The organism is Streptomyces sp. NBC_00028 (assembly GCF_045041065.1).
Taxonomy (GTDB): Bacteria; Actinomycetota; Actinomycetes; order Streptomycetales; family Streptomycetaceae; genus Streptomyces.
Map to the genome: position 1 here is coordinate 9,536,117 of NZ_CP108293.1, position 111,564 is coordinate 9,647,680.

109 protein-coding genes and 3 pseudogenes (2 of these 112 only partly in view) are annotated in these 111,564 nt (G+C 70.2%); 53 read left to right on the plus strand and 59 right to left on the minus strand.

The features are described from left to right. On the minus strand, positions 1–1,014 hold the 5' portion of the coding sequence (locus OG885_RS43245) for an acyltransferase family protein (RefSeq protein ID WP_405742200.1). The gene continues 174 nt to the left of window position 1, outside the view; 1,014 of the gene's 1,188 nt are visible here — the first part of the coding sequence; its start codon is at positions 1,012–1,014; its stop codon lies beyond the left edge, outside the window. A gap of 244 nt (positions 1,015–1,258) precedes the next feature. Here OG885_RS43245 and OG885_RS43250 point away from each other — a divergent pair, with 244 nt between their 5' ends. Next, on the plus strand, positions 1,259–2,068 hold the full coding sequence (locus OG885_RS43250; protein WP_405742202.1) for a mechanosensitive ion channel family protein: 810 nt from the start codon (positions 1,259–1,261) through the stop codon (positions 2,066–2,068). Between the two features lie 77 nt (positions 2,069–2,145). Here the strand turns inward: OG885_RS43250 and OG885_RS43255 are convergent, their stop codons facing one another. From OG885_RS43255 to OG885_RS43280, 6 genes are all read right to left on the minus strand, one after another. Then, on the minus strand, positions 2,146–2,493 hold the full coding sequence (locus OG885_RS43255) for a DUF6401 family natural product biosynthesis protein (RefSeq protein WP_405742204.1): 348 nt from the start codon (positions 2,491–2,493) through the stop codon (positions 2,146–2,148). Positions 2,494–2,638: 145 nt separating this feature from the next. Then, positions 2,639–3,535 carry an aminoglycoside phosphotransferase family protein gene (locus tag OG885_RS43260; RefSeq protein ID WP_405742206.1) on the minus strand — a complete coding sequence of 299 codons (897 nt, stop codon included), beginning with the start codon at positions 3,533–3,535 and terminating at the stop codon, positions 2,639–2,641. 152 nt (positions 3,536–3,687) lie between these two features. Further along, positions 3,688–4,584: an alpha/beta hydrolase fold domain-containing protein gene (locus tag OG885_RS43265; protein WP_405742207.1), complete on the minus strand. Its 897-nt coding sequence runs from the start codon at positions 4,582–4,584 to the stop codon at positions 3,688–3,690. A gap of 41 nt (positions 4,585–4,625) precedes the next feature. Further along, the gene (locus tag OG885_RS43270) at positions 4,626–4,925 is read right to left on the minus strand and encodes a DUF1427 family protein (RefSeq protein WP_405742208.1); all 300 of its coding nucleotides are present in this window, start codon (positions 4,923–4,925) and stop codon (positions 4,626–4,628) included. Beyond that, the gene (locus OG885_RS43275; RefSeq protein ID WP_314207512.1) at positions 4,922–5,068 is read right to left on the minus strand and encodes a DUF1427 family protein; all 147 of its coding nucleotides are present in this window, start codon (positions 5,066–5,068) and stop codon (positions 4,922–4,924) included. Before OG885_RS43275 ends, OG885_RS43270 begins: the two co-directional genes overlap by 4 nt. A gap of 5 nt (positions 5,069–5,073) precedes the next feature. Further along, complete coding sequence (locus OG885_RS43280; RefSeq protein ID WP_405742210.1) at positions 5,074–5,634, minus strand: quercetin 2,3-dioxygenase; 561 nt, start codon at positions 5,632–5,634, stop codon at positions 5,074–5,076. A gap of 218 nt (positions 5,635–5,852) precedes the next feature. Between OG885_RS43280 and OG885_RS43285 the strand changes: the two genes are divergently transcribed. Next, positions 5,853–6,296 carry a MarR family winged helix-turn-helix transcriptional regulator gene (locus tag OG885_RS43285; RefSeq protein ID WP_405742212.1) on the plus strand — a complete coding sequence of 148 codons (444 nt, stop codon included), beginning with the start codon at positions 5,853–5,855 and terminating at the stop codon, positions 6,294–6,296. A gap of 51 nt (positions 6,297–6,347) precedes the next feature. On the opposite strand, the gene OG885_RS43290 is transcribed toward OG885_RS43285, so the two are convergent. Then, a complete protein-coding gene (locus OG885_RS43290) occupies positions 6,348–9,026 on the minus strand; it encodes a family 78 glycoside hydrolase catalytic domain (protein ID WP_405742214.1) in 2,679 nt (892 codons plus the stop codon). Between the two features lie 188 nt (positions 9,027–9,214). Continuing rightward, a complete protein-coding gene (locus OG885_RS43295) occupies positions 9,215–10,747 on the minus strand; it encodes an MFS transporter (RefSeq protein WP_405742216.1) in 1,533 nt (510 codons plus the stop codon). A gap of 165 nt (positions 10,748–10,912) precedes the next feature. On the opposite strand from OG885_RS43295, the gene OG885_RS43300 reads away from it, so the two are divergent. Next, complete coding sequence (locus tag OG885_RS43300) at positions 10,913–11,545, plus strand: TetR/AcrR family transcriptional regulator (RefSeq protein WP_405742218.1); 633 nt, start codon at positions 10,913–10,915, stop codon at positions 11,543–11,545. Positions 11,546–11,689: 144 nt separating this feature from the next. Here the strand turns inward: OG885_RS43300 and OG885_RS43305 are convergent, their stop codons facing one another. The 3 genes from OG885_RS43305 to OG885_RS43315 all read right to left on the minus strand — a co-directional run bounded on the left by OG885_RS43305 (position 11,690) and on the right by OG885_RS43315 (position 16,109). Then, entirely contained in the window at positions 11,690–12,949 is a 1,260-nt protein-coding gene (locus OG885_RS43305; RefSeq protein ID WP_405742220.1) for a family 1 glycosylhydrolase, read from the minus strand. Positions 12,950–13,014: 65 nt separating this feature from the next. Further along, positions 13,015–15,306 (minus strand): family 78 glycoside hydrolase catalytic domain, encoded by a 2,292-nt coding sequence (locus OG885_RS43310; protein WP_405742222.1) that lies wholly within the window; start codon positions 15,304–15,306, stop codon positions 13,015–13,017. A gap of 179 nt (positions 15,307–15,485) precedes the next feature. Beyond that, positions 15,486–16,109 (minus strand): TetR/AcrR family transcriptional regulator, encoded by a 624-nt coding sequence (locus OG885_RS43315; RefSeq protein WP_405742224.1) that lies wholly within the window; start codon positions 16,107–16,109, stop codon positions 15,486–15,488. Positions 16,110–16,360: 251 nt separating this feature from the next. Between OG885_RS43315 and OG885_RS43320 the strand changes: the two genes are divergently transcribed. Beyond that, positions 16,361–17,845 (plus strand): MFS transporter, encoded by a 1,485-nt coding sequence (locus OG885_RS43320; RefSeq protein ID WP_405742225.1) that lies wholly within the window; start codon positions 16,361–16,363, stop codon positions 17,843–17,845. 163 nt (positions 17,846–18,008) lie between these two features. On the opposite strand, the gene OG885_RS43325 is transcribed toward OG885_RS43320, so the two are convergent. Beyond that, positions 18,009–18,770: a DeoR/GlpR family DNA-binding transcription regulator gene (locus OG885_RS43325; protein ID WP_405742227.1), complete on the minus strand. Its 762-nt coding sequence runs from the start codon at positions 18,768–18,770 to the stop codon at positions 18,009–18,011. A gap of 89 nt (positions 18,771–18,859) precedes the next feature. On the opposite strand from OG885_RS43325, the gene OG885_RS43330 reads away from it, so the two are divergent. Further along, positions 18,860–20,074, plus strand: coding sequence for an MFS transporter (locus OG885_RS43330; protein WP_405742229.1), 1,215 nt, complete (start codon positions 18,860–18,862; stop codon positions 20,072–20,074). A gap of 129 nt (positions 20,075–20,203) precedes the next feature. Here the strand turns inward: OG885_RS43330 and OG885_RS43335 are convergent, their stop codons facing one another. After that, entirely contained in the window at positions 20,204–20,650 is a 447-nt protein-coding gene (locus OG885_RS43335) for a winged helix-turn-helix transcriptional regulator (RefSeq protein ID WP_405742231.1), read from the minus strand. A 74-nt stretch (positions 20,651–20,724) separates the two neighbouring features. Between OG885_RS43335 and OG885_RS43340 the strand changes: the two genes are divergently transcribed. Further along, positions 20,725–21,378: an NADPH-dependent F420 reductase gene (locus tag OG885_RS43340; RefSeq protein WP_405742233.1), complete on the plus strand. Its 654-nt coding sequence runs from the start codon at positions 20,725–20,727 to the stop codon at positions 21,376–21,378. 77 nt (positions 21,379–21,455) lie between these two features. Then, positions 21,456–21,980, plus strand: coding sequence for a hypothetical protein (locus tag OG885_RS43345; protein WP_405742235.1), 525 nt, complete (start codon positions 21,456–21,458; stop codon positions 21,978–21,980). A 23-nt stretch (positions 21,981–22,003) separates the two neighbouring features. Here OG885_RS43345 and OG885_RS43350 read toward each other — a convergent pair whose 3' ends face one another. Both OG885_RS43350 and OG885_RS43355 read right to left on the minus strand, forming a co-directional pair. Beyond that, the gene (locus OG885_RS43350; RefSeq protein WP_405742237.1) at positions 22,004–22,537 is read right to left on the minus strand and encodes a CbrC family protein; all 534 of its coding nucleotides are present in this window, start codon (positions 22,535–22,537) and stop codon (positions 22,004–22,006) included. A 75-nt stretch (positions 22,538–22,612) separates the two neighbouring features. Continuing rightward, positions 22,613–23,491, minus strand: a complete 879-nt coding sequence (locus OG885_RS43355) for a hypothetical protein (RefSeq protein ID WP_405742239.1) — start codon at positions 23,489–23,491, stop codon at positions 22,613–22,615. A gap of 128 nt (positions 23,492–23,619) precedes the next feature. Between OG885_RS43355 and OG885_RS43360 the strand changes: the two genes are divergently transcribed. Next, positions 23,620–24,207 carry an exonuclease domain-containing protein gene (locus OG885_RS43360; RefSeq protein ID WP_405742241.1) on the plus strand — a complete coding sequence of 196 codons (588 nt, stop codon included), beginning with the start codon at positions 23,620–23,622 and terminating at the stop codon, positions 24,205–24,207. Between the two features lie 395 nt (positions 24,208–24,602). Here OG885_RS43360 and OG885_RS43365 read toward each other — a convergent pair whose 3' ends face one another. From OG885_RS43365 to OG885_RS43375, 3 genes are all read right to left on the minus strand, one after another. Then, positions 24,603–25,343: a class I SAM-dependent methyltransferase gene (locus OG885_RS43365; protein WP_405742242.1), complete on the minus strand. Its 741-nt coding sequence runs from the start codon at positions 25,341–25,343 to the stop codon at positions 24,603–24,605. Positions 25,344–25,411: 68 nt separating this feature from the next. Next, on the minus strand, positions 25,412–26,032 hold the full coding sequence (locus OG885_RS43370; RefSeq protein ID WP_405743156.1) for an SUKH-4 family immunity protein: 621 nt from the start codon (positions 26,030–26,032) through the stop codon (positions 25,412–25,414). 156 nt (positions 26,033–26,188) lie between these two features. Next, on the minus strand, positions 26,189–26,941 hold the full coding sequence (locus tag OG885_RS43375) for an alpha/beta fold hydrolase (RefSeq protein WP_405742244.1): 753 nt from the start codon (positions 26,939–26,941) through the stop codon (positions 26,189–26,191). A 64-nt stretch (positions 26,942–27,005) separates the two neighbouring features. Between OG885_RS43375 and OG885_RS43380 the strand changes: the two genes are divergently transcribed. From OG885_RS43380 to OG885_RS43410, 7 genes are all read left to right on the plus strand, one after another. After that, on the plus strand, positions 27,006–27,413 hold the full coding sequence (locus OG885_RS43380; RefSeq protein WP_405742246.1) for a MarR family winged helix-turn-helix transcriptional regulator: 408 nt from the start codon (positions 27,006–27,008) through the stop codon (positions 27,411–27,413). 117 nt (positions 27,414–27,530) lie between these two features. Next, positions 27,531–28,532: an ArsR/SmtB family transcription factor gene (locus OG885_RS43385; RefSeq protein WP_405743158.1), complete on the plus strand. Its 1,002-nt coding sequence runs from the start codon at positions 27,531–27,533 to the stop codon at positions 28,530–28,532. 139 nt (positions 28,533–28,671) lie between these two features. Then, complete coding sequence (locus OG885_RS43390; protein WP_405742248.1) at positions 28,672–29,106, plus strand: hypothetical protein; 435 nt, start codon at positions 28,672–28,674, stop codon at positions 29,104–29,106. A gap of 117 nt (positions 29,107–29,223) precedes the next feature. After that, the gene (locus OG885_RS43395; protein WP_405742250.1) at positions 29,224–31,143 is read left to right on the plus strand and encodes a hypothetical protein; all 1,920 of its coding nucleotides are present in this window, start codon (positions 29,224–29,226) and stop codon (positions 31,141–31,143) included. 124 nt (positions 31,144–31,267) lie between these two features. Next, entirely contained in the window at positions 31,268–31,963 is a 696-nt protein-coding gene (locus OG885_RS43400) for an SDR family oxidoreductase (RefSeq protein WP_405742252.1), read from the plus strand. Between the two features lie 35 nt (positions 31,964–31,998). Next, positions 31,999–32,370 carry a DUF1330 domain-containing protein gene (locus OG885_RS43405; protein ID WP_405742254.1) on the plus strand — a complete coding sequence of 124 codons (372 nt, stop codon included), beginning with the start codon at positions 31,999–32,001 and terminating at the stop codon, positions 32,368–32,370. A 90-nt stretch (positions 32,371–32,460) separates the two neighbouring features. Beyond that, positions 32,461–32,985, plus strand: a complete 525-nt coding sequence (locus OG885_RS43410; RefSeq protein ID WP_405742256.1) for a TetR/AcrR family transcriptional regulator — start codon at positions 32,461–32,463, stop codon at positions 32,983–32,985. A gap of 24 nt (positions 32,986–33,009) precedes the next feature. On the opposite strand, the gene OG885_RS43415 is transcribed toward OG885_RS43410, so the two are convergent. From OG885_RS43415 to OG885_RS43430, 4 genes are all read right to left on the minus strand, one after another. Continuing rightward, positions 33,010–33,579 (minus strand): TetR/AcrR family transcriptional regulator, encoded by a 570-nt coding sequence (locus tag OG885_RS43415; protein WP_405742258.1) that lies wholly within the window; start codon positions 33,577–33,579, stop codon positions 33,010–33,012. Between the two features lie 46 nt (positions 33,580–33,625). After that, complete coding sequence (locus tag OG885_RS43420; RefSeq protein ID WP_405742260.1) at positions 33,626–34,753, minus strand: 4Fe-4S binding protein; 1,128 nt, start codon at positions 34,751–34,753, stop codon at positions 33,626–33,628. A 128-nt stretch (positions 34,754–34,881) separates the two neighbouring features. Beyond that, entirely contained in the window at positions 34,882–35,451 is a 570-nt protein-coding gene (locus tag OG885_RS43425) for a TetR/AcrR family transcriptional regulator (RefSeq protein WP_405742262.1), read from the minus strand. 100 nt (positions 35,452–35,551) lie between these two features. Then, positions 35,552–37,051, minus strand: coding sequence for an MFS transporter (locus OG885_RS43430; RefSeq protein ID WP_405742264.1), 1,500 nt, complete (start codon positions 37,049–37,051; stop codon positions 35,552–35,554). Between the two features lie 255 nt (positions 37,052–37,306). Here OG885_RS43430 and OG885_RS43435 point away from each other — a divergent pair, with 255 nt between their 5' ends. After that, a complete protein-coding gene (locus OG885_RS43435) occupies positions 37,307–38,185 on the plus strand; it encodes an alpha/beta fold hydrolase (protein WP_405742266.1) in 879 nt (292 codons plus the stop codon). A gap of 238 nt (positions 38,186–38,423) precedes the next feature. Here the strand turns inward: OG885_RS43435 and OG885_RS43440 are convergent, their stop codons facing one another. Then, positions 38,424–39,146: a TetR/AcrR family transcriptional regulator gene (locus OG885_RS43440; RefSeq protein WP_405742268.1), complete on the minus strand. Its 723-nt coding sequence runs from the start codon at positions 39,144–39,146 to the stop codon at positions 38,424–38,426. A gap of 98 nt (positions 39,147–39,244) precedes the next feature. Here OG885_RS43440 and OG885_RS43445 point away from each other — a divergent pair, with 98 nt between their 5' ends. From OG885_RS43445 to OG885_RS43470, 6 genes are all read left to right on the plus strand, one after another. Continuing rightward, entirely contained in the window at positions 39,245–40,186 is a 942-nt protein-coding gene (locus tag OG885_RS43445; protein WP_405742270.1) for an NADP-dependent oxidoreductase, read from the plus strand. Positions 40,187–40,219: 33 nt separating this feature from the next. Next, positions 40,220–40,900 (plus strand): SDR family NAD(P)-dependent oxidoreductase, encoded by a 681-nt coding sequence (locus tag OG885_RS43450; protein ID WP_405742272.1) that lies wholly within the window; start codon positions 40,220–40,222, stop codon positions 40,898–40,900. Positions 40,901–40,977: 77 nt separating this feature from the next. Further along, a complete protein-coding gene (locus OG885_RS43455; RefSeq protein WP_405742274.1) occupies positions 40,978–41,349 on the plus strand; it encodes a DoxX family protein in 372 nt (123 codons plus the stop codon). Positions 41,350–41,440: 91 nt separating this feature from the next. Further along, on the plus strand, positions 41,441–42,079 hold the full coding sequence (locus OG885_RS43460; protein ID WP_405742275.1) for an NAD(P)-dependent oxidoreductase: 639 nt from the start codon (positions 41,441–41,443) through the stop codon (positions 42,077–42,079). 18 nt (positions 42,080–42,097) lie between these two features. Beyond that, the gene (locus tag OG885_RS43465; RefSeq protein WP_405742277.1) at positions 42,098–43,174 is read left to right on the plus strand and encodes an LLM class flavin-dependent oxidoreductase; all 1,077 of its coding nucleotides are present in this window, start codon (positions 42,098–42,100) and stop codon (positions 43,172–43,174) included. A 358-nt stretch (positions 43,175–43,532) separates the two neighbouring features. Beyond that, positions 43,533–43,829 carry a hypothetical protein gene (locus tag OG885_RS43470; protein WP_405742279.1) on the plus strand — a complete coding sequence of 99 codons (297 nt, stop codon included), beginning with the start codon at positions 43,533–43,535 and terminating at the stop codon, positions 43,827–43,829. A 772-nt stretch (positions 43,830–44,601) separates the two neighbouring features. Here the strand turns inward: OG885_RS43470 and OG885_RS43475 are convergent. Then, positions 44,602–45,246: an FMN-dependent NADH-azoreductase gene (locus OG885_RS43475; RefSeq protein ID WP_405742281.1), complete on the minus strand. Its 645-nt coding sequence runs from the start codon at positions 45,244–45,246 to the stop codon at positions 44,602–44,604. 98 nt (positions 45,247–45,344) lie between these two features. Beyond that, a complete protein-coding gene (locus tag OG885_RS43480; protein WP_405742283.1) occupies positions 45,345–46,070 on the minus strand; it encodes a DsbA family protein in 726 nt (241 codons plus the stop codon). Between the two features lie 105 nt (positions 46,071–46,175). Between OG885_RS43480 and OG885_RS43485 the strand changes: the two genes are divergently transcribed. The 3 genes from OG885_RS43485 to OG885_RS43495 all read left to right on the plus strand — a co-directional run bounded on the left by OG885_RS43485 (position 46,176) and on the right by OG885_RS43495 (position 48,368). After that, positions 46,176–46,580 (plus strand): winged helix-turn-helix transcriptional regulator, encoded by a 405-nt coding sequence (locus OG885_RS43485; RefSeq protein WP_405742284.1) that lies wholly within the window; start codon positions 46,176–46,178, stop codon positions 46,578–46,580. 102 nt (positions 46,581–46,682) lie between these two features. Beyond that, positions 46,683–47,582 carry an aldo/keto reductase gene (locus OG885_RS43490; RefSeq protein WP_405742286.1) on the plus strand — a complete coding sequence of 300 codons (900 nt, stop codon included), beginning with the start codon at positions 46,683–46,685 and terminating at the stop codon, positions 47,580–47,582. A gap of 72 nt (positions 47,583–47,654) precedes the next feature. Beyond that, entirely contained in the window at positions 47,655–48,368 is a 714-nt protein-coding gene (locus OG885_RS43495; RefSeq protein WP_405742287.1) for a TetR/AcrR family transcriptional regulator, read from the plus strand. 94 nt (positions 48,369–48,462) lie between these two features. Here OG885_RS43495 and OG885_RS43500 read toward each other — a convergent pair whose 3' ends face one another. Continuing rightward, entirely contained in the window at positions 48,463–49,428 is a 966-nt protein-coding gene (locus OG885_RS43500; RefSeq protein ID WP_405742289.1) for a hypothetical protein, read from the minus strand. Positions 49,429–49,548: 120 nt separating this feature from the next. Between OG885_RS43500 and OG885_RS43505 the strand changes: the two genes are divergently transcribed. Continuing rightward, complete coding sequence (locus tag OG885_RS43505; RefSeq protein WP_405742291.1) at positions 49,549–49,986, plus strand: SMI1/KNR4 family protein; 438 nt, start codon at positions 49,549–49,551, stop codon at positions 49,984–49,986. A 7-nt stretch (positions 49,987–49,993) separates the two neighbouring features. Here OG885_RS43505 and OG885_RS43510 read toward each other — a convergent pair. The 3 genes and pseudogenes from OG885_RS43510 to OG885_RS43520 form a co-directional block, all read right to left on the minus strand. Beyond that, positions 49,994–50,264 (minus strand): annotated as a pseudogene (locus tag OG885_RS43510) (IS5/IS1182 family transposase); the annotation flags it as partial. Further along, on the minus strand, positions 50,265–52,034 hold the full coding sequence (locus OG885_RS43515; RefSeq protein WP_405742292.1) for a tachylectin-related carbohydrate-binding protein: 1,770 nt from the start codon (positions 52,032–52,034) through the stop codon (positions 50,265–50,267). 55 nt (positions 52,035–52,089) lie between these two features. Next, positions 52,090–52,521, minus strand: coding sequence for a hypothetical protein (locus tag OG885_RS43520; protein WP_405742294.1), 432 nt, complete (start codon positions 52,519–52,521; stop codon positions 52,090–52,092). A gap of 880 nt (positions 52,522–53,401) precedes the next feature. On the opposite strand from OG885_RS43520, the gene OG885_RS43525 reads away from it, so the two are divergent. The 8 genes from OG885_RS43525 (at position 53,402) to OG885_RS43560 (ending at position 60,731) form a co-directional block, all read left to right on the plus strand. Then, positions 53,402–54,631 (plus strand): toll/interleukin-1 receptor domain-containing protein, encoded by a 1,230-nt coding sequence (locus OG885_RS43525; RefSeq protein WP_405742296.1) that lies wholly within the window; start codon positions 53,402–53,404, stop codon positions 54,629–54,631. A gap of 277 nt (positions 54,632–54,908) precedes the next feature. Continuing rightward, positions 54,909–55,505, plus strand: coding sequence for an RNA polymerase sigma factor (locus tag OG885_RS43530; RefSeq protein WP_405742298.1), 597 nt, complete (start codon positions 54,909–54,911; stop codon positions 55,503–55,505). Next, positions 55,502–56,479: a CU044_5270 family protein gene (locus tag OG885_RS43535; protein ID WP_405742300.1), complete on the plus strand. Its 978-nt coding sequence runs from the start codon at positions 55,502–55,504 to the stop codon at positions 56,477–56,479. The genes OG885_RS43530 and OG885_RS43535 overlap by 4 nt, the downstream gene beginning before the upstream one ends. A 209-nt stretch (positions 56,480–56,688) precedes the next feature. Continuing rightward, positions 56,689–57,720, plus strand: coding sequence for an NlpC/P60 family protein (locus OG885_RS43540; RefSeq protein WP_405742302.1), 1,032 nt, complete (start codon positions 56,689–56,691; stop codon positions 57,718–57,720). Between the two features lie 179 nt (positions 57,721–57,899). Beyond that, positions 57,900–58,232 carry a putative quinol monooxygenase gene (locus tag OG885_RS43545; protein ID WP_399966357.1) on the plus strand — a complete coding sequence of 111 codons (333 nt, stop codon included), beginning with the start codon at positions 57,900–57,902 and terminating at the stop codon, positions 58,230–58,232. Positions 58,233–58,306: 74 nt separating this feature from the next. Next, entirely contained in the window at positions 58,307–59,188 is an 882-nt protein-coding gene (locus OG885_RS43550) for an SDR family oxidoreductase (RefSeq protein WP_405742304.1), read from the plus strand. 188 nt (positions 59,189–59,376) lie between these two features. Further along, complete coding sequence (locus OG885_RS43555; protein ID WP_405742306.1) at positions 59,377–59,853, plus strand: MSMEG_6728 family protein; 477 nt, start codon at positions 59,377–59,379, stop codon at positions 59,851–59,853. After that, positions 59,847–60,731, plus strand: coding sequence for an oxygenase MpaB family protein (locus OG885_RS43560; RefSeq protein ID WP_405742308.1), 885 nt, complete (start codon positions 59,847–59,849; stop codon positions 60,729–60,731). The genes OG885_RS43555 and OG885_RS43560 overlap by 7 nt, the downstream gene beginning before the upstream one ends. Positions 60,732–60,759: 28 nt before the next feature. On the opposite strand, the gene OG885_RS43565 is transcribed toward OG885_RS43560, so the two are convergent. After that, positions 60,760–61,782, minus strand: a complete 1,023-nt coding sequence (locus OG885_RS43565; RefSeq protein ID WP_405742310.1) for an LLM class flavin-dependent oxidoreductase — start codon at positions 61,780–61,782, stop codon at positions 60,760–60,762. Positions 61,783–61,915: 133 nt separating this feature from the next. Between OG885_RS43565 and OG885_RS43570 the strand changes: the two genes are divergently transcribed. After that, positions 61,916–63,022 carry a hypothetical protein gene (locus tag OG885_RS43570; RefSeq protein ID WP_405742312.1) on the plus strand — a complete coding sequence of 369 codons (1,107 nt, stop codon included), beginning with the start codon at positions 61,916–61,918 and terminating at the stop codon, positions 63,020–63,022. On the opposite strand, the gene OG885_RS43575 is transcribed toward OG885_RS43570, so the two are convergent. Then, positions 63,009–64,439 carry a pyridoxal phosphate-dependent decarboxylase family protein gene (locus tag OG885_RS43575; RefSeq protein WP_405742314.1) on the minus strand — a complete coding sequence of 477 codons (1,431 nt, stop codon included), beginning with the start codon at positions 64,437–64,439 and terminating at the stop codon, positions 63,009–63,011. The two genes, OG885_RS43570 and OG885_RS43575, sit on opposite strands and share 14 nt — an antisense overlap. Positions 64,440–64,613: 174 nt before the next feature. Here OG885_RS43575 and OG885_RS43580 point away from each other — a divergent pair, with 174 nt between their 5' ends. Further along, positions 64,614–65,102 carry an Lrp/AsnC family transcriptional regulator gene (locus tag OG885_RS43580; RefSeq protein ID WP_405742316.1) on the plus strand — a complete coding sequence of 163 codons (489 nt, stop codon included), beginning with the start codon at positions 64,614–64,616 and terminating at the stop codon, positions 65,100–65,102. 90 nt (positions 65,103–65,192) lie between these two features. Here the strand turns inward: OG885_RS43580 and OG885_RS43585 are convergent, their stop codons facing one another. Both OG885_RS43585 and OG885_RS43590 read right to left on the minus strand, forming a co-directional pair. After that, the gene (locus OG885_RS43585) at positions 65,193–66,476 is read right to left on the minus strand and encodes a cellulose binding domain-containing protein (RefSeq protein WP_405742318.1); all 1,284 of its coding nucleotides are present in this window, start codon (positions 66,474–66,476) and stop codon (positions 65,193–65,195) included. 28 nt (positions 66,477–66,504) lie between these two features. Further along, positions 66,505–68,151: a glycoside hydrolase family 27 protein gene (locus OG885_RS43590; RefSeq protein ID WP_405742320.1), complete on the minus strand. Its 1,647-nt coding sequence runs from the start codon at positions 68,149–68,151 to the stop codon at positions 66,505–66,507. 296 nt (positions 68,152–68,447) lie between these two features. Between OG885_RS43590 and OG885_RS43595 the strand changes: the two genes are divergently transcribed. Both OG885_RS43595 and OG885_RS43600 read left to right on the plus strand, forming a co-directional pair. Beyond that, a complete protein-coding gene (locus tag OG885_RS43595) occupies positions 68,448–70,058 on the plus strand; it encodes a glycoside hydrolase 43 family protein (protein WP_405742322.1) in 1,611 nt (536 codons plus the stop codon). A gap of 122 nt (positions 70,059–70,180) precedes the next feature. Next, entirely contained in the window at positions 70,181–71,146 is a 966-nt protein-coding gene (locus OG885_RS43600; RefSeq protein WP_405742324.1) for a glycoside hydrolase family 6 protein, read from the plus strand. Positions 71,147–71,188: 42 nt separating this feature from the next. Here the strand turns inward: OG885_RS43600 and OG885_RS43605 are convergent, their stop codons facing one another. Further along, positions 71,189–71,854, minus strand: coding sequence for a response regulator (locus OG885_RS43605; RefSeq protein ID WP_405743160.1), 666 nt, complete (start codon positions 71,852–71,854; stop codon positions 71,189–71,191). A 243-nt stretch (positions 71,855–72,097) separates the two neighbouring features. On the opposite strand from OG885_RS43605, the gene OG885_RS43610 reads away from it, so the two are divergent. From OG885_RS43610 to OG885_RS43620, 3 genes and pseudogenes are all read left to right on the plus strand, one after another. After that, entirely contained in the window at positions 72,098–72,226 is a 129-nt protein-coding gene (locus OG885_RS43610) for a hypothetical protein (RefSeq protein ID WP_405742326.1), read from the plus strand. Positions 72,227–72,319: 93 nt separating this feature from the next. After that, positions 72,320–72,550 carry a hypothetical protein gene (locus tag OG885_RS43615; RefSeq protein ID WP_405742328.1) on the plus strand — a complete coding sequence of 77 codons (231 nt, stop codon included), beginning with the start codon at positions 72,320–72,322 and terminating at the stop codon, positions 72,548–72,550. A gap of 5 nt (positions 72,551–72,555) precedes the next feature. Continuing rightward, positions 72,556–72,683 (plus strand): annotated as a pseudogene (locus OG885_RS43620) (helix-turn-helix domain-containing protein); the annotation flags it as partial. Positions 72,684–72,828: 145 nt separating this feature from the next. On the opposite strand, the gene OG885_RS43625 reads toward OG885_RS43620, so the two are convergent. Further along, positions 72,829–74,295 carry a non-reducing end alpha-L-arabinofuranosidase family hydrolase gene (locus OG885_RS43625; protein WP_405742330.1) on the minus strand — a complete coding sequence of 489 codons (1,467 nt, stop codon included), beginning with the start codon at positions 74,293–74,295 and terminating at the stop codon, positions 72,829–72,831. A gap of 735 nt (positions 74,296–75,030) precedes the next feature. Here OG885_RS43625 and OG885_RS43630 point away from each other — a divergent pair. From OG885_RS43630 to OG885_RS43645, 4 genes are all read left to right on the plus strand, one after another. Then, positions 75,031–76,461 (plus strand): endo-1,4-beta-xylanase, encoded by a 1,431-nt coding sequence (locus tag OG885_RS43630; RefSeq protein WP_405742332.1) that lies wholly within the window; start codon positions 75,031–75,033, stop codon positions 76,459–76,461. A gap of 110 nt (positions 76,462–76,571) precedes the next feature. Beyond that, positions 76,572–77,525, plus strand: coding sequence for an RNA polymerase subunit sigma-70 (locus OG885_RS43635; protein WP_405742334.1), 954 nt, complete (start codon positions 76,572–76,574; stop codon positions 77,523–77,525). A gap of 57 nt (positions 77,526–77,582) precedes the next feature. After that, positions 77,583–78,146 (plus strand): dihydrofolate reductase family protein, encoded by a 564-nt coding sequence (locus tag OG885_RS43640; protein ID WP_405742336.1) that lies wholly within the window; start codon positions 77,583–77,585, stop codon positions 78,144–78,146. Positions 78,147–78,183: 37 nt separating this feature from the next. After that, positions 78,184–78,576: a hypothetical protein gene (locus tag OG885_RS43645; protein ID WP_405742338.1), complete on the plus strand. Its 393-nt coding sequence runs from the start codon at positions 78,184–78,186 to the stop codon at positions 78,574–78,576. Between the two features lie 222 nt (positions 78,577–78,798). Here the strand turns inward: OG885_RS43645 and OG885_RS43650 are convergent, their stop codons facing one another. The 3 genes from OG885_RS43650 to OG885_RS43660 form a co-directional block, all read right to left on the minus strand. Continuing rightward, positions 78,799–79,146 carry a YciI family protein gene (locus tag OG885_RS43650; protein WP_405742340.1) on the minus strand — a complete coding sequence of 116 codons (348 nt, stop codon included), beginning with the start codon at positions 79,144–79,146 and terminating at the stop codon, positions 78,799–78,801. A 69-nt stretch (positions 79,147–79,215) separates the two neighbouring features. Next, the gene (locus OG885_RS43655) at positions 79,216–80,115 is read right to left on the minus strand and encodes a virginiamycin B lyase (protein WP_405743162.1); all 900 of its coding nucleotides are present in this window, start codon (positions 80,113–80,115) and stop codon (positions 79,216–79,218) included. 87 nt (positions 80,116–80,202) lie between these two features. Next, positions 80,203–81,672: an MFS transporter gene (locus OG885_RS43660; protein ID WP_405742341.1), complete on the minus strand. Its 1,470-nt coding sequence runs from the start codon at positions 81,670–81,672 to the stop codon at positions 80,203–80,205. Positions 81,673–81,820: 148 nt separating this feature from the next. Between OG885_RS43660 and OG885_RS43665 the strand changes: the two genes are divergently transcribed. After that, positions 81,821–82,390, plus strand: coding sequence for a TetR/AcrR family transcriptional regulator (locus OG885_RS43665; RefSeq protein ID WP_405742343.1), 570 nt, complete (start codon positions 81,821–81,823; stop codon positions 82,388–82,390). Between the two features lie 59 nt (positions 82,391–82,449). Here OG885_RS43665 and OG885_RS43670 read toward each other — a convergent pair whose 3' ends face one another. The 3 genes from OG885_RS43670 to OG885_RS43680 form a co-directional block, all read right to left on the minus strand. After that, positions 82,450–82,875, minus strand: coding sequence for a hypothetical protein (locus tag OG885_RS43670; RefSeq protein WP_405742345.1), 426 nt, complete (start codon positions 82,873–82,875; stop codon positions 82,450–82,452). A gap of 45 nt (positions 82,876–82,920) precedes the next feature. Then, the gene (locus OG885_RS43675) at positions 82,921–83,304 is read right to left on the minus strand and encodes a VOC family protein (RefSeq protein WP_405742347.1); all 384 of its coding nucleotides are present in this window, start codon (positions 83,302–83,304) and stop codon (positions 82,921–82,923) included. Between the two features lie 81 nt (positions 83,305–83,385). Beyond that, positions 83,386–84,291 carry an alpha/beta hydrolase gene (locus OG885_RS43680; RefSeq protein WP_405743164.1) on the minus strand — a complete coding sequence of 302 codons (906 nt, stop codon included), beginning with the start codon at positions 84,289–84,291 and terminating at the stop codon, positions 83,386–83,388. A gap of 263 nt (positions 84,292–84,554) precedes the next feature. Between OG885_RS43680 and OG885_RS43685 the strand changes: the two genes are divergently transcribed. After that, complete coding sequence (locus tag OG885_RS43685) at positions 84,555–85,712, plus strand: lipid II:glycine glycyltransferase FemX (protein WP_405742349.1); 1,158 nt, start codon at positions 84,555–84,557, stop codon at positions 85,710–85,712. 1 nt (position 85,713) lies between these two features. Here the strand turns inward: OG885_RS43685 and murF are convergent. Further along, a pseudogene (gene murF, locus OG885_RS43690) lies at positions 85,714–87,062 on the minus strand (UDP-N-acetylmuramoyl-tripeptide--D-alanyl-D-alanine ligase). Between the two features lie 127 nt (positions 87,063–87,189). On the opposite strand from murF, the gene OG885_RS43695 reads away from it, so the two are divergent. Genes OG885_RS43695 through vanX form a run of 3 tightly spaced genes read left to right on the plus strand, consistent with a single transcriptional unit; the run spans position 87,190 to position 89,874 of the window. After that, the gene (locus tag OG885_RS43695) at positions 87,190–88,179 is read left to right on the plus strand and encodes a D-isomer specific 2-hydroxyacid dehydrogenase family protein (RefSeq protein ID WP_405742351.1); all 990 of its coding nucleotides are present in this window, start codon (positions 87,190–87,192) and stop codon (positions 88,177–88,179) included. Next, positions 88,172–89,224 (plus strand): D-alanine--(R)-lactate ligase VanA-Sc, encoded by a 1,053-nt coding sequence (gene vanA-Sc / locus OG885_RS43700; RefSeq protein WP_405742353.1) that lies wholly within the window; start codon positions 88,172–88,174, stop codon positions 89,222–89,224. The genes OG885_RS43695 and vanA-Sc overlap by 8 nt, the downstream gene beginning before the upstream one ends. Positions 89,225–89,250: 26 nt before the next feature. After that, positions 89,251–89,874 (plus strand): D-Ala-D-Ala dipeptidase VanX, encoded by a 624-nt coding sequence (gene vanX / locus OG885_RS43705; RefSeq protein ID WP_405743166.1) that lies wholly within the window; start codon positions 89,251–89,253, stop codon positions 89,872–89,874. 107 nt (positions 89,875–89,981) lie between these two features. On the opposite strand, the gene OG885_RS43710 is transcribed toward vanX, so the two are convergent. The 3 genes from OG885_RS43710 to OG885_RS43720 all read right to left on the minus strand — a co-directional run bounded on the left by OG885_RS43710 (position 89,982) and on the right by OG885_RS43720 (position 92,384). Beyond that, positions 89,982–90,233, minus strand: a complete 252-nt coding sequence (locus tag OG885_RS43710) for a hypothetical protein (protein WP_405742355.1) — start codon at positions 90,231–90,233, stop codon at positions 89,982–89,984. 291 nt (positions 90,234–90,524) lie between these two features. Next, positions 90,525–91,340 (minus strand): oxidoreductase, encoded by an 816-nt coding sequence (locus OG885_RS43715; RefSeq protein ID WP_405743168.1) that lies wholly within the window; start codon positions 91,338–91,340, stop codon positions 90,525–90,527. A gap of 39 nt (positions 91,341–91,379) precedes the next feature. Beyond that, positions 91,380–92,384 (minus strand): NADP-dependent oxidoreductase, encoded by a 1,005-nt coding sequence (locus OG885_RS43720; RefSeq protein ID WP_405742357.1) that lies wholly within the window; start codon positions 92,382–92,384, stop codon positions 91,380–91,382. A gap of 292 nt (positions 92,385–92,676) precedes the next feature. Between OG885_RS43720 and OG885_RS43725 the strand changes: the two genes are divergently transcribed. Then, the gene (locus tag OG885_RS43725; protein WP_405742359.1) at positions 92,677–93,546 is read left to right on the plus strand and encodes an alpha/beta fold hydrolase; all 870 of its coding nucleotides are present in this window, start codon (positions 92,677–92,679) and stop codon (positions 93,544–93,546) included. 160 nt (positions 93,547–93,706) lie between these two features. On the opposite strand, the gene OG885_RS43730 is transcribed toward OG885_RS43725, so the two are convergent. Both OG885_RS43730 and OG885_RS43735 read right to left on the minus strand, forming a co-directional pair. Then, a complete protein-coding gene (locus tag OG885_RS43730) occupies positions 93,707–94,279 on the minus strand; it encodes a TetR/AcrR family transcriptional regulator (protein ID WP_405742360.1) in 573 nt (190 codons plus the stop codon). A gap of 264 nt (positions 94,280–94,543) precedes the next feature. Then, entirely contained in the window at positions 94,544–95,917 is a 1,374-nt protein-coding gene (locus OG885_RS43735; protein ID WP_405743170.1) for a DUF2252 domain-containing protein, read from the minus strand. 312 nt (positions 95,918–96,229) lie between these two features. Between OG885_RS43735 and OG885_RS43740 the strand changes: the two genes are divergently transcribed. Beyond that, on the plus strand, positions 96,230–96,484 hold the full coding sequence (locus OG885_RS43740) for an amphi-Trp domain-containing protein (RefSeq protein WP_405742362.1): 255 nt from the start codon (positions 96,230–96,232) through the stop codon (positions 96,482–96,484). A gap of 60 nt (positions 96,485–96,544) precedes the next feature. Here the strand turns inward: OG885_RS43740 and OG885_RS43745 are convergent, their stop codons facing one another. From OG885_RS43745 to OG885_RS43780, 8 genes are all read right to left on the minus strand, one after another. Continuing rightward, on the minus strand, positions 96,545–96,847 hold the full coding sequence (locus tag OG885_RS43745; RefSeq protein WP_405742363.1) for an SHOCT domain-containing protein: 303 nt from the start codon (positions 96,845–96,847) through the stop codon (positions 96,545–96,547). Positions 96,848–96,947: 100 nt separating this feature from the next. Next, positions 96,948–97,394, minus strand: a complete 447-nt coding sequence (locus tag OG885_RS43750) for a DUF6325 family protein (protein WP_405743172.1) — start codon at positions 97,392–97,394, stop codon at positions 96,948–96,950. 249 nt (positions 97,395–97,643) lie between these two features. Further along, complete coding sequence (locus OG885_RS43755) at positions 97,644–98,501, minus strand: YwqG family protein (protein ID WP_405742365.1); 858 nt, start codon at positions 98,499–98,501, stop codon at positions 97,644–97,646. A gap of 102 nt (positions 98,502–98,603) precedes the next feature. Continuing rightward, the gene (locus OG885_RS43760) at positions 98,604–98,897 is read right to left on the minus strand and encodes a hypothetical protein (RefSeq protein WP_405742366.1); all 294 of its coding nucleotides are present in this window, start codon (positions 98,895–98,897) and stop codon (positions 98,604–98,606) included. Positions 98,898–98,951: 54 nt separating this feature from the next. Then, positions 98,952–100,595, minus strand: coding sequence for a hypothetical protein (locus OG885_RS43765; RefSeq protein ID WP_405742368.1), 1,644 nt, complete (start codon positions 100,593–100,595; stop codon positions 98,952–98,954). Positions 100,596–100,799: 204 nt separating this feature from the next. Beyond that, positions 100,800–102,959: a bifunctional serine/threonine-protein kinase/ABC transporter substrate-binding protein gene (locus OG885_RS43770; RefSeq protein WP_405742370.1), complete on the minus strand. Its 2,160-nt coding sequence runs from the start codon at positions 102,957–102,959 to the stop codon at positions 100,800–100,802. 11 nt (positions 102,960–102,970) lie between these two features. Next, positions 102,971–105,241, minus strand: coding sequence for a bifunctional serine/threonine-protein kinase/ABC transporter substrate-binding protein (locus OG885_RS43775; protein ID WP_405742372.1), 2,271 nt, complete (start codon positions 105,239–105,241; stop codon positions 102,971–102,973). Beyond that, positions 105,241–106,068: a hypothetical protein gene (locus OG885_RS43780; protein ID WP_405742374.1), complete on the minus strand. Its 828-nt coding sequence runs from the start codon at positions 106,066–106,068 to the stop codon at positions 105,241–105,243. Before OG885_RS43780 ends, OG885_RS43775 begins: the two co-directional genes overlap by 1 nt. Positions 106,069–106,313: 245 nt before the next feature. Between OG885_RS43780 and OG885_RS43785 the strand changes: the two genes are divergently transcribed. Further along, on the plus strand, positions 106,314–109,253 hold the full coding sequence (locus OG885_RS43785; RefSeq protein WP_405743174.1) for an AAA family ATPase: 2,940 nt from the start codon (positions 106,314–106,316) through the stop codon (positions 109,251–109,253). Positions 109,254–109,278: 25 nt separating this feature from the next. Here OG885_RS43785 and OG885_RS43790 read toward each other — a convergent pair whose 3' ends face one another. From OG885_RS43790 to OG885_RS43800, 3 genes are all read right to left on the minus strand, one after another. Beyond that, positions 109,279–110,136 carry a hypothetical protein gene (locus OG885_RS43790; protein ID WP_405742376.1) on the minus strand — a complete coding sequence of 286 codons (858 nt, stop codon included), beginning with the start codon at positions 110,134–110,136 and terminating at the stop codon, positions 109,279–109,281. A gap of 112 nt (positions 110,137–110,248) precedes the next feature. Then, positions 110,249–111,139: a hypothetical protein gene (locus OG885_RS43795; RefSeq protein ID WP_405742378.1), complete on the minus strand. Its 891-nt coding sequence runs from the start codon at positions 111,137–111,139 to the stop codon at positions 110,249–110,251. 115 nt (positions 111,140–111,254) lie between these two features. Beyond that, a protein-coding gene (locus OG885_RS43800; RefSeq protein WP_405742380.1) for an AAA family ATPase crosses the window boundary here: on the minus strand, positions 111,255–111,564 show its 3' portion. It continues 203 nt past the right edge of the window; 310 of the gene's 513 nt are visible here — the last part of the coding sequence; its start codon lies beyond the right edge, outside the window — the gene reads right to left on this strand; the stop codon is at positions 111,255–111,257.

The following is a 111,564-nucleotide window of genomic DNA, read 5'->3' on the forward strand; positions in this document are numbered from 1 at the left end:
ATTGCGGCCGATCCAGGCCAGTGGCGCGAGCCCGAGCAGACGGGACAGCGGGCTGTCGGGCCGCAGTTCCAGCCCTGCGACCAGGGTGGCGGACACCACGGCCACGGCGAGGATCCCGACCGTGTACCAAAGGGCGGTCCAGATGCCGGCGTTCCCGGTCACCGGCACCTGCCAGGCCACGAGCGCGAGCAGGGCGAGGGCGGGAAGGGCGAGCCGCCCCGCCCAGACGCGCAGCAGGCGCAGGCGCGGGTCGTCCGGCCGCAACCGTGCCAGGACCACGGCCACCAGGGCTCCGGCCAGCAGTTCGTCGGCGCGGGTGTCGGTGCCGTTGTAGATCCGGTGGACGGCGTCCGGATGCCACAGGACGCAGCGCCACAGGAAGGGCAGCACGCACAGGGCGGCGGTGCACAGCAGGACCGTACGTGGCCGCAGACGGCGCAGCAGGCACAGCAGCAGGAGCGGCCACAGCAGATAAAACTGCTCCTCCACACCCAGTGACCAGGTGTGGGCGAGGGGGCCGCCGTACGCCCCGGAGTCAGCGGCCCGGAAGACGTTCGTCAGGAAGGTCGCCGCGAGGCCCACCGCCTGCCAGGACCCGTCGAAACTCCACAGCGAGGTCGTCGTCGCCAGCACCACGCAGACCGCGCACACCGCCAGCAGTGCGGGGACCAGGCGCAACCAGCGGCGCCGGTAGAAGGGAAGCAGGGCGAGGGTGCCGGTCCGGGAGTACTCGGCGAGCAGCAGGCGGGTGATGACGAAACCGCTGAGGGTGAAGAAGACGTCGACGGCGATCGAGCCGCCGGGGACCAGTGAGTGGTCGACGTGGTAGACGACGACCAGTGCGACCGCGAGGGTGCGCAATCCGTCCAGCGCGCCGACCCGGCCGCTGTGCAGGCTCGCGGACGGGAAGCCCCGGCGTGCACCTGGTGCCGCCGGGGCCGTGCGTCTCCGGCTCGTGACCGCCGTAACCGTCTCGGTTGTCTCCACGGCGGTCGAGTCCGGTGTGCTGCCCATGTACGAGATCGCTTCCCACCTGCCGACTGTTTCCGGGTAACCCGGTTCACCTGTCCGCAAAGCACGATCACATTCCTGTCTGTCACCCGGCTGTCCGAATCCCGGGGCGAACCGATGAGGCGCCTGTCAGGCGGGCCGGAGGAGGCGTTTGCCCGTATGGCGTAGCTAATCGAGGCGTGAGGGCTCCCGGCCCCCTCGACTAGGTGGTGGGGAAGCCGCCGTCTACTCGAAGGAAGGGCGTCCCATGACGAATACCCTCGCTATCGACTTCACCCAGGGTCTCAATGACGCGTGGTCGAAGATCGCGACGTTCGTGCCGAAGCTGATCGGCTTCCTTGTCATTCTCGTCATCGGCTGGTTCGTGTCGAAGGCGATCGCCAAGATTCTCGACCGGGTACTGCGCAAGGTGGGATCCGAGCGGCTGTCCGAGCGCGCGGGTACCGCGCGGATGCTCCAGAACTCGGCGTACGACCTGACCGGCATCATCTGCAAGATCGTGTACTACGCGCTGATGCTGATCACGCTGCAACTCGCCCTGGGGGTCTTCGGGCCGAACCCGGTCAGCGCGACGATCAACGGCATCGTCGCCTGGCTGCCGCGCGGCATCGTCGCCGTCGTCCTCGTCGTGGTGGCGATGGCCATCGCGAACGCGGTCCGCACGATCGTCCAGGGAGCCCTGTCGTCGGCGTCCTACGGCAACACCGTCGCGACGATCTTGTGGGGAGCGATCGTCGCCCTCGGTGTGATCGCCGCGCTCAGTCAGGCCGGCATCGCGGAGAACGTCGTCCAGTCGTTGCTGATCGCGGCGCTCGCCACCATCGCGGGCATCCTGATCGTGGGCGTCGGCGGCGGCATGATCACGCCGATGCGGCAGCGTATGGAACGCATGCTGACGGCGGCCGAGGCGGAGACCCAGCGGCATCGGAGCGGCATGGGCGCGTACCAGGCGGGCCGTGACGACGCGATGCGTCATCAGTCCTCGGGTGAGCGGACGCAGACGGGCCGCGACATGGGGGACCCGGGCGGCGGCATGGACCGCCCGACGGGTATGTGACACGTGACCCGGAACCGCCGACCGGCCCGAGCGAAGCGGGCCGGTCGGCGGTTTTCGTGTCCCAGGGGGAACCGGGCTCAGGCCCGGCCGCTGGCGCTGCTGGACGGGTCGCCGTACTCGTCGTCGGCGGCCAGAAGGTCGTGGCGCAACGTGAGCCAGCTGATCGCGGTCAGGCGGCACACGGCGTAGTCGTGGCCGACCGGCTCCCGCCAGTCCATCTCGTCCAGGGCATCGAGAAAGCCCAGCGCGTAGTCGGCGAGGACCTCACGTCGCGGGGGCGGAGGAAACAGCCCGCTGTGGGCCGCCGACAAACGATCACGTATCTCGGCGACGTGCTGGTCCACGGCGGCCGTGAAAGCAGGTTCGAATGCGAACTCCGCGAATCGCGGCTCGAACGCGCTGCTGATCCTGGCCAGGGGGGACATGAGAGCAACCGTAAGTGTGGCTCCTGGGAATCGAGCGTCCCGGGCCCCGAGATCTGCGTCACGACCGAGCCCTTGCTCATGCCTCAAGGGTCGGCTCATGATCGCCGGTTCATCGGCGCCCACGAAGTCATGAAGCAGCCGGCGGTCACTCCATCGACGCCAGAATGCGGTCGAGCGTCCGGTGTCCCATTCTGCTCATGGTCGGATTGCTGTCGACGTAGTACCAGACCACGCCCATCGCCTGTTCGAACGCCCAGGCCTTGCCGCGTTCCCACTCCAGGTCGTCGCAGGCCAGCGCACGCCGGAGCACGTGCTGCGGGCCCGGTTGCAGCAGGTGCCAGGCGCTGACCAGGTCCAGCGCGGGGTCGGCCGGGCCGAAGCCGCCGGTGTCGAGTACGCCGATGAGCCGGTCTCCCGCGACCAGTACGTTGCCGGGGATCAGGTCACCGTGGCTCATCACGTCGGTGTCCGTGCGCGGCAGCTCTCGGAAGTGGCTCCAGGCTTGACGCAGTCGGGGGACGTCGAGGAGCCCCTCGCTCTCCTCGAAGCACCGCGCCATCCAGTCGTCGTGGTGAGTGAGATCGCCGCCACGACCTCCGCCGCTGAAACGTCTTCCCCGCGTCTCGGCGGAGCGCAGGGCCGCGATGAAGGCCGCGAGGTCCTCGGCGAAGGCGTCGGACCCGCTCGGGTCGGCGTCGGAGGCGACCGTTCCCGGCAGCCATGTCTGGACCGACCAGGGCATGGGGTAACCCGCTCCGGGCTTTCCCAAGGCGACGGGCTCGGGGACGGGGAACCGGGACACCTGCGCCAACTCCGCGCTCGCCTGGGCCTCTTGTTCCAGCACCCACAGCGCGTCCGCGGCATCGGCGGGACGCAGGGGGAAACGCGCCGAGAGGTCGTTCCCGATGCGGAAGATGGCGTTGACCGTCCCGGTTGACGGGAGCGGTCGGATCGGCTCGCCGCTCCACTGGGGGAACTGCTCGTCGATCAAGGCCGCAACGGTCGCGGTGGTCACGTCCAGTTGGTCGTCGTGCATGGTCATGCCCGCGGGCCCCTCCACTTCACCGGTGCAGTTCGAGACGCCGGAAGCAGACCAGATCAGTGGAGGTGACGGCCAGTGGTTATACGTCAGGGCCCGGGCCGTCCGTCGGTCTCGGCCGGCCAGCAGTCCCCCCGGCCCCGATCCCTCCGCGCTCAGCGTCCCGGGGCGGTGAGCGCGCGGGCGAAGTCCAGCGAGGCGGTGAAGCAGCGTTCGACGTCTTCGTCGGGCAGGCCGGCCCAGGCATGGTCGGCGCCGGGGACGGGGCGGAAGTCGACGTGCGCGCCTGCCTCACGCAGGGCGGCGGTGAGTTGCTCGCCCTGGGCGAGCGGGATGAGGCTGTCGTCGGTGCCGTGGAGGATGAGGAAGGGCGGGGCGTCGGCGGTGACATGGGTGACCGGGCTGGCCGCACGGGCGAGGTCGGGGGCCGTGGCCACGGGTGCTCCGATCAGCAGTGCCTCGCGCGTCGTGGGGCTGCCGGCGTCGTAGGCGCCGGGCCGGGACTGGGTGGGCAGGGTCGTCAGGTCGGTCGGGCCGTACCAGGCGACGCAGCCGAGCACCGGCGTGGTGAGGGCCAGCAGGGCGGCCAGATGGGCCCCGGCGGATTCGCCCCAGGTGACGGTCCGGCCGGTGTCCAGGCCGAGTTCGTCGGCGCGGGCGTCGAGCCAGGCCAGGGCCGCGGTGACGTCCTCCAACTGAGCGGGATAAACGGCCTCGCCGGTGAGCCGGTAGTCGAGGCTGGCGACGGCGAATCCGGCCTGGGCGAGACGGGCGAAGGGGCTGAGGGGCCAGGAGCGGAAGCGCGGTCCCATCTCCGTGCGGGTGCCGGTCCGCCATCCGCCGCCGTGGATGTAGACGATGACCGGAAGCGGATCGTGCGGGTACTCGGGCAGCCACAGGTCCAGTTCGAGTGGACGGATGCCGTCGGGGGCGGCGTAGACGGCGCCGCGCAACAGCCGTGTGCCCGGGGCGGGATGCGACGAGGGCGGCAGCGGCAACCGGGTGGGGGCGAGCGGGGCGAGCAGGGCGGCGAGCTCGGGCGGCAGCGGCATGAGGGTTCTTTCCGAACGAGACGGCGGGAGCGTCGTGCGGGTCAGTGAGGGCTGGATGACGGCAGGCAGGTGCAGCCGGAAGCCGTCCCTGGGGCGTCGGTCGTATCCGGGGCTCGGGACGGTCGCGGACCGGCTCTGCGCGAGGCGATCCGTGCGCCGAGCGCCGTGGCCGCCCGCTCGCCGAGGCCGATGCCCAGCAGACCGGTGAGCCCCAGCAGGGCCGGGGCCGGTGCCCTCAGGTCCCAGGTCCAGTAGAGGGCGCCCATGGCGAGCCCCGCGCCGAAGGAGATCAGCACGCGTCGGCCGGACGCGGCCACGCGAGCGCGGGCCGCGCCGCTCACAGCTTCCCCAGGACGGTCTGGCCGACCAGGATGCCGAGCAGACCGGCCAGGGCGACGGGTGGGGGAGCGGGAGCTTTGACGCGCAGTGCCGCGTACAGGGCGCCGACCAGGGTCCCGGCCAGCAGCGCTTGGACGTACGGCATCCCGGTCAGTTCCCGGTGCGCCACTGGTGGTCGGGCAGGAACCGCACGTCGTGCTGGATCGGGACGGTGCCGAACTTGTGCGGTTCGGGGATGTACGGCTGCGCCGGCAGGCCCAGTTCCTCGGTGGGTGTGCCGAGGCTCTCGAAGAACCGCTCGAAGGTCTTCCCCGGACCGGCCGCTACACCGACGATCCGGCTGTGGTGCCGCTCGATGCGGTAGGCGTGCGGGCAGTTCTTGGGTACGAATCCGAAGTCGCCCGCGCTGAGGAGCTTTTCCTGCTGCTCGCCCTGGAGGTCCTCGATGAAGACCCGGACGGCGCCGTCGGTGACGTAGAAGACCTCGTGGGTGTCGGCGTGGGAGTGGGCGGGGATGAGGTCGCCCCGGGGGCCCTCGACGGTGAAGAAGTTGAAGGTGTTCTCGGTCTGCTCGCCGCCGGCGTAGACGGTGACCAGGTCGGTGAAGAGGTGGGCGCGGTCGCCCATGCCCTTCTCGATGAAGTAGGGCCGGCCCGGCTCGGCGGGAATGCGCGAGCGGGACCGGTAGCGGGTGGCGAACTCCATGGTCATGGAAACCTCCGGTGCGACGGGGCGAACGAGGCGACAATGAATGTCAGGCTACCTGACATTCGAGATTAGGGAACCCCTCTGGGACCCTTTGGAACCCCTCTGGGACCCCTCTGGGACCCCTCTGGAACCCCTCTCTGACGCAGAGGGCTCGGGTCTGCCGGGCCGGAGCCGCGAGCGGAGGGTCGCTATGCTCGACACCCCGTCCCGCCCGAGGAGCCATGACCACGCCCGCGCCGAACCTGCCCCAGCTGTTCACCGAGGCCAAGAGGTGGTTCGACGACGCGTTGCTGGCCAGCATGGAGGCCGCGGGTGAGCAGGCGGTGACCGTCGCTCAGGCGGCCGTCTTCGCCGCCCTGGACGAGCAGGGCACCACCATTTCCGAGCTCGCCCGCCGAATGGGCGTCACCCGGCAGACCGTCCATCAGGCCGTGCACGGACTGATCGGCATGGGGCTGCTGGAGCAGATCCCCGACCCGGCCTCCGCCCGCAGCCGCCTGATCCGCCCGACCGGCGAAGGCTTCCGTGTCCATCACCGGGCGCAGGCCGCGCTCGCCGTGATCGAAGGTGTGCTGGCCGAACGCATCGGCACCGCCGCGGTCGGCGCACTGCGACAGGCGCTGGCGACCCCGTGGGGCGAACCGCCCCTGGTCGAGGCACCCTGACCTCCCGACGCAGAGAGACGCGGGCACGCTCCGCTGCGACGCACCCGCGCGTCAGCCGTCCTCATGGCACCTGTCGATCGTGTAGGTGTGCGTGCCCGGACCCACGGTCACGGTGCCGGCCCCCGGGAGCCGGATCTCTGCTTCCGTGCCCGGCGGGATCCGGGCGGTGAGGGTGAACTCCCCGTCGTGGAGGCGCCATTCGCTCGTGATGAGGCCGTGCGGCGATTCGTGGCGGGCGGATGCGGAGCTGAGCCCGCCGCCGGGCCGCGGGGCGATGACGAAACGCCGGTATCCGGCTTCGCTCGCTGTCGGCGCCGTGGGCAGACGGATGCCGGCGACGTACTGGTGCAGGAAGGAGACGACGGCACCCTTGCTGTAGTGGTTGTAGGACATCTTGGGACGCCCCTCGGCGTCGGTTCCTTCCCAGTCCTCCCAGATGGTGGTCGCTCCCTTGTCGATCATGGTCAGCCAGGAGGGCGCGGTGTCCTGGAGCAGCAGTTCGTAGGCGAGGCCGAGATGACCTGACTCGGCGAGGACGGGGAGCAGCAGGCCGGTGCTGAGGAAGCCGGTGGACAGATGGGTGCCGGCGGTGCGGATCAGGGCGGCGAGCCGGTCGGCGGCGCGGGCCCGCAGCGGGGCCGGGACCAGGCCGAAGGCCAGCGCGCGGACCAGTGTGGCCTGGGTGTCGGGGGTGACGGTGCCGTCGTCGGCGAGGTACTCGCGCTGCCATGCGAGCCGGGCGCCCTCGGCGATGCGGCGGTAGCGGGCCTCGTCGGCCGGGTGCCCGAGCAGCGCCGCGGTGCGGGCCAGCAGGTCGGCCGAACGATGCAGGTAGGCGGTGGCCACGGCGCCGTGGTCGCGTGTGGGATCGAGGTCAGGGGTGACACCCGGCTCCAGCCATTCACCGAAGTGGAAGCCGGTGTCCCAGAGGTGCTCCTCGTGCGGGGCCGCCTGACGTCGTGCGGCCACCCGGTCGGGGTGGCGGCGGGTACGGGCCTGGCGCGCGGCGAAGTCGACCCAGGCGCACATCGAGGGGTACTGGACGCGCAGGAGGTCCAGGTCGCCGTAGGCGCGCCACATCTCCCAGGGGACGATGACGGCGGCGTCGCCCCAGCCGGCCGAGCCGTTCATGCCGCCCTCGGCGGAGGCGCGCCGGGCCTGCTCGTCGGCGGGGTCGGGGACGAAGTTGGGGACGGTGCCGTCGGCCCACTGGTCGGCCGCCAGATCGCGCAGCCACTTGGCGGTGAAGCCGACGACGTCGTAGAGGTAGGCGGCGGTGGGCGTGAAGACCTGCCAGTCGCCGGTCCAGGCGGCGCGTTCACGCTGCGGGCAGTCCGTGGGTACGTCGCACATGTTGCCGCGCAGGCTCCACACGGCGGCTTCGTGGAGGCGGTTGACACGTGCGTCGCTGCTGGTGAACCAGCCTGTGCGGGTCAGGTCGGTGTGGACGACGATCCCGCGGACGTCGTCGGGGGTGAGCGGGCCGGGGTGGCCCTCGACGCGGACGTAGCGGAAGCCGTGGGTGGTGTGGCGCGGCTCGAACGCCTCGCCGGGCCGGCCCGCCGAGACGACCGTGTCGATCTGCCCGGCGGGCAGCGGACGGCGGGTCGCCCAGTCGAACGCGCGGATGTTGTCGGTGGTCACGTCGCCCTCGGCGTCGAGGGCTTCGCCGTGTACGAGGGTGAGGCGGGTGCCCGCGGGGCCGAGGTTCGTCAGCCGTACCCAGCCGTTGATGTTCTGTCCCAGGTCCACCACGTGGCGGGCATGCCCCAGTGCGGTCACCGCGACCGGGGTGAGTGCCTCGATCCGGCGGACGGGCGGGGCGAGGGGGCCGGTCAGGCGGGTGAAGTCGTCGTAGAGGCCGCCGACGGCGACCTGCGCCTTGTCCCAGTGACGGTCGTCGAAGTCGGCCGTCGACCAGCGCGGTGCGTGGACGCGCAGATCGATGCGCTGGCCGTCCATGAGGTCGGCCGCGGTGATGGCGCTCGGGGTGCTGCGCCAGGCGGGGCCGGTGCCCAGCACGGTGGTGGTGCCGTCGTGGTGGGTGAGGGTCAGCTGGGTGAGGAGCGCGGTGCGTGAGCCGAATCCGTCCGCCTCGCGGGCGAAGCCGTGCCGGCCGCGGAACCAGCCGTCGGACAGGATCGCCCCGACGGTGTTGTCGCCGTGCACCAGCAGGTCCGTGACGTCGTACGTCTGCACCTGGAGGCGGGAGCGGTAGGCGGTGAAGCCCGGGGTGAGTTCCATGTCCCCGATGCGCCGGCCGTTGAGGAACGCCTCGTAGAGCCCGTGGGCGGTGGCGTACAGCCGGGCCTCGCGGACCGGTTTGGTGAGGCTGAAGGTGCGGCGCAGGAGGTGGGCGGGGCGAGAGCCGGCGGCGGCGGGTTCGGCTTCCGCCGGTTCGATCCACTGGGCCTGCCAGTCCTGGGGTTCGAGGAGTCCGGTCTCCCACCAGGACGGCTGCGACCAGGCGCTTTCGCCGAGGTCTGTCCACACCTTCACCCGCCAGGGAATCCGGAGCGCCGAGCCGGGCACGGGACCGCCGTAGGGAATGGCGGTGTTCGCCCGGGAGACCACCCGGCCGGTGTCCCAGTCCCCGGCCTCGACGCGGTATGCGAGCTGTGTGGCGGCGTCCTGCGGAAGTCTCCACGACAGGCGGGGGCGGAGGGTGTGGAGGCCCAGGGGCCGGTCGAGGTGTTCTACGCGCAGATGGCTGGGGCGGGTGTGGGGCACGGGTGGTCCTCTCGGGCGGACGGGGGGTGTCAGGCGGAGGCGACGGTTGCGGCCGGGGGTGTCGCGCGGACGGGTCGGTCGCGGCCGGGGGCGCACGCGGATGGGACGGTCGCGGCCGGGCGGGGGCAGGCGACGCGGTGGTCGCGGTCCGGGTGTCAGGTGGACGGGGGACGGTTGCGGCCGGGGTGTCAGGTGGACGCGACCGTCGCGGCCGGGGGCTGAAGGTCGTGTGCCGCGCTGTCCGCGGGGCGGGCGAGTCGGGGGATGGCGAGGCTGATCAGCAGTCCTAGGACGACGACGGCGGCCATGGTGAGGTAGGCGTGGGTGAAGGCCGTGTCGTGGTAGAAGGCGGTGCCGTCGAGCACGGTGGAGTCCGCCGCCAGGACGGTGTAGAGGGCCTGGTTGGTGAGTGCCAGGAAGACCTGGGTGAGCAGGGACGACAGGCCGTTGGCGGCGGCCTGCTCCTCCGCCGAGACCACCGACACGATCATGGCCTGCTGGCCGGCCATGAGGATGCCGCCGCCCAGGCCCATGACAAGACCGGTCAGGACGATCTGGGTGGCGTCGTGGTGGTAGAAGGCGGCCAGGGCCAGTCCGGTGGCGAGGATGCCGAGCCCGACGTACCAGACACTGCGCGGGCTGGCCGTCCGCACGGCCCTGCCGACGCCGATGCCGGCTGCGAAGGTGAGGATGCCGGCGGGGATGCCGATCACGGCGGTGTGCGTGGTGGACCAGCCCAGACCGTCGGAGACATGCGGGATCGGCGGGAAGAGCGCCAGGAAGATCAGGATCGCCTGGGAGGCGAAGAAGGCCGCCTGGGGCACGGACGAGCCGAGCAGCACGGTGGCCAGGGACCGCCGCCCCAGCATGCGCAGGTCCAGGATCGGGGCGGCGACCCGCAGCTCCACGGTGACGAAGAAGGCCAGCGCGATCAGGCCGGCGAGGAGCGAGGTGACGACCCCGGTGGAGGTCCAGCCCCAGTCGCGGCCCTGGCCGACGGCGAAGACCACCAGGGCGAGGCCCCCGCCGAGGAGCAGCGCACCGGCGCGGTCGAGCCGGCCGGCCACGGCACGCCGCGGCGTCTCCGGCACGGCGAGCAGCGCCAGGATCGCCACGACGGTGGAGGCGACCAGGAACCACAGGGCGCCGCGCCAGCCGAACGCGTCCAGCAGTCGGCCGGACAGCAGCGGGGCGAGCATGCTGAGCACACCGACCGAGCCGGCGACCGTACCCAGCGCCATGGCGACCTTGCGGGGCGGGAACAGATCGCGGACGGCTGCCAGGACGAGGACCGCGACGGGACCGTAGAGGCCGCCGATCGCGCGGCCGAGGACCATGACCGGATAGGTCGGGGCCAGCACCGTGACGATGTCGCCGACGAGCCCGGCCACCGCGAGAACAATCATCACCCGGCGCTTGCCGTACATGTCGCCCAGGCGGACCGCGAACGGCGTGGCGACGATCGTGGCCAGGGTGAAGGCCAGGCTGAACCAGGCGATCTGCGTGGTGTGGAAGTGCTGGGCGATCTGCGGCTGGGAGTTCGCGGCGATGATCCCGGCCACCACGAGCAGCTGTCCGGGCCAGATCAGGGCGGTCAGCCGCCGCAGCTCGGCAGCGCTCCAACGCGCGCTCGCGGCGGCGGACCGCGCCGGCTCGGTCGCGTCGGGGTCACCAGGGGTGGCGGGCGGGGACGGCGGCGCCGGGTCCTGCGAAAGGCTCATGGAGGCTCCCAGGGAGGTCGGCGCATCGTCACGCCGAGGTTTCGACCGATGATGCGAAGCGAAAACCGAGTGCGCTAGGTTTTCGGAGAGTGACTCATGTCACAGCGGCTGTCGCGACCGGCACCTCCGGTCCGCCCGCGCAGGGGGATGGCTACGGTGACCCTCATGACCAGCAGCACCCAGGGGCGGCGAGGCAGTTACGCGGTCGGTATCGCCCGACGGCAGAAAATCGTGGAAGCGGCCGCGAATCGGTTCGCCCGCGAGGGCTACCGGCGCACCGCGCTCACCCGCGTCGCGGAGGACGTCGGCATCACCGAAGGGGGCCTGCTGCACCACTTCCGCAGCAAGAAGCACCTGCTGCTCGCGGTGATGGAGCATCGCTTCACCGCCGAGGCCACCTGGTGGTCCCAGCTTCCCGACGACGCCGCCGGGCGCGACATCCTGCGGGCCATGGTGGCGGCCACCGAACGCCACCTGGCGGAGCCCGGCCTCATCGAGCTGTTCGTCCTGACCTCGGCCGAGGCCGCCGATCCCGAGAGCGCGGCGCACACGTTGTTCGCCGAGCGCTACCAGAGCGCCATCGACGAACTCGCCGGGAAACTGGCCGCCGCGAGGGAGCTCGGCACGGTGCGCGAGGGCACCGACTGCCCCGCGGTGGCGCGCGAGTGCATCGCCGTCAGCGACGGCCTCCAGCTGCAGTGGGTGATCTCCGGCGGCACGCTGGACCTCGCCGACGCCGTCCGCCTGCACGCCGACCGCATCGCGCGCACGATCCTGCCCGACGGCGAGAACCTCTGACCGGCTCTGAGCAATGCTGGTCCGTCGGGGCCGCGGAGGGGCCGACGACGGGAGGGGCCCGTCAGTCGAGCTGACGAGCCCCGGTGTGCGGGAGTCCGCGGCGCACGCCCGCACACCAGGCCGGGCACGCGCGTGTAGGTGCGGTCAGTTGCCTCCGCGCGCGGCGACGGCCCCGCGGTGGCTCCGCACCACGTTCGCGTAGGCCTGAGCGCTCGGCTTCGCCCGGCGTTCGAAGGTGTCGCGGTCGACGGTGTGGAGCCCGAGCTGGGCGCCGTACCCGAAGATCCACTCGAAGTTGTCCAGCAGCGTCCAGTGGCAGTAGCCAAGCACCGGCGTGCCCGCGTCGACCTGGGCCGCGAGTTCCTCGACGGCGGCCGGGACGAAGGCGGCCCGCTGGGTGTCGTCGGGGGTCTGGATGCCGTGCTCGGTGACGAGGACGGGCACCTGTGACACCTCGTGTGCGTAGCGCACCGCGCCCGCGAGCGAACCGGGTGCGATGACGGTGCCCATGCCGTTGCGCTCGCCCTCGACGGTCACCTCGCCGTCGGGGCCGTGCACGATCCGCTCGTAGTTCTGTACGCCGATGAAGTCGTCGTCGCGTGCCTCGCGCAGCCAGTGGTCGTACACGGCGGCACGCTTGGCGTCCCGGCGCTCCTCACCGCCGGGCAGGGCCACCTCGTCGGCGATGGCGATCGAGACACCCACGGGGAGGTCCCCGCGGCGGGCCTTGATCGCCTCGCGGGCCGCGCGGTGGGCGTGGGTGAACGCCGCCTGGAACTCGTCCTGCCGGTCGGCCGGGATGACGTTGGCACTGGCGTAGGTGCCGCTGCCGGCGGCGCGTGCGGCGGCTGCCAGCATCTGGAGCTTCACCGCCTCGGCCTCGGGAGGGAGCTTCGCACCGGCCTGGAGGAGCTGTTCGAGGTTGGGCTCGTTGAGGGTGACGGCGTACGCGATACGGTCGCCGAAACGGGCCATGACACGGTCGCACTGCTCGGCGAAGCGGGCGGGCGCGTCGGCCGCGGTCCAGGAGCCGCCGGCGGCGAACCAGTGCGGCGCGGTGAAGTGATTGAACGTCACGAGGGGTGCGAGCCCCCGCTCCAGGCAGCCGTCGACCATGCGCTCGTAGTGGTCCAGGGCGTCCGGGTCGACGACGCCGCGCTCGGGTTCGACGCGCGCCCACTCGACGGAGAACCGGAAGGCGTTGAGGCCGAGCCCGGCGGCCAGGTCGAGGTCCGCCGCCCAGTGCTGGTAGCCGCGGCAGGCCGGTCCGCTCGGCTCACGGAACAGGGAGGGGGTGGTGTGCTCCAGGAACCAGGTGTCGCTGGCGCTGTTGTCGCCCTCGTTCTGGTGTCCCGCGGTGGCCACGCCCCACAGGAAGGTGTCGGGCAGCCTGATGTGTGTCATGTGTGTTCCTCGAACTGAACAGGTGTGGGGTGAAAGGGGTGTTCGGTACGGCCGGTCGGCCGGCGTCAGCGCGCGGCGGCGGGCAGCGGGGTGAAGAAGGCGTGTCGGCCGGGGCCGACCTCCTTGTGCTCGGCGCCCGGCAGGTCGACCAGCGCGGTGACGTGCGGCGGCACGAGGAGGTCGAGGTGCAGCGACTCCCCTTCGACGCGCCAGGACGTCTCGACCCGGCCGTACGGAGTGTCGTGCTCGGCCCGGGCCCAGGTGATGCCGCCGCCGGGGCGCGGGCGCACGAGGAGCCGCCGGTAGCCGGGCTCGACGGGTGCCAGGCCGGCGACGGTGCGGTGCATCCAGTCGGCGACCGCGCCGAGGGCGTAGTGGTTGAAGGAGGTCATCTCACCGGGGTGGACGCTGCCGTCGGGCAGCATGCTGTCCCAGCGTTCCCACACGGTGGTGGCGCCCATGTCGACCTGGTACAGCCAGGACGGGCAGGCCCGTTGGGTGAGCAGCCGGTAGGCGGTGTCCACGTGCCCGGTGTCGGTGAGCGCGTCGCAGACCAGGGGAGTGCCGAGGAACCCGGTCCCGATGCGGTGGCCGCCCTCGGCCACCAGGTCCGCCAGTCGGCGTCCGGCCGCCGCGCGCTCGGCCTCGTCGTCCAGGAGCCGGAAGCACAGGGCGAGGGCGTAGGCGGTCTGTGTGTCCTCCGACAGGAGGCCGCCGCCGGTGTGGAAGCGGGCGCGGAAGGCGTCGCGGACCGCGTCGGCCAGGGCGTGCCGGCGCGTGGCCTCGGCCTTGTCGTCCAGGACCTCCGCGGTGCGGGCCAACAGGCGGGCGGCGTGCGCGAAGTAGGCGGTGGCGACCAGGGTGGAGGAGGTCATCGCGCGCCCGGGGTCGTCCGCCGGTGCCGTCGGGTCCAGCCAGTCGCCGAACTGGAACCCCTCGCCCCAGACCCGGCCGGGTCCGGCGATGCGGTCGACGGCGTCGACCCAGGCCCGCATGGACGGGTACTGGGCGCGCAGCACGTCGGTGTCGCCGTAACGCTCGTACAGCACCCAGGGGACGATGACGGTGGCGTCGCACCAGCCCGCCATGGGCGGGTTGCCGGGCGGGATCGGTACCGGGGTGATGACGGGGATGTCCGGGCTGAACACCGGGGGGACGCGGTGCGCGTCGGCGCTCTGGTCGGCGGCGAGGTCGCGCAGCCAGGAGCGCAGGAAGTCGCGGACGTCGTAGAGGAAGGCGGCGGTCGGGGCGAACACCTGGACGTCGCCGGTCCAGCCGAGCCGTTCGTCGCGCTGTGGGCAGTCGGTGGGTACGTCCACGAAGTTGCCGCGCATGCCCCACACCACGTTCTCGTGCAGGCGGTTCAGTGAGGCGTCGGAGCAGGAGAACCAGCCCGTGCGACGCAGATCGCTGTGTACGACCACGGCGGTGATGTCGGCGGGATCGAGGTCGCCGTTCCAGCCCTCGACGTCGGCGTAGCGGAAGCCGTGGAAGGTGAAGCGGGGCTCCCACTCCTCGCCCGCCGGTTCGCCGCGCAGGACGTAGCGGTCGGTGGCGGTGGCGTGCCGCAGGGGACGGGTGCACAGGTCGCCGTCCTGGAGGACCTCGGCATGGCGGAGGGTGACGGTGTCACCGGCCGCGCCGCGCGGGCGGATACGCAGGCGTCCGACGAGGTTCTGGCCGAAGTCGAGGACCGTGCGGCCGGTGGGGGAGGTGGTCACGGCGACGGGTGCGACGTGCTCGGTGCGGCGCACCGGTGGGCTGTCCGCCGGGAAGAGGGCAGCGGTGTCGAAGTCCAGGAGGTCGACCGGCTGCCATGCCGAGTCGTCGAAGCCGGCCTCGCTGAAGCCTGCCTGCTCCCGGCGGGCGTCGTACTCCTCGCCCTCGTACAGGCCGGTGGCGAGGACGGGCCCGGGACTCCAGCGCCAGTCCTCCCCGGTCGTGACGGTCTCAGCGGTGCCGTCGGCGTAGTCGACGCGCAGTTCGGCCAGCAGCCCGGTGCGCTCCCCGTAGATGTCCCGGGTGCCGCCGTTGAAGCCGAGCAGCCCCCGGTACCAGCCGTCGGCGAGGTGGGCGCCCCAGGCGTTGCGGCCCTCGCGGACCAGGGGGGTGACGTCGAAGGACTGGTAGCGGTGCCGGTGGCGATAGCTCGTCCAGCCGGGGGCCAGGACGTGGTCGCCGACCGGGGTGCCGTTGAGCTCCAGCTCGTAGACGCCGAGCGCGGTGACCAGGAGCCGGGCCGACCGTACCGGCGCCCGCGCCGTGAACACGCCGCGCAGCAGTGCGGCCGGGCGGGGCCCTTCGGCGGGGGTGGCGAGGCGGGGGCTGACGACGTGTGCGGTCCAGTGGTGGTGCATGGCGGCCTTTCTCAGCGCCGGAGGTGAGCAGGCTCGATCATGCGGCCAACACTTAGTGATTACTAGGCATTCGGGTGGGTGACGTGCGTCACGCACTGCTCTTATGGCAGCACTGCTCTTATGGCATGCGCATGTCAATCAAGGGGGTCTCTGCGTGGTCGGCGCGCGTGCCGGTCTGCCTACAGCCCCTGCCCGTCGCTGGAAATGGCCCGCAGGAGGCGGTCGAGGTGGCCGCGCATGACGGCGACGAGGTCGAAGGAGCGTCCTCCGGCCAGCCACTGCTGCATCAGCCCCGCGTCCAGGGCGGCGCACTCGCGGGCGATGCTCTGGTGGTCCAGGTCGGCTCGCAACTCGCCGTTGCTGCTCCCCGCGCGCAGCCGGTCGGCGAGCTCCGCCACGCCCTTCTCCTGCCAGGTGGTGAAGTGCGTGTGCGCCGGATGGTCGGGCGCGGTGGCCTCGGCGGTGAGGACGACGGCGAGTTCGACCATGCCCGGCATGGTCAGCGTCTCGGTCGTGTCCTCCAGGTGGCAGCGGAAGGCGTCCCGTACGGAGTCCGAGACCCGCTGCCAGCGCACGTCCATGCGTTCGTGCCAGAACTCGACCACCGCGAGCAACAGCTGCTGCTTGTCGCGGAAGTAGTGCAGGAGTCCGGCGTCGGTGACCCCGGCGTCGCGCGCGATGCGGGCCAGTGAGGTCTTGCGGTAGCCGTCCTGGCCGAAGGCGAGCAGGGCCGCTTCCAGGATCTGTGTCCGCCGCGCCCGGCCCGCCGTGTAGTGGCCGCGCGGCCCCCTGGGTGTCGCCATGCCAGAACAGTACCGGTGGCGTGTGTGGGGCCGAGCGGCCGCCGCCCTCCTGTGAACGTCCTGTGTGACGTGGGTCATAACCCAGATGCCTAGTAAGCACTAGGTGTTCGGGTCATCATCGACGTCACGCGATGACGGGTTGCCGCGCTGACACGTTTCTGAGAGATGTGCGTTCCGCCGACCCTCCCTCCTGCGTACACCCCCCGCGCTTCTCTCTCCTCCCTCGGTACCTCCGTGAAAGGAGGGCTGGCATGACGCCGATGTCATCAAGCCCCTCAGTCGACCGCACAGTCCGGGCCCCCGGGGACGGTCGGTGGACTCCCCGCCTCGTCCTGCTGCTGGTCGCGCTCGCCTGGCCGACCCAGCTGCTGGCCGCCGGCGGCATCCTCGGCGCCAATGCCATCGCCGGCGTGGCACAGGCCTTCCACACCACCCAGGTGGCCTGGTTCGGACTGACCCTGACCCTGGTGTCCGTGCTGCTCACCCCCTTCGTGATCAAGCTGGGAGACCTCTACGGCAAGAAACGCGTCATGCTCGCCATGACCGCCCTGGGCGCACTCGGCGAAGCCCTCGCGGCCCTGGCCGGAAGCTTCTGGCTCGTGCTCGCCGGACGCGCGCTGGCCGGCTGCTACGGCCCCTTCGGCGCCCTGTCGTTCGCCGCGGTACGCGACGTCTTCCCGCCCCGGCTGGTCAAGCCCGCCAGCGGCATCATGGGCAGCAGCGTCGGACTGGTCGCCCTCTTCTCCCCGTTCCTCGCCGGCTGGCTCGTCGACCACTGGGGCTACCGCGGCGTGCTGTGGTTCCTCGCCGTGGCCACCGCCGTGGCCTGCGCGCTGATCGCGTTCCTGGTCCCCGAGACACCCCGGCACGCCGCCCGCTCCGGCTTCGACTGGCTGGGCGGCCTCGTTCTCGGCGCCGGCCTGACCTCCGTCGTCTACGCCGTCGGACAGGCGCAGAGCTGGGGCTGGACCGACACCCGGACCCTCGGCTGGCTCCTGGCCGGCGTCATCGCCCTGACCGCCTTCTTCTTCGTGGAGCGGGCCAGCGACCACCCCATCCTCGACCTGAAGGTGCTGCGCCGCCGCCCCGTCGCCCTCGCGCTCACCGCGGGCGGTCTCGCCCAGACCGTCGCCTTCACCATGCCCGGCCTGGCCATCCTGCTCGCCCTCTACCCGCACATCCCCGGCGTCTCGGCCGGCCTGGGCTGGACGGCACACCACAACGCTGTCGTCAGCGTCAGCTGGAACCTGGTGATGTTCGGCACCGGCCTGGTCATCAGCCGCGCCCTGCGCCACCTCGACGTACGCCGCATCTGGTGCGCGGGCCTGGCCGTCATGGCCGTCGGCTACGGCCTCGTCGGCCTCTACCACGGCAACGAACTCCAGCTCATCGTCACCTCCTGCATCGCCAACGTCGGCGCGGGCATCGTGGTCGCGGGCGCCCCGGCACTCGTGGTCGGCGTCGTCTCGCGCGACGAACAGGGCCTGGGCAGCGGCATGCTGAACATGCTCATCAGCCTGTTCGGAGCCCTCGTCACCGCCGGCGCGTACGCCGTCCTGGCCGCGGACAGCACGGTCGTCGACGGCACCGCGTTCTATCTCGACACGGGCTACACGTGGATCTTCTGGCTGGGATCCCTGGTGACGGTGGTGGCCCTGTTGCTCTCCCTGTTCATTCCGCGCCTGCGCGATCCGGAGAGCGAGGACAGCCTGCCGGCCGAGCCCCAGCCGCTGTGAGAGGCCGCCGCGTCCCGTGTCATGTCTCGTGACGCGCGTGTGTCCGGTGAAGACGGTGGCCGCGGCCGTGAGGCGGCGGCCACCGGATCGGGCCGGGTGAGCCGGACCGTGGCTTCGGTGGCTTCGGTGGCTTCGGTGGCTTCGGGGCGGCGTGGCGGGCTGGTCAGACGGTTTTGACGAGGGTGCCGGCCGTGTCGAGCGCGGTGACTTCGTCGGCGGGCGCGGTGGCGTCGGTGACGACCGTGTGCAGAAGGCCGGCCGGGGCCACATGGGCGTACGCGGTGTGGCCGAGTTTGCTGCCGTCGGCCGCGACGATCACGCGGCGGGCGGAGGCGATACCCGCCTTCTTCACGGCGGCGTCGTCGAGGTCGTAGGCCGTCAGACCGTCGGCCGCGCTCAGCCCGCAGCACCCCATGATCGCCGTGTCGAAGCGCAGTGCGGCCAGGGACGCGAGCGTGAGCGGACCGGTCAGGGCCCCTTCGGCTGCGCGGGGCTGGCCGCCGGGCACCACCAGGGTGGCCCGTCCGGGGGTCTCGCCGAGCAGATGGATGGCCTGCAGGGACAGCGGCATCACGGTGACCGGCCGCTCACGCAGCAGACGGGCGGCCTCCAGGCAGGTGGTTCCGCTGTCCAGCAGGACGCTCTCACCGTCGGCGACGAGCGCGACGATCTCGGCCGCGATGCGCTGCTTGGCGGCGACCGCCTCGTGGGCCCGCAGGGCGAACGGGGGTTCCTCGCCCCGCAGCAGCAGGGTGCGGGCGCCGCCGCGAACCCGCTCGAGGACGCCCTGGGCGGCCAGGGTGTCGAGGTCGCGCCGGATGGTCATCTCGGAGGCCCCGGTCAGCTCCGCGAGTTCCTGGACGGTGGCCCCGCCGGAGTCCCTGACGGCCTTCGCGATCAGCCCGTGCCGGTCTGCGTTGCTCATACCGCGATTGAACACCACCATGAAACGAACAAGCAAGCTGTTCATTACCGCGCTGTACGAACATGAAAAATGTTCGTTACAGTGGTGGCATGGAGCACTCGCTGCGAGCCGCCCGTGTGGCGACCTATGTCTACTTCGTCCTGTGCGGCACTTTGATGGGCGCCTGGGTGGTGCACATCCCGGCCATCGAGGAACGCGTCGGCATCAGTCACGCCACACTCGGCGGCCTGCTGGTCCTCCTCGGGCTCGGGGCCTTCCTCGGCATGCAGGTGGCCGGCCCCCTGACCGACCGCCTGGGCGCCCGCGTCGTGGTGCCCGCCAGCGGTGTCCTGTGCGGCGCCACCCTGGTCCTGCCCGGGCTCGCCCACGACCCGTGGACCCTGGCCGGCGCGCTGCTGGTCTTCGGGTTCTGCAACGGCTGCCTCGACGTGAGCATGAACGCCCATGCCGTCCATGTGGAGAAGGCGTACGACCGACCCGTCATGTCGGGCTTCCACGCCACGTTCTCCGTCGGCGGCGTCCTCGCCGCGCTGGTCGGGGCGGGCGCGGCCGGCGCCGGCCTGAACCCGGCCGCGGGTCTCGCCGCCATGGGGGCCGCCGGCATCGTGATCGCTGTCGTCTCGGCGCGCGCCCTGCTGCCCGCCGCCGACAGTCTCGACGCCCCTTCCGCGCAGACGGCCGAGACATCAGCCGCCGTCGAGCCCCGCGGCGCCAAGGGCCGCATCTGGATGCTGGCCGTCCTGGCCCTCATGGTCATGCTGTGCGAGGGCGCCGCCAACGACTGGAGCGCCCTGCACCTCAAGGACGTCCTGGGCGCGTCCGCCGCCACGGCCGCCTTCGCGTACGGCACCTTCGCCGCGGCCATGACCATCGGCCGACTGCTCGCCGACCGCCTCGTGGCCCGGTTCGGCTCCCTGGCGATCCTGCGCTACGGCGCCGCCACGGCCGCCGTCGGCATCACCCTCGTGGCGCTCGGCCCCTGGGTATGGGCCGCCTTCACCGGCTGGGCGCTGTTCGGCCTGGGGCTGTCGGGCTGTGTCCCGCAGTTGTTCAGCGCGGCCGGGCACGCCGACCCCGCTGCTGCCGGGGCCAATGTCTCCCGCGTCGCCGGGCTCGGCTACGTCGGCATGCTCGCCGGGCCCGCCGTCATCGGCTGGCTGACCCACCTCGTCGCCCTCAACCACGCCTTCGTCCTGCTGACCTTGCTCTGCGCGGCGACCGCTGCCGGCGCGGGAATCCTGCGCACCGGAGGCGACCACTCCGCGGCGCGGGCGGCCTCGGACCGTGTGCGCGAGTCGGCATGACGCAGGATCCAGGTACCGACGGACCCTCAGGGTGAGGTGTGTCGCGCCGAGATCCCACCGCAGGATTCGGCTGACCAGTCGAGTCGGGAGCCGATCATCAGGAGGTACGTCGTGCCCAGCCTCGTGGCCTCACCGCGCCAGCTGCCCAAGAGCGTCCCGCCCGAGACCATCCCCACCTCCGCCGGGGCGCCCGCGCTCACCCGGCCGCCTCGGAGCACCGGACGCACCTGCCGCCTCCGCCTCTTGCGCGGCCATGACCTCGTCCCCGTGCTCGAAGGCCCAGGCGCCGAAGGCGTCGATCGGCGCCAGCAAGGTGCGGCCCAGAGCGGTGAGTCGGTACTCGACCCGTGAGGGCGCGGCAGGATCTGCGCACCTGTCCACCAGCCCGTTGAACTGCAGCCGACGCAGCGTCTCCGTCAGCACCTTGGCGCTGATGCCCCCGATCCGCTCCCGTAGTTCGACCGGGCGGCTGGGGCCGTCGCGCAGTGCCCACAGGACCACGGCGTTCCAGGTGTTGGAGAGCAGGTCGAAGGCGAGGCGGGCGCGGCAGTCGGCGAGGAACACGTCGGTGGTCACGTACCAAATGGTGCCCGAACAACCTTCTAGCGTCGGTGTGAACGGTCGAAGCAGGCACGGAGAGGGGCCGCGTGATGAGAATCGGTGTACTGGGCACGGGCAACATGGCCGACGCGCTCGCCACCCACTGGGTGCGGGCCGGGCACGAGGTGGTCATCGCAGGACGGGACACGGACAAGGCAGGTCGGCTCGCGGCGCGCATCGGAGGCGGAGCCGAGCCCGCCGGCCTACGCGCGGCGGCCCACTCGGCTGAAGTCGTGCTGGCCGCGCTGCCCTTCGGAGCGGGAGCGGAGGTGGTACGGAACCTGCGCGCGGCCCTGGAGGGCAAAGTCCTGCTGGACTGCTCCAACCCGGTCGGGCCGGGGTTCCGGCTGCTGACGGAAGGCGGCCCATCAGCCGTCCAGCACCTGGCTGCGGCGGCGCCGGAAGCCCACGTCGTCAAGGCGTTCAACCTCTGCCACGAGGACGTATGGCGCATGCGCCCGCCCGTCTTCGACGGCCGACCGTTGTCCGTACCCCTCTGCGGAGACGACGAGACGGCCCTCGCCCGGGCACGCGAGTTGGTACGGGACGTGGGCTGTGAGGCCGTGCCAGGCGGCGGTCTCGAACGCGCCGGACTCCTGGAGGCGACCGCCGCGCTGTTCATCGCGCTGTGGGTCGGCGAGGGAGCGGACGCGCAGGCGATCGCCCCTCCGCTGGCATACGCTGCCGGACCGCAACCCCACTAGTGGACGCATCCGCCACCGTGATCGAATCGTCTGCCGACCCCACTCCGAGTGGCACCAGTGCCGAAGGAGGTCCCACCGTGTCCGTTCCCTGGGACGCCGTCACGACTACTGGCATCGGCGCGGCCGCAACGGTCACCGGCATCCTGGTCGGCGCGGTCGTCGGCCGACGCAACCAGAATCAGCAGTGGCTGCGAGACACCCAGGCAGCGGCCTACGCGGCCTACCTCCGTGAGTTCACCGCGATCGAGATCGAGCTGCGGGAGGCGTACCTCGACGACCGCTCCAACACTGCCGACTGGGCGCCGTTCAACGCCGCGCTGACGTCGCTCAGTCTGGTCGCCACGCCGGAGGTCGCCAATGCCGCCGGTGAGGTGACCGAGGCCGTGGGTCGCTTCGCTCTCATGGTTGCCGACCAAGGTCCGAAGGACCGCGACGAGCTCCGTCGGATCATGTCCGAACTCGCCTCCGGGCAGGTCGCCTTCGTGAACGCGGCCCGCCACTCACTCGACCCCTCACAGCAGCCTCTCGGGCGTCAGTTGGGTGGCCCTCCGCCCTGGCACGAGATCGAGCCCTATGCGCCGGCGCCACGCTCCGGGGAATGACATTCGGGTGAGTTCAGTGGCGGTTATGAGGCGTCGACGTAGGCGAGGTGGGTGCCGCAGATGGTGCAGCGGAAGAGCATCGCTGAGGCGCCCTCGCCAAGGTGGGTGAGGAATTCATCGAGTCGGGCCGGGTCGTGCTGGCCGCCGATGCGCAGATCCTGCCTGAGCTGGTCGAGGGCCTCGGGATGGGCTGCCAGGTCTCCGTAGCCGACCTCGCCGATGAAGGCGGCCGCGTCGTCGCAGTGGACGAGCCAGTGCGGATCCTGCCAGGCATGGAAGCCGGGCGTGCGGCGGGTGACCTCATGGAGGATCGCCTCGCTCACGCCGTCGAGCCCGTAGGCGTCCACGAACTCGCCGTCGAACCGTGCGGCCGCGCTGCCGTCCGCGATGCACCACGGGCAGAACGGGCCACTGACCTCGTGGGCGGTGTAGAAGGTCGCGGTGTAGATCCACCCCGTGGCCCGTTCGCAGCACGCGCAGGTCTCCGCGCTCGCGCGGATGGACCCGGTGGCGATCGGATCGGGGTGGTAGCGGAAGACGGGAAGTTCGGGACTCACCCGTGCAGTCTGTACGGCTGACGGTCCCGCGATCAAGAAGTCAGCGCGGCGGCTTGCCTGTTCACGAGGAGGCGATCAGAGACCCAGGCGCCGTAGGGCCACCGCGACGTGACCCCGAAGGGAACGGTCCCAGCCTCGAACGGCGCCGGCGACCTCGACCGCATCGGCGTGCACGAGGACGGACAGTGCCGCGTCCGGCAGTGCTGTCGGCTGCCGGCGGGCCAGGGCGAGGGCGGCCGTGACCCGTATCGCCTCGTGCTGCGAGGCAAGGCACACCGTCAGGGCTGCGGACTCCTCGGAGTCGAGGCGTCCGGGCAGGTGGGCCAGCGCGAGGTTCGCCGACGCCCGTGCGTCGGCGGTGTCGCACGGCACGGCGGTCAGCGCGCCCGACAGTCCCGGCACCGGGGGAAACCAGACCAGCAACGCCGCCGCGAGGGACACCACGGCGGGGTCGGGATCGCGCAGCCACGCCAGGAAGGACGTTGTGTGGCGCTGGGCCGCACGGTAGGCCTCGGCGGCCCAGCGCAGTGCCACGGCGTCGGCCACGTCGGCGACCGCGTCGACGTCCGGCTCCTCCTCCTCGAAGAGCACCCGGAGCACCGCATCCTCGTCCGCCGGGCGCACCCGGTCGGCCTCGGCGAAGGCCCGCGCGGGGTTGAACGGCAGTTCGTCATCAGGCACGTTGCCGATGGCGACGGCGTGGAGCAGGTGCAGGATCGTGTCCCGGTCTGGCGTCGAGGGAGTGTCGACGAGGGCGACCAGCTCGGGCACAACAGGTGCGCTCGCGGGCCAGCGCGTGCCCTGGTGGCAGACGCTGCCGACGAGGGCCGACCCGGCCGCACGCCGTACGACGGGGTCGGAAGCGGACAGAGCCGCCAACTGTTCAGGGACGTCCGCGGCCCGGCCGTAGGCGTGGTACAGCCCGGCCCAGTCGGTCGAGGGCGTGACGCTCACGGACCGGGAGCCTAGCAACGGGGCACCTGGCGGCGGGAGTTCGACCGTGAGCAGGTACGCCGGTCTCGCCGTGTGAACCGGTGGAAAACGAGGTGCCGGAAGGGGACGCGCATCCCTACCCTCGCTCCATGCCCCCCGAATCCGCCCTGTTGAACGTCATCGATGTGGAAGCCACCTGCTGGGACGGCCAGCCACCGCCCGGTGCCGTGAACGAGATCATCGAGATCGGGCTCACCGTCGTGGACGTGCCGGCACGGCGTCGGGTGTCCCGGCACCGTCTCCTGGTCCGCCCTGTCCGGTCGTCGGTGAGCGACTTCTGCACCGAACTGACCGGCCTGACGCAGGCTGAGGTGGAACGGGGCGTCAGCTTCGCCGAGGCGTGCCGGATCCTTGTCGGGGAGTACGGCGCGGGGGAGCGCCGCTGGGCGAGTTGGGGCGAGTACGACCGTCGGCAGTTCGCCCGGCAGAGTCAGGCCGACGGGGTGGCCTATCCGTTCGGTTATCCGACGGAACGCACCCACACCAACGCCAAGGCCGTGTTCACCGAGGCGTACGGGCTGCGCAGGAAGCCGGGCATGGCGCAGGCTCTGCAGATCGCCGGTCTGCCGCTGGAGGGGCGTCATCACCGAGGCGAGGACGACGCGTGGAACATCGCGGCGCTCGTCCTCGATCTGTTGGGCCGCGGGGCATGGCCGGTCAGGTCCACCGCTGTCTAGGGTCTAAGCATGTCCAGGGTCTGAGCGCCACTTGGCCATTAGGCTCACGTCCATGGATGGGTTGTGGCCGTTCCTGATCCTGGCCGGTGGTCTTGCCGCAGTCTTGGGTGCCTTCACCTGGCTGGCCGCACGTGTGCGTCGGCGGGGTCTTGCGGGCGGCGCCATGAGCGCGGCCATGGCTTCGTACGAGGAGGCCTTCCGCATCACGGCTCACGAGTCCCACGTCGAGATCAGAGCCCAAGCAGAGCGCAAGGCACCGCTCCTGCTGCCTGACGACCACTGGGGGCGCCCTCCCGGCGAGGCCGGAGGGGCGGCAACGGAGGGTCGTCGACAGCTCCGGGCGCGACCCGGCCGCTCGCGACGGGGCCTTGGCCGCTGGGTCGATCGCCTGAGAGTTATACGTCGGTGATGAGGAGCCGGTAACCGACGTCGAGTGTTTCGAGCTGGAGGAGACCGGCGTGGCGGTCCGCCCAGCGGCCGGAGGCCAGGTCGTCGTCGAGGCGGGCCAGGCCGGGCTGGATGACGTCGTCGCTGATCTGGGCGAACAGCGAGATGCCGGACCGGACTTGGCGGTCGAGGTATGCCTCGGGGCGGCGCCAGAAGGCGGCGAGGAATCCGTCGGTGCAGTCGTGCGGGACGGGGACCGTCTCGATGCGGGCGCCGCCCAGCAGGGTGACGAGTCGGTCGATGGCGACTGCGTGGGTGTCGTCGATCGTGGCTGCCTCGGGCAGGTATTCGTCCAGGAGCCAGAACCGGCGGCTGACGGCGGGGTCGAACGTGAGGAGGACGATCCGGCGCCGGGCGACGCGGCGGAGCTCTGCGATGCCGGTCTCCAGGTCGTCCCAGTGGTGCACGGTCAGCAACGCCATCACGGCGTCGGCCGAGTCGTCGGCGAGGGGGATCGCCTCCGCTGACGCCTGGAGAGCGGGCGCGGCTCCGGCCGGGCGCTGGGCGATCATCACCGTGCTGGGCTCCACGGCCCACACGGTTTCTGAGGGTTCGTAGGAGCCGGTGCCGGCCCCGACGTTGACCACCGTGGTGGCGTCGCCGAGGGCTCGGTGGATTCGGGCGGCGATGCGGGGGTCCGGTCGCCGGGTGCGGGCGTAGGTCGCGCCGATGCGGTTGTAGGTCGCCACATTCCGGAGTATCCCCTCCCAGTGGCCCTGGAGGGCGTGTCCGTGCGGTGGTTGCGCGCGCCCGACGATCATCCGTAGAGCGCGCGGGCGCCGGGACTGTTGCCCGGGAAGCGCCGACCCGCGGCGAGCTCGTCGCAGACCACCGCCCAGACGGTGTCGTCGTGCTGGAAGGGGAGGGGGTCGACGCTGTGCGTCGCGTGGCGGATCAGCGTCGTCTCCCGTTCCAGACGCTCGAAGTCGGCCTCCTCGTCGGCGTCGATCCCGTCGCTGAAGGTGAACTCCTCCAGCAGGCGCTGGATGTGGACGGTGACGTGCACGAGGGAGGAGACATCGGCATGGAGTGCTTGGACGGTCTCCTCGTCGGTGTCGACGGCGTACACCTTGCCGGACACGGGGTCGAGGGCGAGATGGGCGTTGAGCAGCCAGCCGATGACAGGCCACTCGCCCGCGTCCACCGGCCCGTCCACGAGGTTCTCGGCGTTCACCACGTCGTGGAGGAGAGGCAGTCGGCCGGTGTCCTCGTCGGGCTCTCGCAGCCAGAGCGTCCCGGTGGGGGTGCCGACCCTCTGCAGGAGGCGGGCGCCCTCCGTGTCTGCGCTGGCGGGCGGGAAGGCGGAGGCGGGTAGCGTCGCGATGCGGTCCTTGCCGAAGGTGCCGGTGACTTGACTGCGGGTGATGTCGAAGAGCACTGCTGAGACTCCGAACTCCGGGGTGGCGCGTACACCTTGGGACATGTTTCCCGAGCGCTCCTGCGGAGGTTTGCCGCTCCCTGCCGGTGGATCCTCGGGTGCCCGCACGGTAACTGTTGAGGCAGGGCCAGGTGGAGCGTGGCCTGTTCAGAGGAGTCACTGCCGGGCGGCGAAGGCGTCGAGCCGGGCGAAGGTGGGGGCGGGTTGTTCGAGGTGGGGCAGGTGGCCGGCCTGGGTGATCAGCTCGAAGTGGGCGTCCGGGATGGCTGCGGCGTAGTGCCTGCCGTAGGCGGGTGTGGCGATGCGGTCGCTCTCGCCCCACAGGACCAGCGTGGGCGCGGCTACGGTGGCCAGGCGCCGGTGGAGGGTGGGGTCGCTCATGGCGGGTCCGCCGGAGAAGAGGCGCAGGGCCTCCATGTTGGCCCGGACGGTGGCGACGCGTTCGGCCGGGAGGGTTGCGGGGTCGACGTAGAAGCGGGCGGGGTCGTGGTAGGCGTGCTCGGCGACGCCTCGGGCGTCGAGGGCGAAGAAGTCCTGGACCGGTTCCTCGTCCACGTGGATGCCGACGGGGTCGACGAGCGCGAGTTGGCTGATGCGGTGCTCGGTGTCCGCCGCCGCCATTTCGGCGCCGATCCAGCCGCCGAGTGAGGAGCCGATCACGAGGACGTCGGAGAGGTTCTGGTCGCGCAGGAGACGCAGATAGAGCGCCGCGAGGTCGCTGACGCGGGTGCAGTCGGCGGGGCGGGGGGTGCCGTTCCAGCCGGGGTGGGTGGGGAGCAGGGTGTGGGAGCCCGTGGCGAAGTGCTGGGCGATCGGGGCGACGGTCGCAGGGCCGCCGCCGCCGTGCAGGATCAGGACGGGGCGGGCGTCGGCGGGGCCGGACACGAGGAGTTGGAGGTGTGAAGTCATGACCTGGACTCTAACTAAGCATGTTTAATTAAACAAGCTTAGTTAGAGTGTTAGGGTGGGCCGCATGGCCGCAGACTTGCAGATCCTCGGGCGGGCCGTGAAAGCGGCCCAGTACCGGCAGCACCGGACACTGGACAGTCGTCTCGCCTCCGTCGGCAGCACCCTCGCCCAGTGGGACGCGTTGCGGGCGGTCGCCCGCACACCGGGGGCCAGTGCCAGGGAACTGGCGGCGGCCACCTTCCAGACCGAGCAGGCGTTCGGTACGCTCGCCGGCCGACTGGCGACGCAGGGGCTGCTGGAACGGCGCCCCGGCCACGGTCGGCGCATCGAGCACCACCTCACCGCCCAGGGCGAACGGGTCCTGACGGCCGGTCACGCGATCGCCGACGAAGTCCTCGCGGAATGCTTCGGCGCGCTGTCGGACGCGGAGCGGGACACGTTGCTGGGCCTGCTGAGAAAGATCGAGCAGTGATCTGGCTGCCTGCCGTAGGGCACGTCCTCCTTCGAGTGTGCCTCTTGGAGTGGACCGGGTAAGGGCATGCTGAGGGTGTGATCACGCGCTCTTCAGCGTTGGCAGGGGGGCCAGTTGGTGTTACGCGTTCACTTCACGGCGGCAGACCTCGCCCGGACCCGGGTGGCCGCGACGATCGGCGTCGCGGCGGAGATCTACTACAGCCTGGAGCTGCTGAGAGAGAAGCAGGGCTCTCCTCACCTGCGTGAATGGCGGGCAGCCGTCGCGGGCCGGCTGGGGGCGGACACGCGCCCGCTGACGTCCTTGGTTCCGGTGCGTGGTCCCGGACTTGATCTGCTGGCGCTGATGGGCGACGTGTCTTCTGTCGACCACGCCGTGGACAACCTGCTGCACGTCCCAGCGTCCCGGTTGCGACGCGAGTTCGAAGGTCTCGACTTCCATCCCGCACACCTGCCATGGGCCAGACGTGTGTCGGAGGGTGACCGCGACGCGCGGCGGGAGCTCGCCCAGGCCCTGCGCGCCTGCCATCGGCTCACGGTGGAGCCCTACTGGCACCGAGGACGGTCCGAGCTGGTCGCGCTGTCCACGCGTTGCGCGAACCTGGTGTTGGAGGGCGGCATCGATCTGCTGCTGCGCTCGATCTGCCCACCTCTCGTCCGCTGGCGTCCGCCGGTGCTGGAGGCCCCCTACCCGCGGCGGGTGGAAGTGCGCCTGCAGGGAAGGGGGTTGATCATCGCGCCCACGGTCTTCTCGAAGCTCCCGGTGAGCTTTCTGTGGGACCCGCTGGACACCACCCAGCCGCCCCGGCTGACGGTGCCGGCCCTGAGCCGGCCGCTGACCGGTACCGGGCCGGGCGAACCGGACGACTCCACCGTCCGGAACCTGGAGTCTCTGCTCGGCCGTACGCGAGCTGCCGCCCTGCAGGTGACGGTGGAGGGGTGTACGACGACCGAGCTGGCACGCCGCCTCAACGTCACGGCCGCAGCGGCCAGTCAGCACGCGACCGTGCTGCGGAACACGGACCTCATCACCACCAGCCGCCGGGGCGGGTCCGTGCTGCACCTCATCACCCCGCTCGGACTGGCCCTGTTGCGGACCGGCACTCTGGCGCAAGGGTGAGCGGTGAGCGGTGAGCCCCGAGCGTGCCGCGCATGTCGCCAAGGCGCCCCTTTAAGCCGTGACTTAACAGGTGGGCCGCAGGTGGCAGGCCCGTCCAGGATGTGTCGTCGCAACCGGCTCATCTCATCCTGGAGAACGCATGCAGACTCATCTCGCCGCCGCGCTCGGCTCCGTCGTGCTGACCGCGGGCACCTTGCTGGGCGCTCCCGCCGCCGGCGCTCAGACCTCCGCCTACCCCGTCACTTCCGTCCCTCCCATCGAGGTCGGGAACACGTGGACGAAGGGCACGATCACCTGGTACAACCGGTCGGTCGCGGTGACGGGGACGCACAAGTCGGTGAGCGCGGCCGGCCCTGCGTACTGCCGGCGTACCTGGGTGTACACCTACGACGCCGCTGGTGCGCAGTTGGGCTCAGGGGGTTCCTACGCTGCCGACACGGCTTGTGGCACGACCAAGAACTACAGCAGCTTCACCGTGCCGGCCGATGTTCCCGGCGGAGCCGCGCTCGTGCGCGTCTGCCTCGATGACGGCAATCTCAAGGACCTGCTCTGCCAGCCTTTCCGGCGGCCCTGAGTCATCTGATCGCCGACGGTCCGCCGGTCCGACCCGAGCACGTGTACGTGGGTGAGGGCCGGCGGGGCCCGGCCCGCGGGCCTTGTCGCCTCGTGAGCCGCCGAGGATCATGACCGGGTGCCGCGCCGAGAGAAGCTTCAGGAACTACTGACACACGCCGGACTCACGGTCATCGAGGAGGTGGAGCCGGGCCGTCTGTTCCCGCCGGAGGCCGCCTGGCGGATCGCGCGGGGCATCGCGGCGCCGGACGGCGGGGCCCGGGAGGCACTCGACGCCGTCTGGTGGCACCGTCTGTGCGGGGGTGACGGCGCATTCCTGGTGGCCGTCCACGGGCATCGGATCGGCGGCAACGACTCCTGGTGGACCCGGGTCCGACACGCCGGCGGCGGAGTGCCGGAGTTGTCCGGCGACCCCGGGTTCGTGGCGCTCTCCCTCGACGGACAGGTGTTGCTGGCGGCGGTGCCCGGAGCGGACGGGACTCGGGTGACGGCCCTCGACCGACTGCCGGAGCGGCTGGAGGAGGTCGCCGAGACCGCCGGGCGCGAGACGGAGGCAGAGCGCGCCGGGACATGGGCGGCGGTGCCCGGCCCCCGTGCCTGGCCCCTGCACTGGGCGGAGGGGATAGGGTCCAACCCCGCGGCGCCGGACGAACTCCTGATCCGCCTGCTGGACGTGGCGGACGGCTTCCTCCACGGCTGCGACCGGCCCGCCGTCCTCGACGCCGCCGTGACGCACCCCGATCCACGCGTGCGGTCACGCCCCGCCGACACCTTCCGCCCCAAGCTCACCTCCGATCAGTGGGCACGCGTGGTGCGCGCCGAGCCGTCACCCGGCACACGCGTGCTCTGGGCGGAGCACGCCTGCCGCTGGGGCGCCGAACTGCCCGAGGACGTGTACGACGACCTCCTCGCCGGCCCGTCCCGTGCGGAGGCCGCCGCTCTCCCGGAACTTCCCGCGCGTCATCTCCCCGAGCTCGCCCTCGACACCGACGCCCGGGTGCGGGCGGCGGTGTGTGCCCGCTGGCGTGAGCTCGCCGCGCCGCTGCGGGAGCGGCTGCTGGCCGACACCGACGACGCGGTGCGCACGGCCGCGCTGCTCGCCCACCACACCGCCGTCCCCATGCCCCGTGAGGTCTTCGCCGCCCTGCCCGAGCCGCGCCGGGCGCTCGAACGGTGCTGTCTGGAGCCCGAGTTGGAGGCGGAGCTGGTCCGCGACGGGGACGTGGAGGCGCGTCGGGCGCTGGCCGCCAACCCGGCCCTGGGCGCGCCCGGTATCGCCGTACTGGCGCAGGACCCGCGGGACGAGATCCGCTCCGCGGTGGCGCAACGCCCCGACCTGACGGAGGAGCAACGGGACGCGGTGCGCTACGACTTCGACCCCACGTCGATGTCGCGCACCCTTGCCTGGGTCGAGGACCTGCACGGCGACGCCGACGCGATGCGTCGTCTCGCGGCGTCGTCCCACCCGCTCGTCCGCCGCAGTGTGGCCCGCGCCCGCCACCTCCCGCCGGACGTGGTGGCGCGGCTGGCACGGGACGAGGACCGGGTCGTCCACCTCTTCCTCGCCGAGTCGTGCGAGGACGCGCCGGGCGACCTGCTGCTGGAGGTCTGGCGCTGGTGGGACGGCAGCTTCAGCCACCCCGGCCGGCCCCGCAGCCACCCCAACTTCCCGCGCGAGGGTCTGCTGCGCCATCTCACCGACCCCAGCGGGCGGATGCGCCGCCTGGCCCTGGACGATCCGCGGTCCACCGCGGCCGATGTCGCGCGCCTGGCCCGGGATCCCGAAGCCGAGGTGCGCCGCCGCGCGGCGGCGGACTCCCGGCTGTCACCGCAGGACGCGGTACGGCTGCTCAACGATCCGGCGGCCCACGTCCGCGACACCGCGGTGCGCAATCCACGGCTGCCGGCCCGCGTCCTGGCCGGGCTCCTGCACGACCGCGACACGGCACGGACGGCGGTCACCAACCCGGCGATCCCGGTCCCCGTCCTGCACCGCATCCTGGCCGCGGCCGCGGCAGCCGTGGCCGCCCGGAGCTGAACACCGGCACCGGGCGGGCGCGGGGTGCTGGGGCGGGCCCTCCATCGCACCACGCTTGCATCGTGAAACCGATCGGTTTACTCTTCTTGAAACCGATCGGTTTCACGTATCTCCGGAGAGAGTCATGACTGTTTTGAAGGGCGCGAACGTCCTCGTCACCGGCGGCAGCCGCGGCATCGGCAAGGCGCTGGTGGAGGAGCTGTACGCGCGCGGGGCCGGCAAGGTCTACGCCACGGCCCGCGACCCGCGCACCGTGACGCACCCCGACGCGGTCCCCGTGGCCCTGGAGGTCACCGACCCGGCCTCGGTGGCGGCCGCCGCCGCACAGGCGCAGGACGTCACCGTGCTGATCAACAACGCCGGTGCCTCGGTCGGCGCGTCCTTCCTCGACTCCCCGGTCGACGACATACGCCGGGAGTTCGAGACCAATTTCTACGGACCCCTGCTCGTCGCCCGCGCCTTCGTGCCGGTCATCGAGCGCAACGGCGGCGGCCACCTCCTGAACGTGCACTCCGTGCTGTCCTGGATCGCGCTCGGCGGCTCCTACAGCGCCTCCAAGGCCGCCCTGTGGTCACAGACCAACTCCCTGCGCCTCGAACTCCAGCCGCGCGGCATCTCCGTCACCGGACTGCATGTCGGCTACGTCGACACCGACCTCACCACAGGCGTCGACGCGCCCAAGTCCGACCCGCGCGATGTCGCCGTCCTCGCCCTCGACGGCATCGAGACCGGCGCCCACGAGGTGCTCGCCGACGACATCTCCCGGCAGGTCAAGGCGGGCCTGGCCGGCGACCTGGCAGCGCTGTACCCCCAGCTCTGACACCGCGCTTCCTGAGATCGGAGAGGGCATTGGCAATGAGCCCGAATGCAGAGAGCAAGAAGTTCTACGCACTGAACATGTTCGACGTCGTCGACCTGGAGAAATACCTCGCGTATTTCAGCCGCCTGCCCGAAGCCGCTCCCAAGTACGGCGGTCGAATGGTGGCATTCGGCCGCTTCCGGGACAACGTGACCGGCGACCTCCCGCCGCGGCAGGTGCTGTTCCTCGTCGAATGGGACTCCGAGGAAGCGTTCAACAGTTTCCGGGACGATCCGGAACTGGCCGACCTGCATCCACTGCGGGAGAGCGGCACGGCGTCCTACATCTGGCAGACGTTCGACGGTTCCGACATGAGCGACCCGACCGACGTATCGCTCGACGACGTACTGGCAGTGCTCAAGCCTTAGCCTCGGTCTTTCGTGAGGGTCCTCCGACGGAGTCGGCGGACCCTTTCGCTTTCCGGGATGTCGGTCGGCAGTCGAGCAGGGGATGGGGTCATGGGCGGCATCAGTGCGCAGGAGCGGCGGGAGAGCGTCATTCGCGCGGCCATCACGGAATTCGCGGTCGCCGGCTATCGCGGTACCACCACCGCCGCGATCGCCGAGCGGGCCGGCGTCAAGCAGCCGTATCTCTTCCGGCTCTTCCCGGACAAGAAGGCGATCTTCGTCGCCACTCTGCGGCGGAGCGCGGAAGACACTCGCTCTGCGTTCGAGCGGGCGGCCGACGGGGTGGAGCGGGGCGAGGAGGCGTGGCAGGTGATGGCGGACGCCTATGTGCGGCTGATCGCGACGAGCCCCGAGACGCTCCTGGTGCAGATGCAGGGATACGCCACCGTGGCGGCCGCCGAGGGGCAGGGTGACGACCTGGTCGGTGAGGTCGTCCGGGCCGGCTGGACGAGCATCTGGGAAACCGTGCACCGGTCGCTGGGCGCCGATGCCGAGATGACCGCGAGGTTCTTCGCCTGCGGCATGCTCGGCAACACGCTCACGGCCATCGGGCTTCCGGTGCACACCGGCAGGTGACAGGGCGTTGCGAACGGGGATGCGTCAGCGCATGCCTGCCGCGTCGAGCAGCGTGGTCACGGTGGGCCCGACGAGGCCGGTGAGGTGGTCGGCCTGAATCCCCGCGCGGGCGCTCGCGCCGTCGAAGACCAGGCTGAGCTGCCGGGCCAGCAGATCCGGATCGTCCGCCCCGCCCTGCTCGGCCTCGGCGCGGAAGAAGGCCGTCAGATTCGCCTTCACCTGGTGGGCCACACGGCTCGCCGGGTGGCCCTGGTCCTTGAGCTCGACCTGCACGGCCAGGTACCGACAGCCCTTGAACTCGGGTGCTGCCGCCTGCGTTTCCACCTGCTCGAAGACGTGCAGGATCCGCTCGCGCGGCGACTGACCGGCGTCCGCCGCGGGCAGGAGGGTCGCCACGTAGGCGGCCGCGCGCTCCTTCAGGCTCGCTGCCAGGAGTTCGTCCTTGCTTTCGAACAGCTGGTACATGGAGCGCTTCGACACGCCGGCCGCCTTGCACAGCGCCTCGACGCCGATGCTGACGCCGTCGCGGTAGGTGAGTGTGGCCGCCGCCTCCAGCAGGCGCTCTCTGGGGCTCAGTTTCACTTCGGTGCTCATGTCGTGAGGTTAACCCGGAGTGGACGAAATGAAAACCGATCGGTTTTCAGGATGTCGTGCGTGTCTCTCCGTCGGCGGGCGCCGAACGCGGCGCCGGAGGGTGCCAGCCGCCGGTGACTTCCCTGACGGGCTTGTGGGGGAAGCGGCGCCGGGCGTACTCCTGTGCGTGGGAGCCCGGCAGGACGTACAGGGTCTCCTTCTTGTCCTGGAGCGGTCGCAGCACCGTGTCCATGAACGTCTTGCGGTCGTCCAGATAGGGGCCGAGGACGTCCTCTCCGGCGGGACAGACGGCGAGGCAGTAGCCGGACTTGTAGCCGGGGGGCGAGGACAGGCTCTGCCACATGGAGGCGCTCTCGGAGTCGGTGACCCGGGAGCGGTAGTCGGCCGCGTCCTCGCTGTCGGCCACGGTCTGCGCCCAGTCGGTGAACCCGCTCATGAACTCACGGTAGTTGTGCGTGGTGCAGGCCAGGGCGTCGAAGGCACCGTCCTTGGCGATGGCGCCGACCGGGCAGGCGGCTACGCACAACTTGCAGTCGATGCACGGGTTGTAGTCCAGCGCCTGCCCGTACGCGCTCACCTCCGCGTCGACCAGGACGGTCACGAGCAGGACGAAGCTGCCGAACCTCGGGTGGATGACGTTGCGGTGCAGGCCCATCACGCCGAGCCCGGCGGCCACCGCGACCGTCTTGTGCGCCACCACCCAGATCCGCTCGCTGGGGAAGCGGTCCATCTCCTGCGGGAAGCCGACGGAGGGGTTGAGAGCGCGGTAGCCGGCGTCCTGGAGTGCCTGGGTGACGCTGCGGGCGGTGTGGTTGGCCTGTTCGTCGGTCTGGTGGAACTCCTGGTTGGCCACGCTGCGGGCGGGGGAGCGGCAGTTGTCGCGGTTCATCCGGACCGCCATCGCGATGAGGCTGCGGGTGCCGGGCAGTGCGGAGCGGGCGTGCTCGCGCTCACCGGCCAGGTCGGGATGGTCCAGGCTGACCGCGGCCACGTCGTCCGCCCCGGCCGCCAGGCACAACTCGCGCAGCCAGTCTGCGTCGATCACCGCGGGCGGGCGGACCGCGTCGCCGGTCCCGCGCCGGGCGAGTACGGCCCGTACGGACGGGTGTGCCGCCAGCTTCGCCGGAAGCGGGGGAGGGGTGGGGCGCCCCTCGGTGTCGCGCGCGGCAGTCATCCGTGCTCCTCGGGATGCGGGTACGAGGCTCACCGCCACCGGCGGGAAACCGATCAGTTTCACCACCGTAAACCGATCGGTTTTTGCGCGCAAGTGCCCTGGGGTCGCGGGCGTTCGTCACGCGAGGATCAGTGCACGTCCGCCGCGTCGAGCAGGGCGGTCACCGTGGGGGTGATGAGCCCCGCCTGCGTGTCGGCCTTGATTCCCGCACGGGCGCTGGCGCCGTCGAAGACCAGGATCAGCTGCCGGGCCAGCAGGTCCGGGTCGCTTGCTCCGCCCTGTTCGGCCTCGGCGCGGAAGAAGGCCGTCAGGTTCTCCTTGACCCGGCGGGCGACCAGGCTCGCGGGGTGGGCCGGGTTCTTGAGTTCGATCTGCACGACGAGATACCGGCAGCCCTGGAAGTCGGGTGCGCCCGCCTGCGCCTCCGCCTGTTCGAAGACGTGCAGGATCCGCTCGCGGGGCGGACGGGCGTCGTCCGCCGCGGGAAGGAGTGCCGTCACATAGGCGCAGGCGCGTTCCTCCAGGCTCGCCGCCAGCAGCTTGTCCTTGCTCTCGAACAGCTTGTACATGGAGCGCTTGGACACCCCCGCCGCCTTGCACAGCGCGTCGACGCCGATGTGGACGCCGTCTCGGTAGGTGAGCTGGGCCGCTGCCTCCAGCAGTCGCTCTCGGGAGTCCGGCATTGCTTCGGTGGTCATATGGCGAGGTTAACTCCGTTTCGACCGATTGGAAAACGATCGGTTTACGGTGGTGACGGGAGTGCCTCCGGACGTCGGCACCCCCGTCGCGGTCCCCGGGTCAGTGGGCGATCACGGGCTCGCCCTCCGACGGCGCGAGAGCCGTGTTCGGCATCAGGAATGCCATGAGCACCGCGCCGACCACGAAGATCCCGGCGCCCCACGCGAGGGTGGCCGTGTAGCTCTCAACCCCGGCCTGGGCCATGGTCAGCGCGCCCGGCTTGTGCGAGGACAGGTAGTCGGTCGCGGCCGACGAGGCGACGGTGGTCAGCAGCGCCGTACTGATCGAGCCGCCCACCTGCTGGCTGGTGTTGATCAGCGCCGACGCGACACCGGCGTCCTCGTGGTGCACACCCGCGGTCGCAGCCTGGAACGAGGTGGTCATCACCGCGCCGATGCCGAGGCCCAGCAGGATCATGCCCGGCATGATGTGGGCGACGTAGGTGCTGTCCAGCGTGAGCCGGGTCAGCAGGGCCATGCCGGACGCGGAGACCAGGAAGCCGACGCTGACCACGACCTTGGGGCCGACCCGGGGCAGCAGCAGTGCGGGCACCGTGGTCGACGAGGCGACGATGCCGCCGACCATGGGCAGGAAGGAAAGGCCGGCCTCGATCGGCGAGTAGCCGATGCTGGCCTCCAGGTAGTAGGTCAGGAACAGGAAGATCGAGAACATCCCCATGCCCAGCACGAACACGGCCAGGAACGCACCGCCCCGGGTCCGGTCCAGCACGACGCGCAGCGGCAGCAGCGGATGCGCCACCCTGCGCTCCAGCCAGGCGAACACCGCGAGCAGCACCACGCCGCTGATCATGGAGCCCAGGGCGACCGGGTCGGTCCAGCTGGTGGACTCCACGTGGGCGAACCCGTAGACGATCCCGAACAGCGCGGCACTCACCACGAGGGTGCCGGGCAGGTCGATCCTCGGCCGCTCGGTGATCGCGGGCTTCGCCAGCAGCAGCAACGCACCGACCAGCGCGACGCCCGCGAAGACGACGTTCACGTACATCACCCAGCGCCACGACGCCCATTCGGTGAGCATGCCGCCGAGCAGGAGTCCGACCGCGGCGCCCGCACCGGAGAGCGCGCTGAAGATGCCGAAGGCCTTCGGCCGCTCGGCCGGGTCGGTGAAGGTCACGCTGAGCAGGGAGAGCGCCGCGGGCGCGAGCAGCGCGGCGAACAGGCCCTGGGCCACGCGGGCCGCGACGAGGATCTCGAAGCTGCCGGCCGCGCCGCCGACGACGGACGCGGCCGCGAACCCGATCAGGCCCGTCACGAACGTCGTACGGCGTCCGAACAGGTCCCCGAGCCTGCCGCCGAGCAGCAGCAGGCTGCCGAACGCCAGGGCATAGCCGGTGATCACCCACTGCCGGCTGCCGTCGCTGAAGCCGAGGTCATGCTGCGCTTCGGGCAGCGCGATGTTCACGACGGTCGCGTCGAGCGTGACCATGAGCTGGGCCACGCCCAGCACGACGAGCACCCACCAGCGCACGGCATGGGAGCCGCGCCGGCCCGAGTCTGTTGTGCCGGAGGCAGGCGCTCCGCGGTCGAAGGTGGTACTCACTTTTCCCCTTAGGTGCTGGTCATGGGCCGACCGTCGGCCGGAAACCGATCTGTTTCCACTTAGGTAAACAGATCGGTTTCCTGTGCGCAAGCGAAGGGGTCGCTTCCTGCTCGGAGGTGTGGTGCCGCGGGATGCCCTGCTGGGCTTGCGGTGGGAAACTGATCGGTTTACCGTAGTGGAAACCGATCGGTATTGGAGTCTCCGGCGAGAGTCATGACCGGCTCGGTAATCCCTCACACGCAAGGAGTCGGCGAGATGCCCAGCCAAGAGTCACGTCCCACGCTTCGCCTTCCGGGGACCACCAGCCACACCCTCGCCCCGCGCGCGGGATCCGGCGGCCACGAGGGAACGCTGCGCTACCTCAAGGCGGGCACCGGCGCCCCCCTGGTCCTGCTGCACACGGTGCGCACCCAGGCAGAGCACTTCCGCCACCTCATCCCGCTGATCGCGGACCGGTACACCGTGTACGCCCTCGACCTGCCCGGGATGGGCTACTCCGAGATCGTGCCCGGCGCGTCGTACGACGAGCCCGCGATGCGCACGGGCGTCGAACGCCTGCTGACCGAACTCGACCTGCACGACGTGACGTTGGTGGGAGAGTCCATGGGCGCGGTGCTCGCCCTGACCACCGCGGCCGAGTCGCCGGACCGGGTACGACGCGTCGTCGCGGTCAACACCTATGACTTCCCCGGCGGCATCGCCCGGTCGAGCCTCCTCGCCCGCGTGGTGGTCAGCGGAGTGCTCGCGCCCGGAGTGGGCCCGGTGATCGCGGGGGTCGAGCCCAAGCCCGCCCTCCGCAAGATCCTCCAGGGCGGCCTCGGCAACAAGCGCGCCCTGCGCGAGGACTACGTGGACGAACTTCTTCAGGTAGGCAGCCGCCCCGGCTATTCAACCGTCGCCCGCGCCGTCTACCAGGCCCTGCCCAGCCTGATCGCCGCCCGCACCCGCTACCCCGAGATCAAGGCGCCCGTCCACCTCGTCTACGGCGAGAAGGACTGGTCCCGCCCCTCGGACCGGGAAGCCAACAGGCAACTGCTGCCCGCCGCCGACTTCACCCAGATCCCCGGGGCGGGCCACTTCATCGCCCTGGAACGCCCCGACGTACTGGCCGACCTTCTGAACACGGCGGCCTGACCCAGGCGCCCTCCGTCTGGAAGCGTCGTCGAGATGAACCGCGCCGCCCACAGCTGACCCCGTCCCGCCGGCAGGCGGCGCACACCCGCAATACGACGCCGTCAACGGCTGGTCCGTCCGTGTGGACGTCAGCCCGGCGACCGAGCTGAAGCCCTCCGACAGCACCTGGGCAGGCGTTCTCCGCGTCGCCTGCCCAGGTGCTGCGGTTTGCGTCTGTGTGTCTGACTTCCCGCCCGCCTCACGCGCCGTCGGCTGAGGAGGCCTTCGCCTCGACCGAGCCCGGGCCGGTTCGGGCGAGGCGGACCATGGCGCGGTAGAGGGCCGTGGGCGCCGGCGCCGCGGGCACCTCGGGGATCGGGGCGCCGGGCGCGGCGTAGGAGCGGATCATGTGGCCGACGAGGCGGCGCCAGGCGTCGGGGGCGGAGTCGCCGCCTGCGGCGATGACGCCGGCGTTGGCCATCTGGAGGATGACGAGGTCCTCCGGAACGAAGTCCTCGCGCAGGTGTCCGCTGTTGCGGGCGCGGGCGATGAGTTCGAGGAAGGCGTTGTACGACTCGGTGCGACGGGCTTCCAGCGCCTTGGCGGTGGGGAAGGACATGGTCAGCACGTCGGCGAAGCCGCGATCGGCGGCCTGCATGGCGCAGACGGCGTGGATGTAGCCGGTGAAGCCGTGCCAGGGGTCGGGGTCGGCCAGCGCCTCGGCGACGGCGCCGGCGTAGGCGTCCATGCGGTCGGCGAAGACAGCGTTGATGAGTTCCTCGCGGCTGGCGAAGCGTCGGCTCAGCGTGGCTTTGCCGACGCCTGCCTCACGGGCGACCGAGGCCATCGACACGCCCAGCCCTTCCGTGGCGAAGAGGCGGCGGGCGGCGGCCAGGATGAGATCACGGTTGCGCTCGGCGTCGGCTCGCAGTCTCGCCTCGGGCTCCTGGCCCGGGCTCCGGTCGGAAGGTGAAGAGGTCATGCCTCCATTCTAGCCAAGTGGAACAACCGGTCCGCTTCTGCTGTTACGCTCGATGCATGGAACCGGGAAGGCCGGTCCACTTATGGAGAGGCGCTGTGATGCGTGCTGTGACCCTGGACTCTGTTCCGGCCACACCGGCTGTGACCGAGGTGGACACTCCTCGCCCCGAGGCCGGGGAGCTGCTGGTGAAGGTGGACGCCGCGTCGGTGAACGGCTTCGACCTCGCCGTCACCGCGGGCTACCTGCAGGGAATGATGGAGCACCGCTTCCCGCTGGTGCTCGGCAAGGACTTCGCCGGCACCGTGGAGGCGCTCGGCGACGGCGTGGAGGGGTTCGCGGTCGGTGACGCGGTCTTCGGTGCCGTGATGAAGCCGTTCCTGGGCACCGGTTCGCTGGCCGAGTACGTCACCGTGTCCGCCGGATACGGCGTCGCCCCGCTCCCGGCGGGGCTGGCGGCGGCGGACGCGGGCGCGCTGGCCGTGGCCGGGGCGACCGCGGTGGACAGTCTGAACGCGGTGGCCCTGGCCGAGGGCGAGACGGTGCTGATCTCGGGCGCCGGAGGCGGGGTGGGTTCGCTGGCCGTGCAGCTCGCCGCGGCCCGTGGCGCGCGGGTGATCGCGACTGCTCGCCCCGGCGCGCAGGCCGACTTCGTCGGCGGTCTTACGGGCACCGACGCCGAGGTCCACGTGGTCGACTTCACCGGTGACCTCGAGGCCCAGGTCCGCGCGATAGCGCCGGAGGGCGTGGACGCGGCACTGCACCTGGCCGGCGACGGACCCCAGTTGGCCGGCCTGCTGCGAGCGGGCGGCCGGATCGCCTCTCCCGTCGGTCTGACACCGGACGCCGTCAAGGACGAGGACGTCACCGTCCACCCGATCATGGCCGACCCGAACGCGTCGACCCTGACCTCACTGGCCGAACAGGCCGCCTCCGGCTCGCTGCGCGTGCCGGTCACCGCGACCTACCCCCTGGAGCAGGCCACGGAGGCGTTCGCCGCCTTCGCGGGCACCCCCGGCAAGGTCGTCGTCACCCGCTCCTGAAGCCCGCCCCCCCGTCACGGAAGAGAGTCCCGCATGCCCACCATCGCCATCATCGGCGCAGGCCCCGGCATGGGCCTGGCCATCGCCCGCACCTTCGGCGGCCGCGGCTTCGACGTCGCCCTGATCTCCCGCACCAAGGAGAAGCTCCAGACCCTGGTCGACCAGCTCGCCCAGGAAGGCATCACCGCCGAGGCGTTCACCGCCGACGTCCTCGACCGGTCCTCCCTGACCGCTGCTCTGGACGCCGTGAAGGTCCGCTTCGGCGCCATCGACGTACTGGAGTACTCGCCGGCCGCGCACACTCCGACCGCCGGGCTCACCATGGCCACCCCCTCGGAGGCCACGGTGGAGAATCTGCAGCCGCAGATCGAGTACTACCTCTACGGCGGCATCACGGCCGCCCAGGCGGTCCTGCCCGCGATGCGGGAGGCCGGCGCAGGCACCCTGCTGTTCACCACAGGCGGCGGTTCCCTCGACCCGATCCCCATGCTGGGCAACGTCAACGCGGCCCAGGCGGCCCTGCGCAACTGGGTGCTCAACCTGGACAAGGAGCTGGCCGGCAGCGGTGTGCACGCCGCGCACGTGGCGATCAACGTCTGGATCGGCGGGGGCGGCCCGGAAGGCTTCCCGACGGCCACGCCCGACGAGATCTCCCCCCTGTACTGGGACCTGCACGAAGACCGCGCCCGCTCCGAGGCCGTCTTCAACGCCTGACCGAGCCCGCCCGCACCGCTCCCGGGAGGGAGCACTGGCTCCTTCCCACCCCGTCCCCTTTACCTAGGAGCCTGTGCATGAACGTCTTCTTGTGGATAGTCCAGGCCGTGCTGGCCGCGATGTTCGCCATGGCCGGTGTCATGAAGTCCACCCAGCCCAAGGAGAAGCTGGTCGGCCAGATGCCCTGGAGGGCCGACTTCTCGCAGGGCACCGTCCGCTTCATCGGCGTCGTCGAGCTCGCGGCCGGCCTCGGCCTGGTCCTGCCCGCGGCCACCGACATCGCCCCCGTGCTCACCCCGCTGGCCGCGACCGGTCTGGCCGTGGTGATGGTGCTGGCCGCGATCACCCACGCCCGCCGCAAGGAGCCCGGCGCGATCGCCTTCAACACGGTCCTGTTGATCCTCGCCGTCCTGGTGGCCTGGGGCCGCTTCGGCCCGTACAGCTTCTGACCCCCACGACGTCTTCTGATCACCACGTCTTCTGATCCACGTACGTCTGATCACCACGTTTTCTGATCCTCACCGCAAGGAACCGTCTGTCATGCGTGTCACCGTCTTCGGCGCGAGCGGCGCCATCGGCCGCCTCGTCGTCCAACAGCTCCTGGACGACGGCCACAACGTCACCGCCCTGGTCCGCGCCCCCGGCAAACTCGCCCTCACTCATGCCGACCTCACGGTCGTCGCCGGGCAACTGTCCGACCGCGATGCCGTCGAGCGGGCCGTGAGCGGCGTCGACGCGGTGATCAGCGCGCTCGGCCCCTCCCTGAAACGGTCCACGACCGGCACCCAGGTGACCGACGGAACGCGCGGCATCGTGCAGGCCATGGAGAGGCGGCACGTCAGCCGATTCATCGGCCTGGCCACACCTTCGCTGGCCGACCCCCAGGACAAGCCGCACTGGAAGCACAAGGTGCTGCCCGTGCTGGCCGGGCTGATGTTCCCCAACGCGTTGGCCGAGATGAAGGGCATGACGGCGGCCGTCACTGCGTCTGACCTCGACTACACCATCGCGCGCATCACCAAGCCCACCGACAAGCCCGCCACCGGGCGCATCCGCTCCGGCTTCCTCGGTCACGACAGGATCGGCTCCGCCATGAGCCGCGCCGACATCGCCGCGTTCCTGGTGTCTCAGCTCACCGACACCCGCTACCGGCGGGCCATGCCCGCCATCAGCAACTGAAGCCACCGAGGACCGGCCATGACTTTCGAACTCGGCGTCTACTCCTTCGGCAACACCCCCCGCCTGGCCGACGGCAGCCACGGTCCCACCGCCCAGGCGCTGCGCGACGTACTGGAGGCCATCAAGCTGGCGGACCAGGTGGGCCTGGACTACTTCGGGGTGGGCGAGCACCACCTGCGGGCGATGCCGCTGTCCTCGCCCACCTCCGTGGTCAACGCCGCCGCGGCCACCACGGACCGGATCAAGCTCGGCACGGCGGTTACCGTCCTGTCGACCGACGACCCGATCCGGGTCTTCCAGCAGCTCGCGACCGCGGCGTCCCTCGCCCCCGGGCGCATCGAACTGGTCGCCGGACGCGGCTCGTCGACGATCACGTTCCCGCTGTCCGACCACGACGAGCACGACTACGACATGCTGTACGCCTCCAAACTCGACCTGCTGATGGCCGTGAACGCCGGCGAGCACACCACCTGGCACGGCCCGCACCGCAGCCGGCCGCTGCGGGACGTCACCGTCTTCCCCCGCCCCGAGGAACCGCTGAGGATCTGGCTCGGCACGGGCGGCAGCCCGGATTCGGTGCGGCGTGCCGTCGAGCTGGGCCTGCCGATGTTCCTCGGCATCCTCGGTGGAACCCCAGGTCACTGGGCGCAGTACGGCCGCGCCTACCGCCACGCCTGGGCCGCGTCCGGCCGCCCCGCCGAGCGGGCCGACATCGCGGTCGCCGTGCACGGATTCGTCGCCGAGACCGACGCCCGGGCCCGGTCGACGTACCTGGAGTGCGAGCACCACATGATGGCCGAGGGCATGGCCGCACTGGGCCGCCCCGCCCCTTCGCGCGCCGACCGCGCCGCGCACTACGGCCCCGACGGCATGGTCTTCGTCGGCGGCCCCGACGAGATCGCGGACCGCATCCTGCACCTGCACGGCCTGCTCGGCCACACGCGTCAGATCCTTCAGATGGACGTCGGCGGCATGCCTCAGCGCGACTTCCTGCGCGGCATCGAACTGCTCGGCACGAAGGTGCTTCCGCAGATCCGAGCCGAACTGTCGAGCAGTGAGCCGATTCCCCCACAGCCGCGTGCGGCGAAGGGGTGAGTCAGCGCAGCTCGTCGCGCCCGGGGCGAACGGACCGGCCGGGCGCCGGGCCACGCGACAGGTGATCGCCGCAGGGCCCAGGCCGCCCCTTGCGAGCTGCGGCCGGTCGAGTGCAGCGCGGCGCTGAACGCCTCGGCGAGCGCGCACTGGTGAGGCATGGTCGGCAAGGAGCCCTACCGGGCCATGCGAGCACCGCCAGGAGCAGGAAGCCGGCCTTTCTGCGAGGGAGGACGGCGGCTGTTCCCCTCTCCCACTTCCGTACTCGACCCGGGGTAAGCCGCGGCGGTCGGCCACGTGGGGGAGTCCAAGACGATGCCGGCCAGCCCGCGTTGTCAGTGGCGGCTGCGACGCTGATCAGATGAACGGCGATGAGCAGCTGCTGAACGGCCGTGTCTACGGCGCCGACCACGACGACCCCAACCCGGGACCGCTCCCGCACCGGACCTACGCCGAACTGGTCGGCGGCCCGCTGGACGGCCTGCTGTTGGACATCCACGGGTGGCGGACCGAGGACGTCGACGACGGTGTCGCCCTGCCCACCGAGCTGTCGCGGTGGCCCGGCGGCCGCGCCTTGTACGACCCACGCCCCGGCGAACCGCGCACACCCGGCCCGGGCGTGAGCTGCCGTCTGTACTACTACGGCGACACGCACTGATCACCGCCCCGACCACGAGGCCGACGAGGCCGACGAGGCCGAGCGGACACCCGAGAAGGACCTCGACCACGGCTGGTCAACGTGTTGCTGCTCCGTCGGTGGCGGCATCGCTGCTCAGTGCGGCGGTACCGGCCTGCGGAGGTTGTCGGCGGGGGAGAGGTCGGGGCGGGCCAAGGCTGCGGTATCCCTACGTCAGCATGGTCATTTGGCGAGGGCGGTGTGGGCCGGTTCGGTCCTGGCATTTGCATGCCCTCTGCCGCGGTCGCGGTCAGGAGCGCTGCCAGTGAAGGTCTGGCCCGATCGCCGGCTACATCCTCATGCCGTTGCTGTGAGGGCAATACGAACAGCGCGCGACGGTGAGTGGTCGTTCGGAAGCGTTCGGGCTGGCACCCGCCCAATCAAGCGGCGAGATGGCCGACGGCCTTGGGGGACGGGCCGTACTGATTGACGGGCCGCGAAGCTGAGCCCGAGGACCGCGCCGGCGGCGATCACGTACAGCAGTGAGAACCATCAGTACTCCGCGCGTCGGGCGCGGCCGGAGAAGGTGGCGTACTTGGTGGTGAGGCACGTGCGTACCGCCTCGGTGAACGACATGCCGGCCATGGCGATCCTTTCGTAGAAGCGATCGGAGGAGTGGGGGACTGGAATGGCCTATCCGGTTCGGATTCGGATAGGTCGTTCCGATTCCCTCGATCCACGATAGCACTAGAAATGGATAGCCCTATCTGGTTGGCGCTGAGGGCGGAGCGGAGGGCCCCACCTGGTCGCCGGCTCAGGCGGCGGCGCGCTCGGCGGCCCTGCGGGCCAGCTGCTGGGCCTGCTCGTGTGCCGAGGCGAGGGAGGCCTCGTGCAGCGGGATGAGCGGGGCCATCGCCGGGGTGTGGGGAGCCAGCGTCAACTCGGGGGTCACCGTGGTCACATCGAGTCCGAGCGTGTGGGAGTGGCCCAGGATCGTCTCAAGGGCGGGCACGACATAGTCCAGGCCGTGGTTGGGGGCTCCGGGGCCGTAGCCGCCACCGCGCGCGGAGATCACGACAGCCGGACGGACGGCGGCGGGGGAGCCGTTGGTGAAGTCCAGGGTGCGGCCGGCCACCATGATCTGGTCCAGCCACGCCTTGAACACGGACGGCATCGAGTAGTTGTACATCGGCACGGTGAACAGATAGGCGCCGGCGCCGAGGAACTCCTCGATGAGCTCGTCCTGGATCGCGGCGGCCTTGGCCTGCTCCGGGGCGTGCTGGGCGGGGTCGGTGAAGCGAGCGGAGATGCCTGCCGCGGTCAGGTGAGGGACGGGCGAGGCCGCGAGGTCGCGGTGCACGACCGGGCCCTGCCACTCGGCGCGGAAGGAGTCGGCGACCTGGCGTGAGACCGAACCGGCGCCCAGGGAGGAGGAGTCGATGTGCAGCAGGTAGGACATGGTGTTGCCTTTCGGTAGGTGGGGATGTGCCCGCTGCTGGCGCGAGGGGCCCGCGCCCGGGAAGCGGGTGGATTCGGTTGGTGGATCAGCTGGGTGGATCAGGCGTGGGCGGCGTGATCCGCCGGCACCGCGCAGCCGTCCGGGCCGCAGCCCGGCGCGGTGTCGCCGGCGACGGGAAGCGTCGGGTGCGTCTCGTCCCACGCCTGGCGCAGGATGCCGAGGAGGCTGTCGGTGGTCTGCGCCCCTGCGACCGCGTACTTGCCGTCGATCACGATGAACGGTGCGCCGGTGGCCCCGAGGCGCTGGGCCTCCGCCCTGTCCTCCCGCACCTGCTGCTGGAAACGGCCCTCGGTGAGCGCCTGTTGGGCCTTTTCGCGATCCAGACCCACTTCGTCTGCCAGGTCGAGCAGTTCGGCGAGGCCGAACACCGGGCGAGCCGCTCCGAAGTAGGCACGGAAGACGGTGTCCCACGCGAGTCGGTTCTTGCCCTCGGCCGTGGCGTGGGCAAGCAGTTCATGGGCGAGCTGGGTGTTGCCGACCTGGTTCTCCAGCACCCGGTAGGGACTCAGCCCCTCCTGCTCGGCCATCGCCTCGACCTGGCGCGTCTTCGCCTCCAGGGGTGCGCCGCTCAGACCGTACCGGCGCAGTGTGGCCTCACGGACGCTGATGACGTCGCCGACGGGGAACCCGTCGCTCAGCGGGAACGAGCGGTGGATGACTTCCACCGCGTCGCCGTGTGCGAACCGCTCCACGGCGCGGTCCAGCCGGTGGCTGCCCAGGCCGCACCAGGGGCAGGTGATCTCGGACCAGATCTCGACCCTCATGGCGCACCTCCAATTCCTACTCTTTGTGCGTAGCGCCATGATGGGCCAGTATGGAAGGCCTTACAAAAGGCACCTGGATGTGCGTGCCGGAGGGGAATGTGCGCCATGGACACCGCCGCAGAACAACCTGAAGCCGCCGGTGGCCGGGGGCCGTGCGCCGGCATCCCCGCAGAGCAGATGGGCTTCGTCCGGCAGATCCTGGACCGGGTCGGCGACAAGTGGAGCATGCTGGTGATCTCGGTCCTCAAGGGCGGCCCGCTGCGCTACACCGACCTGCAGCGGGAGGTCCCCGGCATCTCCCAGCGGATGCTCACCCTCACCGTGGGCAGGCTCCAGCAGGACGGTCTGGTGACGCGCACTGCCTACGCAGAGGTGCCGCCGCGCGTGGAGTACGCCCTGACCCCCCTGGGCCACAGCCTCCATCACATCGTCACGTCCCTGATCGTCTGGGTCACCGACCACCACGGGCAGATCCGCGAACACCGGGCCCACAGCGCGACGACCTCCTGAGCCGGGCGGGAGCGGTCGGGCGTGCTCTCCGCAAGGTGTGACACTGCGCCGTGGTGAAGGGGCGTACGCCGACGGCGTCCACGGGAACGGAAGGAACGTGTGATGGACCGAGCGGGAGGACCGGACAGCCAAGTCCAGCCGGCGATACGGGAAGTGGCGGGGCGTCGAGTCTGGCCGATCGCGCTCGGCGGTGCCGCGCTGTCCCTTCGACCGGACATCGGCCGGCAAGCGGCAGCCGCGACGATCAACGCGGCGATCGACAGCGGAATCAACCTCATCGACACCGCTCGCGCTTACACAACCGCTGACGAGGACGCGCACAACGAGCACCTCATCGGCGAAGTGCTCGCCGCCCGCCAGGAGGGAAGCGAGGTGATGGTCTCGACCAAGGGGGGCCACTTCCGAGCCGGGCCGGCGGAATGGAAGAACGACGCCCGGCCCGCCGCGCTGAGAGCGGACCTGGAGAGGAGCCTGCGGGCACTCAGGCGCGAGACGGTCGACCTCTACTTCCTGCACTGGCCGGACGCGGAAGTCCCCTTTGCCGAAAGCGTCGGCGCCCTCGGCGAGTTGCGCGCGGAAGGGAAGATCCGGGCCATCGGCATCTCCAGCGTCGACCTGTCCCTCCTCGCCGCCGCGCGCACGGTCACCACGATCGACGCCGTACAGAACCCGTACTCCGCGTGCGACGGCGGTGACGACTCACTCCTTCTTGAATGTGAACGCGACGGGATCGCGTTCATGGCCTACTCGCCGCTGCAAGGCTGGGACCCGGGCAAGGCCGCACACAGTGTCCTCGACATCGCGGCCCGCCGAGGAGGCTCACCCCAGCGACTGCTCCTGGCTCGGCTGCTGCACCGTTCGCCGGCCCTCTTGCCGATCAGCGGCGCCGGACGCCCGCAGACAGCGACTGATTCGGCCGCCGCCGCATGGCTCTCCTTGAGCGCCGACGAGCTTGAGGCGCTCGATGCCCACGCCCACGGCCCCCGTGAAGCGACCGCGTAAGGGGGGCAGACTGCTTACGGCTGTACACAGCCGGGAACCGGATCGCGCTTTCCGGTTGATAGTGTGAGGCCCATGACCTCCCGGGACCAGAACACCCACGGCACCGGCGGCACGACCGACTCCGCAGGCCCTCCCATGCGCAGCGACGCGGAGCGGAACCGGGGGCGGATCATCGCCGCCGCACGCACCGTGTTCGGGCGCGATGGGCTGCACGCGTCGATGGCCTCGGTCGCACGGGAGGCGGGGGTGGGCATCGCCACGCTGTTCCGGCACTTCCCCGCCAAGGAGGAACTGGCCGCCGCGGTCTTCGCGGACCGTATGGAGGCGTACGCGCAGGCGACCACCGATGCCCTGGCCAATCCGGACCCGTGGGACGGCTTCACCGGCTACATCCAGGAGGTCTGCACGATGCAGGCCGCCGACCGGGGCTTCGCCGACGTGATGACCATGAGCTTCCCCGGCGCCCCGGTACTGGAAGAACTCCGTGCCCAGGCGTACCAGGGCTTCCTCGAACTCATCAGCCGCGCCAAGGACAGCGGGCGTCTGCGCGAGGACTTCACCAGTCGGGACCTCGTCCTGCTGCTGATGGCCAACGCCGGCGTCCTCAGCGCCACCGGCGACGCCGCCCCGGACGCCTGGCGCCGCCTGGTGGCCTGGATGATCCAGTCCTTCCAGACTCCGGCCCGCGGAACGCTGCCGGACCCGCCGGAGGACGAAGCGCTGTACGAGGCCATGCGCCGCGCCAGCCAGAGCATGGGCGCCTCCGAGACCACGAAACGCGGCTGAGCGCACGACCGTTGACGAGGCGGGTCCGACCGCCTGGAGCCTGGACGCTCCTGCGCAGTGACCCCTCCGCCTCCGGGTGACCTCGTCACCCCTCTCATCGCGCTCCAACCGCGTCGGACCGCAGGCGTTCGTGGAGGGCGGCGAGAGCGGTGGCGGTGAGGGGGAAGACCAGGATCGCGGCTGCGAGGATGCCGACGATGACGGGTGCGAGGATGCCGGCGTAGTAGGCGGCGAAGAAATTGCCCGTTGCGTCTTCGACCAGGTCGCGCAGGAACGGACGTAGTGGCAGGGCCAGTTGTGTGGCGAGGCGGATGACCGCGGCGGCCAGTGCGGCCAGCGGCAGTGCGGCTGCCAGGACGCGGACCGTGCCCACACGTGTCTTTGTTGTGAGAGTCCATGAACGGCGCAGGGCCTGGCGCGGACTCAGGCCGCAGGCCGCCGCGGCGGGGGCGAGGGTCAATGTGAGGCGGAGCAGCAGGGCGATGCACACGGCGGCCGCCGGTGAGGCCGAGACGAGCGTGTAGGGCCATGTTCCGCGTGCCAGGGGCAGGGGGGTGTCGAGCAGATTGCTGGTCAGACGGCGCGTCAGTTCGAAGGTGAGCAGGGGCAGGGTCCACACAAGCAGGCCGCGTAGTACATATGTGGCGAGGATCGATCGCTGGCGTGTGTCGGCCGACGTCAGCGAACCGTGAGCATGTGCCGTGACCGTCCGGGAGCACACGTTCTGCAGGGCCGCGCTGCCCACACCGAGCAACAGCAGGTATATGGGGAGGGTCCCCAGGGCCACCAGCCCCAGATCCGAGTGGTCGTGCGAGTAGGGGTCCTCTAGATGGTGGTAGCGGATTTGTTTGTTCCGCATGTGGGTGAACAGGGGCCACGAGAGGGCGAAGACCGTCGCCGTCGTCAGCAGACCGGCCAGCGCGGTCAGGCTGACGACGCGTACCGTCGCGGCGGTGAGAGTGCCTCGGTGGCGCAGAAGAACGGCGAACGTGGTGGCGGCGACGCCGCGTTGCGCCTTGCCGGGTGTCGAGGGAACGGTGCCGTGGTGCTGCGGGGGCATGGACGGCCTTCTGTGGATGCGGATGCGTTTCCACAAGGACGCCGATCGGCCCGGCTGCGGTTCTGCGCTCTTCGGTGGCGGCGGAGCGCTCCCTGGAGGTGGCTGGCTAAGCTCCGGCGTATGTGGAGACACGCCGCGGCAGCGGCCTTCCCCGGCGTCGGCTTCAGGGATGCAGCCCAGGCATCCGAACTCGTGACAGCGGAGACGCGACTCGGGCGAGCACTGCCTGCGGAGCTTCGGCACGTGCTCCTCGAAAGCAACGGCGTCGTCGGACACACGCAGGTGGACACCGTCTGGCCCCTCGATGAGATCGTCCAGAGAAACCTGCTCTTCTGGTCCGACCAGGCGTTCGCGCGGCTCTATATGTCGTTCGATCCCCTGCTCTTCTTCGGCGACAACGGAGGCGGTGACCAGTTCGCCTTCGTGCAGAAGCCCGAGCGTCCCGACATTTTCGTCTGGGAGCACGAGAGCGACAGCCGTCGATGGGTGGCCAACAACCTGCAGGATTACCTGGTCCGTTCGCTCGCAGACGGCGGCGACGACTGGTACCAGCTGTAACCCGGCAGGTGAGCACGGCGGCGGTGCTTGACGTCATTCGGCTTGGGTTGCTTCGCGATCTGCGGATGATGACCAGGACTTCCCTCGCGCTACGCCCTGCTCGATCAGTGCCCGCGCCGCGGACAGCGCATGGTGACGTTCTGCTGGGGCGTTGTGAGCTCTCGGCCCTACGCCTGTCTGAGGGGTGTAGCCTCCCACGAGCCGACCCCCATGTGGGCCCTGTCGGCGAGGATCGGGACTCCTTCGCGTTCACAGATCCGGAAGATCTGGTGGGTGCGTCAGTCAATGTTGACTTGACCAGGCGGCGGAGAATGCTGCGGGCCCCACTGGTCGTTCGTCGCGGTATGTTCGTCGTCATCGTCGCCGAAGACGTCCAGTGCTTCACCGATGCCTTCGACTATCTGACCGACAGCCTCGACCGCATCTTCACCAACACTGATGATGTCGCTGATCGCCTTTTCCGTGGACCTGAATGGGTCTCGAACGAGGTCGGTGACAGCTCCTGCAGCGAACGATGTCATGCCCGCCAAAGGGTTAGGTCCGGTGATTGTGATGAGCGGTAGCTTGATGGTGCTTGTCGGCCCCCACTGCACGCCCAACTCTGCCTTGAGTCCGATCTGGCCGCCGACGCCGTAAGACTGGCCACCGATCGTTACGGCTACATTCCCGCCGATCTCACCCGCCGACACGCCGACTTGGGCACCACCTCCGTTCAGCCCGATTTCGGCAGCGGCGCGGGCAGCAGGTCCCTCCGCGTGTCCGGCAGCGCTCGCCGCGGCACCCGGAACCTTGAATGAGGCCGACCCTGTAATGCTGGCCGTGACAAATTCTGCCGAACCCTGGGCCGTGAGGTTCTTACCGTCGACTTTCCCTCCGAGTTTCACAACTCCGACCTGCACGCGCCCTTGCGCAGTGGCTGTTATTTGACCTGAGCTGACTCTCAATGAACCGGACTCGTCGATGAAGCTGTACTCGTATGAGAAGCTCTCACCGATGAAATTCAAGGGGACGATCGGGAGTGGCTTGTCGGCGGCAACCGTCACCTTCCCTTCGTAGGCCCTCAATACTCGATTGGCGTCGCAAGCGATGCGCCGATACGAGATCACTCCGGCTTGCTTCTGCGGCAGGCGTATACGGCCGAGTTGCTTGGCATCGATTTTGGACATCGCCGACAGAATTGCACGGCCCGGCTTTTGCGACAAGCTTATTCGGGAGAGGGCCGCGACACCAGCAGTCGATATCTTCGGCAGCGGAGACGGTTGGCCGCCGGTATCGCTGAATACGGTGCTGTAGATGTTCCAGCCGCCGCTGACGTTGTTTCCGCCGGCGCCGGCTGTCCATCGGTTTGTGCCGTCGGTCCAGCCGTCGTGTCGGTACCACTGGAGGGCGCCGTCTGGTGTGATTCCGTAGATCACGCCTTGGCCGCCGCTGAATACGGTGCTGTAGATGTTCCAGCCGCCGCTGACGTTGTTTCCGCCGGCGCCGGCTGTCCATCGGTTTGTGCCGTCGGTCCAGCCGTCGTGTCGGTACCACTGGAGGGCGCCGTCTGGTGTGATTCCGTAGATCACGCCTTGGCCGCCGCTGAATACGGTGCTGTAGATGTTCCAGCCGCCGCTGACGTTGTTTCCGCCGGCGCCGGCTGTCCATCGGTTTGTGCCGTCGGTCCAGCCGTCGTGTCGGTACCACTGGAGGGCGCCGTCTGGTGTGATTCCGTAGATCACGCCTTGGCCGCCGCTGAATACGGTGCTGTAGATGTTCCAGCCGCCGCTGACGTTGTTTCCGCCGGCGCCGGCTGTCCATCGGTTCGTGCCGTCGGTCCAGCCGTCATGGCGGTACCACTGGAGGGCGCCGTCTGGTGTGATTCCGTAGATCACGCCTTGGCCGCCGCTGAATACGGTGCTGTAGATGTTCCAGCCGCCGCTGACGTTGTTTCCGCCGGCGCCGGCTGTCCATCGGTTCGTGCCGTCGGTCCAGCCGTCATGGCGGTACCACTGAAATGCGCCCTCTGGCGTGATCCCGTAAATCACGCCCGTAATTTCGACCGCCATGACTCATCGCGCTCCTTACATGTGGGCACGGCGTAGTGCGTCACAAGAGATGGTGCTAGCTGTGCGGAGTAAGCACCATATATGTCACTGCGGTTCCGTCTTCCATGACGCCTCGGAACAGCTGCTCGTTCAGCAAGGGTGAGGTTGTGAGCACGGAGGCCAACACACCAGCGGCAGAACTGACGTACCGCAGGATCGCTGGTGCCGCGCCGAAGCCGAGAGCGTCTTCGATTTCCTTCATGCCTGCCTCGGAGAGGAGTTCACCGATGACGTCGTCGACCTCGCTCGGACGGTCAGGCGGACCATTGTAGATGGTCACGTAGTAGCCGTTTGTCTGAAGTCCACTGACGGTGATCTGAGCATCGTCTCGAATTGACTTTCCCTGTGGCGCTTCTGAAGGTATCGGGATGAGAGTGCCATCGGGTTCGGGTGCTGCTTCGAATCGGGTCGTATTGTCGCTTGCTGGATTGGGAAGTGTGTCGGCCATGTCAAATCCTCCAATAAGTCGTCTGGCTTCAGTTTTCGATGAATTGCGTCAGCGAGCTGGGGGATCGGGAGGTAAATCATCACGCGACACCCTCGGGCGGACTGATGCCTTGTTTCTCGGCAGCGGCGACGACTTGAGCCTTGCCGTCTCGTCTGGCTCCGCGCTGGTCCAATACGTCCCAGGTATAGGAGCCAGCTGCGGTGATCAGGAAGCCAACGCGGAGCGCCTGAATGTAGGCAAAAAGGAATAGCGCAGTAGTCCAAAATGTGGAACCCGCCCGCCAGGAGCATCTGACCGCTACATCGGGGTCCTTCTGGGCCCGAAGGGAGAGTCAACTCCGGTTCCCAGGTCGGGCGTTCCAGCCCCTTACCATGTCCAAGGAATGTGCAGCCTTGGGCTTCAGATTAACTCCGATTCACTTGCCCCGCATGTTGGTGCGGACGTTCGGTTTGCAGGGGTGAGAGGAAGGCGGTGACTGCGGAGGAGGTACGCGTCATCGTCCGATCGGTGACACAGTTCCTGATTCTGTCGCGCTTGGCCTCCCCCGCACCTTGGTCGGCCAGGCTGTACCTGCGCTGCCACGGCTCCATCCCCAGCTGGGCGCCGGGGTCATCTCCGTCAGCACCGCCTGCCTACAGGACAGTCCTCGTCGATCTGCTCACCGATTGCACGCCCGGCTCGAGGCCCTGTGGGCGCGGCAGCGCAGCCCGGCCGAGGTCGGCCCGACCGCCACCGACCCGATCGCACTCCGGGAGGGCGCCCATCCAGCAGGAACGCAGTCCGGGTGGCTCGGTCAAATGTGTCCCTTCGCAGGTTGGTTGGAGTTGGAACAGCCGTACGGTAGATGGCCCGAGGTGAGCGATCCATCGGAGGTGCGGCCATGACTCTGCAGGAAGCAGCTGCCGGATGGAACGTCTACACGCCGCGCGACGCGATAGGGGACGCTCGGCCGGAACAGGTGTTCATCTCGCATCGGAACGCCGACAAGCCGTTGGCGAACGCCGTTGCTCAGATCTTCGACGACTTGGGTGTTCATTACTGGTACGACCGGGACGACGAGGACACTGCCCGGGCTGCGGCGCTGGGATTGGTGGGGGACCAGGAGCTGGTCTTCGCGATCGACCGCGGGATCCGGCACTCCACACGCATGCTCGGGCTGCTCAGCGACGAGACCCGGGGCTCGTGGTGGGTGCCGTACGAGATCGGGGCAGCTCGCGCCCTTGGCCGCCAGGCCTGCCATGTGGTCCTTGACTCCCTGCGCGACGAAGCCTCGCTGCCGGAGTACGTGCGCATCGCTGCGAACTTCTGGTCGGTGGACGAACTCGTGCGATGGACCGTCATGCTGGGTGACGGTCATCTGCACGCACAGCCGCGGGGACTGTCCGAGCGGTCCGTGACCGGTCTGCAAGTCTTCTTGCGGCGGCATCCGCCGGAGCCGGACATCGCCGCACTGAGCGCACAGGCGCTGTCCGCCATGGAGCAGATGGTGAAGCCCACCGTCTGGGAAGTCCTCAGTCTCACCTCGGAGGACGTGTTCGACTGGCTTCCCACGAACGGCGGATACGTGCGTGACCTTGCCTATGACCTGTTGGCGCCGCTGGCATTTCTGCAACTCCACCGAGAGCACGACATGGGCGGTGCAACAGGTCTTCTGAGTCGGTCGTGGGATGCCCTGACACGACATGAGGACGTCGCCGCAATTCAACCGCGGCTCGACTACTGTCCCCACGTGGCCAGTTGGCGCCGTACCCGCTACATCGATCAGGCCAGCGGCTGGCTTCAGGGCATGTCGACACAACAACTGTCATCACGTGTCTCCAGGTTCCTCCTGGCACCGCGCCTCGACGGCGGGATTCGCCTGGCGACCAAGGAAGAGTTCAAGCTTGAATTTGATCGGATCCTGCGGTCTGGCAGCGAACACGACCGGCGCGGTCTCGGCGTGCTCATCAACCCGCTCTTCGGGTTCACGCCAACCACACGCCCTGTCTACCTGAGGATTCTGGCGATTCAGGCGATGTGCTACGGCCTGGTGATCGACCGGGACCACAGCGAGCTCTTCGGCAGCGACACGCGTGACGTAGTTGAGAAGTTTCTCCAGTCCGCCCCCTGACACGTGGTGCGGTGAGAGCCGGCCCGGTCGCTGAGCCGGAAGAGGATGGGCGCCTGTCGTGGGGAGGATGTTGTTCTGTGGGGTGGCCAGCCGACGAAAGTGACTTCGGTGTCTGACCAACCGGCCCGGAAAGGGCTGACCGCGCAACGGAAGCCGGGCCGGCATGGGCGCCTGGCGACGACGGCGTGAACCCGGTTGCTGCGACTCGGCAAGTACAGGTTGTGAATGCCCACCATCATCCCGGCACCCACCGACCCGACCAACGGACGGACCGTCCATGACCGACTTGGCCGGCAGCGACGCCGGACTCATCGCGGCCTCACTTGAGGAACCCGAGCGTTTCGCGGCGCTCTTCGACCGTCACGCCCCGGCGATCCATCAGTACGTTGCCCGCCGGCTCGGCCGGGACGCGGCGGACGATGTCACCGCCGAGACGTTTCTGACGGCCTTCCGGATACGGGAGCGGTTCGACCCGGCCCGCGCCGGCGTCCGGCCCTGGCTGTACGGCATCGCCGCCAAGCAGATCGGCCGGCACCGCCGCGAGGAGGTCAAGGCCTTGAAGCTGCTCGCCCGCACCGGCCATGACCCGGTCACCGACAGCTGGACCGACCTGGCCGACGACCGCATCGCCGCCGAGGCCGCCGCCCGCTCACTGGCCGGCACGCTGGCCCGGCTCTCGGCGGGTGACCGGCACGTCCTGCTGCTGTTCGCCTGGGCCGATCTCGGCTGCCAGGAGATCGCCGCAGCCCTGGACATCCCCGTCGGCACCGTCCGCTCCCGCCTCAACCGCGCCCGCCGGAAGCTGCGCGCAGCCGGCAGCGCGGCCGACGGCCCCCTCATCGAAGCTCGCATCCACGAAGGTGACCCCGCATGAACGAGCTTTCCGCACTCCGCGGCCTGCGCGCCGACGCACCCCTTCCCGACGCGGACGAGCTCGCCGCGCCGCGAGCCCGGCTCACCGCGGTGCTGCGGCAGGAGACCCGGCCTGAGCGCGTCGCCCATGCCAGGCGTCGGACGCTCCTGGTCGGCGCCGCCACCGCAGGGGCCCTAGCCGTGACCACCGGGATCGTCGCGACCCTGCCCGACGACAGCACCCGCGCCCCCGCGAGCAAGGGCCCCCAGGTGCTGTCGGCAGGAGCCTCTGCCGACGCCCTCGAACTGGCCGCCGCCACCGTCGAGCAGCACGACGGCACTGAACCCGGCCCGAAGCAGTGGGTGTACGAGAAGAGCACGGTCTTCGTCCAGGGCGAGCCGCAGAGCAGTGAGGAGTGGACCCGCTGGGACGGCACCGGGCACGCCAATCTGCCCGGCATCCCCCCGTCCGGTGACATCTCGGACTTCGACCCGGACCAACTCCAGGTCTGGTACGGCCCCAATCAGGAGGAGAAGCGGAAGAAGGAGGGTTACGACGACCGCTCCCAGCGGCAGTTCTACCGCTTCCTCGCCACCCTGCCCAGCGACCCCGGCCGGATGATGAAGCGCATCCGTGAGGAGCACGCCATCGGCTCCATCGAAGGGGAGACGCGCGCCCAGCGGGACTGGCGGGAGATCTCCGTCCTGTACCGGTCGGTGCTGATCCCGCCGAACGTCCAGGCGGGTCTGTTCCGTGCTTTCGCGAAGATCCCTGGAGCCCGGGTGACGACCGGTGTGAAGGACCCGCTGGGTCGCGCGGCGATCGGCGTGCGCGTGAGCTACGCCGAGAAGACGCCCTCGGGCTGGCAGGGCAGGCAGGAGTTCTTCTTCGAGCCCGGGAGTTACGCCTACCTCGGGGAGTCCCGGGACGACGGGGAGATGGTCAGCGCCCGCGCCGCCTGGGGCGTTGTCGACAAGCCTGGCGCCCGGCCCTGAGCACCCGCGAGGGGCGCGGTGTTCCGCCCGCGCTCCTCGGGCCCGATTGTGATCGTTTTTTGCGCCAACAGTGCAGAACGCGGCTGAAATTGTGCGCTCTAAACTTTGAAATGATTACAAGAAGATCACTAAGGTGAGGCCTCGAACCTTCGCACGGATGATCGCTCACACGAGGTGAGTGGCGGTGGAGGGAGAAGGAGTTCGTCACCTTGGCGCTTCACCGTCGACCCAAGCCGCAGAGCCGCACCCGCGTGACGGTGCTCACCGCGACCGCAGCCGCCGCGGTGGCTCTCACCTCGCAGGCCGCCAACGCGGCCCCCAAGCCCACGAAGAGCGAGGTGAAGGCGCAGGTCGACAAGCTCTACGAAGAGACGGAGCGGGCCACCAACCAGTACGACGGGGCCAAGGAGAAGCAGGAGAAACTCCAGAAGGAGATCGGCGCACTCCAGGACGAGGTCGCCCGCGGTCAGGACGACCTCAACGAACTGCGCTCCGGCCTCGGTGCGATGGCGAGCGCCCAGTACCGCTCAGGTGGCATCGACCCCTCCGTCCAGCTCCTCCTCTCCGCCGACCCGGACGACTACCTCGACCAGGCCTCCACGCTCGAGTCGCTGTCCGCACAGCAGGTGGAGGCGCTGAAGAAGGTCCAGGTGAAGCAGCGCAAGCTCGCCCAGCGGCGCGCCGAGGCCACGGAGAAGCTCAAGGACCTCGCCGACACCCGCACCGAGCTCGGCGAGAAGAAGAAGGAGATCCAGGCCAAGCTCGGCAAGGCTCAGCGGCTGCTGAACTCCCTGACCGCCGCCGAGCGGCAGGAGATCGCCGACAGTGAGGAGCGGGCCAGCCGCACCGCGTCGGAACGCGTCGACCTCGGCGGCGAGGTGGCCGCCTCTCCCTACGGTTCCGCCGCCCTGAACGCGGCCGCCACGCAGATAGGCAAGCCCTACGCCCGCGGCGGCACGGGCCCCAACTCCTACGACTGCTCGGGCCTGACGCAGTGGGCCTACGCGCAGGCCGGTATTCCGATATCCCGCGTCACCTACACGCAGGTCAACGACGGAGCCCACATCGGCATGAGCGCGCTCAAGCCCGGTGACCTCGTCTTCTTCAACAACACCGAGCACGTCGGCCTCTACGCGGGCAACAACCAGGTGTTGCACGCCCCCTACCCGGGCGCCTACGTGCGCTACGAGTCGATGAGCACGATCGGGTCCTTCCAGTTCGGCGTACGCGTGGCTGGCTGAGGCCCCGCGCACGTCCGGTGACGGGGGGGCAGGGTGACGCGTGAAGGTGACGGTCCGGGCGGTGCGGCTGTCACCGGGGGAGAGAGGGGCGGCGGCAGCTACCCGGGGACGCCGCCGCAGGGTGCGACACGGGGGCCGTTTGATCCATCCTGGACTCACGCCCTCACCGAGGAGACTTCATGATCTTCATCACCGCCAAGTTCCGGGTTCTGCCCGAGCACGCGGACGACTGGCCGCAGATCAGCGAGGACTTCACACGCGCCACCCGAGCCGAGGCGGGCTGCCTGTGGTTCGACTGGTCCCGCAGTGTCGAGGACCCCACCGAGTACGTCCTCGTGGAAGCCTTCCGTGACGGCGACGCCGGCGCCGCGCATGTCGGCTCCGAGCACTTCCGTGCCGCGCAGCGCACGCTGCCGCCGTATCTCGCCGAGACCCCGCGGATCGTCAACGCGACGATCCCGCAGGACGACTGGTCCGAGTTGGGTGAGATGGCCGTGGGGGAGCGGGACTGAGGCGCATCCGAACGCCGCTTCCCCACGGAAGTAGAGGTCAGGACGCGCCTCCGAGGTGAAGGGAAGGTCCTCTCTTGCGCAGCAGCCCGCTGGTCGGTCGGACCGTCGTCGTCACCGGAGCCGCTCGCGGCCTGGGGGCGGCGATGGCCCGGGAAGCCGCCTGTCGCGGCGCCCGCGTAGCGCTGCTGGGTCACGAGAAGCCCGCCCTGGACGAGCTGGCCGCGTCCTTGCCGGGTCCGGCGCTGGCCGTGGAGGTCGACATCACGGACCCTGCCGGTCTGGAAGCGGTTGCCCGGACGGTACGACAGAGTCTCGGCCGGCCGTCGGCGGTGGTGGCCAACGCGGGCATCGCGGAGGGCGGCCCGTTCGCCGACTCGGACCCGGCCACGTGGCAGCGTGTCATCGACGTCAACCTGACCGGCAGCGCCCACACGGCCCGAGCCTTCTTGCCCGACCTCCTCGACACGGCGGGCTACTTCCTCCAGATCGCCTCCCTGGCCTCGATCGGAGCAGCCCCTTTGATGAGCGCCTACTGCGCCTCGAAGGCAGGAGCCGAGGCCTTCGCGCACGCGCTGCGAGCAGAGGTGGCCCATCAGGGCGTCGCCGTAGGCATCGCCTATCTGAACTGGACGGACACGGACATGATCCGTGACGCCGACCGGTACCCCGTCCTGCGCGAACTGCGCGCCCACATGCCCGCCCCGGCCCGCCGGGTGTATCCCGTGGACATGGTTGCCGCGCGCCTGATCGACGGCCTGGAGCGACGCCGTACGAGCGTGTACGCGCCGGCCTGGCTACGGCTGACCCAGCCGGTGCGCGCGGCCCTGCCGCCGGTGGTGCTGCGGGTGTCGCGCCGCGCACTGCCCCGGATGGAGGCCGAGCAGGCCTTTGAACACACCGGACCGCTGGGCGCGGGCGGCCTCGCCGATCGCGCGGTCGGCCGACGGCGTGCCTGACACCGGGGTACGCCGCACTGTCGACCACGCAGCGGATGGAGAAGCACGGAGGAGAAGCGCCATGACCGAGCAGGACAGGGACAGGGCCGCGAGCGAAACGCGGTACGACGTGCGCTGCGCCGAGTCCGGCGGCCCTGCGGCCCACGAGCCGCTCGCGGCGCGCACGAAGTGAGCGGGCGGGCGACCCCATGCAGACCTTTCTGCCCCACCCGGACTTCCGGCAGACGGCCCTGCTGCTGGACCGGCGACGGCTGGGCAAGCAGCGGGTCGAGGCGCTACAGGTCCTGCGCGGTCTGACGGTGCCGGGATACGGCTGGCGCCGGCACCCGGCCGTACGGATGTGGACGGGCTACGAGGAGGCACTCGTACGGTACGGCCTGGAGATCTGCCAGGTCTGGCGCGACCAGGGGCACCAGGACAGCTGCGCCGCCTCGCTGGTGGCCGGGCTGGCCGCGGTACGCCCCGGCACCCCGGTGCGCGGCCAGCCGGCGCTGGCGGCCGCCGGCGAACTGCCGCCCTGGCACGGCGACGAGGCCTTCCACGAAAGCCACCGCTCGGCACTGGTCCGCAAGGACCCGGAGGTGTACGGCGCGTTGTTCCCCGGCGTGCCCGACGACCTTCCCTATGTGTGGCCCGCGTCCGACAGGGAGGGGCAACCATGCTGACGGGGGTCCGGGAACAGCTGGGCCATGCGCTGTTCCGGCGTGTCGCGGGCCCCGACGGGCCGGCGAACCGCGCGCGCATCCACGACACCCCCGGCCCGCGCTGGTTCGCACCGGACCGCCCCATCCGCACGGTTCATGGCGACGCCTCGATGTTCATCGGTGGCCTCAGCGCACTGCTTCTGCAGTCCCTGCATCCCTTCGCCATGGCGGCGGTGGCCGGGCACTCCGGCTTCCGCGGCGACCCGTGGGGCCGCCTCCAGCGCACCAGCACCTTCCTTGCGGTGACGACCTACGGCACCGCGGACGACGCCCAGCGGGCCGTGGACCACGTCCGTGACATCCACGACCACATCCGAGGGACGACCGCGGAGGGTGTGCCGTACCACGCGGCCGATCCGCACCTGCTCGCCTGGGTGCACCTCGCCGAGACAGACAGTTTCCTGCGCGCTCACGAACGCTACGGAGCCCGGCCGCTGGAACCGGCCGCCTACGACGCCTACGTCGCGGACACGGCACGGGTCGCCGAAGCCCTGGGAGTCACCGACCCGCCGCGCGACCGGCACGAACTGTCCGAGCGCCTGTCCGCCTACCTCCCGGAACTGCGCGCCACCCCTGAGGCACGCTCCGCCGCGCGCTACCTTCTGCTGCGGCCCCCGCTTCCACTCGCCGTGCGTCCCTTCTACGGCGGTCTGGCCGCCAACGCCGTCGCGCTGCTCCCGCCTTGGGCGCGCGGCATGCTCCACCTCCCTCGGCTGCCCGTCGTCGAGAGCGTCGCTGTACGTCCCGCGGGGCGGGTGTTGACCCGGACCATCCGGTGGGCCATGACGCCGCCCCCGCCGTCCCGTACACCCACCGCCGAGGGAGGCGGGAACAGCTGACCTCGCCGTGTTCCGCCTCCCGCTCTGCTCAGCGCCAGCCGAGCGCCGGGGCGACGTGGGTCAGGATGTTCTCGATGACGTGGGTGTTGTAGGCGACTCCGAGCTGGTTCGGCACCGTGAGGAGGAGTGTGTCGGCGGCGGCGACCGCTTCGTCCTGGGCGAGCTGCTTGGCCAGCACGTCGGGCTCCGCGGCGTAGGAGCGGCCGAAGATGGCGCGGGTGTTGGCGTCGATGTAGCCGACCTGGTCCTTGGAGTTGCCCTCACGGCCGAAGTAGGCGCGGTCGCGGTCGTCGACGAGGGCGAAGATGCTGCGGCTGACGGACACACGCGGCGTGCGGGTGTGGCCCGCTTCCTGCCAGGCCTTGTGGTACGCCTCGATCTGCTTGCGCTGCTGGACGTGCAGGGGCTCGCCGCTCTCGTCGTCCTTGAGGGTCGAGCTCTGCAGGTTCATTCCGAGCGTGGCCGCCCATGTCGCGGTGGCGTTCGAGCTGGATCCCCACCAGATACGGTCCCTGAGGCCTTCGGAGTGCGGCTCGACGCGCAGCAGCCCCGGGGGGTTGGAGAACATCGGGTTGGGGTTGGGCTCGGCGAATCCCTCACCTGTCAGGACATCGAGGAGCCGCTCGGTGTGGGCGCGTGCCATGTCGGCGTCGGTGGCCCCGTCAGGCGGCAGGTGCCCGAAGTGGCGCCAGCCGTCGATGACCTGCTCCGGGGATCCCCGGCTGATGCCGAGCTGCAGTCGGCCGCCGGAGATCAGGTCCGCGGCGCCCGCGTCCTCGGCCATGTACAGCGGGTTCTCGTAGCGCATGTCGATCACACCGGTGCCGATCTCGATCCGGCTGGTGCGTGCGCCGATGGCGGCGAGCAGCGGGAACGGGGAGGCGTACTGCCGGGCGAAGTGATGGACGCGGAAGTACGCCCCGTCGGCGCCCAGCTCCTCCGCGGCGACGGAGAGGTCGATCGCCTGGAGCAGGGCGTCCGCGGCGGTGCGCGTCTGCGAGTGCGGCGACGGTGTCCAGTGTCCGAAGGAGAGGAACCCGATCTTTTTCATATCGCTTTCAACAATCAAGGTCGGTGTTCATTCCCTGCCGGGCTGAAGGGGGGCGCCGGTCCTGGATGAGAAAACATGTTGGCCGGCCGCCGACGAGCTGGGAGTATGCGTCTGTTTCCCCAGCGGAGGACATTTGTTCGTTTTCGTATGTGCGGGATGCGGCGCCGAGTTGACGGCCCCGCTGTCCCAGGTCGCACTGCCGGTGCACGCCCGTCAGACGTACGGGAACGGGGCCCAGCTTCCCGTGCTCATGCAGTCAGGGACGTTCGCCGTGGACCCGGAGCCCTGGGGAGGGCCGTGGCGGATGTGGGACGAGGTCGATCCGGGCGAGGCGGAGGCACGCGGCATCTACGCGCCGGTCCCCGCCCTTTCCGACGGCACGCCCGGGGCGAGTGTCATCGCGCCCGGAGACATCCGTGGGACCCGGCTGATTCCCGAGAAGCGCGGCAGTGCCTGCTGCGGCCTCGACGGAGCCGACGGGCCCAACATGGCCTGCGCGCGATGCGACCTCCCCGTGGCGACCAGGGTCGACGACTGCTCACTGTGGCAGGCGGTGCGGCTTGGACCCGACACCGTGCACCGCGTCCCTGTCGACGGTGCCCCCGCTGCGCCCGCCTCTTGGGCTGAGCTGGTGCACGCGGGGGAGCCTACGTCCCCGTTCGAGCCGGTCGCCACGTGGGGAGGACGGTCGGGGACGAACCATTACTGGTCGTGGAGTCCGCAGTGGGAGGCGGCAGCAGGCCAGGCGCTCGCTCATCTGCTGGTCGCCTCCGAAGGGCAACCGGTCACGGTGCCGGGCGGTCTGACCGCGCGCGTGTTCCAACGCGCGCTCGACGTCCTGCTGCCCGCGGGCGCCCCGAGGCGGCGCGCCGTTCTGGCCGGACCGGGGCAGCCGGCTCCGGACCCGGCCGCAGGCATCCTCCTCGTACCGGTCCACCCCCGGACGGGTCAGAGCTGGACCCCTCCCGTCCCGACCGCCCCGGCCTACCCGGTACCTCTGCCCCTGGGCGTATGGCTGTGGCTGGTCGCTCCCCGGCCCTACCTGCCGTACCCGGCGTCGGGCCGCATACCCCGAGACGTTCTCCGCGACGATCCGCTCCCACTGCTCCCCCCTCACCAGTTCCGGGCCGACAGGGGCACGTTCCGGCGCACCCTGGTCCGGTTGCCGGCCGTGCGCAGCCCGTGGTTGCGCACGATCCTCGACAACCTCACGCAGGGCGCCGCGGTCAACCTCTTCTAGCTTCGGCGGTGATGATGTCCAGCGCTTCGGTGATGCGGTCGTGGTGGGTGCGGTGGGAGACGACGCAGACGCGCAGGGTGTAGCGGTGGTCGACGACGGTGCTGGAGAGCACGACGCGCCGGTGGCTGTTGATCCGTTCGAGCAGGCGGCGGCCGGTCTCGTCGGCCTGCCGGGCGGCGGCCTCGCTGTCGTCGGCGGGGCGGACGCTGAAGACGACGGTGGACAGGTCCGGTTGCTGCGGGACTTCCAGCTCCGCCACGCCGGACAGCACCTCGTGGATGTGTTCGGCCAGGTCGAGCTTCTCGTCCAGGGCCTCGCGGAAGGCGTCCACGCCGTGCAGATGGAGGGGGAGCCAGGCCCGCAGACCGCGGATCTCATGGGTCAGCTCGGGCCCGAGCCGGCCGGAGTCCGGGACGCTTCCCGCCGCGGTCATGTCCTGGAGGTAGCTGCCGGTGCCGTCGTGTGCGGCGTGCAGGGCCGCGGGGTCGCGCACGACGAGGGCGCCGGTGCCGAACGGCATGAACAGCGTCTTGTGCGGATCGAGGGTGATCGAGTCGGCCTCCTCGATTCCGGCGAGGCGCTTTTCGCCGCGCCGGGTGAGCCGGAAGAAGCCGCCGTAGGCCGCGTCGACGTGGAACCACAGGCCCTCGCCTCGGGCCAGGTCGGCCAGCTGGGGCAGCGGGTCGACGGTGCCCGTGTCGGTGGTGCCGGCGGTGGCGACCAGCAGGAACGGCCGCAGCCCGGCGTCCCGGTCGGCGCGGATCATGGCGGCGGCGGCTTCCGGGTCCATCCGCAGGTCCGGGGTGTGCGGCACGGTGCGTATGCGCGCGGCGGGCACGCCGGCGAGGCGGGCGGCCTTGGCAACGGAGTGGTGGGCGAAGGCGGAGGTGTAGACGGTCCCGCCGGCGAGGTCCTCGCCGAGCCGGTGGTGGCGGGCGGCGACCGTGGCGGAGAAGGTCGCCATCGAGCCGCCGCTGGTCAGCAGTCCTCCGCTGCCCTCAGGGAGGCCGCACACCTCCTCGGCCATCCAGCGGATCACGCTCTCCTCGAGCGCGGCGAGGGCCGGGGCGACCGAGGCGAGGCCGCCGTAGCGGTTGACAGCACGGTTGTAGAACTCGGCGAGCGCGGCCGAGTACAGACCACTGCCCGGGATGTACGCCAGGTGGCCGGGCCCGGCGGTCTCCAGAGCGCAGTCGGCGGCGTCGTCCAGGCGCGCGAGCAGAGCCTCCAGGTCACCGCTCCGGGCGGGAGGCGGCGTCAGGAAGGACCGTACGAGCTCGGTCTCCGCCTGCGGCGACAGGGTGCCGCTCGCGGGGCGGGCGGCGAGGTTCTCGGTGCGGTCGATGACACGGTCCAGGACGAGACGGCCCATCTCCGTCATCGTGGCGCGGTCGGGTTCCAGGGGGAAAGGGTGCATGAGGCAGTCCGAAGCGGTGAGGGGCGGATACACAGGCGACGGAACCGGCCTCGCGGTCGGTCGCGGCGCGTGACCAGAATGCGCCGCCGACCGCGGCATGAGATGGCGTGATGAGTGCCCGTACGGCCTCACCGCGCAGGATTGTTCGCCGAGCGGGCCGATACGCTGCATTTCATGCCACGCCCCCTGTACGACCGTATCGACCGGGCGATCCTGGACCACCTCCAGCGCCACGGACGCACCCCCAACGTCGACCTCGCCGAGGCCGTACGCCTGTCACCTTCCTCCTGTCTGCGCCGCACCAAGGCGCTGGAGGAGGACGGGGTGCTGGCCGGCTACCGGGCCGATCTGGATCGCGAACGCCTCGGCCTCGGGCTGACCGTGTTCCTCTCCCTCAAGGTCGAGCACTCCCGCACCACCTCCCAGGTGGTCGAAGAGGCGCTGAAGGCGATCGACCACGTGGTCGCCTGCCACGTCGTCTCCGGCGACGCAGACTTCCTCGTCGAACTCGCCGTACCGGACCTGCGCACCTTCGAAAAGGTGCTCACCGACCAGATCCTGGCCATCGGCCCCGTGCGCGACGCCCGCAGCACCTTCTGCATCCGCACCGTCATCGACCGCGGCCCGCTGCCCCTCAACTCCTGGCGCGCGCCCGGTGTATGACCGCGCGCGCTTTACCCAGGTGATCCGCTGCCACCGCACTCGCCCCGGCTTTCCGGCCGAGGCGAGTGCGGTGCGGTGCCGCGGTAGGGGTCAGGATGCCGTGCAGGCGGTGCCGTTGAGGGTGTAGGAGCCGGGCGGGGCCGTGTCGCCGGTGTGGGTGGCCTGGAAGCCGATGTCGACGGAGGCACCGGGGGCGATGGTGGCGTTGTGGGCGGCGTTCTTGGCGGTCACCCGGCCGGAGACGGGGGAGTACTCCGCGTTCCAGCCGGACGTGATGGTCTGGCCGCCCGGCAGGGTGAAGGCGAGGGACCAGCCGTCGACGGCCGTGGTGCCGGTGTTGGTGAGGGTCATGCTCGCCGTGAGCCCGGTGTTCCAGGCGTTGACGGTGCCGGTGACCCGGCAGGTCGCGGTTCCGGGCGAGGGCTCGGAGCTCTGGAACTGGGTGAAGAACTTCCACACCTCCGCCGGCAGCCAGGTCCTGGCGCTGTCTCCCGGGGCGCCGTCCTGGGGAGCGGCGATGTGTCCTTCGTCGAACGCGGCCCAGGCGACCGGATGTCCGGCCGAGCAGCCGGAGTAGGTGGTGATCCGGTGGGTCAGGCTGCCCTGCGCGGGCTCGGGCGGGTTCTGGGGGGTGCAGCCGTTGTTCGTGACGAACCGGTCCCGCAGCGCCCGCCCGCCGGAGATGCCGAGGACGTTGTCCCTGAGGCCGTGCACTCCGAGGTAGGCGATGGGCTGGGTGCCGCCGCTGCATCCGCTGAGCAGCCCGCCGCTCTGGACCGCGACCGCGCGGAAGACCGTCGCGCGTGAACACGCCAGGGCGTACGACATGGCGGCGCCGTAGCTGAATCCGAGGGCGAAGCGCTGGGTGGTGTCGACGCACAGGTCCGCTTCGAGGCGCTTGAGCATGTCGTCGACGAAGGTGACGTCCTCACCGCCGGTGTTGGCCCAGCCGTTGTTGAGCCCTTGGGGTGCGACGAAGATCGTGCTGTTGTTCGCCAGTCGCTGGAGTCCGTAGTAGGCCCAGGTGCCTGTTTCGACGGTGCGGCCGGTGGAGACGTCGGTGGAGGTGCCGCCCAGCCAGTGGAATCCGAACACCAGCCGGTAGGGGCGGTTGCGGTCGTAGCCGTCGGGGACGCGCAGGATGAACGTGCGGTTCTTGCCACCGCTGAGGATCGTGTGCGTGCCGCTGGTCAGGGTGGGGGTCTTGCCGCAGCCGGAACTCGGGGCGGCGGCAGCGGCGGATACGCCGGCTGCCGCGGAGGCCGTGAGCGGGGCGCCGCTGCTCCGGCCGTGGCCCAGTGCCGTGCCGGCCATGCTCAGGACGACCAGCACCGCGACCACGGCGGGCCATAACAGGGTTCTTGTCCTCGTCATCGAACTCCCCTTCTTGAGGCGTGGTCGGTCACGCGCGGGACCACTTCTGGTTGGGCTGGCCGTTGCAGGTCCACAGGACGAGCGCGGTCCCGTTCGCGGTGCCGGCCGCGTTGGCGTCGAGGCACAGACCGGAGTGGGCGTTGCGCAGGGACCCGTCGGAGCCAAGCGTCCACTTCTGGTTGTCCTGGCCGTTGCAGGGCCAGGTGATGACCCGGGTGCCGTTGACGGTGCCCTGGTTGTAGGCGTCCAGGCACTTGTCGCCGTAGACACGTATCTCGCCGCCCGCCCAGGTGGTCCACAGCTGGTTGGCGGCCGTGTGGCAGTCCCAGAGCAGAGCCGTGGCCCCGGCGGCGGTGGAGGCGTTGTCCACGTCGACGCAGCGCCCGGACGCGGTGCCGCGCAGCCGGGACGTGGTGGCGGTCAGCGGGGTGCCGCCGGTGACCCGGAACGCGGCGACGCCGTGCGCGGGGACGCTCGCCGAGATCTGCCCGGAGGTGCTCGACGTTGCGCCGGTCCACAGGTCGGTGAGGGTGAACGGGTCGCCGGACAGGCCGACTTGGGCGGGCGTGGTGGTGACCGTGGCGGTGCTGTCGCCGCGGTTGAACAGACCCACGGCGACCGAGCCGTCCGCGAGGGGCTTGGCGAAGACCTCGGTGGCACCGTCGTCACGCACCCGGCGTCCGCCCGCACCCAGCGGATCCTGGTCCACCGCCAACAGGCGCGGGTTGCGCAGGATCGCGCTGACGTCGGAGGACATGGTGCGGATGTCGTTGCCGGCCATGAGCGGGGAGCCCATCAGCGCCCACAGGGCGAAGTGGGACCGGGACTCGGTGAGCGACAGGCCGGGTCGGCCGACGACCAGCATGTCGGGGTCGTTCCAGTGGCCCGGGCCGGACTGCGCGGCCAGTGGCGCGGTGACGTCGAGGACGTTGCCGACGCCCATCGGGTAGCTGTTGGTGTTGCCGTTCTGCCAGATGTCGAGCAGGTCCTCGGTCGTCCGCCACAGGTCGGCGACCTCGCCCCAGTTGTACTTGTCCCCGGTGATGGCGTGGAAGCTGTTGGGGTTGATGCTGTAGACGATCGGCCGGCCGGTGGCGCGCAGGGCGTCGCGCATGAGCGTGAAGCGTGCGACCTGCTCGTCACGGGTGCCGCTGGAGGAGCACCAGTCGTACTTGAGGTAGTCGACGCCCCACGAGGCGAATGTGGCGGCGTCCTGGGTCTCGTGGCCCTTGCTGCCCGTCGACCCGGGATAGGAGCCGGTGCCCTGCGCGCAGGTGCGTTCGCCGGGCACCTGGTAGATGCCGAACTTCAGGCCCTTGCTGTGGATGTAGTCCCCGAGCGCCTTCATGCCGCTGGGGAACTTGGTCGGGTTGCCGCGCAGGTTGCCGGCCGCGTCGCGCTGCGGGTCGAACCAGCAGTCGTCAACCACGACGTAGCGGTAGCCGGCGTCCCGCATGCCGGAGGACACCATCGCGTCGGCGGCCTGGCGGACCTGGGTCTCGGTGATCCCGCACCCGAAGCTGTTCCAGCTGTTCCACCCCAGCGGCGGGGTGAGGGCCGGGCTGCCGGGCGCGGCCGAGGCGGGGGAGTGGGCGGAGGCCGTCACGGACGCGGTGACGGTGAGGGCGGCGGCTGCGAGAAGGCGGAGCAGTCGTCCGCGTGAACGTCTGGGCACCAGGGGCTCCTTGGGGGGAGGTTCGAAATTTCGAGCCTCGTTCGGAAACTCACGGTGACAGGGATGTTAGAGAGGTGCGCGAACATGTCAACACCTCTGACACGCTTGGCTGTTGACCTGCGGGAATGGAACTCCTGACGGCCCGAATGTTTCGACGGGTCTTGCGATCGTGCGAGAAGTCTTGACGTTCGTTCCCGGGCTTCTATTATCCAGTTGCTCGGCTAGTCGATCCATGTTCGAAATGTCGAATGTCGTGAGCAGCTCCCTCTGGACGCACCACGAGGAGAACGCCCCGCATGGATATGTCATGGACCCATCAAGAACTGTCCCGACGCCACGCCCTGGCAGCCGCCACCGGACTCGCAGCGGGCGCCTTCCTCCCCGCGGCCCGGGCCTCCGCCCGGGCGACGACTTTCACCAACCCGGTGATCTGGCAGGACTTCGCCGACATCGACGTCATCCGCGTCGGCGACACCTACTACGCCTCCGCCTCGACGATGCACTACTCACCGGGCGCGCCCGTCCTGCGCTCGTACGACCTGGTGAACTGGGAGATCGCCGGACACTCGGTACCCACCCTCGACTTCGGCGCCAAGTACGACCTGAACGGTGCGCGCGGCTACGTCCGCGGCATCTGGGCCTCGTCCCTGGCCTACCGGCCGAGCAACAGGACCTTCTACTGGCTCGGTCAGATCGACTTCGCCCGGACGTACGTCTACACCGCCACCGCCGCCGAGGGACCGTGGACCAGGCTGACGACGATCAGCACGCCCTACTACGACGCCGGACTCCTCGTCGACAGCGACGACACCCTCTATGTGGCCTACGGCAACACGACCATCAGCGTGGCCCAGCTCTCGCCCGACGGCCGCACCCAGGTCCGCACTCAGCAGGTGTTCACGACACCGTCGAGCGTCGGCACCCTCGAAGGCTCCCGCTTCTACAAGATCAACGGCCAGTACTACATCTTCCTGACCCGCCCCGCCAACGGCCAGTACATCCTCAAGTCCTCGGCCGGCCCCTTCGGCCCGTACACGATGCGGCAGGTCCTTCTCGACCTGCCCGGGCCGATCCCCGGTGGCGGCGTCCCGCACCAGGGCGGACTGGTGCAGACACAGCGCGGTGCCTGGTACTACCTGGCCTTCGTCGACGCCTACCCCGGCGGACGGGTGCCCGCCCTGGCGCCCGTCACCTGGACCCCCGACGGCTGGCCCGTCGTGCAACTCGTCGGCGGCGCATGGGGCACCTCGTATCCGAGCCCGGACCTGCCCGCACCACCCCGCGAAGTCACCCCCATGACCGGCGTGGACACCTTCGACGGCACGACCCTCAAACCGAGATGGGAGTGGAACCACAACCCGGACCCCACCAAGTGGACGGCCGGCAACGGCCTGACCCTGCGCACCGCGACCGTCACCAACGACCTCTACTGGGCGCGCAACACCCTCACCCACCGCATCCAGGGCCCCACCTCCACCGCCACGGTCCTCCTCGACCACTCCGCGATGCGGGACGGAGACCGGGCCGGACTCGCGCTGCTGCGTGACTCCAGCGCCTGGATCGGCCTCAAACGCGACGGCGGTACGACACGCCTGGTGATGGTCAACGGGCTGACCATGGACGGCAACTGGAACACCACCGGCACCGGCACCGAGGCCGCGAGTACGCCTGCCCCGGGCACCCGCGTCTGGCTGCGCGCGAGCGCGGACATCCGCCCCGGCGCGGCACGCCCCGGCACCTTCTCCTACAGCACCGACGGCACCACCTTCACCCGCCTCGGACCCGCCTTCTCGATGGGCAACGACTGGCGGTTCTTCATGGGGTACCGATTCGCCCTCTTCAACCACGCCACACAGGCACTCGGCGGCGCGGTCCGGGTCACACGTTTCGAGCTGTCCACACCCTGAACCAGCGGAGGATCGCACACCCCACCCCACACCCCACCCCACACTCCGCGCCACGAGGAGCAGTACGAACCCGCTGAACCGCTCCGCCCTGACCTTCCCCACCAGGAAACCGAGGTCCCGTGATGAGCCGCAGACTCCGCACCCTGACGGCAGCGCTCTGCGCCCTGCCGCTGGCGTTCGCCGCCGCACCGTCCGCGCAAGCGGCCGACCCCACCACCATGACGAGCGGGTTCTACGCGGACCCCAACTCCACGGCGAAGCAGTGGGTGACCGCCAACCCGGGCGACGGCCGGGCCCCCGCGATCAACGCCGCCATCGCCAACACCCCGATGGCCCGCTGGTTCGGCTCCTGGAGCGGCACCATCGGCACCGCCACCGGCGCCTACGCCGGGGCAGCGGACCAGGCCGACAAGCTGCCCGTCCTCGTCGCCTACAACGTCTACAACCGCGACTACTGCGGCGGCCACTCCGCCGGCGGAGCCGCGTCACCGTCCGCCTACGCCAACTGGATCGCCCAGTTCGCCGGCGGCATAGCGAGCCGGCCGGCCGTCGTCGTCCTGGAACCGGACTCCCTCGGCGACTACGGCTGCATGACCCAGGCCCAGATCGACGAACGCGAGGCCATGCTCACCGGTGCCCTCGCCGAGTTCAGCCGCCAGTCCCCCAACACCTGGGTCTACCTGGACGCCGGCAACCCGGGCTGGGCGAACGCGACGACCATGGCCCGGCGCCTCCACGAAGCCGGGCTCCGCCAGGCCCACGGCTTCTCGCTCAACGTCTCCAACTACTTCACCACCGCCGAGAACACCGCCTTCGGCGACGCCGTCAACCGTGAACTCAGCGCCCGCTACGGTTACACCAAGCCCTTCGTCGTGGACACCAGCCGCAACGGCAACGGCTCCAACGGCCAGTGGTGCAACCCCTCCGGCCGCCGCATCGGCACGCCCACCCGGACGGGAGGAGGCGCCGAGATGCTCCTGTGGATCAAGACCCCGGGCGAGTCCGACGGCAACTGCGGCATCGGAGCCGGCTCCAGGGCGGGACAGTTCCTCCCCGAGGCGGCCTACAAGATGATCTACGGCTACTGACACCGGACTCCTACGGCCCCTGGAACCAGGCAGCCGGGGGCGTCAGTCCGTGAGCCAACCGGGGGTGACCATGCGGTACTCGTAGGCCATGACGACCACCTGGGATCTGTCCCTGGCACCGAGCTTGGCCATGATGCGGCCGACATAGGTCTTCGCCGTCAGAGGTGAGACCACCAGTCGCGTGGCGATCTCGTGGTGGGTGCATCCGGCGGCGATCAGCCGCATGACCTCGCGTTCGCGGGTGGTCAGGCTGTCGAGCCGGCGGTCGGGCCTGCGGGTGCGATCCGGGCGCAGGGCGAATTCGGCGATCAGCCGCCGCGTGACGGAGGGGCTGATGAGCGCGTCGCCGCGCGCCGCGACACGCACCGCGTGCAGCAGCTCGGCGGGCTCGGTGTCCTTGACGAGGAAGCCCGCAGCTCCGCCGCGCAGGGCCCCGTACACGTACTCGTCGAGATCGAACGTCGTCAGCATCACCACCTTCACCGCCGCCAGCCGCTCGTCGTCGGCGATGCGGTGAGCGGCTTCGAGGCCGTCCATGCCGGGCATGCGGATGTCCATCAGCACCGCGTCGGGCCGTAGTTCGCGGCAGGTGGCGAGGGCGGCGTGCCCGTCGGCGGCCTCGGCGACCACGTGCAGGTCGTCCTCGTCGTCGAGGATGCCGCGGATCCCCGCGCGGACGAGGCGCTGGTGATCCGCCAGCAGAATCACGGGCTCCGCGCATCGGAGCGACTTCTCGTTGCCGGGCACCGAGTCCCAGGCGGCCACCGACCTGTTCAAGCAGCACGGCAGTGACCAGGCGGGCGACAGCGTCGTGATCGTCTTCAAGGACACCGCCGGCATCAAGAGCGCCGAGGACAGGGTCGAGCCGATGCCGACCGAGGCGCGGCACGTGCCAGGAGTCGCATCATCGACACGGCGCGGAGCATCGCCACCGAACGCCTCAAGGTCGAGGTGGGCGGCGAAGCCGCGCGCAATGCCGAGGACAAGGAGGGCCCCACCGCCGAACTCGCCAGGATCGTGGGCGCGTTGGACGTCCTGGTGCTGCCGTGCGGCTGGCTCCTCCCGGCCCCCTGCCGCTGATCACGGCCCTGTTCGCCGTCGGCGGCGCCATCGGCGTGATCGCCCTGGCCTCCCACGTCTTTCACCGTCGCCGACTTCACGCCACCCATCCTGATGCTCGTCGGCCTCGGGGTCGGCATCGACTACGCCCTGCTGGTCTTCGAATTGGATGGTGGTGCGCGGAGCGTCGCCGTATCTGTTCTGGCGGAGCCGGAGTTGGCACCTTCGTCCTTCATGGCGCAAGGCGTCATGAAGGCCCGCCCCGGCGCAGCCGGGGAACGCTCATACCAGCCGGTTGAGCTGTTCGATGTACTGCCTGACCACGGTGAGCGGGGCGTAGGGTGACGGTCATGCAGCTCCGGTACAGCTTTCGCCTGTGCCGGACGCCGGTCAGCAGAGGGCGTTGGCGAGGGCGTTCGGGTGCGCCCGTGTCGTGTTCAACGACGCGGTGCGTGCCCGCGAGGACGCCCGCAAGGCCCTCGACTCCGCCGGTTGCACGGTCATCGTCGCTCTCCTGGGCCTGGTCGCCCTTGGGCTGGGCTCGCTGTGGGGCATCGCGCTCGCGGTAGCCGTGATGGGGGAAGTCCGGCTCCCGTGACGGGAGCCGGACCTGTGTCGTGCCGTCAGCGCTGCAGTGTCAGCAGCCCCGGACGGTAGGGGAGGAGGCCGTAGTCGCCGCCCGAGCTGGGGCTGCGTCCCTGGTAGAGCAGTTGCAGGTTGCAGGGGTCGACGGTCATGGTCTGGTCGGCGGTGGTGCGGATCAGTTCGCCGTGGCTGATGTCGTTGGTCCAGGTGGCGCCGCTGTTGGCCTTTCCGGCGAAGGGGTTGCTCTCGGTCGCGGCCTGGGGCGTCCACGTGCCGTTCAGACTGGTGGCCGTGAACGAGCGGAAGTAGCGGCCCTGCGAGCCGATCGCCTCGACAATCATGAGGTACCGGTTCTGGCCCTGCAGCTTGTACACCTGCGGGGCTTCGAACAGGTTGTTCGTCGTGTCGCTCATGACCACGGTGGAGGTCGACCCGAAGCTGCCCGGGAAGTTCCCGATCGGCATACTCGCCCGGTAGATCTTGCCGTTGTCGCCGGCGAAGAACAGATACATGTTCGTGCCGTCACCGATGAGTGTCTGGTCGATCGGACCCGTTCCGGAGCCGGAGATACTTCCGGAGAAGAGCACCTGCGGGGACGACCAGCCGTTCGGGTTGGTCGGGTCGCTCGACGTCCGGTACGAGAAGGCGGTCGCGCCCCACTGGTAGGTGAGCACCCAGATGTTCTTCGGCGCGAAGTAGAAGAGCGTGGGTGCGACGGTGGAGGACGACATCGTGTTCTGACTGGCCGAGGCCATGTCCGACCAGTTGGTGAACGGGCTGAAGTTCATCGAACCCCAACTCGTCCCCGTGTCGTGCGTCGTGGCGTAGACGAGCTGCTTGCCGTTGTAGGGAACGACGGTGAAGTCCTTGAGCGAGACCCATCCCGACTTGGGCTGGGCCAGGGCGCCCGTCGACGACCAGCGGTAGGCCGACGGAAGATCGCACGCGCCGGGGGTGTCGGCGCCGACCTTCACGAGCTGCCACTGCTGATTGGTGCCGCCCCAGTCGTCGTACTGGACGATGTTGGCGTTGTCGGCGGTGGACGCGCCCTGCACCTCAAGAGCCTTGTTGGTGTGGCGCGAAATGAGCCGTACGTAGCCGTCCGAACTGTCGGCCAGCCGCCACTGCTGGTTCGTGGCGTTCAGGTCGGTCCACTGGACGATCGAACCGCCGTTGGCGGTGGACCAGTTGTACAGGTCCAGCACCTTGCCCGAGAGGCGGGACTTGATGCGGTAGTAGCCGTCGCCCGAACTGACGAACTGCCACTGCTGCTGGCTCTGGTCGTTTCTCATCCACTGGGTGATGCGGGCGCCGTCGCTGGTCGCCATGTTGTAGACGTCCAGGGCCTTGCCGCTGTTGCGGTTGACCAGCACGTACGAGGCGTTGGGGTCAACGGTCGCCGCGCTGGCGGGCTGAGCGCCGAGGAAGGTGGCCACAAGGAGCAGTGGCGAAAGGACGACGAGTAAGCGTCTGAGTGGGGCCGTGAACGGGTGGCGCAACCACATCTGGGGGGCCTCCTTAGGGGGCGGGGCGAGGTGGCGTCGGCGAACCGCGGAGCGGTCGTGCCGGGGAAGAATGACTCTTCGAAACATTCGAAGAGTTCTCGGATCTTTCGACGCCACAAGATAGAAATGCGGGGTGCTTCGGTCAAGGGCTGTCACTGTTCTGTCTTCAATCAGATCCGCCCGCCCGGGGTGGGGCGAGGTGTCGCGTGGGTCGCCATCGCACGGGAAGAGCGCGGCCCGACGCTCCGGTGCGAGGGCGTTGACCAGGGATATGACGGTGAAGTGGAGGCTTCGGGCGTCGGCCTTGATGGCGGCTTGGGTCTCGCCGCATCCGGCAATGGGGGTGCGCGAGATCAATTTCCCGGCTCGATCCCGATTCGAATGTTTCGATCGAGGTGTGGAAACTTTCCCTGCGCAATGTATTGACGATCCACCGTCAATGCCTCAATCATCCCTCACCAAGGGTCGACCAGAGTTCGAAATGTCGAACAGTGTCGCGCCACCCGTTTCGTTCCGGTGAGGTTTCGCCGGCGCAGCTGGCTCTTCGTGAACGCGGAGAGGTCGGCGACGTCGTGTGACACCCCCGGCTGAGCCGCGTTGGAGTGTCCCCGTGCCTGTGCCTGTGTTGTCTGTGCCTGTGCCGAAACAGCGCTGCCGCGCGCCGAACATCAACCGTCGGCCGATCTTCCCTCTGCGCGTCAGCCATCCCGTGATGTCGATTTTGGAGGCACAGCCATGGCCTTGAACGCCCTAACCGGACCCGGTGACCGCCGGAGAACCCGCACCGCGCCGCTGGCGCTGCTCATCGCCGCCCTCGGCACCGTCGCCGCCCTGCTGACGCCGCCGACCGCACACGCAGCCGAAAGCACACTCGGCGCCGCAGCGGCGCAGAGCGGCCGCTACTTCGGCACCGCCATCGCCTCGGGCAGGCTCGGCGACTCGACGTACACGACCGTCGCGGGCCGCGAGTTCAACATGGTGACGGCCGAGAACGAGATGAAGATCGACGCCACCGAACCGCAGCGTGGCCAGTTCAGCTTCACCGCCGGTGACCGCGTCTACAACTGGGCGGTCCAGAACGGCAAGAAGGTCCGCGGACACACCCTGGCCTGGCACTCCCAGCAGCCCGGCTGGATGCAGAGCCTCAGCGGCAGCACACTGCGCCAAGCGATGATCGACCACATCAACGGCGTGATGAGCCACTACAAGGGCAAGATCGCCCAGTGGGACGTCGTGAACGAGGCCTTCGCGGACGGCAGTTCGGGCGCCCGGCGCGACTCCAACCTCCAGCGCACCGGCAACGACTGGATCGAGGTCGCCTTCCGCACCGCACGCGCCGCCGACCCCGCCGCCAAGCTCTGCTACAACGACTACAACACCGACAACTGGACCTGGGCCAAGACCCAGGCCGTGTACAACATGGTCAAGGACTTCAAGCAGCGCGGCGTACCGATCGACTGCGTCGGCTTCCAGTCCCACTTCAACAACGACAGCCCGTACAACAGCAACTACCGCACCACCCTCCAGAGCTTCGCCGCCCTCGGCGTCGACGTCGCCGTCACCGAACTCGACATCCAGGGCGCCTCGTCCACGACGTACGCCAACGTGGTGAACGACTGCCTGGCCGTCTCGCGCTGCCTCGGCGTCACCGTCTGGGGCGTACGCGACACCGACTCATGGCGCGCGGACCAGACGCCGCTCCTGTTCAACGGCGACGGCAGCAAGAAGCCCGCCTACACCGCCGTCCTCAACGCACTCAACGGCGGCACCACCACACCCCCTTCGGGCTCCGGCCAGATCAAGGGCGTCGGTTCGGGCCGCTGCCTGGACGTCCCCAATTCCGCCACGACCGACGGCACCCAGCTCCAACTGTGGGACTGCAACACCGGCACCAACCAGCAGTGGACGTCCACCGCCGCTGGTGAGCTCAGGGTCTACGGCAACAAGTGCCTGGACGCCGCCGGCACCGGCAACGGCACCAAGGTCCAGATCTACAGCTGCTGGGGCGGCGACAACCAGAAATGGCGCCTCAACTCCGACGGATCCATCGTCGGCGTCCAGTCCGGCCTCTGCCTCGACGCCGTCGGGGCCGGAACCGCCAACGGCACCCAGATCCAGCTCTACACCTGCTCGAACGGCAGCAACCAACGCTGGACCCGCACCTGATGAACCCCTGACGTCGGACTTCTCGCCCGTGACTCCGGTGACGGGCGAGGAGCCGGCGTCTGCCTCGGCATCGCGTCTGCGGCCGGACGGTTCGACGACGGGTGTGCGGCATGCATGATGAGCCTGTGGATTTCGAGCCGTACCGGAGTGAGTTGGTGGCGTTCTGCTACCGGATGACGGGCTCGGTGCACGACGCCGAGGACCTGGTGCAGGAGACGTTGCTGCGTGCGTGGAAGGCTCGTGACCGCTACGACCCCGCACGCGCGTCGGTGCGGACCTGGCTGTACCGGATCGCGACCAACGTGTGCCTGACCGCACTGGAAGGGCGCGGGCGGCGTCCGCTGCCGTCCGGCCTGGGCGTGCCGAGCGACGACCCCGGCGCGCCGCTGGTCCCGGCCCCGGACGTTCCCTGGCTACAGCCGTTTCCCGACGCGCGCTTCGACATGGAGATGCGCGCCGATCTGCGGCTCGCGTGGGTGGCGGCGGTGCAGGTCCTGCCGGCGCGGCAGCGGGCGGTGCTGGTGCTGCGCGAGGTGCTGGCGTTCAGCGCCGCGGAGGTCGCTGAGCAGCTGGGAACCACGGTGGCGGCGGTCAACAGCGCGCTGCAACGCGCCCGCGCTGCTCTCGCCGACGTGGACGATGCCGCTGCGGTCGTCGAGCGGGACGATCCCGGGACACGGGCGGTCATCCGCCGCTACATCGAGGCGTTCGAGGCGGCGGACGTGCCCGCGCTGGTGCGGTTGCTGGCCGATGACGCGGTGCTGGAGATGCCGCCCGTTCCACTGTGGTTCCGGGGCAGCCGCACCTACGGACGGTTCATGGAGCGGGTGTTCGCGATGCGGGGCACGGGCTGGGGCATCCGGGAGCTGACGGCGGGCGGCCAGCCCGCGCTCGCCGCGTACGCGCCGCAGCCGGACGGCGGGCTCCGACTGCACACCCTGCAGGTCTTCACCGTCACGGGCGGCCGCATCGCGCACAACGTCGTGTTCGCCGATCCGCGCGTCTTCGACGCCTTCGACCTGCCCGCCGAGATGGACGCGGACGAGTTTCGCCGCGAGCGATGAGTCGGGACGGTGTCGCCGGTACGTACCGGTGAACAACCGAACCGAAGGAGTCTCACCGTGAGTGTCATCGTCATCGAATTCACCACTCTCGACGGGGTCGTGAACGACCCGGACGGATCCGACGGCACACCGTTGGGCGGCTGGGCGTTCCGGCACGGCACCGCAGCGGTCGCCGGCGACAAGTTCCGCCTCGGCCGCACGCTGGACGAGGGAGCGCTGCTGCTCGGACGCACCACATGGCAGCTGTTCTCGCGGCTGTGGCCGAGCCGCGACGACCCGTTCGCCGCGCGGATGAACGCCGCGCCGAAACTGGTCGCCTCCCACACCCTGACCGACGCCGACCTTTCGGCCTGGTCGAACTCCCAGTTCCTTGACGGCGACCCGGCCGACGCCGTCAAGCGCGAACGCCGGGACGTGATCGTCACCGGAAGCCTGAGCGTCGTGGACCAACTGAGGGCCGCGGACATGATCGACGAGTACCGGCTGCTGACCTTCCCCACCGTCCTTGGCACCGGCCGACGCCTCTTCCCCGCCGAAGGCCCCCACACCGATTGGGAGTGCCTGTCCACAGAGCAGTCCGGGGCGGCCGTCTTCACGCGCTACATCCGGACCGCCCGATGACCGTCGCGGACCATGACCGGACTCGTACCATCTCGCGGTGAGGATCTGGACGGAGCACCCTGCCAAGGCGGACGTCGAAGCTGTCGTTCGCCGCTACGTCGGCCTGCTCCGAGCCGGTCGCATCGCTGAGGCCGAACAGCTCATCGATCACCACCCGGTCCGTCATGTGCTCAAGTCGCTGTGGACCGGGTGCGTCGAAGCGAGCGCAGACGGGGAGGAGGCGAGCAGAAGCCGTGCTGGCGGCGAGTGGGAGCAGGATCTGTCCTGGCTCGGCGAACTGGATCTCGCGGACTTGCGCTGGGGCGCCACCGGTAGCCATGTCTACGTCGAGATGACCTACCGCGCGCAGGTGATCGAGGTCGCCTTGGGCTTCTGGGTCAGACCCACCGACGCGGGCTGGGTCGTCACGGGACCGGCCACGTACTGGTAGGGCACGCAACCGAAGTCGACCTTGCAACGGGCCCTGTCCACAGGTGATTGGTCGCGGTGACGCCGAGCTCGCCCCTTCGACGTACCGGGACTCGCTCACGGCACAGGATCCGAGCTACGCGGCGACGGCCCGATCCGACGAAGCCGGGCGGCACGACAGCGACGGCCCCGCGGCCGCCGGGCGCTGTCGTGCCGGTGCCGTCGGGGTCGTCGTCGGTGTCGCTCAGGCGGATTCGAGGATCGGGCGGATCTCGACGGTCTCCGGGGTGGGAAGGCTCTTGGCCAGTTCGAGGGCTTCCTCGCGGTCGGCCACGTCGACGATGAACCAGCCGCCGAGGGTCTCCTCACCGGCCTGCGCGGGGCCGTCGGTCACCGTCGACGTCCCGTCGGCCGCGGTGCGCACCGTCGCGGGAGCCGTGTGCTCGGTCTCCAGGGCATCGCCGCCCACCAGCTTTCCGGCCGCGGCGAGTCCGCCGATCCAGTGTTCGTACTCCTTGCGGTACGCGGCCCGGTCGTCCTGGATGCGGCGGCGCGACTCGTCCGTCTCGAAGATCACGAGCGCGTATTTCATGGGAATTCCTCTCCGGCCGTCCTATGGGCGGCCGTTGCTGTCGAGGGATGGGGGAGGGGGGTGGCCTGTTCAGGCGATTGCGTCGGCTGGGGCGACGCGGGCGAGTGAGCCGATCTCCAGCGCGGTCCACAGGGCGCCGTCGGGGCCGACGGTGATGCCGTGCGGTTCGGAGCGGGGGGTGGGCAGGTCGTGGACGGTGATGGAGCCGTCGGAGGTGAGCGAGCCGACGCGGTTGGCGCCCCATTCGGTGAACCAGACGACGCCGTCGCCGTCGGTGGTGACGGCGTGCGGTCGGGCGGCGCGGTCGGGCAGCGGGAACTCGGTGATCTTCCCGTCGGGAGTGATCCGTCCGATCTGCCCGGCGGCGATCTCGACGAACCACAGCACTCCGTCACGGCCCGCGGCGATCCCGACCGGCGCCGCGGCCTCCGTCGGCAGGGGATGCAGGGTGACGGCACCGTTCATGCCGATCCGCCCGATGGCGTTGCCCTGGTTGAGGGTGAACCACATCCCGCCGTCGCCGCCGGCGGTGATCGCCGAGGGGAACGCGCCGGTGACGGGCAGCGGGAACTCGGTGACACTGCCGTCGACGGTGACGCGGCCGATGCGGTCGGTGGCGGTCTCGGTGAACCACAGGGCGCCGTCCGGTCCCGCCGCGAGGCCGAACGGCCCGCAGCCGGGCGTGGGCACGCCGAATGCGTCGATCACACCGTCCGTGGTGATCCGCCCGATCCGGTCGGCCCGGTACTCGGTGAACCACAGCGCTCCGTCCGGGCCGGGGACGATGACGGTCGGCCCGCTGTCGGGGTCGAGCCGGTGACGCGTCGGCTCCTCGCCGGGGACGAGCCGGCCGATCTGGCCGCTGTGGACGAGGGTGAACCACAGGGCGCCGTCCGGTCCCGTGGTGAGGGCGTAAGGTCCCGCGGCGCTGTCGGCAACCGTGTGCTCTTCGATGGACACCTGGGTCACATGCTTCAAAGGGGATTCCCGTTTCCGTGCTCGGTGGCGATGCGTGCGATGTCGTAGGCCAGGACTCCGGCCATGATGGCGTCGGTGTCAACGGCTGTTCACAGATGCCTCGTTCGAGGAGGGGGCCGTATCAGGACCGGTGGAACGGTACGCCACCGCAGGGCCCTTCGCGGGTTCGGACCTCGCCAGCCACAGACCCGTGACCACGGCCGTGGCCAGTGTGACGGCGCCCGCCGCGACGAAGGCGCTGTTGAGGCCGGTCTCGAAGGAGGCGCCGTCGGACTGCCGGGTGCGGACGACGACTCCGAGCAGCGCCACGCCGAGCACCGCGCCGATCTGCCGGGTAGTGCTGCTGACCCCTGAGGCGAGGCCGCCTTCCTGCGGGCTGACCGCTTGGATGGCGGCGCCGGTCAGGGGGGACAGGGTCAGGGCGAAGCCGACGCCGACGACTGCCAGCCGCCACCACACGTTCCCGTAGCCGGTGTCGGCGTGCACCATTCCCAGTGCCACCAACCCCCCTCCGGCCAGGGCCAGACCGACGGTGACCACGACGCGGAAGCCGTACCGGGCGGCGAGCCGGCCCGCATACGGGCTGACGACCACCATGGCGAGGGACATCGGCAGGGTCTGCAGGCCGGCGCGCAGGATCGAGCTGCCCTGGACGTAGACGAAGAACTGGGAGAAGAAGAACGACGAACCCATGAGCGCGAACCCCACCACGACCATGGCGGTGTTGGAGACGGTGAACAGGCGTTGCCCGAACAGCCGCAGCGGCAGCATGGGTGCGCGACGACGGGCTTCTACGGCGATGAAGGCCGCGAGGAGGATCGCCGCGGCGGCGAAGCTGCCCAGGATGACCGGTGAGGTCCAGCCGCGGGCACCGCCCTCGATCAGCCCGTAGGTCAGCGACCCCACCGCCAGCACCGACAACACCGTGCCCGGGATGTCGATCGCGGGGGCGTTGGGATTACGGGACTCACCGAGGTGGCGCAGGCCGACCAGCACGAGGATCATGCCGATGGGCAGATTGACCAGGAAGATCGCGGGCCAGCCGAAGGCTTCCGTCAGGACGCCGCCGGCCACGGGCCCCGCGGCCAGACCGATCCCGCTGAATCCGGCCCACATCCCGATCGCCTTCATCCGTTCCTGCGGCACGGGATGGGCGGCGGCGAGCAGGGCGAGTGAGGCAGGGCTCAACGCCGCGGCCCCGATGCCCTGGAGCACCCGGCCGGCGATCAGCCAGCCGAGGGTGGGCGCGAGGGCGCAGACCAGGGACGCGGCCGTGAACACCACCACGCCGGTCAGGTACACCCGCTTGCGGCCGAAGCGGTCGGCGAAGACGCCGCCGGACATCAGCAGCATGGCGACCAGCAGGACGTACGCGTCGACGATCCACTGCAGACCGGTGAGCTGGGTGTGCAGCCGGTGCTGCATGTCGGGCAGTGCCGCCCCGACGATCGTGTTGTCGAGCAGGACCATGAACTGGCCCAGACAGGTCAGGGCGAGCAGCAGGGTCTGGTGCGACCGACTGTCTGCCCTCGCGTCCGATACGGCCATGGGTCCCCCTTGATGGTTGTCCGCGCCGGCTGCGGCCGGTACGGGCGGCGATACAGCTCAGCTGCCTAACGCAGGTGATGGCTGCGTTAGAGCACTGTAGGGAGGTTCGCGTCGTAAACGCAAGCGATAACTGCGTTAAGGTGGTGGCATGGATGATGAGGGACAACGAGCCCGGCGGCCCGGCGGGCGCAGTGCCCGTGTCGGCGCGCAGGTGCACCAGGCCGTCACCGACCTGGTCGGTGAACGCGGCTACGGCAACTTCACCGTCGGCGAGGTCGCGGCCCGCGCAGGGGTGGCCGACAGCAGCATCTACCGACGGTGGGGCAGCCTGGAAACCCTGCTCGCCGACGTGGCGCTCACCCGCCTCAACGCGCAGTCGCCGATGCCCGACACCGGGACCCTCGACGGCGACCTGCGCACGTACGCGGCCCAAGTGGCCCGCGAGATCACCGGACCCGACGGTCCGGCGGTGCTGCACCTGGCCGTCGCCCTGTCGAGCAGCGGCCAGCAGGGCATGCAGGCCGGCGCCGACCTGCGCGCCGAACGCACCCGGCAACTACAGGCCATGCTCGATCGTGCCCGCGACCGCGGCGAGGAGGCACCCGACGCGTTCGAGGTGCTGGACCACATCCTGGCCCCGATGTACATCCGCGTCCTCTTCGGCATGGTCCCGCTCACCCCGGACTACATCGACGGCCTGGTCGACCGACTGCTGTGACCGCACCGGGCCCGACCGCGGAGGCCCCTCACCCTGCCTTCTGCGGCTCTGCGGTCCGCTCAGGCCTGGTTCTCGGCGACGGCGTACGCCGTGCTGAGGAGGCGTACCCAGCGGATGGTCGAGGCCGGGGAGATGCCGGTGGAGGCAAGGCGCAGGGCCTGGACCTGGCGGCGGACGTCCGAATCGAGCTCGGTGGGCAGCCCGGCGAAGAGGTCCGGCCCGGCTGCTTGCGGATCAAGGAGGCGGGTGACGCTCTGCCACATCGCCTGGCCCGTTTGCGGACAGGGCCACTCGGGCTGACCGCGCTGCGCCTGGTACAGGGCAAGGCCGCGGACGAAGCCGACAGTCTCCAGGAAACCGCCGGCCGGCTCGCCCCAGGCAGCAAGCCGCTGTTCCTGGCGGCGCAGCGCGTCGGGGTGGCCCAAGTGATCGGCGATCAGGCGGCGGGCCCGGTCGATCTGGTCCCGCAGTTCAGCAGCGGGCATCAGCGCCTCCGGCGCGGTGAGGGGAGCCCAGTGTCGGTGAGCCGGTCATCCCTCGTCGAGACAGAGGCAGAAAGGGTGTCCGGCGGGGTCGAGGAGCACTCGGACATTCTCTTGCGGCTGCTCCTCGGCCATCGTTGCGCCCAGGGCGACGGCCTCCGCGACGGCTGAGTTCAGGTCGCCGACCTGGAAGTCGAAGTGCATCATGGGACGCTGCTGGCCGTCGATCGGTGGCCACACCGGAGCGCGGTAGCCTTCGGCCTGCTGGAATACGAAGAACGGCCCTTGCGGGGAGGCGGCGACGATGGCGGTTCCGGGTTCCTCGTGTCCGACGGTCCAGCCGAGGAGTTCGGCGTAGAACCTCGCCAAGCCGCTGGGGTCGGGCGCCTCGATCGCCGTTCCCCACCACATGCCATCAGTTCGAGATTTCATGCCGGCAGCCTGCCTCATGATCCCGCGCTTTGTCGCGGACGAGGTGCGGTCAGCCGGCGGCGAGTCCGTCCCCGGCTGTGCTCATGCGGCGAGTGCGTCCAGCGCCTCCGCGACGGAGGCGGGATTCAGCGGGCCCACGTGTGACGCCTCGGGAAAGTCATGCACACGGAAGCGGTTGCCGGGTGTGAGTACGTCGGCCTCCGCGACCATCCTGTCCTGGAGCGCGGTGGCGATCGTCCGGTCTTGACCGAAGCGCAGGTACGTGCGGGGAACGCGCCCCCACCTGTCAGCCCGGCCGACCGCTCGGCCGGCGTACGCGGCGATGGGCTCGTCGGTCTGCATGCCGGCCAGAATCCGGCGGAAGTCGGCGTCGGGGTAGTCCGCGCAGATCATCTCCTTCAGGAGGGCCAGGGCACGGCTGTCGCCGGTCCGGAAGTTCAGCCGCAGCACACCGAGTCGGTCCGGGTCACCGACCGTCAGCTCGACCGGGCTGACGGCGTCGGCGTTCTCGGGTGCCGCTGTGCAGGCGTCCGCGGTGGGCAGCGTACGGCTGGGGCAGAAGGCCGCCATGTAGCAGAGGTGGTGAAGCAGGTGCGGGACGGCGTCGCCGACACGGCTGACCGATACGCCGCCCAGGCTGTGCCCGACCAGCACCACCGGGCCGTTGTGCGCCGCGCGCCGCACGGCACCCGTGACGCGTGCTTCGTAGTCGTCCAGTCCGAGTCCCTTCAGCGGCGAGGGCTCGACCGCCATCGCGTCGAGGTCCTGCCGCTGGTACGACTCCGGGACGAAGGCCTCCGCCCCGTGCCGCGGTTGATCCACCATCACGGCGCGGTGACCGCGCAGCGTCAGCTCCCGCGCGATCGGCATCCAGAAAGCGCCCGCGCTGTGCGTACCGTGCACCAGCACGTAGGTGGTGGGCCCTCGACGTGGCGCCGCCGCCGCTCGTGAGGTTCCGAGCCCGCCGGCCAGCGCCGTACCTCCCACCGCGAGTCCCAGACCGCGCAGTGCCGTCCGCCTGGTAGTACCGGTTCGTTGGTCGTTCGTGGCATCCGTCATGCTCCGACGCTATGAGCGGCCCGCTGAGCGAACCAGCGGCCCAGCACCCCGGCGGGGGTGGGCCTGGCACCACCCTCCAACACGGAAACGAAGGGCGCACGCACGGCACCGACATGACGAGGCGACACATATCGTCCGCGTATCGAGAACCGCATACGCCCGGGCAACACCCCGCCGCCTTGACTCCCGGCATGTCCTCCAGCGAACCAGTACGAGCAGCAGCCGGGACTCCGGTCGTCAGGGCGATCAGCGCCGCCGAGCACTTGGCGTTCGTGCGGACCCAGCGGTCGGTCAGCTTTCTCCAGACGCCGGCGTGGGGTCGCGTCAAGACCGAGTGGCGCAGTGAATCCCTCGGTTGGTTCCGCGGTCGGCGCCTGGTCGGCGCCGGGCTCGTCCTGCACCGCCCGGTGCCGCGGCTCGACCGCTTCACGCTGGCGTATCTGGCCGAGGGCCCGGTCATCGACTGGAGCGGCGAGATCGGCGCCTGGCTCGATCCGTTGGCGGCCTACCTCAAGCAGCACGGCGCGTTCGCGATCCGGCTCGGCCCACCGGTGGTCACCGACATGTGGAGCGCCGCCCAGGTCAAGGAGGGCATCGCCGCCCCCGAAGTCCGGCGGCTGACCGACCTGCCCGGCCAGTGGGGAGATCCGGCCGGGGCCCGTGTGAGCAGCGAGCTCAGGGCGGCGGGCTGGCTGCCGCAGAACCCGCAGGACGGGTTCGGGATCGGGCATCCGCAGTTCAAGTACGAGATCCCGCTGGCGGGCAGGACCGAGGACGACCTGCTCAGGGGCATGAGCCAGCAGTGGCGCCGGAACATCAAGAGGGCGGCCAGGGAAGGCGTCGAGGTCACGGCCGGCACCGGTAGCCCGTCAGACTTGAAGGCGTTCCACGACCTGTACGTCCACACCGCGCAGCGCGACCGCTTCACGCCCCGGCCGTTGCGCTACTTCGAGACCATGTTCGCGGCGCTGAGCGCCGAGGACCCCGAGCGCATCACGCTCTATCTGGCCCGCCATCAGGGCGACTTGGCCGCCGCCACCGTCCTGGTCCGGGTCGGCACCCACGCGGTGTACGCCTACGGCGCCTCCGCCACCGACAAGCGCGAGGTGCGCGGCTCCCACGCCTGCCAGTGGGCGATGATCCGCGACGCCCTCGCGGCCGGCTGCGATGTCTACGACCTTCGTGGCATCACCCCCACCCTCGATGCCGACGACCCGCACGTCGGCCTGGTCCGGTTCAAGGTCGGCACCGGCGGGCGGGCGGTGCGCTACGTCGGTGAGTGGGACCTGCCACTGCGGCCGATGGTCTACCGGGCCTTCGACCTCTACATGAGGCGGCGCGGGCACTGAACTAGCCCAGTGCGGCGGCGACTTCGTCGAGGCGGGCCCCGCGTGACGCCTTGACCAGGACCACATCGCCGGTGGTGAGGTGGTCGCGCAGCCAGTGGACGGCCGCGTCGTTGTCGGCGAGGACCAACGCCCCCTCTCCCGCGCCGTCGGCGATCGGGCGGGCGACCTCGCCGACGGCGGCCACCACGTCGGCCCGGGCGGCGGCGTACGTCCCGACGCCGCGGTGCTCGGCCTCGCTGTCGTCGTCGCCGAGTTCGAGCATGGCGCCGAGTACGGCGATGCGGCGTCCGCCCGCGATGGCCGCCAGCGCGTCCAGGGCGGCGCGGGTCGAGTCGGGGTTGGCGTTGTAGGAGTCGTTGAGCAGCGTCGCACCGCAGGCGAGGCCGCGCGACTCCAGGCGCCAGGGGGACAACGTGGCGCTGGCCAGGGCCGCCGTGGCCAGGGCGAGCGGCACACCGGCCGCGAGCGCCGCCGCCACGGCAGCCGACGCGTTGGGTGCCTGGTGGGCGCCGATGAGCGGCAGGGAGATGTGAGTCGTGCCGACGGGGGTCCGCAGTGTGCAGGACGGCCGGGCGAGCCGGTCGAGGGTCAGGTCGAGTACCTGTACGTCGGCATGGGCCGCCCGGCCGAAGGTCAGTACTGGACCGTCCGTGAGCGCCCGCATTGCGGTCACCCGGGGATCGTCGGCGCTGAGGACGGCGGTGCCGCCGGGCGAAAGTCCCTGCACCAGTTCGCTCTTGGTCCTGGCGATGGCGGCGCGCGCGACCCGAACTCGCCGAGGTGAGCCAGTCCGACGTTGAGGACGACGGCGATGTCAGGCGCGACCAGCCCGGTGAGCGCGGCGATGTCTCCGACATGACGGGCACCCATCTCCAGAACGAGAAATCTGGTGTCCGCGTCGGCGCGCAGCATGGTGAGCGGCACACCGAGCTCGTTGTTGAGCGAGCCCACCGTGGCGATGGTCGGCCCGGCTTCCGAAAGCACGGCCGCCAGCAGGTCCTTGGTGCCGGTCTTGCCCTGCGAGCCGGTCACCCCGACAACGGTCAGTCCCTCGCGCAGCCGGGCCACGACTGGCGCGGCGAGCCTCTGCAGCGCACCCCGTACGTCCTCGACGACGACGGTGGGCAGCGGCGTGGGCCGGGAGCCGAGCACGGCCACCGCACCGGCCCGCCCGGCCTGTTCCGCGAAGTCGTGGCCATCGGCCTGCGCGCCGGCGAAGGCGACGAAAAGGCCACCCGGTCCGGCCTGCCGACTGTCGATCACGGCCGGCGCGGTCACGGTCGCAGAGCCGTCGCCCTCGGTCGTTCCGCCGACGATCTCGGCGATCTCACCGAGCCCGAGCGGGATCACGCCGATCCCCTGAAGGCCATCTCCGGTATTGAGTAAGTCATCTGCCCAGTCAAGGGAGTTGGGCGTATCGCGGGCATATCGAAAAACCCATACGTTCCGGCAACAGCGCCCCGCCTTGACTGCAGCCATGACCCACAGCGAAACGACCCGCATCACCATGTACGGGTGCGGCCCGGACGAAGCCGCTCTGTTCCGCGAGTTGGCGCCCGGTCTCGGTGTGCGGCCGACCATCACCGACGCACCGGTGTCCGAAGCCAATGCCGGACTGGCCTCCGGCAGCCGGTGCATCAGCGTCGGCCACAAAACGCCCGTCACCCCTGCCACACTGCGTGCGCTCCGTGGAGCCGGCGTCAGGTATATCTCCACGCGCAGCATCGGATACAACCACATCGACCTGGAACACGCGGTCAGCGTCGGCATCTTGGTCGAAAACGTCTCCTACTCTCCGGACAGCGTCGCCGACTACACGCTGATGCTCATGCTGATGGCGATACGGGACGCGAAATCCCTCGTCCGCCGCACCGACATGCACGATTACCGGCTGAGCGACGCACGCGGAAAGGAACTGCGCGACCTGACCGTCGGGGTGATCGGTACGGGCCGTATCGGCGCCGCGGTCATGGACCGGCTCCGCGGCTTCGGCTGCCCCGTCCTGGCCCACGACCATCGCCCCGTGGACCATCCCGCCGATGCCGTCGAATACGTTCCTCTCGACGAACTGCTGCGGCGCAGCGACCTGGTCACTCTCCACGCACCACTCACCGCTGCCACGCACCATCTGCTGAACTCGCAGCGCCTGGCGCAGATGAAGAACGACGCCCTGATCGTCAACACCGGACGTGGCGCGCTCATCGACACCGAGGCCCTTCTCCAGGAACTGGAGAGCGGCCGACTGGGCGGCGCGGCGCTGGACGTAGTCGAAGGCGAGGAAGGCATCTTCTACGCCGACTGCCGGGACAAACCCCTGCAATCCAAAGCCCTGTTGAGGCTGCAGGAGCTGCCGAACGCGGTCATCAGCCCACACACCGCCTATTACACGGATCACGCCCTGCGCGACACCGTGCAGAACTCCCTCACCAACTGCCTGACATTCGAAAGCAGGAATCAGCATGCCTAGGCTCAAGGTCGGCATCGTCTTCGGGGGCCGTTCCGAGGAGCACCCCGTCTCCGTCAAGTCCGCGCGCGAAGTGGCCCGGAACCTCGACCCCGAGAAGTACGACCCCTTCTACATCGGCATCACAAAGAACGGCGCCTGGAAACTCTATGACGGCGACGGTGGCGGCCCCGACGCGGAGTGGGAGAACGGCAACTGCCGCCCCGTCGTGCTGTCTCCGGACAGCGACGTGCACGGACTTCTCACGCTGGAGCAGGGGAGTTACGGAACGGTACGACTGGACGTCGTCCTGCCCGTGCTGCACGGCACCCTCGGCGAGGACGGCGCGATGCAGGGCCTGCTGGAGCTCTCCGGCATCCCCTACGTGGGCTGCGACGTCCAGAGCTCCGCTCTCTGCATGGACAAGTCCCTGGCCTATGTCGTCGCCCGAAGCGCGGGCATCGCCACCCCGAACTTCTGGACCGTCACCACGGACGACATCCTCGACCCCGCCCAACTCACCTATCCGGTCTTCGTGAAACCGGCCCGATCGGGGTCGTCCTTCGGCGTCACCAAGGTGTCCCGACCGGAGGAGGTCCCGAGTGCGGTGGAAGCGGCACGGCAGTACGACTCCAAGGTGCTGATCGAGGAGGCCGTCGTCGGCAGCGAGATCGGCTGCGCGATCCTCGGGAACGGCTCGGATCTCATCGCGGGCGAGGTGGACCGTATCGCGCTCTCGCACGGATTCTTCCGGATCCACCAGGAAGACACCCCCGAGACCGGTTCCGACAACTCCACGGCCATCGTTCCGGCCGACATCCCGGAAGAGTCGCGGCTGCTCGTCCAGGAGGCGGCCAGGACCGTGTACCGCGCGTTGGGATGCCGCGGTCTTTCGCGGGTGGACATGTTCCTCAAGGAGGACGGAGAAGTAGTCCTCAACGAGGTCAACACCCTCCCCGGCATGACCTCGTACAGCCGCTACCCGAGGATGATGGCGGCCGCGGGCCTGCCGCTCTCCGAGGTGATCGACCGGGCGGTGTCCCTCGCCTTGACGGGAAGGCCTCGATGAAGCCGATACAGCCGACCGAGTCGACGATGGACGACTCGGTCTCCAAGGACGACTTCGTCTATGTGGACGACCTGATATCCGGCATACGCTGGGATGCCAAGTACGCCACATGGGACAACTTCACCGGCAAACCGGTGGACGGATATCTGGCCAACCGAGTCGTCGGTACGAGGGCACTGTGCGCGGCCCTGGAGAACGCCCGGGAGCAGGCCGCATCACTGGGCTTCGGCCTACTGTTGTGGGACGCCTATCGCCCACAGCACGCCGTCGACTGTTTTCTGCGCTGGGCGCAGCAGCCGGAGGACGGCCGGACGAAGTCGCGGCACTATCCCCGTATCGGCAGGACCGAGATGTTCGAGAAGGGCTATGTGGCCGCCAGATCAGGCCACAGCCGGGGCAGCACCGTCGACCTCACGCTCTATCACCGGACCACCGGCGAACTCGTCCCCATGGGCGGCGACCACGACCTGATGGACCCCGTCTCGCACCATGGCGCACAAGGGATCACCTCCGTCGAAGCGCAGAACCGTAAGCATCTGCGGTCCATCATGGAGACCTGCGGTTTCAGCGCGTACGAGCGCGAGTGGTGGCATTACACGCTCGACAACGAGCCGTATCCGGACACCTATTTCAACTTTCCCCTCACATAGGCCGAGGGGCACACCCGCAAACCTCCGACTGGGCGGACTGGCGCTCGCTCAGCACTGTGGCCACGCCCATACCCCACTGGCGGCCGCTGTGCGCACGCAGAGTGAGGTCATCCTTGGCGGGGTTCGCCCCACCCCGGCAGGATCGGAGGCAGGCCGCCGAGACCGCGGGTTGGGCGCTTCGGCATCGACGACTCCCCCTCGCCTTCGTCCCAGCGGCCGAAGGCGAGATCGATGGCCGTGGCGAACTCGGCGAAGAAGCGCGACCGTGTCGCGGCGAAGATGCGTCCAGGCCGCGGCCGCAGATCCGCACCCTGGCCGGAGACCAGCTCCACCCGGATGGACAGCCAGGCACGCGCCACGATCTCAACTCCTTTGCGTATCCGGTTCATCGGCCAGATCAGGGCAACTGAGTGTGACTGTCGAGCGAGGAGTCGAGCTGACCGTACATGGGGATTTCCAGCCGCCGTCGCGGGGCGCTCGGTGCCCGGAGGGGAGAGAGGCCGGCCAAAAGGCTGCTGTCCCGATCCTGGAGCGGCTCACCGTGATGGCTGCGACGAGGAGCGGCTCCGACGCGCGGTCACCTCGCTGAGGCTCGCGGGGTCGCGGGGTCGCGGGCAGAGCGTGATCCGCGCCGATGGGAGGCGGGGGCGTCAGGCCGCGAGTTTGTTGAATTTGCGGATCTGCTGGTCGAAGACCCGGGCGGGAGCGATGCGGCGTAGCAGGCTGAGGCGCCGGGCGAGCGATCCGGCGGTGGAGCGCAGTCGCGGCTTGCGTGCGGTGGCGGCCGTGACGATGGTCCGGGCGACGACGATGGGGGCGTCGCCGCCGGTGACCGCCTCGGCGACCAACTGGTCGACGAGGCGCCGCTGTTGGGCGTAGGCGGGTAGCGGCGTGTCGGGCTGTACGAGGTTGCCCTCGAACGCGGTGCTGGTCCCGCCGGGCTGGACGAGCAGGACCCGCACGCCGAACTCACGGACCTCGTGGTCCACGGACTCGGAATAGCCCTCGACCGCATGTTTGGACGCGATGTAGGCGGCCATGTACGGCTGGGGGATGAAGCCGTAGATCGACGACAGGTTGATGATGCGGCCACGGCCCTGGGCGCGCATGTGCGGCAGGACGGCCTTCGTCATGCGGATGACGCCGAAGACGTTGATGTCGAAGACATGTTGGTGCTGCGCCAGTGAGCTTTCCTCGGTGGCGCCCGACGAGCCGATGCCGGCGTTGTTGATCAGGACGTCGATCCGGCCGAACTGATCGATGACCTGCTGGACGAGGGTGGCGACCGAGGTGTCACTGCTTACGTCGAGGTCGAGGTAGGTCACACCGTCGCGGGGGGTGACCTTCGAGGTGTTCCGGCTGGTTCCGATCACCTCGAAACCCGCTTCGACGAGGGCGAGGGCCGTGGCCTCTCCGATGCCGGAGGAGGCGCCTGTCACGAGTGCTACAGGTCGTTTCGGGGCCATCATGAGCTCCTGGGTGGGGGGTTGGTCACAAGGGTTTCCTCACGTCATCCGGACGACGACCTTGCCGGCCTTCGCGTGCCCCGCCGCGACGTGCTCCAGTGCTTGCGGGGTCGATGCGAAGGGGAAGACGGTGTCGACGACGGGTCGGATCTTCCCGGCGTCGATGAGCGCGGTGAGCTCACGGAGCTGGTCACCCCCGGCCTTCATGAACAGGAAGGAGTACGTGACGCCGCGTCGCCGGGCGCGCCGTCGGGTCGGGAAGCTCAGTGCCGACATCGCCAGCCGGATGACCGGGTTCGCGCCCAGCTCCCTGCCGAACTCGGCGTCGGGAGGGCCTGCGACGCTGATGAGCTTTCCGCCCGGTTTGAGCACGTCCAGTGACTTCGTCAGAGTCTCGCCGCCGAGCGAGTCCAGGACCAGGTCGTAGTCGTGGAGGACGGTCTCGAACGCCTGTGTCTTGTAGTCGACGACGACGTCCGCCCCCAGACTCTTCACCACGTCGACGTTGCCCGTGCTCGTCGTGGTGGCCACCTGCGCGCCCAGCTCCTTCGCCAGCTGGATGGCGATCGTCCCCAGACCGCCGGACCCGCCATGGACGAGGACCTTCTGACCAGGCTGGACGCGGGCCCGTTCGACCAGCACCTGCCACGAGGTCAGCGCGACCAGGGGAAGGGACGCGGCCTCCTCCATGCTCAGCGCGGCCGGTTTGATCGCCAGGTCGTCCTGGTGCACCGCGATGAGTTCGGCGAACGTGCCGATGCGGTTCTTGTCGGGCCGTGCGTAGACGTCGTCGCCCACCCTGAACCGTGTGACGGCCGTACCCACTGCGACCACGGTCCCGGCCAGGTCGTTGCCCAGGATGAACGGGACCCGGTACGGCAGGACCGTCCTCATCTTCCCGTCCAGGATCATCCGGTCGAGCGGGTTGACACTCGCGGCGCGAATCCGGACCAGGACGTCGTGCGCGCCAGGCTCCGGGTCCGGAACCTCACCGGCACGCAGGCCGGCTCGGCTGCCGTAGCGGTCGACCAGGAAGGCCCTCATCGTTGTCTCCGTTTCGTGCCTCGGGCGGAGCTGGCGCAACGTGCCGAGGTCCATTAAATTACGATCGTAATCGTAAGCATCGGGTGCCCGGGTCGCAACTCGGTCCTACGGCTCGCCGGCTTGCGGTCGATTAAATTACGGTCATAATGTAATGGTCGACATGAGGCTGAGGGGCCTGGCATCCGCAGGGGCGTGACTCCTTCCGAGTGCCGACTCTCGACCAGCAGAGTGCGGCCGCAGCCGAGACCTCCCATGGAACTGCGCGCACCTCCTCGAACCGAAGGGCACAGCCGTGAACGACGCACAAGGCGTACGAGACGACGTGGTGACCTCGTACAAGAACGCACCCACCCACACCCTCACCGCCGGGGGAGTGACCTTCGCCTACCGCGACCTCGGCCCCAGGACCGGCGTCCCGGTGGTCTTCATCACCCACCTCGCCGCGGTGCTGGACAACTGGGACCCCCGCGTCGTCGACGGCATCGCCGCCAAGCACCGGGTCATCACCTTCGACAACAGGGGCGTCGGCGCCACCACCGGATCGACGCCGAAGACGATCCAGGAGATGGCGAAGGACGCCGTCACGTTCATCCGGGCGCTCGGGCTCGAGCGGGTCGACATCCTCAGCTTCTCGATGGGCGGCATGATCGCCCAGGTGATCGTGCAGACCGATCCGCAGCTCGTCCGCAAGCTGATCCTCACCGGCACGGGTCCGGCAGGCGGCGAGGGCATCAAGAACGTGACGCGGGTGTCGCATCTCGACACCGTCCGGGCGTTGTTCACCCTCCAGGACCCCAAGCAGTTCCTGTTCTTCACGCGCACCGCCAACGGGCGACGAGCCGGAAAGGAGTTCCTGGCCCGTCTGAAGGAGCGCACCGACGACCGGGACAAGACCATCTCCCTCACCGCGTACGGCGCCCAGCTCAAGGCCATTCACCGCTGGGGACTTGAGCGGCCCCATGATCTGTCCCGCGTCCAACAGCCCGTGCTCGTCGCCAACGGCGACCACGACAGGATGGTGCCGACACCGAACTCGGCGGATCTGGCGCGACGGCTGCCCAACGCCGAGCTGGTGATCTACCCCGACGCCGGCCACGGCGGCATCTTCCAGTTCCACGAGCAGTTCGTGGCGAAAGCCCTCGAGTTTCTCGAACGTTCATAAGGGCCCGGTGCCGGGGCGTGCCCTCCCTGGCCGTGACGTTCTCCGGGCTCCAGCAGAAAAGCCGCCCGTGCCCCACTGGACAGCCGCACATCGTCGCGTGCGTGCTCCGGAGGAGGCGCGGGCGTCTCTGACGCCCTCCCTCCTGCGATCCACCGATGTCTCAGCGCATGAACGCAAGAGCGTTCTCAATCCCCTGTTCGAGGACCTCGTCGGCCGACTTCTGGTCGGAGAGTGCGCGGGACAGTTGCACGGTCCCCACCATCATGCTGAACAGCCCGATGGCCTTACCGCGGGCGGACTTCGGATCGCCAGGGGCCAGCCGGGCCGCGATCTCCTCCAGGATGGCTTTCGCCCCCTCGCTGTAAGCCTCCTTGGTCGCGTCCTCACAGCGGCCGATCTCGTCGAGAAGCGCGGCGGAGGGACATCCGGTGCCCGGCTCGTCGCGGTGCCCGGGCGACAGATACTCGCGGATCAGGTCCTCGAGTCCGAGGCGACCTGGCCGCAGTGTGTCGTACATCGCCACCTGCGAGCGCAGTTCGGCGGCGACGACGTTGGCGACGAGGTCGTCCTTGGAGGCGAAGTGGGCGTAGAAGGCTCCGTTGGTGAGCCCGGCGTCCGACATCAGCGTGGAGATGCCCGATCCGTCGATCCCGTCCTGCTTGAACCGTCGGCCGGCCTGCTCGATGATCCGTTGCCGCGTGACCTGCTTGTGCTCCTTGGCATAGCGCGCCACGCGCTTCCTCCCGTCGCTCGGCGAGGCCATCGCCTCGCACCCCAGCCCAGTTCGTGATCTGACATCCATAATATTATGACCGTCAGGGTTGCTAAGCGGGCGACGCGTGAGCGTCGGCGGCGCGCCTGTCACGGCACGTCGGCCCGGGCACCACTGAGTCGGTCGAACGGTTCCGCTGTCAGAGCTTCACGATCGGCCAGTCGAGCAGCCACCGCCTGGCACGGTCTTGAGTCGCGACTGCCGCCTGGATGTCGCCCGGGGGGTTCAGGAAGGGAGGGAGGGCAGGCGGCCGTCGGCGATGGCCTGGGAGAAGGTGATGTAGTCGTCCTGCGTCTGGTGCGCGTAGCCGACGGCGAAGGAGGCGACGGCCCTGTCGAAGGAGTCGTCGTCGCCCAGGTAGGCGGCGATGGCGACGCGGTTGCCGGAGCGGGCGTGGCCGCGGGCCAGCGCGCGGCCACAGAGGCCGGCGTACTGGTGCATCAAGCTGTTGGACAGGCTCTGGACGGCCGCGGACCCCTTCATGTCGAGCAACTGCCGCCAGTAGAAGTGGCGTCCGGTGGGCCCGGTCGACCACCCGAGGAAGATGTCACCGAACGCCTGAAGCAGCCGCTGTCCTTCGACCACGCGCCGTCCCTCATGGGCGACGGGCACCTGCACGTAAGGGGCGAGGACGGAAGGCTCGGCCTCCTTGGCCTGCAGCAGCAGGAGTTCGCCCGCCACGCGCCCCTCCAGCAACAGGACCCAGCAGCGGGTCCCGACGCTGCCGATACCGACCACCTTGCGGGCCGCGTCCAGGATGCGGAAGCGGTCCAGCAGCCTGGCCTGGGCCGACGGCAGGGTGGCGCGATAGTCCTCAAAGGCGTGCTCCACCGTGGCACGGTCCTCCTCCCCGACCGGTTCGACCAGGGGCGGCGCGTGGACGAAACGGGGCCGTCCGTCGGGACCGGGCTCGGTGAGCTTGGCGACGGCCTTGTCGCTGTCCGTCTGTCGCGCCTGGTCCAGGGTGCGCCGCAGCCGGGCCTGTTGCAGGGAGTTGCCGACCTCCTGGAGCAGGTCGTCGGCCGCGATGTGCTCGTACCAGACGGCGAGTTCGGTGGCAGAGGCGAGCTCGCTCAGATGCACACGGTAGTCATGGGCGGCCTCACTCGCCGCGGCTGCGGCGGTCTCCTGGGTCGCGCCGTTGTCGAGCGCGGCCACAACGATGCTGGCGGCCAGGCGCTTGACGTCCCATTCGAAGGGGCCCGGCAGGGTCTCGTCGAAGTCGTCCAGGTCGAAGACCAGTCGGCGCTCCGGGGAGGCGAACAGGCCGAAGTTGGACAGGTGCGCGTCTCCCGAGAGCTGCACGGTCAGCCCGGAGTCCGGGCGCCCGGCCAGGTCGGCGGCCATGACGGCGGGAGTGCCCCGGTAGAAGGCGGACAGGGAACCCGTCATACGGCTGTACCGGAACGGCAGCAGCTCAGGGATCCGCGGCGCCGCCTCCTCTTCCAGGATCTCCACGAGGTCACGCCGCTGGGGGGAGGGGGCCCACTCACCGTGCATACCCAGCGGGAGGCGTTCGCGCGCCGCCCGCCCAGTGGCGAAGGGATCCTCGGGCGGCGCGAGGCCCCCAGCGAGCGGCTGGCCGGGGGAACGAGGGATCGTGGACACGGGATGGCTCCTCTGGGGTGAGGGCGGGTCTCGGGCGAGGCGTGGTGCCGTCGGCGGCATGTTCGATTACCGCGCCTGGACACGGTCGGCCGCGGTGCGGGCCACGGCTGCGGTGCGGCCCCTTTGCCGACCCGGGATGTCATCACGGGCCGGTTACCGGCCATGTGCCTGTTCACGAGTCTTCTCCCAGCGTCCCACGGCTGCCGAGGTCCGCCACTTCGGACTACCGCCGCCTCGCCGGGCCGATGCGGCGAAGCGGCGTGACAATGAAAGACGTCCGCTCTTCAGGATCTGGGAGGCACCGTGAGCGATCTCGAATTCGAACAGAAGCGGACGCTGTCACGCGTCGAGGCAGCCGACCAGCTCGAGGCCGTGGCAGCGGCGCTCCGACGCGGTGGCCAGGCGGAGCTGGATCTCGGCCCGGGTCGGCTGACAGTGCGGATCCCGGACGAGCTCCGCACCGAGATCGAGGTCGAGCTGGAGGACGGCGAGATAGACCTGGAGATCGAACTGTCCTGGCAGACGCCACAGCCTCACCGGACGGCGCGCGAGGACTGACGGGAGCCAGCCGGAGGAGCTACCGCCGCCCAACGGTGATCGTGCCGCTCCCGGTGCCCGTCAGCCGAGGATCTGGCGCTTCTGCGCCTGCATCTCCTCGTCGGTCAGGACTCCCTGCGCCTTGAGGTCGGCGAGCTGCTTGAGCTGGTCGATCTTGTTGGTCATGTCGTCGCCCGCGGAGGACGGTGCCGGCGCCTGGGGCGGAGCCGGAGGCTGGGCGGCAGCAGGCTGCTCGTAAGCGGGCTGCCGCTGCTCCTGTTCTGCCCAGCGGCCGGCCTGACGCCTGGAGACGCGATTGGACACCGCGGTGGCGGTGCCTGAGATCACCGCGGTCCGTGCGATGCCTCGAAGAAGTCCTGGCATGCTGCGTCATCTCCCAAGTCGAGTGATGAAGGGGGGTGAGTGCGGGCGTGGCCGGCCGGTGAGCGGGCCGTGCGCGGCTCGCCGGTAGGGTCCGGCGTCGTCAGACGTTCACCGGTCCGCTCGACGTCGGCGGGGTGGCCCGCTCGATCGCCTCCAGCGACGCCAGCAGTGCCTGCACCGGGATCCTCCCGCTGGCCACCATCGCGGCGCCGCCGCGTCGCAGCTCGCGGGCCAGCGGCGCGGCCCAGGTGTTCTCGTACACGAGGATCGCGGCGGAGGTGTCGGCCTCCAGTGCCGCGGCGGCATCCTGAAGGTCGCTGTGGTCGAGCAGGCCTGAGGAGGCTCCCTCGAACACCGTGAGGTCGACCCCTTCGCCGAGCTCCTGCAGTTCCAGCCCGGCCACCGAGCCGTCCGCGTCCTTGCGGACGAACACCAGGTCGAGGATGCGGATGATGCCGCGGTCGACGAGATCGAGGAGCAGGGGGAATCCCTCTCCCGTCATGCGGTTGCCGGGAAATTCGAGGACCAGGTAGTCGACAGGTCCCATGTCGTCGAGCTCTGTGTTCACGACCACTCCCCAGAAGCGGATTCGGTCCAACGGGGCGTCCGGAGCAAGTGCACCCGGGCCGGCACGTCGGCGACCGCAGGGGTGACTTCCGTCAGCCCATTCCAGCATCGGGCGGGCGCCCCCGCACCTCGTGCCGAACAGGTACCCGACGGCGACCGGGGCCGTGGGCGTACGACACCGCACCGCCCGGCTCATCCGCCCGGGGCCTTCCGCCGGTCCCGACGACGCCTACGCCTGGATGACGAGCCGAACCTGGTCGAACCTGCGCGCAGCGAGATCGGCGGGGCGCATGAGCCAGTAGAGCGCGCCTTCACCGCCCCACATCATGTTCCTCTCGTTCTCGCCGGCGAACTGCGCGAGCAGAACCCAACGATCGGCTTCCTCGTCCAGCGCCGGATCACCCCACTCGCGCCTCTCGGCGAGCGTCGCCTCCGCGATCTCGTACTCCACCGGGCCCTGAAGGGGGCAGGCATGACCGCCGATCTGGTGGTCGATCCGGGTGCGCAGGCGCGCGAAGGCACGGACGAACGCCGCGAGCTCGCCCGGAGTGTCGCGCCGACTGGACGGCCAGGCACGCATGTCGCCCAGCAGCGCCCGTCTGACCTGCGGCAGCCACAGATCGGGCGCGCTCTGCTCGCCCGCCGCGGTCAGTTCGACACGTGGGTACGGCTCCAGGACGGATGGCGTCTCAGCCGCGAAGACGGGTGTGTTCTCCGGTACGTACAGCACCTGGGCGCCGACCCAGGTCTCGGCGTCGTCGACGCACACGACGGCGTCTGCCTGCGTCTGACCGTCGAAGCAGAAGAAGAGAAGGGCGCCGTCCTGCGGGAACTCCTCGCCGAGCCCCTCGTGGGGCAGAGCGGCACACCGCACCGACGCGATGAAGGACAAGGGCCCGCGGCCGGGCCATTCGGGCCAGGCGACCCCGGCGGGCAGATGCGGGGCCCCGCCCAGAACGGCCACGACCGCCTCGCCGGCGTCGGTCCGCCGCAGACGTGCACAAGGACGCAATAGCGCTGTCCAGCGCTGAGCCAGATCGCCGGGAAGATGCGCGTCGGCAAGCGCGGAGTACGGCCCATCAGACATGCCGTGCATCATGTCTGATCCCGCCGGCACTGCCGTACCGAGGGTCTGCATGTTGCTCGCGTGTGCCGCAGACCAGGTCGCCGCTCGCAGGACGGCCGTACGTCAGGCGCCCGGCGAGGCCGCGGCGACGGAGACCTGAGCCGTCCAGGACCCGGCTTGCTGCGGCGGATCCCAGATCACATCGACGTCAGTGTGGTGGACGTCGTGCGCGAGCGCCACGACCAGGGCGGCCGCAGCGGCCCGTGCGCCGGCCGCATCGGCGTTGGGCGGCAGGTTGCCAAGGCGCCCGCAGATCATCCCGCCCTTCTCGGTGAGCACACTGTGGCGGTACCCGTCCGGCGTTGCCAGCAGAACGATGCCGCTCGGCATGCCGATGGGAGGTCGGGTCTTCGCCACACGATCTCGCCGCGCCATGGACCCATTCAACCCACGCCGCGCCCCTCCCGTCGATCACCGTCGCAATTCGCTGATCAGCATCCCGGCGTGCACGACCAGGGCGAGAAGCGGGATGACCAGGAAAGCCTTGCCCATGCGCGAGAGCCGGGCGGTGTTCATCCGAAATCCGAGCCCCCGGCGCCGTACGCCGACTGCCGCCAGGGCGAGTTGGAGGGCTTTCGCCACCTCGTGCGCGGGCGACAGGTGGCTCTTCTCCCCGGGCAGCGGACCGACCGGGCACACCCGCGCCCGCCATTGCGCATCGAAGGACACAACGGCCGAAGCCCAGCCGTTGCCACTGAGGTGCACCGCGTCGGCCGCGCCGGAAGGCGCCGGCAGCGAGGCGTCAAGCCGCTCGGTCAGTCCAGCCGGCAAAGGCTGACCAGGCAGCAGGGCCAGCACCTTCTGCGGCGGCACATGCCGCACGGCGTGATCGAACTCCCACCACAACTGCTCGCCTTCCCCGAGCCGGATGACCACCAGCCGGGACTGCTCCATCAGCCGAGCCACGGCCGACTGCCAGGTGTCCGAGGGGAAGTACAGGCGTACGGCTCCCATCGGGGGGAGCCGTTCGTCGGGTCGGCCGACGGCCACGACCGGGCCGAAGGCGCCGAGGACCGTGGCGAAGAGCTCCTCGCGGGTCTCGAACCCCACGAGCTGCAGCATCCCCGGCAGGGGGTTGTCACCCGTGCGAGCCGCCTCTTCGTCGTCCACGAAACTGCGCAGGTACAGCACCGGTGCCCGCCCGCCGCGGGCCAGCGCCCGGATCGGGTCCACCCGGGCCCGGGGCCGGGAGTGACGCAGGAGGACGGAGCCGGAGACCGCGAGCGTCAGGCCGCCGACCAACAGCAACGCCCGGACACCGAGGTCGATGCCCAGACCCCACGCCGTGACGGCGGCCGTTCCGCCGAAAATCCCTGCCAGCAAGAGGACATACGCCACGCCGGTCAGGAGACCGTGGAGAGATCGGTACCACCAGGGCCGGACCGGAGTGAGCTCGCGGGCCATCCGCACGACATCGGACGCGATCTGCACACCACGCCGACGCCGACGCCGCGCGAGGAGCACCCAACTCGCAGCAAAGGGCAGGCCGGCGGCGCCATACGTCACGAACGCGCCGCGTTTGCGGGTGACGTCCGCAGCGGTGCGCCGCCGTTCCCCGGCGACATCTGACGGCACGTCACGCAAGTATGTTTCCGCGAAGGCCAGATCGCACGCCGGGTCCGTCCGGGTCGGCAGGGCCCTCCCGGGGCACCGATCGCTCGCCTGCTCCGCCCAGGGATCCTTCGGCAGGGACCCTGTCCGGCGATAGCTTCGCCACTGCTCGAGCGACTCCGTCGCCAACTCCAGCGACAGGGTGGCCCGGTAATGACCGGGAGGCGCGGCGTGCTGGAGGGAGCGGGCCGCCGCGTCGATGTCCCGCAGCGCCGTCCGTTCCGGCTGGGTCAGTGCGGGGCCGGCGGGGTGGGCGACCGCGCGCAGGCGGGCTGCCGCGGAGATCAGCTCCTGGGCCTGCCGGGGCGCGTCCTGGAGCATCCGCTGCTCGTGCAGCGACCCGCTCCAGGAGAGGAGGAAGTGGGCGGCGAGGTACAGCAGATTGCAGGCGACGAAGGCCGAGGCGCGCAGCGCGAACCCGTCGGGAATTCTTTTCCGGCCCATGGCGCCCCCCGGCGATCCGACGTGCTCAGCACGGACCGACCGCCCACGAGCGCCGGTGCTGTGATTGTGCCGTACGGTGACCGGACCGTGGCCCGGAGTTGAGGAAGACACCTCTGCCGTGCAGGGGCGGGCCGAGGGTGGCTGCGACGGCTCGGGCCAGCGCGCTCGTCGTGTGCCGGGTCGCGGGGTCGTCGCCCGCTCTCCTCACGCCGTGGCGTCCCTGAACTGCCCCAGCCAGCGGAACCTCCCGCCCGTCACCTGGAACAGATACAGGGCCTCCATGGTGAAGCGCGTACTGAGGCCCGTATAGCGCAACTCCTTGGTGATCCCCCGGTAGTCCGTGTCCCGCAACCCGCCCGTGATCGCCCCCCGTTCGGCGCGGGACGGGCCCAGCGTCGCCATGACATCGGCGACGAACAGCGTCGCGTCGTACGCCTCGGCCGAGTACCAGGGCGGCGTCGTGCGGAAGCGTTCGCGGTAGGCGGTGACGAAGGGCTTGGCGGCTGTCACCCGGGCGGGGTCGAGGAAGGGGGCGGCGAGGATCCAGCCTTCGGCCGTGTCGCCCGCCGCGGTGAGGAAGTCCGGGTCCAGGACGCGATGGGTGGCCAGGCGGGCGCCCGCGTATCCGGCCGTCCGCAGGGCGCGCGACAGCTTCGCGGCGCGCGCGTATCCGCCGCCGAACACCACCGCGTCCGCCCGGGCGGTCGTCACCGACTCGGCGAGGGAACGGAAGTCGCGGTCGGAGGCGTCGGCGGCGAGCGTGCGGGGGATCGCGGTGTTCCCGGACGGCAGGGCCTCGGCGACACCGGAGCAGAGCTGCCAGCTGACCTCTCCCTCGGCCGCGTCGTCGACGAGCACTGTCCTGCGGGCTTCGACGGTGCGCTTGAGGTACGCCATGATCGGCGCCGACAGTACGTCGTCGGTGGGCCGGGTGGCCGCGTACACCGTGTAGGGGGTGGCGCTCACGACGACCCCCACCGACACGGTGACCATGGGGAGAAGAGCCTTCTGGTAGAGGCCGAGGACGGCTTCGGTGCACGCGTCGGTGGTCGGTCCGATCACCGCCCGGACCCGCTCGTCGGCCGCCAGCCGCCGCGCGACGGTCTGAGCTTGGGTGGGGCTGCCCGCGTCGTCGTGCACCTGGAGCGCCACGTCGAAGCCACGGCCCTTGCGCGAGTTGAGGTGGTCGACTGCCAGGCGTACGCCGTTCTCCTGGGCGTGTCCCAGGGTCCGGCCGCTGCCGCTGAGGTCGGCGTGCAGGGCCACCGCCAACCGCGGCAGCGGGCCGGCGCCGCCGCCGGCCGAGGTGTTCCGGGACCGGCCCGCCGTCCACCAGGCCGCGCCTCCGCCCGCCGCGACGACCCCGGCGGCCGAGCCGAGCACCAGGAAGCGGCGCCGCGAGGCGACCCGGCCGACCTGGGGCGCGGCGTCGACCGCCGTCGTCGTCCCCGACACCTCGGTCGCCGCGACGGCGGGCAGCGCGAGGACAGCGGCCGACCGGCGGGCGATCAGCGCGGTGAGCGACTCCGGCAGCCAGCCGCCGCCCTCGTCGCCCCCGGCGTTCTCCTCCAGGGTTCGGCGGATGTCCGTCACCGTGGGTCGGGCGCCGGGGTCCTTCGCCAGACAGGCCCGCAGCAACGGGACCAACTGTTCTGGAACCCCGTCCAGTTCGGGCTCGTCGCGCACCGTGCGCATCAGCACTCCGGCCGCGGCGCCCATGCCGAAGGGGCGCTCGCCCGTCACCGCGTACGCCAACAGGCAGCCCAGCGAGAAGACATCGCTCGGGGCGCCGATCTCCCGGCCCCGGCCGAGGGCCTGTTCGGGCGAGAGGAACCCGGGGGAGCCGACCACCATCCCGGTCGCGGTCAGCGCGGTGTCCTCCGGGGCTCGGGCGATACCGAAGTCGATCATCCGGGGGCCGTCGACCGCCAGCAGCACATTGCCGGGTTTGACGTCCCGGTGGATCAGCCCCGCGCCGTGGACGGCCTCCAGTGCCTCGGCGAGCCGCGCCCCCAGTACCCGGACCGAGTGGTACGGCAGTGGCCCGCACTCCTCGATCGCCTCCGACAGCGAGGGTCCCGGCACGAACGCCGTGGCCAGCCACGGCGATACGGCGTCCGGGTCCGCGTCGAGCAGCGGCACCACCCATGAGCTGGTCACCCGGCCCGCGGTCTCCACCTCGCGGCGGAACCGCGCCCGGAAACCGGCGTCGTGCGCGTGTGCCGCGCGGATCACCTTCACCGCGGTGAGCGAACCACCCGTGGAACGGGCCAGGTACACCACGCCCATGCCGCCCGCGCCGAGCCGCCGCAGCAGCCGGTGGCCCGCGATCGATGCCGGGTCGGCGCCGCGCAACGGCTCCATCGACACCCCCCTCAGGTGGACGCTTGGAACGAGGCCACACCCTGGTAGGCGAACCGGCCGCCGTCCACCTTCCACAGGTAGACCCCGGTGCCGTCGATGGTCAGGATGCCGGTGTCCTTGTTGAACGCGAAGTTCTTGGTGATCCCCTTGTACGTGGCCGAGCGCAGCGCCGTCGTCAGTTTTGACCGGGTGACCTGTCCCGAGGCCAGTTCGCTCAGACTCTGCACGGTCATCTGTGCCACGTCGTACGCCTCGGCGGCGTACGGTTCCGGATCGGCGTCGAAATGTGCGCGGTACGCCGCGGCGAACGTCTTCGCCTCCGGGGCCACGGTGGCGTCCATGACCGGGGCCACGATGGCCCAGCCGTCGGCCGCGGCTCCGGCCTCCGACAGGAACCGGGCGTCCAGCAGTCCGTGGGCGCCGACCCTGGCACCGGGGAAGCCGCGGCTGTCCAGCACCCGGGCCATCAGCGCCGCCCGGTCGTGGTAGCCGGCGAAGGCCACCGAGTCGGCGCCGCCGGCGAGCAGAGCGTCGAGGGTGGGCCCGAAGTCGGTCCGCAGTGCGCTGACCACCTTCGGCACGAACGGCTGCCCGGCGTCCCGCTGGATCTTGGCGAGCGTGCTGCTGAGCTCCGAGGCGTACGCGTAGGCGTCGGCCGCCCGGTCGTCGACGATGCCGACCGAGCGGGACTTCCCGGTGCCGCGCAGATACGCGTTCATGTAGAACGGCTGGATGGTGTCCGTCACGCGGGCGTGCAGGAAGGAGCGGCTGCCCATCACCCCCAGCACGGTGGCACCGGGCGACACCGCGATCATGGGCAGCGACGCGGCGTCGTACGTCGCCAGCGCGGCCAGGGCGCAGCCGTCCGTGGTGGGGCCGATCACCGCCAGGACGGAGGAGTCGGCGACGAGTTCCTTGGCGACGACGGGCGCTCTGGCCGGGTCACCGGCGTCGTCCACGGTCCGCACCGCGAGCTTGAAGGGCTTGTTCCTGCGTGCGTTGAACTCGGCGACCGCGAGCCTGAGTCCTTGTTCCTGGGCCCGGCCGACCGCTTTCTGGTCGCCGCTCAGGTCTGCGTGCAGCGCGATGGTGTGCACGGGCCCGGTGGCGGCGGGCGGCTTCTTGTTCCCGTCGTCCCGGGACAGCGCGGCCCAGGCGGCCGCGCCGCCCCCGGCCACGGCGACCGCCGCCGCGCCCCCGGCCAGCAGCAGGAAGCGGCGGCGGCTGGGCGGCGGGGTCTCGACGGCGGGATCGGCCGAGGCGTCGATCTCGGTGTCGTCGATACCGGGCAGCGCGAGCCCGGCGGCGGACCGTTCGGCGATCAGCCGCACCAGCGGCTCGGGGAGCCATGCCTCGTCCTGTGGGACCGGTGCAGGGATCGAGTCTTCGACTGCCTCCTGGAGAGGCTCCTTGCGCAGAGCCTCGCGGGGGTCGTCCGGTACGTCGGGGACGGCGTCGCCGGATGGCTCAGCGGTCGTCCCGGCCGCGGTGAGCGTCTCGGCGAGCGCCTCGGCCGTCGGCCGGTCTCGCGGGGCCTTCTCCAGACACCCGACGATCACCTCGGTGAGTTCGGCCGGCACCCCGTCCAGATCCGGTGCGTCGTGCGCCGCCCGGTACAGCAGGGCGTCTGCCGAACCGGTGCCGAACGGAGGACGGCCGGTGGCGGCGTACGCCAGCAGACAGCCCAGCGAGAACACGTCTGCCTCAGGCCCTGACTCGCCCCCGCCCCGGGCCTGTTCGGGGGAGAGGAAGCCCGGCGTGCCGACCACGACACCGGTCGAGGTGAGTGACGTGTCCTGAGCGTCACGGGCGACGCCGAAGTCGATCAGGCGTGGCCCGTCGAGTGCCAGCAGGACGTTGCCCGGCTTGACGTCCCGGTGCACCAGATGGGCCGAGTGGAGTTCCCGCAGGGCGTCGGCGAGCCGTGCCCCGAGCACCCGCAGGCTCCGTACGGGCAGCGGGCCGTGCTCGGCGACGGCCTCACCGAGCGAGGGGCCCGGCACGAACGTGGTGGCCAGCCAGGGCTCCGCGGCGTCGGGGTCCGCGTCCACCAGGGACGCCACCCACGGGCTGGTCATCCGGCGTGCCGTCTCCGCCTCGCGGCGGAACCGCTCCCGGAAACCGTCGTCCTCGGCGAGCTCCGCCTGGATCACCTTCAACGCGACCAGGGTGCCTCCCGCCGAGCGGGCCAGGTACACGACACCCATGCCGCCCGCACCGAGACGTCCGAGCAGCCGGTAGTCCGCCAGTTTGGCGGGATCCGAGGTACGCAGCGGTTCCATCACTTGCCCTTCAACCGCTGCTGGATCCGCTCCAGCATCTTCGCCAGGGAGTTGCCGCCCAGCGTGGTCAGATCGTCTTCGGTGTAACCGGTGCCGGCGGTCACGGAGACGGCCACGACGACCGTGCCGAGCCGGGCGACCATCCAGCGGTACGGCTGCGCGGCGCCGCCGTTCACGGTGAACTGGCCGAGTTCCAGTACGGAGTTGTCGGCGTAGTTGTTCCCACGCGCGCCGAACGGGGTGCCCTGCGAGTTCATACCGGTGATCAGCTCGTTGGAGCGCGGCTGCTGCCGGGGGCAGCGCAGCACCTCTTCCAGGGTCGTGCTGAGTTGTTCGTCGGCGCCGAGGGCGGAGGTGTGCACGGTGGCGACGGCGGTCACGGTCACGGCGCTCTTGCCGCCGCCTGCGGGGAGCTCGCTGTAGCGGGACGAGTTGGCCAGCACTCCCTTCGGCAGCTTCTCGCGTTCCCAGCGGCAGTTCGCGCCGAGGACGGCCCAGGTGCCGGGGGTGCCGGCGGCGGGCTTCCGGGCGACGTAGCCCCGCCCCCAGTCGGCGGGGGCGAGCACGACGGCGTCGGCGAGGGCGCGTCCCGCCCGCGTGGTGCGGGGGACGAGGGAGGCGTTGGGGGTGAAGACGGAGGCGGCCGCGGTGGAACTCGCGGAAGAGGCCGCGGTCGCTCCCGCACCGGTCGGCACGGCGGCCGGCGGCGCCGAGGATCCCGGTGCGGGCTTGCCGTCCGCGCCCTGCGCCGTGCATCCGGTCAGCAGAATCCCCGCGGCCAGCACCGACGCCCAATTCCCCCTTTTACGCAGGGTGTTGCCTGTCACTCAGTCCCCTCAGGCCCGTCCACGTTGTGCGACCTTCCGAACCTAGAAGGCCGCACGACGGGAGACGTCCGTACAAATACGTAGCCGGTTACGTATTCCGCGATGTGACATCCGTCCGTTCCGGGGCGGAGATGCGGCGGTTATGTCGATCAACAGGTGAGAATGATGTGTGAGGGGAATGTCAAGACAAGGGGGTAACTGTGGTGGCGGACGGGGTGGTTGGGGAGGCCGGGTACGGGGCGCCGTTGCTGAGCCGGTCTGTTGAACTGGCCCGGTTCGACGAACTGCTCGACCGTGCAGCCCGCGACGCCCGCGCCGCCCGCGGCACGGCGAAGGGCGGGGAAAGCCGTGACACGGGCCGATCCCAGCTCGTCGACATCACCGGTGCGGCGGGCATCGGCAAGAGCAGGCTGCTCGGCGAGGTCTGCGCGCGGGCGCGCCGACGCGGCTTGACCGTACTGCGCGGCAGAGCCACCGAGTACGAGCGGCAGGTGCCCTTCCAGGTCTTCACCGACGCGCTCGCCGACCTCGATCCGCACACCCTGGACGGATTCCGGGATGCCGACGCGGTATCCCCCCTTCTGCAACGGAGTACTGCTCGGCAGAGCGACGCGGCCGACCGGTTCGGACTGCACCGCTCCACAGCGGCCCTGCTCGCCCGGCTCGCCGCCCCGTCCGGGCTGCTGCTGGCCCTCGACGACCTGCACTGGGCGGACTCCGCGTCACTGGAACTGCTGGATCATCTCGTACGCCATGCCGTGCACGCCCCCGTCGTCCTGGCCGTGACGCGCCGTGACCGCCAGAGCCCCGAGTCGCTCGCCGCCAGACTCACCCGCGGAGTCGACGACGGCACGGTCGTCAGACTCGGACTGGGGCCGCTGAGCGCACACGACTGCGCCGAACTGGCCGGCCCCGGCATGTCACCCGCCGACACCGCCGCACTGTATGCCGCGAGCGAGGGCAACCCGCTGTACTTCCTGACCCTCCTTCAGGCCCGCCGCGGAGGTACGACGTCCGACTCCTCGTCGCCACCCGGGCTCGGCGCCCTGTTGCTGGAGGAACTCACCGCGCTGACCCCCTCCCAGCGCGGCATCGTCGAGGCCGTCGCGGTGCTGGGAGAGCACGCCACCCCGGTGATGCTGGGCCGGGTGACCGGCCGCTCCGGCGCCGCGTTCACCGACGACGTCGACACCCTCACCCACCGCGATCTGCTGCGCTCCGACCCGCAGGGCCTGCTGACCCTGCGGCATCCGGTCGTCCGCACCCTCGTCCACGAGCGCACACCCTTCTTGAGACGCGTGGACATCCACCGGCTCGCCGCCGAGGAGCTGGCCTTCGCCGGTGCCTCCGCCGCCGAGCGGGCCCACCATGTGGAGCGGTCGCTGACCGCCTGGGACCCGGCTGCGGTGGCCGTACTCGACGAGGCCGCCGCACGGACCGCCCGCACGGCCCCGGCGAGTTGCGCCCACTGGCTCGACGTGGCGCTCCGCCACCTTCCGCACACCGCCGAACACGCCTTACGGCGGCGGGAGTTGACGCTGCGGCGGGCCCAGGCCCTGGCCGCGTGCGGGGGGCTGCGCGAGAGCCGCGACCTGCTCCAGGAACTCATCGCCACCCCGTCCCGGTCGTCCGATGGCCACGCCACCGGCGAGGACCACGACCTCAGGGTGCGCGCGGTCGTGCTGTGCGCGCTGGTGGAGCGCCATCTGGGGCGCTGCGCCGAGGCCGTCGCCCTGTTGCGCCGCGAGCTCGCCCGCGATCCCGCACCGGCCGATGTCGTCCGGCTCGGCCTGGAACTCGGTTCGGCCGCGCCCCAGGGCACCGGCACCTCCTATCCCCAGGTCCGCGCCGAGGTCGAGGCGGCCCTCGCGGCGGCCCGGTCGATGGGCGACGAGGCCGGTGGGGCGGGCCTCCTCGCGGTCGCCGCCCTGGGGGAGGCGTACGAGGGCAACATGAGCGCGGCGCACGAACTGGCCCGGCAGGCCGCCGCCCTGGTCGACTCGCTGCCCGACAACGACCTCACCGCCCTGTGCGAACCGCTCGCGAGGCTCGGGTGGGCCGAGGCCTTTCTGGAGCACTACCCGGACGCGGAGCGGCACGCCGAGCGCGGCCTCGACATCGCCCGCCGCAGCGGCCAGCTCTACGTCATGCCTCATCTGCTGCTCTGTCTGTCCCATGTCCGGGTGCAGACCTGCCGCGTCTCCTCCGCGGTGGAACTCGCCGACCTGGCGGAGGACATCTCCCGCGGCATCGGCAGCGACCAGCTCCTCACGTTCGCGCTGGCGAGCAAGGCCTCCGCACTCGTCGCCTCCTGCCCGCCGGGCGATCCGCGTCCCCGCGCCGTCGCCGAGGAGGCGGTGGCCGCGGCCGGAACCGGGGTGAACTGGTGGGCCTCCACCGCCTGGTGCATCTTCGGCTGGGCGTCGCTCATGGCCGGCGATCCGGTCGGCGCCCGGGACGCGCTGCTCCAGGCGGGCGGCCCCGAACTGCACCGGATCCAGCCCTCGATGCGGCCGCTGTACCTGGAGATCCTGGTCACGGCCGCACTGGTCACGGGCCGATCCGAGGAGGCCCGTGAGCGGGCCGAACAGGCCCGTAAGGAGGCGGAACAGCTTGGGCTGCCGATGCAGCGGGCCTCCGCGCTGCGCAGCACCGCCCATCTGCCGCTGGCGCAGGGGGACACGGCAGCGGCGGCGGACCTGTTCGCCCAGGCCGCGACGGAGAGTGCCCGCTGCGGCGCGGTTTTCTGGGAAGCCCTCTCCCTGCTTCTCGGCGCGCCGCTGGAAACGGCGGCGGGCCGCGCCCGCGACGGCACGCTCGCCTGGCTGAGAGGCCGGCGGCTCGCCGAGGCGGGCGGCAGCGGCATGCTGGTGGGCCTCGCCGACGCCACCCGCCCGACCGACGGCGGATCCGAGGCCGCGTACGGCTCCCCGGACCGCGCCGAACTCGCCGAACGCCTGGCCACCCTGACCGCCAGGGAACGGGAGATAGCCGAGCTGGTGGCCCAGGGCCTCACCAGCCAGGCCATCGCCGACCGGCTCTACGTCAGCCGGCGAACCGTCGACACCCATGTCTCCCGCGCCTTCCGCAAGACCGGGGTCTCCTCCCGCACCGCCCTGGCCACACTGATGGCCCGCCGCCGCACCGGAAACCGCTTCGCCGACGCCAGGCCGGACCAGGACTGACCCCGGCCAGATCAGCCGGGCCCGCCTACTTGACGTCGATGAAGTCGCCGGTGGCCGTCGCGGAGCCGGTGGTGGCCGTGCCCGCGAAGGCGAACCGGTAGTACCCGTCGGAGACGGCCTTGACGGTGGTGCTCAGGTTCCCCGTCGAATTCGTCTTGACGGTCTTGACGGTGGTGTAGGTGCTGCTGCCCTTCTTGCGGAACTGCAGCTTCACCGGCTGGGTCGCGTAGCCCGCGTACTTGCCTGTGGTCCAGTTGGCGCGGCTCAGCTTGCCGGTGACCGTGATGGTCTTGCCCTTCTTGACCGGCTCGGGCGAGGCGTTGGCGGTGAGTTTCGCGGCCCGCTTGAACTGGGCCCTGGTGACGTCGTCGTCGTAACTGGCGTTGGCGTACAGGTCGTAGGCGCCGAGGAAGAGCTTCCAGGTACCGGCGGTGCCGTTGCCGTCCTTGAAGGCGATGGCGGGGTCGATGGTGAAGACCGTCTTGCAGCTGTAGCTCCAGCCGCCCTCGGCCGGTGACTCCGTGCAGACGGGGTCGTCGTCCGACTGGAACGAGCCGGTGATGGTGTCCGTGCTCGAACTGTCGGTGCCCTGCCACAGGAACGCCTGGGTGAGGGCGACGCCTTCCGCGTCGAAGGCGCTGAACGTGACGGGAACGGCCTTCTTGCCCGTCACTCCGAGGACGATGTCCTTGCCGCCGTTGACGACGCCGTCCGAGAAGGTGGTCCCGCCCAGCGCGTCCTGCGGCTCGACGCCGCCGGAGGCGAAGGCGCCGAGAGACGTCGCCGCCCCCGGGTGCTGTGCCGCCTGTGCGGCGCCCGGGAGGGCGAGCGCCGAGACGACGACGGCGCTGGTGAGGACGGTGGCGGTGGTGCGCATGCGCATGCAGTTCCCCATGGTGAGGTCGGTGCCCTGTCGGACTGCCTTGGTGGCAGGGCCTGTTGATGTGATGAGAGGTCGGATGCCCGCTCGGATTCCCGCGGCGTTTCACGCTCGCTCAGGGCGTGGGGGAGCGGAGGATGTCGTCGAGGTCGAAGCTGTAGCTGGGCGAGGGGTAGAGGCCCGTCGGATACAGGTCCGTCGGCTCGGCGCTCGGAGGCGGCACATCGGCCGGGTCCGCGGTGGGTTTGCCGTCCGGACTGCACACCTGTGGCGCCGAGGGCTGGGAGAGCTCGTAGTCGGCGACCCGCTTCGAGCGGAATTCGACCGTGTCGCGGTCCCAGATGTCCTGGGTCCCGCCGACCTCGACCTCCTTGGGCAGTTCCTTGCTCTTGAGCGGCTTGCCCACGGTGATCGTCAGCAGGGCGCCCACACAGGGACTGCGATCCTCCGCGTACAGGGACTTGGGCAGGGCGATCCGCCGCTCGCTGCTGGCGTCCGCCCGCAACTCGACGCGTTTCACACGGCGAAGGTCGAAGTAGTAGTCGGGCCGCGTCCCGTCCGAGAGCGACTCGCCGTCTCCGCCGTCCGCGACGCCGTACACCAGCTTCCAGAACTCGACCTGCACGGTGATCTTGTGACAGAGCGGACCGAGGTATCCCGGCATGCTGGAGAACTCCAGATCACCAGAACCCGAGTTCTGCTGGGGAGTGTCGACGTCGAGCTTCACCCAGTCCACGGACTCCGCCGTTGTCCACCCCTTGTTGTCATGGCAGCCCGAGGCTCCGGTCGGATACGGGGGAGTGGGGGACGGCGTCGGCGACTCGGTGACCTCCGTCGCGCTCTGGCTCGGACTCTCGTACGCGGCGGTGTCGTCGCCGCCCGAGCACCCCGCGGTGAACAGACCGGCCAAGGTGAGTGCCGCGACGACAGACGGAGCGGACCGCTTCGTCATGACAGCGTGCCGGACACTCTTCGGCATCTGCGCGCCCACACCCGGTGTCGTCATGCACACAAGGAAATGACATGGATGCCGGGAACACGTCGGTAGGAGTACGTATTCCATGTACGTAGGGTCCCTGTGACGCAGGACCGAAGGCGGTATCGGCGGCGTCCAGTCCACGTCAGGTACCGGTGCACGAGGGCCAGTGGTCCACCGCCCACTCCGGCCAGCCCTGCCACCCCTTCGGCGGGGCGGGGATCTCGCCCCCGGCGATTTCCGCGGCACCGGGCACCTCGAACTGCTCCCGCCATTGCTCTACGTCGGTCTCGCTCATGGGAAACGTCTGATGCGGCGCCGTCGCCTGGCGATGCGCGATACGGGCGAGCTGGACCTCCTTGTCCACGCGCACATAGACCACCTCACATACCGCCCCGGCCGCGCGTGCCAGCCATCGCAGTGCCGAACGCTCATCACGGCCCCAGAGGCCGTAG

Coding starts and splice junctions, on each gene's coding strand:
- OG885_RS43675 (WP_405742347.1), bottom strand. CDS start 83,304: ATGAAATCTCGAACTGATGGCATGTGGTGGGGAACGGCGATCGAGGCG.
- OG885_RS43750 (WP_405743172.1), bottom strand. CDS start 97,394: ATGGGACCTGTCGACTACCTGGTCCTCGAATTTCCCGGCAACCGCATG.
- OG885_RS43405 (WP_405742254.1), top strand. CDS start 31,999: ATGAGCCCGAATGCAGAGAGCAAGAAGTTCTACGCACTGAACATGTTC.
- OG885_RS43565 (WP_405742310.1), bottom strand. CDS start 61,782: ATGAAAAAGATCGGGTTCCTCTCCTTCGGACACTGGACACCGTCGCCG.
- OG885_RS43285 (WP_405742212.1), top strand. CDS start 5,853: ATGACCACGCCCGCGCCGAACCTGCCCCAGCTGTTCACCGAGGCCAAG.
- OG885_RS43770 (WP_405742370.1), bottom strand. CDS start 102,959: ATGGAGCCGTTGCGCGGCGCCGACCCGGCATCGATCGCGGGCCACCGG.
- OG885_RS43275 (WP_314207512.1), bottom strand. CDS start 5,068: ATGCCGTACGTCCAAGCGCTGCTGGCCGGGACCCTGGTCGGCGCCCTG.
- OG885_RS43470 (WP_405742279.1), top strand. CDS start 43,533: ATGAACGGCGATGAGCAGCTGCTGAACGGCCGTGTCTACGGCGCCGAC.
- OG885_RS43445 (WP_405742270.1), top strand. CDS start 39,245: ATGCGTGCTGTGACCCTGGACTCTGTTCCGGCCACACCGGCTGTGACC.
- OG885_RS43295 (WP_405742216.1), bottom strand. CDS start 10,747: ATGAGCCTTTCGCAGGACCCGGCGCCGCCGTCCCCGCCCGCCACCCCT.
- OG885_RS43615 (WP_405742328.1), top strand. CDS start 72,320: ATGCTCGTCGGCCTCGGGGTCGGCATCGACTACGCCCTGCTGGTCTTC.
- OG885_RS43280 (WP_405742210.1), bottom strand. CDS start 5,634: ATGACCATGGAGTTCGCCACCCGCTACCGGTCCCGCTCGCGCATTCCC.
- OG885_RS43685 (WP_405742349.1), top strand. CDS start 84,555: ATGTCCTCCAGCGAACCAGTACGAGCAGCAGCCGGGACTCCGGTCGTC.
- OG885_RS43670 (WP_405742345.1), bottom strand. CDS start 82,875: ATGCCCGCTGCTGAACTGCGGGACCAGATCGACCGGGCCCGCCGCCTG.
- OG885_RS43635 (WP_405742334.1), top strand. CDS start 76,572: ATGCATGATGAGCCTGTGGATTTCGAGCCGTACCGGAGTGAGTTGGTG.
- OG885_RS43665 (WP_405742343.1), top strand. CDS start 81,821: ATGGATGATGAGGGACAACGAGCCCGGCGGCCCGGCGGGCGCAGTGCC.
- OG885_RS43415 (WP_405742258.1), bottom strand. CDS start 33,579: ATGAGCACCGAAGTGAAACTGAGCCCCAGAGAGCGCCTGCTGGAGGCG.
- OG885_RS43575 (WP_405742314.1), bottom strand. CDS start 64,439: ATGCACCCTTTCCCCCTGGAACCCGACCGCGCCACGATGACGGAGATG.
- OG885_RS43580 (WP_405742316.1), top strand. CDS start 64,614: ATGCCACGCCCCCTGTACGACCGTATCGACCGGGCGATCCTGGACCAC.
- OG885_RS43560 (WP_405742308.1), top strand. CDS start 59,847: ATGCTGACGGGGGTCCGGGAACAGCTGGGCCATGCGCTGTTCCGGCGT.
- OG885_RS43440 (WP_405742268.1), bottom strand. CDS start 39,146: ATGACCTCTTCACCTTCCGACCGGAGCCCGGGCCAGGAGCCCGAGGCG.
- OG885_RS43250 (WP_405742202.1), top strand. CDS start 1,259: ATGACGAATACCCTCGCTATCGACTTCACCCAGGGTCTCAATGACGCG.
- OG885_RS43315 (WP_405742224.1), bottom strand. CDS start 16,109: ATGGCGACACCCAGGGGGCCGCGCGGCCACTACACGGCGGGCCGGGCG.
- OG885_RS43390 (WP_405742248.1), top strand. CDS start 28,672: ATGCAGACTCATCTCGCCGCCGCGCTCGGCTCCGTCGTGCTGACCGCG.
- OG885_RS43745 (WP_405742363.1), bottom strand. CDS start 96,847: ATGCCAGGACTTCTTCGAGGCATCGCACGGACCGCGGTGATCTCAGGC.
- OG885_RS43475 (WP_405742281.1), bottom strand. CDS start 45,246: ATGTCCTACCTGCTGCACATCGACTCCTCCTCCCTGGGCGCCGGTTCG.
- OG885_RS43465 (WP_405742277.1), top strand. CDS start 42,098: ATGACTTTCGAACTCGGCGTCTACTCCTTCGGCAACACCCCCCGCCTG.
- OG885_RS43500 (WP_405742289.1), bottom strand. CDS start 49,428: ATGCCCCCGCAGCACCACGGCACCGTTCCCTCGACACCCGGCAAGGCG.
- OG885_RS43545 (WP_399966357.1), top strand. CDS start 57,900: ATGATCTTCATCACCGCCAAGTTCCGGGTTCTGCCCGAGCACGCGGAC.
- OG885_RS43375 (WP_405742244.1), bottom strand. CDS start 26,941: ATGACTTCACACCTCCAACTCCTCGTGTCCGGCCCCGCCGACGCCCGC.
- OG885_RS43765 (WP_405742368.1), bottom strand. CDS start 100,595: ATGGGCCGGAAAAGAATTCCCGACGGGTTCGCGCTGCGCGCCTCGGCC.
- OG885_RS43490 (WP_405742286.1), top strand. CDS start 46,683: ATGGACCGAGCGGGAGGACCGGACAGCCAAGTCCAGCCGGCGATACGG.
- OG885_RS43535 (WP_405742300.1), top strand. CDS start 55,502: ATGAACGAGCTTTCCGCACTCCGCGGCCTGCGCGCCGACGCACCCCTT.
- OG885_RS43410 (WP_405742256.1), top strand. CDS start 32,461: ATGGGCGGCATCAGTGCGCAGGAGCGGCGGGAGAGCGTCATTCGCGCG.
- OG885_RS43360 (WP_405742241.1), top strand. CDS start 23,620: ATGCCCCCCGAATCCGCCCTGTTGAACGTCATCGATGTGGAAGCCACC.
- OG885_RS43650 (WP_405742340.1), bottom strand. CDS start 79,146: ATGAAATACGCGCTCGTGATCTTCGAGACGGACGAGTCGCGCCGCCGC.
- OG885_RS43480 (WP_405742283.1), bottom strand. CDS start 46,070: ATGAGGGTCGAGATCTGGTCCGAGATCACCTGCCCCTGGTGCGGCCTG.
- OG885_RS43530 (WP_405742298.1), top strand. CDS start 54,909: ATGACCGACTTGGCCGGCAGCGACGCCGGACTCATCGCGGCCTCACTT.
- OG885_RS43420 (WP_405742260.1), bottom strand. CDS start 34,753: ATGACTGCCGCGCGCGACACCGAGGGGCGCCCCACCCCTCCCCCGCTT.
- OG885_RS43310 (WP_405742222.1), bottom strand. CDS start 15,306: ATGCACCACCACTGGACCGCACACGTCGTCAGCCCCCGCCTCGCCACC.
- OG885_RS43485 (WP_405742284.1), top strand. CDS start 46,176: ATGGACACCGCCGCAGAACAACCTGAAGCCGCCGGTGGCCGGGGGCCG.
- OG885_RS43380 (WP_405742246.1), top strand. CDS start 27,006: ATGGCCGCAGACTTGCAGATCCTCGGGCGGGCCGTGAAAGCGGCCCAG.
- OG885_RS43660 (WP_405742341.1), bottom strand. CDS start 81,672: ATGGCCGTATCGGACGCGAGGGCAGACAGTCGGTCGCACCAGACCCTG.
- OG885_RS43305 (WP_405742220.1), bottom strand. CDS start 12,949: ATGACACACATCAGGCTGCCCGACACCTTCCTGTGGGGCGTGGCCACC.
- OG885_RS43600 (WP_405742324.1), top strand. CDS start 70,181: ATGAGCCGCAGACTCCGCACCCTGACGGCAGCGCTCTGCGCCCTGCCG.
- OG885_RS43755 (WP_405742365.1), bottom strand. CDS start 98,501: ATGTCTGATGGGCCGTACTCCGCGCTTGCCGACGCGCATCTTCCCGGC.
- OG885_RS43715 (WP_405743168.1), bottom strand. CDS start 91,340: ATGGCCCCGAAACGACCTGTAGCACTCGTGACAGGCGCCTCCTCCGGC.
- OG885_RS43775 (WP_405742372.1), bottom strand. CDS start 105,241: ATGGAACCGCTGCGTACCTCGGATCCCGCCAAACTGGCGGACTACCGG.
- OG885_RS43520 (WP_405742294.1), bottom strand. CDS start 52,521: ATGGCCGACACACTTCCCAATCCAGCAAGCGACAATACGACCCGATTC.
- OG885_RS43505 (WP_405742291.1), top strand. CDS start 49,549: ATGTGGAGACACGCCGCGGCAGCGGCCTTCCCCGGCGTCGGCTTCAGG.
- OG885_RS43435 (WP_405742266.1), top strand. CDS start 37,307: ATGCCCAGCCAAGAGTCACGTCCCACGCTTCGCCTTCCGGGGACCACC.
- OG885_RS43340 (WP_405742233.1), top strand. CDS start 20,725: ATGAGAATCGGTGTACTGGGCACGGGCAACATGGCCGACGCGCTCGCC.
- OG885_RS43720 (WP_405742357.1), bottom strand. CDS start 92,384: ATGAGGGCCTTCCTGGTCGACCGCTACGGCAGCCGAGCCGGCCTGCGT.
- OG885_RS43695 (WP_405742351.1), top strand. CDS start 87,190: ATGACCCACAGCGAAACGACCCGCATCACCATGTACGGGTGCGGCCCG.
- OG885_RS43595 (WP_405742322.1), top strand. CDS start 68,448: ATGGATATGTCATGGACCCATCAAGAACTGTCCCGACGCCACGCCCTG.
- OG885_RS43325 (WP_405742227.1), bottom strand. CDS start 18,770: ATGAGCAACGCAGACCGGCACGGGCTGATCGCGAAGGCCGTCAGGGAC.
- OG885_RS43320 (WP_405742225.1), top strand. CDS start 16,361: ATGACGCCGATGTCATCAAGCCCCTCAGTCGACCGCACAGTCCGGGCC.
- OG885_RS43330 (WP_405742229.1), top strand. CDS start 18,860: ATGGAGCACTCGCTGCGAGCCGCCCGTGTGGCGACCTATGTCTACTTC.
- OG885_RS43555 (WP_405742306.1), top strand. CDS start 59,377: ATGCAGACCTTTCTGCCCCACCCGGACTTCCGGCAGACGGCCCTGCTG.
- OG885_RS43625 (WP_405742330.1), bottom strand. CDS start 74,295: ATGTGGTTGCGCCACCCGTTCACGGCCCCACTCAGACGCTTACTCGTC.
- OG885_RS43795 (WP_405742378.1), bottom strand. CDS start 111,139: ATGACGACACCGGGTGTGGGCGCGCAGATGCCGAAGAGTGTCCGGCAC.
- vanX (WP_405743166.1), top strand. CDS start 89,251: ATGGACGACTCGGTCTCCAAGGACGACTTCGTCTATGTGGACGACCTG.
- OG885_RS43425 (WP_405742262.1), bottom strand. CDS start 35,451: ATGACCACCGAAGCAATGCCGGACTCCCGAGAGCGACTGCTGGAGGCA.
- OG885_RS43790 (WP_405742376.1), bottom strand. CDS start 110,136: ATGCGCATGCGCACCACCGCCACCGTCCTCACCAGCGCCGTCGTCGTC.
- OG885_RS43300 (WP_405742218.1), top strand. CDS start 10,913: ATGACCAGCAGCACCCAGGGGCGGCGAGGCAGTTACGCGGTCGGTATC.
- vanA-Sc (WP_405742353.1), top strand. CDS start 88,172: ATGCCTAGGCTCAAGGTCGGCATCGTCTTCGGGGGCCGTTCCGAGGAG.
- OG885_RS43495 (WP_405742287.1), top strand. CDS start 47,655: ATGACCTCCCGGGACCAGAACACCCACGGCACCGGCGGCACGACCGAC.
- OG885_RS43515 (WP_405742292.1), bottom strand. CDS start 52,034: ATGGCGGTCGAAATTACGGGCGTGATTTACGGGATCACGCCAGAGGGC.
- OG885_RS43265 (WP_405742207.1), bottom strand. CDS start 4,584: ATGCCGCTGCCGCCCGAGCTCGCCGCCCTGCTCGCCCCGCTCGCCCCC.
- OG885_RS43525 (WP_405742296.1), top strand. CDS start 53,402: ATGACTCTGCAGGAAGCAGCTGCCGGATGGAACGTCTACACGCCGCGC.
- OG885_RS43460 (WP_405742275.1), top strand. CDS start 41,441: ATGCGTGTCACCGTCTTCGGCGCGAGCGGCGCCATCGGCCGCCTCGTC.
- OG885_RS43255 (WP_405742204.1), bottom strand. CDS start 2,493: ATGTCCCCCCTGGCCAGGATCAGCAGCGCGTTCGAGCCGCGATTCGCG.
- OG885_RS43260 (WP_405742206.1), bottom strand. CDS start 3,535: ATGACCATGCACGACGACCAACTGGACGTGACCACCGCGACCGTTGCG.
- OG885_RS43455 (WP_405742274.1), top strand. CDS start 40,978: ATGAACGTCTTCTTGTGGATAGTCCAGGCCGTGCTGGCCGCGATGTTC.
- OG885_RS43630 (WP_405742332.1), top strand. CDS start 75,031: ATGGCCTTGAACGCCCTAACCGGACCCGGTGACCGCCGGAGAACCCGC.
- OG885_RS43585 (WP_405742318.1), bottom strand. CDS start 66,476: ATGACGAGGACAAGAACCCTGTTATGGCCCGCCGTGGTCGCGGTGCTG.
- OG885_RS43400 (WP_405742252.1), top strand. CDS start 31,268: ATGACTGTTTTGAAGGGCGCGAACGTCCTCGTCACCGGCGGCAGCCGC.
- OG885_RS43450 (WP_405742272.1), top strand. CDS start 40,220: ATGCCCACCATCGCCATCATCGGCGCAGGCCCCGGCATGGGCCTGGCC.